The following is a 112916-nucleotide window of genomic DNA, read 5'->3' as shown; positions in this document are numbered from 1 at the left end:
CGCGAACGGCGGCAGGTCGACCAGCGCGGACAGCGACTCGGCGAGGACCGCGCCGCGGGCCTGGGCCATGGGGACGCGGGTGACGGGCAGCGGGATCGCCGCGGCGCCGGCGATCTTGCGGGCCTCGGCCCAGGACGTGTTCACCGGCCGCCGGATCCTGTGGAGTCGCTGGAGCTGCCGGAGCTGCCGGAGTCGCTGGAGCTGCCGGAACCGCTGGCGCTGCTGGAGCTGCTGGAGCTGTTACCGGACTCGGCGCCAGAGCCGATGCCGGACCTGGCGCCGGACTTGGCACCGGACGCAGCGCCGGCCTGATGCCCGGCCGCGCCCACGGATCCGGGGACTGCGCCGCCAGACGTGACTGTGCCGCCAGTCGTGACCGTGCCGCCGGGCGTCCCGGCCGCCGGGCTCGCCGCCACCGAACCGCCGACCGTCCCGCTCACCGCGCCGGGGCCGCGGGCCGCGCCGTCGGCGGCCGGGTCCCAGGCCTGAGCCAGGGCGCTGAGCTTCGCGATCGGCCCGTCCAGCGCGCCGCGGCCGCCGCCGGCCGAGCTGCGCAGCCCGACCGCGTATCCGGCCAGGAACGTGGTCAGCGGCGCGGCCGGTCGCAGAACGTTGTGGGCCGCGACCCCGGCCAGGCCGAGGATCGCGTCCAGATCGCCCTCGGCGAGTTCGTGCCCCGTCAGCCCGAGTTCGGCCGCCGCGGCGGCGCACCAGTCGGCGAGCAGCTTCTTGTCGTCCATGTCCCCCATCTTCGTCTTTGTGGCGGGTCGTGTCGCGACCAGAGCGCGGGCCGCGTGAACGGCGTCCCACGTGTCGCAGTCCGCGGTGACGCCGCGCGTGTCGGGGATCCGGGTCGTGTCCAGCTCTTCGACGATCGCGAACAGGCGTGCGCCCCGCAACTCCGACAGTGCGCCCAATGCTGCCGCGAGCGCGTTACGCCGATATATCGCCGCGAGCGGCTGGTCCTTGCCCCGCTCGTCGGTGAAGAGCACTGCGTCGGCGGTCAGCGAGCGCCGCAGAAGGGTGACGGCTTGCTCGTCCAGGAACGGCAGATCGGCGGCGAAGACGGCCACGTGTCCGGCCGAGCCCACGGCCATCCCCGCGGCCAGCGCCGGCACCGGCCCTCCGCCGGGCGGGTACTCGCGGGTGAACACCACCGGTCGGGCCACCGGCCGCGGCGGGCCCACGACCGCGACCGACGCCGCGCCCCGGCAGGCGGCCAGCACCCGGTCGAGCATGCTGATCCCGCCGACCTCGAGCGCCGGTTTGTCCGCCCCGTCCAGCCGGCGCGCGCCGCCGCCGGCCAGAACGATCGCGTCGAAGGGTTCTCCGGGTCCGCTCAGAGCCTCCATGCCGCCACCCTAACCCGGTGTGGCCATCCAGTAGAACGTGTTCTAATCTGACGAGTGCTCAGATCGCGTCCGAGTCCCCGTGCACCGCCGACCGGGCGCACAGCCAGCACCTTCAGCACTCGCCCGTCCAGCCGATCACGCCGACCGCGGGAGACGCCGCCGCATGCACCCTCCGGAACACCTGGCCTACACCCCGGCCCAACGAGCCCTGCGAGCCGAGCTGCGGACCTACTTCGCCGCACTGGTCACCGAGGAGGTCCGCCACGATCTGCGCCTGCCCGACACCTCCACCGAAACGGCCCGCACCCTGCACCGGAAACTCGGCGCGGACGGCTGGCTCGGAGTGGGCTGGCCTCAGGAGTACGGCGGGCGCGGCCTGACGCCGGTCGAGCAGTTCGTCTTCTTCGACGAGGCGGCGCGCGCCGGCTGTCCGATGCCCCTGGTGGCGCTCAACACCGTCGGCCCGACGCTGATGCGCTTCGGGACGCGGGAACAGAAGGACCTGCTCCTGCCGGGCATCCTCTCCGGGGAGATCGACGTCGCGGCCGGCTACTCCGAGCCCGGCGCCGGCACCGATCTGGCGAGTCTGACCACGCGCGCCGTGCGCACCGAGGACGGCAGCGCTTATGTGGTCAACGGCCAGAAGATCTTCACGACCCACGGTGACTCCGCGGAGTACGTCTGGCTGGCCTGCCGGACCGACCCGGAAGCGCCGAAGCACAAGGGCATCTCGATCCTGCTGGTCGACACCCGCGACCCGGGCTTCGAGGCGACGCGGATCCACACCATCGCCTCGCACTACACGACCGCCACGTACTACCGCGACGTCCGCGTCCCGGTGACCATGCGGGTCGGGGCCGAGAACGAGGGCTGGAAACTGATCACCACGCAGCTGAACCACGAGCGGGTGGCGCTGGCAGCGGTGGCCCAGGGAGTGATCCGCTCCTTCGCCAAGGTGCAGAGCTGGGCTATGGAGACACCGGCTGCGGGCGGGCTCCGGGTCATAGATCTGCCCTGGGTGAAGAACACCATGGCGCGCGCCTATGTCCGCATCAGCGGTCTGCGGCTCCTTAACGGTCAGATGGTCGCGGCGCTGCAGAAGGACCAGACCGGCGGCCACCTGTCCCCCGCGGACGCTTCCGCGGCGAAGGTGCACGGGACGGAAACGCATATAGAGGCGCTGGCGGAGTTGCTCCAGGTGCTCGGCGCAGGTGGAGTCCTGAAGACGGGCTCCCCCGGCGCGCTCCTGGCCGGCGACCTCGAATTCCTCTACCGCTACGCGGTGACCAACACCTTCGGCGGCGGGGCCAACGAGATCCAGCGGGAGATCATCGCGATGACCGGGCTGGCGATGCCCAGGGTGCGGAGATAGGGAGAACTGTGGAGACCGATCCGCTGTACGAGACAGTGTCCGCGCACATAGCCGATCCGCCGTCGGAGCCGGTCCCGGCCTGGGACCCGGTGAACCAGCCGATGATCCGGCACTGGTGCGACGCGATGGGCGACGAGCTGCCGATCTACACCGACCCGGCGGCGGCGCGCCGGGCCGGCCACCCCGACGTGGTCGCACCGCCGGCCTCGTTGCAGGCCTGGACGATGCCCGGACTGCGGATGCGCGGGGCCCAGGACGGGTCCACGCGCGCCCAGGCCACGCTGATCGAGGCGGGCTACCGCGCCGTGGTGGCGACCGACTGCGAGCAGACCTATCACCGGTACCTCACTGTGGGGGACCACCTGTACGCCACCACGCGGCTCGACTCCGTGTCGCCGCTTAAGAGGACGGCGCTCGGCGCGGGCTACTTCCTGACCTCGATCACCGAATACCGCGATCAGCACGGCGAAGTGGTCGGCGAGATGTTGTTCCGGACTCTGTGGTTCAAGCCCGCGCGGGCGCAGGACACAGGGGCACAGGCATGAACCGTCCCCAGCCGGTGATCGGCCGCGACAACGCTTACTACTGGGAGGGCGTCGCCAAGGGCGACGTCCTCATCCAGAAATGCACAGCTTGTGGATCGCTCCGGCATCCTCCGTCTCCCATGTGCCCGGACTGTCAGTCCCTGGACTGGACGACCGTGAAGGCGACCGGCCGTGCGGTCCTGCACAGCTACACGATCTGCCATCACCCGCTGCCGCCCTGGGAAGAGGGCCCCTATGCGGTTGTCCTCATAGCCGTGGAAGTAGAGGACGGTGACACGCGGCCGCGCATTGTGTGTGGGACACGCGGCATCGCCAATGAGGACCTGCGTATAGAGATGGCGCTGAGTCTCGTTTACGAGGACGGGCTCGTGTTCGCCGGACCGGAGGTCTCGCCGTGACAGTCGTGGACCAGCCCGTGGAACAGCCCATGGACGATGCGCTGGAAGCCGTAGGGGAACTCTCCAATGAGGTCTTCAAGGATCTCGACATAGAGAGCTGGCGGAGTCCGGCCCACAGTAATGAAGCGGTGTCCGATGAACACGACCGCCGGCTGTGGCGGATCCTGGCCGACACCGGGCTGCTCGCCGCGGTCCTTCCGGAGACCGTGGGCGGCGGCGGTACCGGAGTGCCGGGCATGGTGCGGCTGCTCACCGACGCCGGTGCGGCGCTCGCGCGGCTGCCCCTGGTGGAGACATTCGTCGCGGCCTTGGTCGTCGACGAGAAGAACCTGCCGGAGGTGCTGTCCGGAGAGCTCGTCATCACCGCGGGGCTTACCGAGCACCCGTCCACGCTGGCCGCGCCGCTGCGGCTGACCGGCCGGCGGCTCAACGGGATCACGCAGCTGGTGCCCTACCCGCTCAGCTCCGACCTGGTGCTCGTGCCGGCTCTGCGCGAGGACGGCAAGGAAGTCCTGGCGCTGGCCTCCCTGTCGACGGCACGCATCGGCGACCAGGTGACCACCACCGGCGAGCCGCTGGGCGTCCTGGAGTTCATCGACGCCGAGGTCATGGAGATCAGCGATGCGGTCGGCGAAGCCCGTGCCTATGCGGCGCTCTTCTCCTCGGCGATGCTGTGCGGGATCGCGGCGCGGGCTCTGGCGATGACCGCCGAATACGTCGGCGGACGCGTCCAGTTCGGACACCCCCTGGCGACGTTCCAAGGCGTGGCGCTCCGGGCCGCGGACCGCTATATCGATTCGCGCGCTATGCAGGCCGCGCTGTGGGACGCCGTACACGCCATCGCAGCGCACGGCATCAACTCACCCCGGGCCCGGTACGCGATCGCCGCCGCCAAGATCTGGGCCGCCGACGGCGCGCGCCGGGTCGTCGGCTCCGCACAGCACCTGCACGGCGGGTTCGGGGTGGACATCACCTATCCGCTGCACCGGTACCACGCATGGGCCCGCTACTGGGAACTCTATGGCGGCTCCGCGGAAGCCTGGTCCGGCGACCTCGGCGAGCTGATCTCCGCTTACCCGATCGAGGAGGACGAATGACCGCGCTGCCCAAGGTCGGGGAGACGTTGCCGGAGCTGGTCATCCCGATCACCCCGACGAGGATCGTCTCCGGCGCCATCGCCTCCCGCGACTACCAGGACGTGCACCACGATGTCCCGGCCGCCCGGGAGAAGGGCTCTCCCGACATCTTCATGAACATCCTCACCACCAACGGGATCGTCGGGCGCTTCGTGACCGACTGGGCCGGTGCCGAGGCGCGCATCCTGAAGATCGCGATCCGGCTCGGCGTGCCGAACTACCCCGGGGACACGATGACCCTCACCGGGTCCGTGGCGCGCGTCGGCGAGGACGGCACTGTCGAGGTCGCGATCCGCGGCGCGAACCAGCTCGGCAACCATGTCACCGGAACCGTGACCCTGAAGGGTGGCGGCGAGTGAGCGGGTCCCTGTCGGGTGAGGCAGCGATCGTCGGTATCGGCGCCACGGAGTTCTCCAAGGAGTCGGGACGCAGTGAACTCCAACTGTGTCTCGAGGCATGCAAGGCCGCGCTGGACGACGCCGGGATAGCGCCGCGCGACGTCGACGGTCTGGTGACCTTCTCGATGGACTCCAGTCCCTCGATCATGGTCGGTCGGGGTCTGGGCGTCGCCGAACTGCGCTACTTCTCCTTGGTGGACTACGGAGGCGGTGCCGCCTGTGCGACGGTCGCGCACGCGGCGGCCGCCATCACGGCCGGCCTGGCCGACGTCGTGGTCTGCTACCGGGCATTCAACGAGCGCTCCGGACGGCGATTCGGCTCGGGGGACGCGGCAGTCCAAGCCCGCGGCGAATCGCCGATGGCCCAGCACTTCGGCTATTACTCCCCCTACGGACTCATCACCCCGGCGGCCTGGGTCGCTATGGCCGCGCGCCGCTACATGCACCAGTACGGGGCCACCTCCGAGGACTTCGGGCGGGTCGCCGTGGCGGCCCGGGCACACGCCGCCACGAACCCCGCTGCGTGGTTCTACGAGCGGCCCATCACCTTGGCCGACCACCAGAACTCGAAGCCGATCGCCGATCCGCTGCGGCTCCTGGACTGCTGCCAGGAGTCCGACGGCGGAGTCGCGCTGGTCGTCGTCTCCGCGGAGCGCGCCAAGGATCTTCCCGGCAAGGAAGTCCTTATATCGGGAGCCGCACAGGGCTCCGCACACGACCAACAGATGATGACCAGCTACTACCGCGACGACATCACCGGGCTGCCGGAGATGGGGACCGTCGCGCGGCAGCTGTGGGGCCAGTCAGGGCTCGGACCGGACGACATCCAGACGGCGGTCATCTACGACCACTTCACTCCGTTCGTCCTGACGCAGCTGGAGGAGTTCGGCTTCTGCGGCCGCGGCGAGGCGCGCGACTTCATCCGCGACGGCGCCATCCACCTCGGCGGCCGGCTTCCGCTGAACACCCACGGCGGCCAGCTCGGCGAGGCCTACATCCACGGCATGAACGGCATCGCCGAGGCGGTGCGCCAGGCCCGGGGCACGGCCGTGAACCAGGTGCCGGACGTCCGCAACGTGCTGGTCACGGCCGGGACCGGGGTCCCGACCTCGGGGCTGGTGCTCAGCGCGGCCTGAGCGGGGGCCGGCCGCGGCCGGCCCCACCGGCGGTGCGCGGCACCTCCGCCACCAGCCGTAACCCGGTGTTCCGTTGGGCGTCGGGACGATCAGTTAATCTCGGAGCCATGCCCCGTCTCGCGCTGTTCGACCTGGACGACACCCTGATCTTCTCCAAGGGCGCCTTCGTCGCCTGGGCCGAGGAGCTGGTCGCGACCCACGGCGCCACCGGCGACGTGCGCTGGTTCAGCGAGAACGAGCACATCTTCTGGACCGGCGCGCCGGACGACGCCTTCCGGGGCCTGGTGGAGTACTTCGGGCTGGACGCGGACCCGGCGGAGCTGTTGACCGACTACCAGCTTCGCATGGTCGACCTGCTCAAGCCGTTCGACGGCGTGGTGGACGGGCTGGAGGCGCTGCGCGACGCCGGCTGGCGGACCGGCATCGTCACCAACGGCTTCGGCGACTTCCAGAACGCCAAGATCGACGCGATCGGCCTGCGCGCCTACGTGGACGTCGTGTGCATCTCGGATGTCGAGGGCAGCTGGAAGCCCGAGTCGAAGATCTTCCAGCTGGCCTCCGAGCGCGCCGGGGCGCCGCTGGAGGGCGGCTGGATGGTCGGCGACTCCCTGACCTCGGACGTCGCCGGCGGCAACGGCGCGGGGCTGCACACCGCCTGGATCCGGCACGGCCGCACGCTCGGCGCCACGGACCCGCAGCCCGAGCAGGTCGTGGAGACCACCGCTGGGGCCTTCGAGCTGATCCTCGGCCGGCCCTGACGTTTCCGGTTCTGTCCGTCGGCCGACTTGTGCTGCGGGCGAATCCGGCTTGACCTTGACGTAACGGAAGCTTCTACCTTCGAAGAAGCAGCCGGAAGGACTGGCTGTTCATCGATGGGAACCGCTATGAGCTGGTCGATCGCGCAGGTGGCGCGGATGTCCGGGATCACCGCCCGGAGCCTGCGCCACTACGACGAAATCGGGCTCCTCAAGCCCGACCACGTCGGCGCCAACGGCTACCGCTATTACGAGGAGCCGCAGCTGCTGCGCCTGCAGCAGATCCTCGTCCTGCGCGAGCTGGGCCTGGGCCTGGCCGACATCGCCGAGGCGATCGACTCCGAACCGGACACGCTGGCCGCGCTGCGCCGGCAGTACGGCCGGCTGATCGTCGAGCGCGACCGGCTGTCGAGAGTGGCCGAGACCGTGCGGCGGACCATCGCCGAGCTGGAAGGGAAGCCAGAGGTGTCCGTGCACATCAACCGGCCGGAGAACCTGTTCGAGGGGTTCGACCAGTCGCAGTACGACGACGAGGCGCGCGAGCGCTGGCCCGAGGAGTTCGACCGGGCCCAGGCCAAGCGCGCGACCATGACCGAGGAGGACATGGAGCGCTGGCAGCGGGAGGCGACCGCGGCGATGATCCGGATGGCCGAGTTCATGGCCGCCGGCACCCCGGTCGACGACCCCGCGGTGCAGGAGGAGATTCACCAGCATTACCAGGGCATCTGCATCTGGTGGACGCCGAACCGCAAGGCCTACAAGTGCCTCGGCCAAATGTACGTCGACGACGAGCGCTTCAAGGCGAACTACCTGAAGATCGCCGAAGGCCTCGCCGAGTACCAGGCTGCCGCGATGGCCGCCTATGCGGACGCGCGCCTGACCGACTAGCGCCGATTCGCTAAGCGCGAATACGTATAAAGCGTCCCCTTCGCGGCCAGTGCGGAGGGGACGCCGGTCTATTCTCGCCCGAGCACCGGCTCCCCGTCTTCCGCCTCTTCGGCGACGCACAGCTGATCGTAGAAGCGGTCTCTGCGACGCAGCAGCACGACGGCGACGAGCGCGGACACCAGAGAGCCGAGCAGCACTCCGCCCTTGGCGAGGTTCAGCAACTCCGGGGTGTCCGTGAACGCGAGCTCGGAGATCAACAGCGACACCGTGAACCCGACGCCGGTCAGCGTGGAGACCGCGGCGATGTCCCGCCACCGCAGCTCGTCGGAGAGCTCGGCGCGGGTGAAACGCGCCGTCAGGTAGGCACCGCCGAACACCCCGACCGCCTTGCCGACGAACAGGCCGGCGGCGACGGCCAGCGGGATCTGGTTGCTGACCAGGCTGCCCAGCGTTTTGCCGCCGATGTACACCCCGGCGGACATGATCGCGAAGACGGGGACGCAGAAGCCCGCAGAGAACGGCTGGAGCACCCACTGCACCTTCTCGGCCGGTGACCGGGGTTCGTTGTCGCGTTCCTCATCAGCTTCGGTATAGCCGTCGCCGTGGTGCCGGCCGTGCAGCATCAGGCCGATGGCCACCCCGGCCACCGTCGCGTGGACGCCGCTGGCGTGTACGGCGATCCAGATGGCCAGGCCCAGCGGCACGTTGAGCCACAAGCTGGTGATCCGCCTGCGTTGCAGCACATAGAAGGCGACGAGCAGGACCGCCGCTATCACCAGGGCGACGGCGTCGATGTCGGCCGTGTACGCGATCGCGATGATGATGATCGCGCCGAGGTCGTCGACGACGGCCAGGGTCAGCAGGAACGCCCGCAGCGCCGAGGGCAGGTTCTGCCCGACGACGGCCAGCACCGCCAACGCGAACGCGATGTCGGTGGCGGTGGGTACGGCCCAGCCGGCGCCCGCGTCCGGGTGCCCGGCGCTGACCGCGAGGTAGACCCCGATCGGCACCACCATGCCGCACAGCGCCGAGACGACCGGCAGCGCCGCGGCGCGCGGGTTCGACAGCTCGCCGGCCTGCAGCTCGTGCTTGAGCTCGATCCCGGCCACCAGGAAGAAGAACGCGAGCAGGAAATCGGCGGCCCAGTCCGCCAGCGACAGGTCCAGGTGCCACAAGTGCGGTCCGACGACCGTGTTCTTGACGGTGTCGTAGGAAGCGCGCCATGGGGAGTTGGCCCACAGCAGTCCCAGGAGCGCGAAGACGATGAGCAGCGCGCCGCCGACGGTCTCGGCCCGCAGGACGTCCGCCACGTGCCGGCGCTCGATCCGCCTCAGCCGTGCGAAGACGCGGAACGGGGCGGCGGGGCGGTCCGGGGGCGTCATCGGGGCGTCCTGGGGTTTCGGCGGTCGGCGGCGGACGGGTGGTGATCAAGAAACCACTACCCATGCCGACCAGACTTCCCGGCGCTCCTAAGCCGTTCAGGCTACGCCATATGAGGAACCCGTATGCGGCGGTCCGGCTCCTGGGAAGACGGAACCGCCGGGTACCCGGGCCATGAGGCCCGCGTACCCGGCGGTCGGAAACACCGAGCGGACTGGATCAGTCTGGATCAGTCCTCGTTGGCGTGCGGCAGCTTGGACTTGATCAGGTCCATGACCGTGGAGTCGGCCAGGGTCGTCGTGTCGCCGACCGCGCGGTCCTCGGCGACGTCCTTCAGCAGGCGCCGCATGATCTTGCCGGAGCGGGTCTTGGGCAGCTCGGCCACGATCTGGATCTGCTTGGGCTTGGCGATCGGGCCGATCTCCTTGGAGACGTGGGCCTTCAGCGCCGCGTCCAGCTCAGGGGTCTCCTCCTGGCCGGCCCGCAGGATGACGAAGGCGACGATGCGCTGGCCGGTGGTCTCGTCCTTGGCGCCGACCACGGCGGCCTCGGCCACGGCCGGGTAGGACACCAGCGCGGACTCGACCTCGGTGGTGGAGATGTTGTGGCCGGAGACGAGCATGATGTCGTCGACGCGGCCCAGCAGCCACAGGTCGCCGTCCTCGTCCTTCTTGGCCCCGTCGCCGGCGAAGTAGTAGCCCTGCTCGGCGAAGCGGGCCCAGTAGGTGTCGACGAAGCGCTGCTGGTCGCCCCAGATGCCGCGGGCCATCGAGGGCCAGGGCTGGTCCAGGACCAGCAGGCCGCCGTGGCCGTTCTCGACGATGGTGCCGTCCTTGTCGACCACGTTCGCCGAGATGCCCGGCAGCGGCCGCATCGCCGAGCCCGGCTTGGCCTCGGTGACGCCGGGCAGCGGGGAGATCATGATCGCCCCGGTCTCGGTCTGCCACCAGGTGTCCACCACCGGGGTCCGGTCGCCGCCGATGTTCTTCCGGTACCAGATCCAGGCCTCGGGGTTGATCGGCTCGCCGACCGAGCCCAGCAGGCGCAGGGAGCTCAGGTCGAACTTCGCCGGGATGTCGTCGCCCCACTTGGCGAACATGCGGATCGCGGTGGGCGCGGTGTACAGCAGCGTGACCTTGTACTTCTGGACGATCTCCCAGAAGCGGCCCTGGTGCGGCGTGTCGGGGGTGCCCTCGTACATCACCTCGGTCGCGCCGTTGGAGAGCGGGCCGTAGACGATGTAGGAGTGCCCGGTCACCCAGCCGACGTCGGCGGTACACCAGTACACGTCGGTCTCCGGCTTCAGGTCGAACACCGCGTGGTGGGTGTATGAGGCCTGGGTCAGATAACCGCCGGTGGTGTGCAGGATGCCCTTGGGCTTACCCGTGGTGCCGGACGTGTAGAGGATGAACAGCGGGGTCTCGCTGTCGAACGCCTCCGGGGTGTGCTCGGTGCTCGCGGCGCCGACCGCGTCGTGCCACCAGACGTCCTTGTCGCCCCACGCGACGTCCGCGCCGGTGCGCTTGACGACGAGCACGTTCTCGATGCTTTCGGCGCCGGCCACGGCCTGGTCGGCGTTCGCCTTGAGATTCACCGTGCCGCCGCGGCGGTGGTAGCCGTCGGCGGTGATCAGCAGCTTCGCGCCGGCGTCGTCGATGCGCGCCCGCAGGGCGTCGGGGGAGAACGCTGCGAAGACCACGGAGTGCACCGCACCGATGCGCGCGCAGGCGAGCATCGCTACAGCGGTCTCAGGGATCATCGGCATGTAGATCGCGACCCGGTCGCCGGCGGTGACGCCGAGCTCGGTCAGGGCGTTGGCGGCCTTGGAGACCTCGTCCTTGAGCTCGGCGTACGTGATGGCTCGGGAGTCGCCGGGCTCGCCCTCGAAGTGGATGGCGACGCGGTCGCCATTGCCGGCCTCGACATGCCGGTCCACGCAGTTGTAGGCGATGTTGAGCTTGCCGCCGACGAACCACTTGGCGACCGGTTTGCCCGACCAGTCCAGTGTCTCGGTCCAGGGCGTGTCCCAGGCCAGGCGCGAAGCCTGCGTGTCCCAGAACGCCAGCCGGTCGGTCTCGGCCGCGGCGTACGCGTCGGCCTTGACGTTCGCGTCGGCGGCGAAGGCCGCGGACGGCGCGAACCGGCGGTCCTCACGGAGCAAATTGGAAAGGGCCTCGTTCGACACCGTCTCTCCTCGTTCGATGCATTATGACAGCGGTCACACTTTATCCAGGCAGTAGCACACCAAGGGAGGGCCCCGAGCACAAGGGTTTCGGCGCCATTGGTATAGACCTTTTACCTGGAGACGTCCGGACGCGCCAGACGCCGCCCACCAGGACCCGATTTCGGTGGGCGGCGTGCTCACGGTGCCGTGGCGTCATCGACGTCGGATGGACGCGCGGTCACCTCACCATAGGCGGTACCGGTCAAAACGGGGCAGAGGGTGTGAGAGCTCGATCTTCGGACGGTCTGCCTGAAGCGTTCAGCGGTCGGCACGGCGCGATCAGCGGTGGCTGAGCCGTTCGCGCACTTCACGCGTGTGCCGGCGGGCGACCGGGATCGGGATCCCGCCGACGATGACGGTCAGGTGGCCGCTTTCCCACCGGGCCTCCGAGACGGCGTCGACGCGGACCAGGAAGCGGCGGTGCGTGCGGGCGAAGCCGGCGGCCGACCAGTGTTCCTCCAGGACCGCCAAGGGGATGCGGACCAGATGACTGCTGCTGTCCGTGTACAAGCGCACGTAGTCGCCCTGTGCTTCCGCATAGGAGACGTCCTGGCGCGGGATGAAGCGGGTGACGCCTGCCAGCTCCACCGGGATGACGTCGTAGGGCCCCGGTTCGGGGGCCCTATGGGAAGTGGACGCCGGTGCCATCCGGCGGATGGCTTCCGCTAGGCGTTCGGCGCGGACCGGTTTGAGCAGGTAGTCGGAGGCGTGCAGGTCGAACGCCTCCAGAGCGAACTCCTCGTGGGCGGTCACGAAGACGATCTGCGGCGGCGTGGCGAACTGGTTGAGGAGTCCCGCTATCTCCAGACCGTCCAAGCCCGGCATGCGGATGTCGAGGAACAGGGCGTCCACAGGAGAGTTCTTCAGGACCCTCAACGCGTCTTCCCCATCCGTGGCGGTCCGTACAGAGGAGACGCGGGGGTCGCGGGACAGGAGGTAGGCGAGTTCGGCGACGGCCGGGGGCTCGTCGTCGACCACGAGCACGCGCAGGCCGGTCGGCGTCGCGATGGTCATGCGGTATGCCCTCTGCTTCTGTGCTTCTCGTGGCTACTTCCTCGGGACCCGGATCACCACAGTGGTACCCGCTCCGGGCTGGGATTCGATCGCCAGGCCGTAGGCCGTCCCGTAGACCGCGCGGAGTCGCTCGTGGACGTTGGACAGCCCCACCGAGGTGCGTGTGCCCGGCTCGGCCGGGGCGAGGGCGTCGCGCAGGATGTCCGGGGTGATCCCGACGCCGTCGTCCGCGACCGTGATCCGGTGGTGGTGCCGGGTCGGCTCGGCGGTGATGGTGACGTGGCCGGGGCCGGGCTTGCCTTCCAGACCGTGCCGTACTGCGTTCTCCACTATGGGCTGTACGCATAGGAAGGGAACCTCTACAGGGAGCACCTCAGGGGCTATCCGCAGGGTCACGTGGAGGCGTTCGCCGAAGCGGGCGCGCTCCAGCAACAGGTAGCGGTCCACACAGCGCAGCTCCTCGGCGAGCGTCGTGAACTCGCCGTGCGCGCGGAACGAGTAGCGGGTGAAGTCCGCGAACTCCAGGAGGAGCTCCCTGGCGCGCTGCGGATCCGTGCGCGTGAAGGAAGCGATGGCGGTGAGCGAGTTGTAGACAAAGTGCGGCGAGATCTGCGCCCGCAGTGCCCTGAGTTCGGTCTCCATGAGGAGGGTTCGCGACCGGTCGAGCTCCGCCAGTTCGATCTGGGTGGCGACCCAGTACGCGACCTCGCCGACGGCCCGCACCAGAGCCACGGAGGTGCTGGAGCTGTAGACCGACAGCGTGCCGATCGCCGTGCTGCCGCCGTCGTCGCGGATCCCGCCGATGCTGCTCGGCGGGATGATCGGCGCGACGACCGCGTGGCGGATCATGCAGGAATCGCTGTCGCAGTGCACGTCCTCCGGTCCGAGGACGGTCACTCTTCCGGACTTGAGCGCGGCCGTGGAGAGCTCGTAGGAGTTCTGAGAATGCCGGTGCTGTCCGGCACCGTCCCAGGTGAGGTTCCGCTCGGTGTCGTTGAAGGCCAGCGCCGCGGTGCCGAGCAGCGGCCGCAGGTGGCGGGCCGCGCGGCGGGTGGCGTCCGGGGTCAGGCCGGCCCGCAGCGGGGGCCCGGCGAGGGCGACGGCGTGCATGGCGGCATACGCGGCGCGCTCGGCCGTCGTGCCGGCCAAACGGTGCCGCTGGACGGCGCGGGACACCGCGACCGCCGGGGCGACCAGGGCGGCCACGATGCCGACGGTGGCGGGGTTGGATGCCACATGCCCCAGTCTGATGCGGTCGGAGGGTGAAGTCGAGGGTGTCGGGGGTCTGAGATCGCCGAGAGTGACGGGCTCGCGGTCGCGCCCGCCGAACGGTCGTGCTATTTTTCTGGGGTGAGCAAGGGCGAGGAGACCCGCAGACAGGTCCTGGAAGCCGCGGTCGAGGTCGCGGCCTCCGGCGGGCTGGCCTCGCTCACCATCGGCTCGCTCGCCGAGCGGACCGGGATGTCCAAGAGCGGCCTGTTCGCGCACTTCAAGTCCAAGGAGGCGCTGCAGGTCCAGGTCCTGGAGTTCGCCAGCGAGGCGTTCGTCGAGGACGTCGTGCGGCCCGCGCTGTCCGCCCCGCGCGGCGAGAAGCGGATCACCACGCTGTTCGAGAGCTGGCTGGCGGTGTCGCGGGACGGGACCGCGGAGTGCCTGTTCGTCTCGGCGGCCTGGGAGTACGACGACCAGCCGGGGCCGGTGCGGGACCGCCTGGTCCGCATGCACCTGGACTTCAACGACGCGGTGGCGCAGATGTTCCGGACCGGGATCGCCGAGGGCTTCTTCGCCGCCGGCGCCGATCCGGAGCAGTTCACCCACGACCTGCACGGGATCATGCTCATCTATTTCCAGGCGCACCGGCTCCTCGGCGACGCCAGGGCCGAGGAGAGGGCGCGCAACGCGTTCTCCCGACTGATCGAATCCAACCGCTAGAGGGGGTCATCCAGATGACCGCGTCATCGTCGTCGCACAAAAAAAGCACGATCGTTCGTGCTAAAAAAGCGCTCGCACTCGGCTCGCTGCGTACCGCTTTCGGGGTGCTGGAAATCGTCGCTCCGGGTCCGGGCGCCCGCTGGGCCGAGCGGCTCTGGCTCACCGTCCCCAAAAGGCCTTGGAGGCCGAGGACACCAGTCGCGGTGTCCGCCGGCGAGTCCTTCACGATGACCGTGCGGCGCAGCACAGTGCGCGGCACCGTGTGGGGCGCGGAGGGGCCGGTGGTCTATCTCGTGCACGGCTGGGGCGGTGTGGCCGAGCAGCTGGACGCCTTCGTGGAACCGCTGCTGGCCTCCGGCCACCGGGTGGTGTCGTTCGACGCCCCCGGCCATGGGAAGTCGTCGCAGAGTCTTGCGGGGCCGGGGCGCGCGACGCTCCCGGAGTTCTCAGAGGCTCTGTCCTGTGCTGTGGACCGCTTCGGCGAAGCGCATGCGGTGATCGCGCACTCCTTCGGCGCGGCGGCAGTGGTCCTGTCGGTTCTCGACGGCCTCCGGGTGGGGAGGCTGGCCGTCGTGGCGCCGGTGAGCGATCCGATCGGGTTCTCTTATGAGTTCGCGAAGATGCTCGGCTTCAGGGAACGCATACGTACGGGCTTCCTCAGGGTTCTGGAGAAGCGCGTGGGCGAGTCCATGGACCGGTTCGACATCCCGCAGCGGATGCGCACCGCGGACCTGGCCGGGCTGCCGCCGCTGTTGATCGTCCACGACCTCGGCGACCGCGAGGTCCCGGTGGCCAGCGGCGACCGCCTGGCCGCCCTGTGGCCCGGGGCCGAACTCGACACCTGGACCAGCCTCGGCCACTTCCGGATCCTGACCGACCCGGACGTGGTGCGGAAGGTGACGGCCTTCAGCTCGGTGCCACGAACGCTCCCGGTCCCATGACGAAGTCCGGGTCGACCTGCGCGCCGAGGTCCACGCCGGTCGCGCGGTCGCCCCAGGCCTGAGCGTTCTTCAGGTGGAAGTGGACCGCCTGCCGGGTGAACTTGGCCCAGTCTTGCGGCACCGCGTCCACTTCCATCTGCAGGCGCGCCAGAGCGGTGCGGTTGGCCGGCTCAAGGGTGTCGAAGCCCTTGTCCCGGCCCTGCTCCTGGGCCCGGACGTAGTGCGAGGCGCCGAGGCAGGCCACGAGGTCGGCGCCGGTGTGCTCGCGCAGGTAGGCGACGTCCTCCGGGCCGGTCACCTTGTTGCCGACCACCCGGATGGTGACGTCGTACTCCTTGGCGTACTCGCGGTACTGCTGGTAGACGGACACCGACTTGCGGGTCGGCTCCACCACCAGGCAGGTCAGGTCGAAGCGGGTGAACAGGCCGGAGGCGAAGGCGTCCGCGCCCGCGGTCATGTCCATCACCAGGTACTCGTCGGGGCCGTCGACAAGGTGATTCAGGTAGAGCTCGGCGGCGCCGACCTTGGAGTGGTAGCAGGAGACGCCCAGGTCCTTCTCCTCGAACCCGCCGGTCACCATCAGCCGGACGTTCTCCAGATCGCCGCCCAGCCGCGTTGCGCACAGGCTGTGGACGACGTTCTCCTCCTCCAGCCGCAGCAGGCGCGAGCCGCGTCCCGGCGGCGTGGTCTTCACCATGGACTCGGCGTCCGCGATCAGCTGATTGTCGCCGCGCAGGTAGTCCTTGATCGTCGACAGGTGGGCGGACATCGGGCTCAGGGCCGCGGCCTGCTCATCGGACAGGCCGAGCGCCGCTCCGAGGTGCTGATTGATGTCGGCGTCCACGGCGACGACCGGGCGGCCGCCGGCCGACAGGTGCCGGATCAGAAGGGCCGAGACCGTGGTCTTGCCGCTGCCGCCTTTGCCGACCATGGCGATGCGCATGCCGGGGCCTCCAAGCGCTGGGAAGGGGAACAAGTCGCGGGCTTCTCAGGGGAGCCGCGCTTGATGACAATCGTTTTCAATAAAACAGGTACGCGCTGAGTCTCGACGTCGCCGCCCCGGCGCGTCAACCATGCATCCTCCGATCGGGTGGCGTCCCCGCTACCAGTCGGTAGGTAGAGTCCCGGGCATGGACACCCGCTCCCCGATCCGGCGCCTGGCCGCCGCCCCGAACGCCGCCGAGGCCGCGGAGACCGCCCGCGAAGCGGTGGACCGCGTGCGCAAGCACAAGGTCCTGCGCAGCCAGTCGGCCCGCGTCACCGCCGAGTCGCAGCTGCGCGGCGCCCGGGCCTCGGCGGCCCTGGGCTCGCTGAGCGAGGCCGGCACGGACTGGCCGCTGGAGGAGGTCCGCCGCCGCACCGACCTCGGCGACGAGGACGGCTCCGGGTTGCTGCGCGGGGCGCTGCGGATCTCCGGCGAGCTGGGCACGCTCGCGCCGGTGTGGAAGCGGTCCCCGATCCAGGCCCTGTCCCGGATGCACCTGCTCGCCGCCGCGGGCCACCTGGAACAGGACCGGGTGGGACGGCCGCGCGATCCCGAGGCCGCGGCCGTGCTCACCGCTCTGGCCGACGACCTGCGCGACCCGGCCGCCGCCGACGTGCCGGCCGTGGTGGTCGCGGCGGCGGTGCACGCCGAGCTGCTGGTGAACGAGCCGTTCGGCTGGGGCGACGGGCTGCTGGCCCGCGCCGCGTCCCGGCTGATCCTGGCCGAACGCGGCCTGGACCCGCAGTCGCTGGCGGTGGTCGAGGCCGGGCATGTGGACCTCGGGGTCGAGGCGTATCTGGACGCCGCCCGCGGCTACGCGACCGGCACGGAGGAAGGGCTGGCCGCCTGGCTCGCGCAGTACGCCGAGGCGGTCGCGCTGGGGGCACGCGAGTCGCTGGCGGTGTGCGAAGCCATCATGCGCGGCTGAACAGCCCGACGGCGGGACGCGTCACCGCGCCCCGCCGTCCGTGCTCTGCTTCGCGTCAGCTCCTGGCCAGCGTGGTCCCGCCGTTCACGTCCAGCACCACGCCGGTCGTGAAGCCGTTCCCGGCCAGGAAGAGCACCGCGTCGGCGATGTCCTGAGGCTGCCCGACGCGTCCCACCGGAGTGGCGGCGGCCTGCTGCTCCATGAACCCGTCGCGCTGCTCGCCCAGCGGGTGCCACCAGGCGGTGTCGATCACGCCGGGGGAGACCGCGTTCACCCGGACGGGGGCCAGCTCGGCGGCCAGCGGGCGGACCGCCGCGTCCAGCGCGCCGTTGGCCGCCGCCAGAGCGGTGGTGCCGGGGAACGCCGCGCGCGAGCTGCCGGCCCCGATGAAGGTCACCGAGGCGTCCGGGGCCAGGTGCGGCAGCGCCGCCTTCAGGATCCTGAGCTGGGCGAACACCTTGCCCTCGAAGCCCTCGCGCAGGGCCTCGTCGGTGAGCTCGGCCAGCGTGCCCAGCCCCACCATGCCGCCGCTGACGGCGAGCACGAGGTGGTCGATCTTGGAACCCGCGGCCGCGAAGAGCGTGTCCACGTCCTCCTGCCGCCGCGCGTCCGACTGGAAGACGCGCACCGGGTGGCCGATGCGCTCCGCGGCCGCGTCCAGGCGCTCTTTGGTACGGCCGGTGATCAGGACGTCGGCGCCGTCGGCGGCGAACGCGCCGGCGATCGCCTCGCCGATCCCGTGGCTCGCGCCGATCACGTACACGGTCTTGCCGCTGAACTTCTGCTCGGTGGACATACCCGTCCCCTCCGTCGGATGACTCTTTGTCGAAACGATCCGTCTCGACAAGTATTGCCGAGACGATGCGTCTAGACAAATCCGCTAGGCTGCCGGGCATGGAGCGCCCGCACACCGGAAGACGCCGCAACGAGGCGGCCCGAGAGGCGATCATCGACGCCGCGATCGGCCTGCTGCAGGAGGTCGGCTACGAGGGCTTCACGATCGAGCGCCTGGCCCGCGACGCCGGAGTCGGCAAGCAGACCGTCTACCGCTGGTGGCCGTCGAAGGCCGCGGTGATCGCCGAGGCCGTCGGGACGCGCGCGCAGCACACCATCCCGCTGCCCGACACCGGCACGCTGGCGGCCGACCTGACGGAGTTCTTCAAGGCGACCTTCCAGCAGTCCGAGGACCCCAAGGTCCTCAGCGAGCTGAAGAGCATGATGGTGGCCTCGATCGAGAACCCCGAGTCCGCGCGCCCCTTCCACGACTTCCTCGCCAGCCGGCGGGCGACGCTGCGGGTCCTGCTCGAACGCGGCGCGGCCCGCGCCGAGGTCTCGGCCGACGCCGACCTGGACTTCCTCACCGATCTGGCCTACGGCCTGCTCTGGTATCGCGGCCTGGTCGGCCACCGTCCGCTCGACGACGATGCGGCGCACAAACTCGCCGACGCACTTGTCGCGGCCGCCGCGGATTCACAGAGATAATCCCCTTCGGGACATTCTGGGAAAAGGTCAGCGGTGCCGCTGCGCAAGCGGCACCGCTGTTATGAATGACACCGAGGACGAGTTAACAAGCGTCTGTTCGCCGTAGTCGCCTTCCAGGTCCTCGCTATTGCTCTCCGTCTGCCTGGCTGGCTGGCCCCTTAAGGGGTCGGTCTTTGCGTGGGTTCCCGAATCGATGTCGAGGTCGAGCGGCCTTGTGCCAAACCATTCCTTCTCTTTGAGTTGGGAGGTCGCGGGGCCTTGCTTTCTTTCTACGACCGATCAAGGTCGGTGCCAAGTGCTACTGGCCGGTTTTTACTCGCTGTCGACCGAATGGGGGAACAATCGCGCCTCAAGGTCCCCACCGGCCCCAGTCGTGGTCAGGCGTCCCGCCCAGAGCCGTCCTCCCGCCCGGATCCGTCCCTTGTGCACGGGTCTCGCTAGGGTGAAGTCATGCGTGCCATCACGATCGCGGAGCCGGGCGGACCGGAGCAGTTGGTGTGGGCACAGGTGCCCGATCCGGTCGTGGCGGCCGGCGAGGTGCTGATCCAGGTCACCGCGACCGCGGTGAACCGGGCGGACATCCTGCAGCGCATGGGCTTCTACACGCCGCCGCCGGGAGCCTCGCCCTATCCGGGGCTGGAGTGCTCCGGGCGGGTCGTCGAGGTCGGCGCCGGGGTCAGCGGGTTCGTGGCCGGGGACGAGGTGGTCGCGCTGCTGGCCGGCGGCGGGTACGCCGAGCTCGTCGCGGTGCCGGCGGGGCAGGTCGCGCCGTTGCCGGAGGGCATGAGCGCGCTGGACGCCGGCGGCCTGATGGAGACGGTGTGCACCGTCTGGTCGAACGTCTTCATGCTCGCCGGGCTCCAGGCCGGCCAGACGCTGCTGGTCCACGGCGGCTCCAGCGGCATCGGGACCACCGCGATCCAGCTCGCGCACGAGCTCGGCGCGCGGGTGATCGTCACGGCCGGCAGCGCCGCGAAGCTGAAGGCCTGCCGCGAGCTCGGCGCCGACGTCGCGGTGAACTACCGGGACGAGGATTTCGTGGAAAGGGTCGCGGAGGTCACCGAAGGCCGCGGTGTGGACGTGATCCTGGACAACATGGGAGCCGCCTACCTGGACCGCAACGTCCAGGCGCTGGCGGTGGGCGGCCGGCTGGTGATCATCGGTCTGCAGGGCGGCGTCAAGGGCGAGGTGAACCTGAACACCCTGCTGCGCAAGCGGGCGAGCGTCAGTGCAACCACACTGCGCGCGCGGCCGTCTGAAGAGAAAGCGCAGATCGTCGCGGCGGCGCGGGAAGCGGTGTGGCCGCTGATCGAGCAGGGCCGTTTCCGGGTCGTCGTCGACCGGGTGCTGCCGGTGGAGCAGGCAGACCAGGCGCACCGGGTGGTCGAGGAGAGCGGACACGTCGGCAAGGTCGTGCTGGACGTGGCGGCGGGACGCAGCAGCAGCTAATCGAGGGACGGATTTATGACGGGATTGAACGGCGACATCTTCGGAGCCATGAACATGAGCCTGAACAACGACCCCGAGCACGACGACGACATGGCCGGCCGGGTCATCGTGGTGCCCGCCGAGCTCGCCGGCGGCGCGCGCGGCGACGACGAGTCCGGCGAGAACCCGATGAACGTCGCCGAGATGGTCGAGCAGCCCGCCAAGGTGATGCGGATCGGCTCGATGATCAAGCAGCTGCTGGAGGAGGTCCGGGCCGCGCCTTTGGACGAGGCCTCCCGGGCCCGCCTGCGCGAGATCCACCGCTCCTCGATCGCCGAGCTGGAGAAGGGCCTGGCCCCGGAGCTGGTGGCCGAGCTGGAGCGGCTCTCGCTGCCCTTCGCCGAGGACGAGGTCCCCAGCGAGTCCGAGCTCCGGATCGCCCAGGCCCAGCTGGTCGGCTGGCTGGAGGGGCTGTTCCACGGCATCCAGACCGCCCTGTTCGCGCAGCAGATGGCCGCGCGGGCGCAGCTGGAGCAGATCCGGCGCGCGCTGCCGCCGGGATCCGTGCCGCCCAACATGGCGGGGGACGGCGAGCAGCAGCCGGGACGGATCAGCGGCGCGGGACCGTACCTGTAGCCGACGCGGCGCCCTCCAGGAAGGCGTCCAGGACCTTCGCGTAGTTCTCCGTCCACCATGGCACCAGGGCCGCGGTGGCGGGGAACAGCGAGTCCGCCCGGTGGTCGGCGTGGCGGTAGTGCCATGTCAGGATCCAGAAGTCGGTGAGGCGCTCCCACCAGACGCGGCGTACGGAGTCGGCGAGTTCCCGTTCGGAGAACTCGGGGCGCGCCGCGGCGTAGCCCCCGATGTACGCACGCACCAGATCCAGGTCGAGCTGACCCGAGTACTCCCCGGTGAAGAACACCAAAGCGGTGCTCACCACTTCGTCCCCACACGGCGCGACGGCCGTCTTCTCCCAGTCCACGACGGCTGTCACCCTGCTTCCGGGCTCCAGAGCCGACCACATGACGTTCCCGGCGTGGAAGTCTCCGTGAATGTATCCGACGGTCCCCACGGCGTCCGGTGCCGGCCGGAGGTGCGCGACCTTGGGGATGAGCGCTAAGCGTTCCCGTAATCGGTACGCGGACAGTGCGTCCATCTCGTCCCGGCCCGGACCGGTCTCGACCACCGCGAGGAGCTGCTCGGCCTCGGCGACGGCACGGCGCTGGGAGGTGGTCGGGACGAACAGCGGTTGGGGGACCCGGGGAAGGACTCGGGTCAGACCCGTGTGGATATCGGCGAGCAGGGTGCCCAGGCGGTACGCGTCGATTTCCTGCATATGTTTGCCGTAGCGGTGCACGCCGTCGTTCCAGGGGAACACCGCAAAGGGGCGTCCCCTTACATATGCGACCGTACGGCCGCGGAGGTCCCTGAGCGGGGCGACTGCGGGGAGACCCGCCGCCTGTAATCGGATCACGGCTTCGTGCTGCCAGCGCAGTGTCTGAGCAGCTGAGCGCCTTCGGCCGTGGGCGTCCGGCAGCCCGGAGCCCACTCCCCGCCAGGGCAGATAGTGCTTGAGGAAGTAGCGCCGATCCGTGGACGTAATCTGATAGGACCGGTTGAGAAGTCCGCTGTCCACGGGGCGGAAAGCGGTCGGCGCGGGCAGCCCGAACCGCAGAAACAGTGCCTGAAGTGGCCCTGATGTCCCCGGCATGCGCGCACTCTACATTGCGGATCATCCTTAACCTGCGCTTTATGTGCGCTGACTAGCCTCGAATGAACCAGTGGACATCCGGTGCGTCGTCCGTCAGGGCGACAAGACGCCCCGCGCTACAGCGCGGAGCGCGGGGAGGCGGACGGGCTATGGCGGCGAGCGCGAGAGGCCATCGCCGCGCGCCCAGGCGCAGCCGCCGATCCCCCCTGCGGGCTATAGCCCTGTTCGTCACCAGCACCGCGCTGGTCGTGGGCTCCGGTGTGGCGTTCGGCTACGCCACCCACCACTTCGGCAAGCATCCGAGCACCGACGCGGCCAGCGTGGTCGCTCCCCCGACCGGTCCGTTGTCCGACACCAGCGACGACTCCACAGCCACCACGGACAGCTCCGGCGGGACCGATTCCGCGCCGGTCAGCTCGCATCCGGTGATCAAGGCCAGCGGGCCGGGCACGGTCACCGAACTGAACGTGCCGTCGGCGGACACCGACTGGAAGTCGCGGCCGGTCTTCGTCTACCGGCCCGCCGTGCCGGCGAACGTGGTGCTGCCGGTGGTCTACCTGCTGCACGGGGTGCCCGGCGAGCCGGACCGCATAATGCGGTCCGTCAAGGATGTCCTGGACCAGGCGTTCACCACCGGCGGCCAGGCGCCGTTCATCGTGGCCGCGCCGACCGGGGAGGGCACCGCGCACGACGACACCGAATGGGCCGACGCCCAGGACGGCAAGGACATGGTCGAGACCTACCTGGTCAAGAACGTGATCCCGGCGGTCGAGGGCAAGACGCCGCGGCCGGCGAGCATGCGCGCCATCGTGGGGTTCTCCATGGGCGGCTACGGCGCGGCCAACCTGACCCTGCGGCACCCGGACCTGTTCAGCCAGTTCGCCTCGCTGGCCGGGTACTTCCACGTCGACGACCCGGACGGGATGTTCGGCTCGGACAGCACGGTGGAGGCCGCGAACACCCCGGACGACATGGTCCAGAAGGCCGCGGGCAAGCGGGTGCTGCTGCTGGAGGACCAGGACGAGACCGACCCGCTGATCAAGGGCGCGGCGGCGGAGTTCGCGCAGCGGCTGCAGGCCTGCGACTGCGGCGTCGACCTGTCCTGGCATCTGGAGCCCGGCGGGCACACCTACGACTTCGTCACCGGGGTCTTCCCGAAGGTGATCAGCTTCCTGGACCAGGGCTTCACCGCGACGGCTGCGAAGCCGTCGCCTGCTCCGGCCGGGTGACCCCCGGGGCGTGGTTTCACGGGAAACCTTCGCCCCGGAGCCGTCAGTTCTGCTTCTTCTGCTCGGCCGAAGCGTCCTCGTCCAGCCCCAGCATCTGGCGCTCCTCCTTGCTCAGCCGCTCCGTGCCGGTGCGCTCGGCGGACGGCGCGGTCTCGGCCGGAGCCGGAGTCTGCTGCTGCGCCGTCGTGGTGGCAGGGGGCTGAGCCGCGCGGTTCCGGTCCGCCGGCGCTGTCGTCGTGATCGCCGGCGGTTCGGACGTGGTCGAGGCGGCCGGGGCGGCCGACGTGGCCGCGGCGGTGCCGTACGCACCCTGATCCGCGGCCCCGACCGACGCCGACCCGCCGGACGTCTGGGCCACCACGGCCCGCTTCGGCCGGCTGGTCATCATCAGGGCGCCGATGATCATCAGCAGTCCGCCGCCGAACGCGTAGGCCAGGCCGGTTCCGAGCCCGCGGTTGTTCGCGCCGGTGATGGTCAGCTCGCCGGCGGCCTGTCCCTGGCGGATCATCCACAGGATGGCGAAGCCGAACGCGACCACGCCGGCGCCGAGCACCAGCGCGCGCGAGCGCAGCACCACGCCGACGACGGCCACGATGGCCGTGACCAGGAAGACCAGGAACACCGAGTCCATGACTCCGGACCTTGAGACGGTGATCCCGGAACCGAAGACCTCGTAGAACTTGTAGTCGCTGCCGTGCCGGTTGTTGTACCAGGGCTTCCAGGGGCTGACGAGCGTGGCCGCCGCGCCGATCAGTGCGATCAGGCTCCCAAGGGCGTTCCTCATGGTGCAGGCTCCTTCCGCCGCCCCCTATGGCCGACGGTAGGACGGACAACCGTACCGTGCACCTTGACAGCGGGTTCGCACGTCCGTTTGGGCGCAGCGGGCGTCGAGCATTTTGTGCGACATACCAGCAGGTCAGAACCCGCCTGCGCATCAAAGTTGAGCGCAGTCCGCGCAACCTTTTGACTTCGAGCACCCGCACCGTGCATCATTGAGCGAACTCGACTCAACCTGCCGCGGGCCTCCCCACCGCAACACCCAGCAGACACGTGGCAGCGACAACGAAACGTCTTCGCGGAGGAACCCCCATGGCACGTCCGGTCGGCATCGACCTCGGGACGACGAACTCCGTCGTCTGCGTCCTGGAAGGTGGCGAGCCCACCGTCATCACCAACGCCGAGGGCTCCCGGACGACGCCGTCCGTGGTGGCCTTCGCCAAGAACGGCGAGGTGCTGGTCGGCGAGGTCGCCAAGCGCCAGGCCGTCACCAACGTGGAGCGCACCATCCGGTCGGTCAAGCGCCACATGGGCACCGACTGGAAGATCGGGATCGACGACAAGCAGTTCACGCCGCAGCAGATCTCCGCGTTCATCCTGCAGAAGCTCAAGCGGGACGCGGAGTCCTACCTGTCCGAGAAGGTCACCGACGCGGTCATCACCGTCCCGGCCTACTTCTCCGACTCCGAGCGCCAGGCCACCAAGGAGGCCGGCGAGATCGCGGGCCTGAACGTCCTGCGCATCGTCAACGAGCCCACCGCCGCGGCCCTGGCCTACGGCCTGGACAAGGGCGAGGGCGACCAGACCATCCTGGTCTTCGACCTGGGCGGCGGTACCTTCGACGTCTCGCTGCTGGAAGTCGGCAAGGACGACGACGGCTTCTCCACCATCGAGGTGAAGGCCACCAACGGCGACAACCACCTGGGCGGCGACGACTGGGACAACGCGGTCGTGGAGTGGCTGGTCACCCAGTTCAAGAACGCGCACGGCGTGGACCTGTCCAAGGACAAGATGGCCATGCAGCGCCTGCGCGAAGCCGGCGAGAAGGCCAAGATCGAGCTGTCCAGCTCCACCGAGACCTCGATCAACCTGCCCTACATCACGGCCAGCGCCGAGGGCCCGCTGCACCTGGACGAGAAGCTCACGCGCTCGCAGTTCCAGCAGCTGACCGCGGACCTGCTGGACCGCTGCAAGACCCCGTTCCACCAGGTGATCAAGGACGCCGGCGTGGCGCTGAGCGCCATCGAGCACGTGGTGCTGGTCGGCGGTTCGACCCGGATGCCGGCCGTGGCCGACCTGGTCCGCGAGCTGACCGGCGGCAAGGAGCCGAACAAGGGCGTCAACCCCGACGAGGTCGTCGCCGTCGGCGCCGCGCTGCAGGCCGGTGTCCTCAAGGGCGAGGTCAAGGACGTCCTGCTGCTGGACGTCACCCCGCTGTCCCTGGGTATCGAGACCAAGGGCGGCATCATGACCAAGCTGATCGAGAAGAACACCACGATCCCGACCAAGCGCTCGGAGACCTTCACCACGGCCGAGGACAACCAGCCGTCGGTGCAGATCCAGGTGTACCAGGGCGAGCGCGAGATCGCGGCGTACAACAAGCGTCTGGGCATGTTCGAGCTGACCGGCCTGCCGCCGGCGCCGCGCGGCCTGCCGCAGATCGAGGTCACCTTCGACATCGACGCCAACGGCATCGTCAACGTCTCGGCCAAGGACCTGGGCACCGGCAAGGTGCAGTCGATGGTCATCACCGGCGGCTCGGCGCTGCCGAAGGACGAGATCGACCGCATGATGCGCGAGGCCGAGCAGTACGCGGACGAGGACCACAGCCGCCGCGAGGCCGCCGAGGTCCGCAACCAGGCCGAGTCCCTGGTCTACTCGACCGAGAAGTTCCTCAAGGACAACGAGGACAAGGTCCCGGGCGATGTGAAGTCCGAGGTCGACGCCGCGATCGGCGAGACCAAGGAGGCCCTGAAGAGCGAGGACTCCGCGTCCATCCGCTCGGCCTCGGAGAAGCTCGCGACCACCAGCCAGAAGCTCGGCGCCGCGCTGTACCAGCAGGCCCAGGCTTCCGGTGAGGCGGCCGGGGCGCCCGGCGGGGAGTCCGCGGGCACCCCCGGCGGTGCCGAGGACGACGTGGTGGACGCCGAGATCGTCGACGAGGGCAAGGGCGGCCAGGCCTGAGGCCGCACCGCCCGGGTTCTCCCTGAAGAACGATGAAGCACGACGGCAAGACGGCGCCGCGCGGGACACCGATCATCGATGATGGTCACGGCCCTGCGCGGCGCCACCCCCAGCGAGACTGAAGCCTTCCCGACCATGGGGAAGCGGCGGGTTCAGGAGGACCTTTCGTGAGCGACGAGTACACGGCCGAGCGGGAAGGCGAGGGCGAGCGCGCCAACCTCGCGGTGACCGAGCTGCTGGCCAAACTCGCCGAGCGGACCAACGAGCTGCAGGGCGTGCAGGCGGAGTTGGCCGAGCGCACCAACGACGTGCAGCGGCTGCAGGCAGAGTTCAGCAACTACAAGAAGCGGGTCGAGCGGGACCGGCAGGTGGTCAAGGAGACCGCCGTGGCCGGAGCGCTGTCCGAACTGCTTCCGGTGCTGGACGACATCGGCCGGGCGCGCGAGCACGGCGAGCTGGAAGGCGGCTTCCGCCAGGTCGGCGAGGCGTTCGAGGCCGTGGTGGCCAAGCTGGGCCTGGCCCGGTTCGGCGCGGCCGGCGAGATCTTCGACCCGAACCTGCACGAGGCCCTGATGAGCACCACGTCCCCGGACGTGGACGAGGTGACCGTGGCGGTGCTGTTCCGCCCCGGCTACCGGATCGGCGAGCGCGTGGTCCGCGCGGCGCAGGTGCAGGTCGCAGAGCCCGGACCGGCTCCGGAGACCGAGCCGGCCCCCGAGGCCGCGCCCAAGCCCAAGCCCGCTCCGGCGGCCCGGCCCGCCAAGAGCGGGGCCGGCGCATCGGCCGAGGAGAAGAAGCCGGCCGACGAGTCGGCGGTGGAAGTCGACGACGACGACGATTCGGGGTTGTGAGAACCCCGGGCCGCCGAACTCGTGGGCGAGGCGTGAACGACATGGCACAACCCGGACGGGAGGCGTGGGTTTAGGTGGCCGTCAACAAGGACTACTACAAGATCCTCGGAGTCCCCAAGGACGCGCCGGCTGCCGACATCAAGAAGGCCTACCGGAAGCTGGCGCGCCAGTACCACCCCGATGCCAACAAGGGCGACGCGGCGTCCGAGGAGAAGTTCAAGGAAATCTCCGAGGCCTACGACGTCCTGTCCGACGACAAGCGGCGCAAGGAGTACGACGACTCGCGCTCGGTCTTCGGCAACGGCGGCTTCCGGGCCCCCGGCGGCGGCGCCCCCGGCGGGTTCAACTTCGACATCGGCGACCTGCTCGGCGGTCTGTTCAACCGCACCGGCGGGCCGACCACCGGTACCGGCACCGGTACCACCGGCCGGACCAGCCAGGCCCGGCGCGGCGCGGACGTGGAGTCGGAGGTGACGCTGAAGTTCAGCGACTCCATCGACGGCGCCACCGTCTCGCTCCGGCTGACCTCGGACACCCCGTGCTCGGCCTGTTCGGGCACCGGGGCCAAGGCCGGAACCACCCCGCGGGTGTGCCCGACCTGTTCGGGCACCGGCCAGGTGAGCCGGAACCAGGGCGGCTTCGCCTTCTCCGAACCCTGCCGGGACTGCAAGGGCCGCGGCCTGCTGGTCGACGACCCCTGCCCGGTGTGCCACGGCTCCGGCCGGGCCGCCAGCTCCCGCACGATCCAGGCCCGCATCCCGGCGGGCGTCCGCGACGGCCAGCGCATCCGGCTTAAGGGCAAGGGCGCCTCCGGTGAACGCGGAGGCCCGGCCGGCGACCTGTATGTGGTGGTCCATGTGAGCCCGCACGCCGTCTTCGGACGCGAGGACGACAACCTGACCGTGACCGTGCCCGTCACCTTCCCCGAGGCGGTGCTGGGCGCGGAGATCCAGGTCCCGACCCTGGGCGGCATGCCGGTGACGGTGAAGCTGCCGGCCAACTCCCAGAACGGCCGGGTGCTGCGCGTGCGCGGCCGCGGCGCGGGGCGCAAGGACGGGACCAAGGGCGACCTGCTGGTGCGTTTCGAGATCGCGGTCCCGGCCGAGATCGGCGAGGACGCGCGCGCGGCGCTGCAGAAGTTCCAGGAGGCGACCGGCAACCACCACCCGCGGGCGGAGCTGCTGGACGCCGCGAAGGGAGAGTGAGGGCACCATGGCCTCCAAGAACCCGTTCCTGCCGTTGACCGACGAGACCCCCGTCTACGTCATCTCCGTCGCCGCGCAGCTGGCCGGCATGCATCCGCAGACCCTGCGGCAGTATGACCGGCTCGGCATCGTGTGCCCGGAGCGTACCGGCGGCGGTGGCCGCCGGTACTCCGCGCGCGACATCGACACGCTGCGCGAGGTGCAGCGGCTGTCCCAGGACGAGGGTGTGAACCTGGCCGGGATCAAGCGGATCCGCGAGCTCGAGGAGCAGGTCGCGGCGCTGTCCCGGCGGGTCGCCGAACTCGAGGCCGTGACCCTGTACCCGACCCCGAAGAGCACGGTGGCGCCCGCGGTGCCGGTCTCGCCGCTGCCGCCGGCCCCGCCCGGGTACCGCGGCGACCTGCTGCCGGCCCTGCCGGCGACGTTCACCACGGCCCTGGCGGTCTGGAAGCCCCAGGGCAAGTGAACTGAAGTGAACTGAAACGTTCCGCGGCCCCGCGGCGCGCCGACCGAGGCCGGCCCCGCGGGCGCTCGAAGCTGGACAACTGAATGTCGGGGGGCTGATCTCTTGGAGGTTTCACTGTGGATTCGCAGAAGCTGACGACCAAGAGCCAGGAGGCCCTGAGCGTCGCGATCCGCGAGGCCACCCGCGCCGGCAACCCCCAGGTCGAGGCGGTCCAGGTCCTGCAGGCCCTGCTCGGCCAGGTCGAGGGCACCACCCGGCCGCTGCTGGAGGCGGTCGGCGTGGACCGCGCCGCGCTCACCCAGGCGGCCGCGGCCGCCGCCGAGCGCCTGCCGTCGGCCAGCGGTTCGACCGTCTCGGCGCCCACCCTGGCCCGCAACACCCTCAACGCTTTGAACGCCGCGGGCGACGAGGCCCGCAAGCTCGACGACGAGTACGTCTCCACCGAGCACCTGCTTCTGGGCCTGGCATTGGGCAACGACGCGACCGCCGACCTGCTCAAGAAGGCCGGGGCGACGCCGAAGGCGCTGCGCGAGGCCTTCGGCAAGGTGCGCGGCTCGGCGCGGGTGACGTCGCAGGACCCAGAGGCCACGTATCAGGCCCTGGAGAAGTACGGCGTGGACCTGACCGCCTCGGCGCGGGACGGCAAGCTGGACCCGGTGATCGGCCGCGATGCCGAGATCCGCCGGGTGGTGCAGGTGCTCTCGCGCCGGACCAAGAACAACCCGGTGCTGATCGGCGAGCCCGGCGTCGGCAAGACCGCCGTGGTCGAGGGCCTGGCCCAGCGCATCATCGCCGGCGACGTGCCGGAGAGCCTGCGCGACAAGCGCCTGGTGTCCCTGGACCTGGGCGCGATGGTGGCCGGCGCGAAGTACCGCGGCGAGTTCGAGGAGCGCCTCAAGGCCGTCCTGGCCGACATCAAGGACTCCGAGGGCCAGGTCATCACCTTCATCGACGAGCTGCACACGGTGGTCGGCGCGGGCGCCACGGGCGACTCCTCGATGGACGCCGGCAACATGCTCAAGCCGATGCTGGCCCGCGGCGAGCTGCGGATGGTCGGCGCGACCACGCTGGACGAGTACCGCGAGCGCATCGAGAAGGACCCGGCGCTGGAGCGCCGCTTCCAGCAGGTGCTCGTCGACGAGCCGACGGTCGAGGACACCATCGCGATCCTGCGCGGTCTCAAGGGCCGCTACGAGGCGCACCACAAGGTGGCCATCTCCGACAACGCGCTGGTCGCCGCCGCCACGCTCTCGCACCGCTACATCACCTCCCGCTTCCTGCCGGACAAGGCCATCGACCTGATCGACGAGGCCGCCTCCCGGCTGCGCATGGAGATCGACTCCCGCCCGGTGGAGATCGACGAGCTGCAGCGCACCGTGGACCGGATGAAGATGGAGGAGCTGGCGCTGGCCAAGGAGCACGACCCGGCCTCGCGCGACCGGCTGGCCCGGCTCCGGCTGGACCTGGCCGACCGGCAGGAGCAGCTCAACGCCCTGAACGCGCGCTGGGAGCAGGAGAAGGGCGGCCTGAACCGGGTCGGCGAGCTCAAGGCCCGGCTGGACGCGATGCGGTCGCAGGTCGAGCAGGCGCAGCGGTCCGGCGACTTCGAGACCGCCTCCCGTCTGCTCTACGCCGAGATCCCGGCGGCCGAGGCGGAGTTGGAGACCGCCTCGACCTCTGCGGACGAGGCCGAGGCCGTCGCCCCGATGGTCAAGGAGGAGGTCGGCCCGGACGACATCGCCGAGGTGGTCGGCGCCTGGACCGGCATCCCGGCCGGCCGGCTGCTGGAGGGCGAGACCGAGAAGCTGCTGCACATGGAGGAGCGGATCGGGGAGCGGCTGATCGGGCAGGCCGAGGCCGTGGCCGCGGTCTCCGACGCGGTGCGCCGCGCCCGGGCCGGCATCTCCGACCCGGACCGCCCGACCGGCTCGTTCCTGTTCCTGGGCCCGACCGGCGTCGGCAAGACCGAGCTGGCCAAGGCGCTGGCGGACTTCCTGTTCGACGACGAGCACGCCATGGTGCGCATCGACATGTCGGAGTACTCCGAGAAGCACTCGGTGGCCCGGCTGGTCGGCGCCCCTCCCGGCTACGTCGGCTACGAGGAGGGCGGCCAGCTGACCGAGGCCGTCCGCCGCCGGCCCTACTCGGTGGTGCTGCTCGACGAGGTCGAGAAGGCGCACCCGGAGATCTTCGACGTGCTGCTGCAGGTCCTGGACGACGGCCGGCTCACCGACGGCCAGGGCCGCACCGTGGACTTCCGCAACACGATCCTGATCCTCACCTCCAACCTCGGCACCGGCGGCTTCGACCTCACGGTCGACGAGGCGCTGGACCCGGCGCAGGCCCGGCTGGACCGGCGCCAGCGGGTGGAGGCGGCGGTGCGCGCGGCCTTCAAGCCGGAGTTCCTGAACCGGCTGGACGCCCAGGTGATCTTCGACCCGCTGGGCACCGCCGAGCTGGGCCGGATCGTCGACATCCAGGTCGCCAAGCTGGCCGCGCGCCTGGCCGACCGGCGGCTGGCCCTGGACGTCACCGCCGGCGCCCGCGACTGGCTGGCGATCGCCGGCTACGAGCCGGCCTTCGGGGCCCGTCCGTTGCGCCGCCTGGTGCAGGCCGCGATCGGCGACCCGCTGGCCCGCAAGCTGCTCGGCGGTCAGATCCGGGACGGCGAGACGGTGCGGGTGGACGTGGACGTCGAGAACGACGCCCTGGTCATCAGCTCGCAGGCGTAATGGGGATGATCGAAGGTCGGCGGGGCGTCTAGCGTGGACTCCATGCCTGCCGCTTTGCCGACCGTCACCGCCACCCGGTACGTGACCCCGCTCCGTGAGGGCGGTTCGCTGCCCGGCCTGGTCGAGGCCTCGGACCTCGGGACGTACGTCGTGAAGTTCCGCTCGGCCGGCCAGGGCCGCAAAGCCCTGGTCGCCGAGGTCGTCGCCGGGGAACTGGCCCGGGCCCTGGGCCTGCCGGTGCCGGCGCTGGTCGGGATCGAGCTGGACCCGGTGATCGGAGCCGCCGAGCCGGATCAGGAGATCCAGGAACTCCTTAAGGGGAGCAAGGGACTGAACCTCGGTATGGACTATCTGCCGGGTTCACTGGGATATGACCCCTTAGCGTTTCCGGTGGAGCCGGAACTGGCCAGTCGCATCGTGTGGTTCGACGCGTTGGTGCGGAACGTGGACCGCTCGTGGCGGAACCCGAATCTGCTGTTGTGGCATCGCAAGCTCTATCTGATCGACCACGGCGCCTCGCTGATCTTCCACCACAACTGGCCGGGAGCGCAGAAGGGCGCCCTGGCTCCGTTCGACGCGGGCGACCATGTGCTCGCCTCCTATGCGAAGGACATGCCAGGAGCCGACGCCGCGCTCGCACCGCTGGTCACCGAGGAGCTGCTCAGGTCCGTCGTGGCGGTCGTGCCGGACGAGTGGTTGGCGGACGAGCCCGGCTTCGAGTCCGCCGACGCGGTGCGCGAGGCGTACGTCAGCTATCTGCTGACGCGTGTCGTCGGACCGCGCGAGTGGTTTCCACAGGTTGTGGACAGCTCCGCGCAGGAGGCCGCCCGGGCCCAGCAGAGCTCCGATCTCAAGGCGCGTCTCAAGGCGAAGCACCCGAACTGGATGCAGGGACGGGTGAAATGAGCGTTCAGCCTTACGAGTACTCGGTACTGCGGGCTGTTCCCCGTGTGGAGCGCGGGGAGTACGTCAACATCGGCGTGGTGCTCTATTGCCAGCAGCTCGACTTCCTCGGATGCGCGACGCAGCTGGACTCCGTACGGGTGCGCGCCCTGGATCCCACCGCTGATGTCGAGGGGATCGAGGCTCTGCTCGGCGCCGTCACGAAGGTCTGCTGCGGCGGTCCGGATTCCGGTCCCGCCGGCCAGGACGCACTGGGCCGGCGGTTCCGGTGGCTGATCGCGCCGCGGTCCACCGTGGTGCAGCCGGGGCCGGTGCACACGGGGCTCACCGCCGATCCCGCGGCCGCTCTGGACCGGCTGGCCGGGTCACTCCTCGGCTGACGCCTCGATTGATACTTCGGCCGACCCCTTGTCTGTCGCCTGTGCGGCTGCTTGAGCGGCCGCACCGCCAGGACCGGTCAGCCGCGAGGAAGCCTCGACGCCGCGCTTCTCGATGTCCGCGATCATCTCGCGGTCCGCGCGGATCGTGGCCCGGGCGTTGGCCTTCTCCACGATCGCCGGCAGCATCCCGTGGATACGGCGCAGGTGGTTGACCCACGACGGCACACAGATAACGCGGCTGCGCTTGGCGATGCCCTCCGCGACCGCCTGGCCGACCTTCTCCAGGGGATACACGCGGGACGCCGGTCCGGGCGCGCTCTTACGGAACTTGCCCAGCACCGGATGCGCGTCGGCGCTGGTGACCAGATCCGTCTTGATCCAGGAGAAGTAGGCGACGCCCACGTCCACGCCGAGGTGCTTCACTTCGGCGCGCAGACTGTCGCCGAACGCTTCAGCGCCTGCCTTGGACGCCGTATAGGCGGCGAGCGCAGGCGGATGGATCAGGGCCGCCGCGGAGGAGACCACGAGGACGTATCCCCGGTTCTTGATGACATGCGGGAGCGCGGTGCGGACCGTCCGCCAGACGCCGAGCAGGTTGATCTCGATGGTGCGCTCGAACGCCGCCGGGTCGATCGAGCGGATGAATCCGGTCGGCGCGACCCCGGCGTTGGCCACGACCACATCGATGCCGCCGTAGTGGTCGACGATGCCGTCGATCGCCGCGCCGAGCTGCTCCCACGAGGTCACGTCCGCGTCCCACGCGGTCGCGTCGGGGCCGCAGGACTCCGCGGTCTTGCGCAGTTCCTCGGGCTCCAGGCCGATCAGCGCGACCTTGGCCCCGCCACGGGCCAGACGGCGGGCCGCTTCCGCGCCGATCCCGCGTGCCGCACCGGTGATGACCACGACTTTTCCGCTGATGCCTTGCGGTCCCCAGGTTCCCATGACCAAACCCTACCGCCGGTAACTTACTGAGCGGTAGGGGTCGGCCGGGCCGGATGTCAGCCGCTGACCTGCTGGCCGAACGCGTTCACGCAGTACATCGGGCTGGGGTAGAAGGCCGCGGAGCCGTACTGGTTGACCGTCTGGACCTGGAAGCACGTCGTGCCGTCCGAGGGGATCTGATACGAGTAGCTGGTGCCCGACACCGGCACGGTCTGGTCGGAGTTCACACCTGTTCCCTTCACCGTGTAGTGCAGGTTGTAGCTCGTGGCATCGGAATGTGCCTTCCAGGACAAGTCAACGGTGGCCATACCGACCCAGCCAGGGATCTGATACTTGATGTCGCCCGGCTCCATCGGGCCTGGCGGGTTGTGCTCCGGCGGCGGAGCGGTGGTCGGGTGCGTCGTGGGATGTGAGACCGGCTTGCTGGTCGACGTCGACGTGGTCGACGGCGGATGCGATACCGATGTTCCGTTCTGGCCGCCGGACGCGACCGTGATCGTGACCGGTGCGGAGATGCCTTGGGCGGAGGTCGTGCTGCCGCCGCCGGGGTTCACCGCGGACGCCGGGCTGTTCGGGCTCGGAGCCGGAGCGCCGCTCGTCGATGTCTGTCCGCCGGGGCTGCCGCTGGTGGTGGTAGTGGTATTGGCGGCGGAGCCGGCGGTGGGAGGAAACGCGCCGCCGTTCTGGCTGCTGGACAGAGCGCTGCCGGCCCGCGGGTTGTCCGCCGAGGTGTTGCTCTTTCCACCGCCCCCGCCCTCCACGACGGCGAGGGCGGCCAGGATGAGCGCGCCGACGGTGGCCGCGGAGATCACGGCGGCCCGCTTGCCTCCCCGCTTCGGCGCGAGCGCCACCGTCTGCTGGTCGGCGACGTCGCTCGCGGTCACCGGCAGCCCGACGCCGAGCGGTGGCTGCTGCCAGTCGACGCCGGTGAGCGGCAGCCAGACGACGGTGCCGAAGGCCTCGGTGATCTGCTGCGGCGTGGGCCGGTCCGTGGGTTCCTTGGCCAGGCAGCCTTCGATGATGCCGCGCAGCTCCTCGTCATCCTCGGCGACGCCGCTCAGATCCGGCTCGTTGTTGACGACGCGATGCAGGATCGCCAGCGGTGGTCCGTCGCCGAAGGCCAGGCGGCCGGATGCGGCGAAGACCAGGAGTGAGCCCAGTGCGAACACATCGGAGGCGCTCTCCACGGAGCGCCCGTCGGCTTGCTCAGGGGACATATACGCCGGCGTGCCGAGCGTCTGGCCTGTGTTGGTCAGCAGTGAGGCGTCCAAGGCCCGGGCCACACCGAAGTCGATGACCTTGGGACCGTCCGGGCCGAGCAGCACGTTCGCCGGCTTGAGGTCGCGGTGCACGACGTCCGCGGCGTGGATGACCACAAGGGCCTCGGCGATCGCCGAAGCCAGGGCTCGAAGGCGCGCGCTGTCGAAGCCGCCGCCCTGTTCGACAGCGTCCTGGAGGGTCGGGCCGGGCACATACTCCGTCGCGAGCCATGGACGCATGCCGTCGGTCTCGGCGTTGTAGATCCCCGCGATACGCGGGCTGTGTACGCGCTCTGCTACTTGCAACTCCCGCGAGAAACGCTTGCGGAAGGCCGGGATGTCAGCCAGGTCGGAGCGGACCACCTTGACCGCGGCCTGCCGTCCGGCCGCGTCCGTCCCCAGGAAGACCCGGCCCATGGCGCCCGCGCCGAGCTGTGTGACGAGCAGGTACGGGCCGATCCGGTCCGTGGCCGCGGATTCCCCCTTGTGTACGTTGCTGTTCATATCCAACGTCATGCCTCCCCCTGTATGGCGTCCTGCCATTATGGGGCAGCAGATTGATTCGAGGCCCCCCGGCCCTCAGCGCAGACGGCGATCGTTGAGAACCGGCAACGCGCCACGTGTCTGGGCGACCAGTGCCGGATCGACGTCCACCCGCAGGACCTCTTCACCGGTACCCGCTTCGGCGACGACGTTCCCCCAGGGATCGATGACCGCAGAGTGTCCGCCGAGGGCCACGCCTCCGTTCGTCCCCACACAGTTCGTGGCGAAGACGAAGACCTGGTTCTCGATCGCGCGGGCCTTGAGGAGCACGCGCCAGTGCTCGATCCGCTTAGCGGGCCACGCAGAGCACATCACCATGTGCTCCATGCCCTGATTCAGGAGACGGCGGAACAGTTCCGGGAACCGGAGGTCGTAACAGGTCGCCAGTCCCAGCGTTCCCCAAGGGGAGGAGAGGGTGACGATGTCCTTCCCGGGCCCCATCAGGGTCGCCTCGCCCTCGCTGAAGCCGAACCGGTGGATCTTCCGGTACTGCGCCTGCTTTCCCTCGGGCCCACGGAGTACCGCGGTGTTATAGAGAATCCCCTCAGGGGTGCGCTCTACGTAGGAACCGAAGTGCAGCCACATCTCAGGGCCGGAGCCCTCGTGGGTGCGCACCTTCTCCAGCGCGGCGATCGGTTTGCTGTCGGCGATCGGCTCCGCGTGGTCGGTCCAGCCCTTGTAGTCGAACCCGCCGGCCACCCACAGTTCGGGCAGGACGACCAGTTCCGCACCGGTCTCCCGTTCGGCTTCGACCAGCTTCACCACACGGGTCCAGCGGTCCTCCGGCGCTTCCGCGTCGTCGACGGCGAGCTGCATGAGCGATACGCGCATACTGCCGATCGTGCCAGAGGCGCACCGGTTCTGAGAACCGGTGCGCCTCTGTGTTTGTTGATGAAACCCTGTGTTTGTCGGTGAACCCCTGCGTCTATCGATGAACCCCTGTGCGGGATGTCAGCTCCAGGCCAGCGCCTTCAGCGGGTCGGCGAGCACCGCGCCGATGTCCCGCAGCACCTTGGAGCCCAGCTCACCGTCGACCAGGCGGTGGTCGAAGGACAACGCCAGCGTGGTCACCTGGCGCGGCTTCACCTTGCCCTTGTGCATCCAGGGCTGCTCCCGCACCGCGCCGAACGCCAGGATGGACGCCTCGCCGGGGTTCAGGATCGGGGTGCCGGTGTCCACGCCGAACACGCCGACGTTGGTGATGGTCGCCGTGCTGCCGCTCATGTCCGCCAGCGAGGTCTTGCCTTCCCGCGCCACGTCGGTGAGGTTGTTGAGCGCGCGGCCCAACCCCACCAGCGGCAGCAGGTCGGCGCCCTTGATGTTCGGCACGATCAGCCCGCGCGGCGTGGCCGCCGCGATGCCCAGGGTGACGTGGTCGAAGTAGACGATCTCGCCGTTGGCCTCGTCCCAGCGCGCGTTGATCTCCGGGTTCCGTGCCATCGCCACCAGGAACGCCTTGGCGACCAGCAGCAGCGGCGACACCCGCACGCCCTTGAAGTCCGGCATCTCCTTGAGGCGCTGCACGAACTTCATGGTCGGGGTGACGTCGATCGTCAGGAACTCGGTGACGTGCGGCGCGGTGAACGCCGACTGCACCATCGCCGCGGCGGTCGCCTTGCGCACGCCCTTGATCGGGACGCGGCGCTCGCCGTTGACGAAGGGGGCGGCCGCCGGGGCGGTGCCGGTGGTGCCGTTGACGGCCGGCGCGGTCTGCGGCCCGGAGGCGGCCGCGTGGACGTCCTCCCGGGTCACGGTGCCGTTGGTGCCGGTCGCGACCACCAGCGCCAGGTCCACGCCCAGGTCCTTGGCCAGCTTGCGGACCGGCGGCTTGGCCAGCGGCTTCGCGCCGACCGGCGCGGACGCCGTGGCCTGAGCGGCGGGCGCGGCGGCCTGGACCGCCGGAGCGGCCGTCTCCCGCACCGCGGAGTGACCGTAGTACGCCGGGGCCGGAAGGTCGTCGTCGACCGGCTCCTCGCGGACCGTGGCGCCCATGACGTCGGCCGCCGACGGCGTCGCCGCGGTCTTGCGCGGACGGCGGCCGGAGGCGCCCTGCTTCACGCCGTAGCCGACCAGGACCGGCTCGCGCTTCTCGCTCTTGTCGGCCGCCGGCGCGGCCTTCGCCTCGGCGGTGGCCGCCACGCCCGCGGTCATGTCGTCGCCGCCCGCGGCGCCGCCGGTGCTCGGCGTGCTCGGGTCGGTGTCGATGCCGATGATCGGGGTGCCGACGTCGACCGTCGCGCCCTCCTCCACCAGCAGCTCGACGATCTTGCCGGCCCACGGCGAGGGCAGCTCGACGGCGGCCTTGGCGGTCTCGATCTCGACCAGGATCTGGTTGACCGTGACCAGGTCGCCGACCTTCACCGACCAGGCCAGGATCTCGGCCTCGGTCAGGCCCTCGCCGACGTCCGGGAGGTTGAATCTCTTGATCTCACCCATGATGTGCTCCCGATCCCTCAGTACGCGAACGCGCGGTCGACGGCGTCCAGCACTCGGTCCAGGTCCGGCAGGAACTCCTCCTCGACCCGCGACGGCGGGTACGGGGTGTGCGGGGCGCCGACGCGCAGGACCGGCGCCTCCAGGGAGTAGAAGCACTTCTCGGTGACCTTGGCGGCGACCTCGGCGCCCATGCCCATGAAGACCGAGGCCTCGTGCACGGTGATCAGCCGGCCGGTCTTGCGGACCGAGGCGTACACCGGCTCCAGGTCCAGCGGGTTCAGCGTGCGCAGGTCGATGACCTCCAGCGAGCGGCCTTCCTCGGCGGCCGCCGCAGCGGCCTCCAGGCAGGTCTTCACCATCGGGCCGTAGGCGACCAGCGTCGCGTCCGTCCCCGCGCGCACCACGCGGGAGGCGTACAGCGGGTAGGGCGTAGCGGTCGGGTCCAGCTCGGCCTTGTCCCAGTAGCGGCGCTTGGGCTCGAAGAACACGACCGGGTCGTCGGAGGCGATGGCCTGCTGGATCATCCAGTAGGCGTCCACCGGATTGGAGGCGGCGACCACGCGCAGGCCGGCCGTCATGGCGAAGTACGCCTCGGGGGACTCCGAGTGGTGCTCGACCGCGCCGATGCCGCCGCCGAACGGGATGCGGATCACGATGGGCATGCTGACCTTGCCCAGGGACCGCGCGCGCATCTTGGCGACCTGGGTGACGATCTGGTCGAAGGCCGGGTAGACGAACCCGTCGAACTGGATCTCCACCACCGGCCGGTAGCCGGACAGGGCCAGGCCCACCGCGGTGCCCACGATGCCGGACTCGGCCAGCGGGGTGTCGACGACCCGGGAGTCGCCGAAGTCCTTCTGCAGCCCGTCGGTGACGCGGAAGACGCCGCCGAGCTTGCCGATGTCCTCGCCCATGAGCAGGACCTTCGGGTCGTCCTCCAGGGCCCGGCGCAGGCCCAGGTTCAAGCCCTTGCCGAGGCTGATCTGCTGTGTCTTGGAAGTCGAGTCGGACATGTCAGTGAGCACCCTCGAAAGATTCCCAGTAAGCCCCGTACTCTGCGCGTTCCTCGTCCATCAGGGGGTGCGGCTCGGCGTAGACGTGGTCGAAGATCGAGACCGGCTTCGGGTCCGGCATGGTGACGCAGCGCTCGCGGATGTCGGCGGCGACCGTGTCCGCCTCGGCGTCGACGTCCTTGAAGTACGCCTCGTCGGCGTACTTGTTCTTCTCCAGGAACGCCCGCATGCGCAGGATCGGGTCCTTGGCCTTCCACTCCTCCAGTTCCTCGGAGTCGCGGTAGCGGGTCGGGTCGTCGGAGGTGGTGTGCGCGCCCATGCGGTAGGTGAAGGCCTCGACCAGCATCGGGCCGTTGCCGGTGCGGGCGCGCTCCAGGGCGGCCTTGGTGACCGCCAGGCATGCCAGGACGTCGTTGCCGTCCACGCGCACGCCCGGGAAGCCGAAGCCGGCGGCCCGCTGGTACAGCGGGACGCGGAACTGCCGCTCGTTGGGCTCGGAGATGGCCCACTGGTTGTTCTGGCAGAAGAACACCACCGGGGCGTTGTTCACGCTGGCGAAGACGAACGCCTCGTTGACGTCGCCCTGCGAGGACGCGCCGTCGCCGAAGTACGCGATCACGGCGGCCTCGCGGCCGTCGCGCTGCATGCCCATGGCGTAGCCGGTGGCGTGCAGCGTCTGGGAGCCGATCACGATCGTGTAGAGGGCGAAGTTCTTCTCGTTCGGGTCCCAGCCGCCGTTGTTCACGCCGCGGAACATCCCGAGCAGGTTCACCGGGTCCACGTCGCGGCACCAGGCCACGCCGTGCTCGCGGTAGGTGGGGAAGGCGAAGTCCTCGGCGGTCTGCGCGCGGCCGGAGCCGACCTGCGCGGCCTCCTGGCCCAGCAGCGGGGCCCACAGGCCCAGCTGGCCCTGGCGCTGAAGCGCCGTTCCTTCGGCGTCGATGCGGCGGACCAGGACCATGTCCCGGTACAGGCCGCGGTACTCCTCGGGCGTCAGGTCGATCGAGTAATCGGGGTGCTCGACCAGATCCCCTTCGGGCGTCAGCAGCTGCACGAGGTCCGGGCCCGCGGACCCGGCCTTCTTCTTAGCAGCGGTCTTGCCACCCGCGCCCTTGCGTGAGGTCACCACTACATGTCTCCTCTACACGTAACTCAGACGGACGTACGGCGGGATCGCCGCCGCGGTCGGTGAGGTGCTGCGGCGGCCGTGGAGTTCGGGTCGGGGTGTGACGTGGATCCCCCTCGGCCGTGCAGAGGCCACGTTACAGTGCCGAATGCGCGGGCGATGCCCCACGCCAAACACGCGAAAGCATGTGAGCGTGGCTATGTTGTAGATGTGCACGCTGATGCGGGGAAGTCGGACATAGCGGACTCGATCCGCGTCTTCCTGCTGGACGACCACGAACTGGTGCGGCGCGGCGTGGCCGAACTGCTCAGCGCCGAACCCGGCATCCACGTGTCCGGTCAGGCCGGTTCCGTCGCGCAGGCGCTGGCCGCGGCCGAGGCGGCCCGGCCGGACGTCGCCCTGCTCGACGTGCGGCTTCCCGACGGTTCGGGGATCGAGGTCTGCCGCGAGCTGAAGTCGCGGATGCCCCGGCTGGGCTGCCTGATGCTGACCTCGTTCTCGGACGACGACGCGCTTTTCGGAGCGATCATGGCCGGCGCGGCCGGCTACGTGCTGAAGGACATCAGGGGCTCGGCGCTCGTCGACGCGGTGCGGACCGTGGCGCGCGGGGGCTCGTTGCTCGACCCGACCGCCACCGAGCGGCTGCTGAGCAGGCTGCGCGTGGGCATCGTGCCCGGGGAGGCCGACCATGAGGCCGCGGCCTCCAAACTGGCGTCGCTCACGGCTTCCGAGAAGCGGATCCTGGAGCTGATCGCCGAGGGGCTGACCAACCGGCAGATCGGCGAACGGCTGAACCTGGCCGAGAAGACGGTGAAGAACTACATCACCGGGATCCTGGCGAAGCTGGCCATGCAGCGGCGTACGCAGGCCGCGGCGTTCGCGGTCCGGCATCTTCCCGGGCGTTCGCAGTAGCAGCGCCAAATGTCGGGTTCCCTATAGCGCAGGCTCCATAAGCATTCCTCGAAAGAGCTCCAGGAGGCCGGCGCGGATCTCCTCGCGGGTCGGGACGGCGCGGCTGCCGGCGCCGGCCACCGAGTCGAACAGGATCCCTTCGCTGAAGGCGATGAACGTCCGCCCGGCGCGGTCGGGGTCGGCGGCGCCCAGAGCCGCCATGAGGCCGCGTGCGGGCTCGCGGAAGGTGACGCCCGCGTCGTCATAGATGGCGCGCAGCTCCGGTCGCCTCGTCGCCTCCAGGGCGAGTTCGAAGCGGGCCAGCGCCTGCTCCCGGCGGTGCGTGAGCGTGTCGTGGAGCTGGGCGGCCACGAGGTCGGCGGCCGTCTCGGGGGTGAGCTCGTCCAGCGCCAGCAGGCCGCCGGGGTTCGCGGCGTCCTCGAAGACCTCGGCCTCCAGGCGGCACAGCCGGGCGAACGTGGTCTCCAGCAGGGCGCTGCGGGTCCGGGCGTGGTTGGAGGTGGACCCGGCGGGCAGGCCGGCGGCCTCGTCGACCGCGCGGTGGGTGAGACCGCGCAGTCCCCGCTCGGCGAGCAGGGCGATCGCGGTGTCTCCGATGAGGTCCGGACGGGAGGTCATGGCCAGACCCTAGCAGTTGACGACTACGGCTGTAGTGGCGTAGAACTACGTCTGTAGTTGGAACTACGGATGTAGTGAGGAGCGACCATGAAGGCGATCGTGGTGGGGGCGGGATTTGGCGGGCTCACTGCCGCAGCGGGGTTGTTCCAGCGCGGGTGGGACGTGACGGTCGTCGAGCGCGCCGCGGAGCTGCGGCCCGTGGGCTCCGGTCTGGCTGTTGCGCCGAACGGGTTGCGGGCGCTGGACACGCTGGGCGTCGGCGACGCGGTGCGGAAGCTGGCCGCGTTCCAGGGGGACGCCGCGGTGACCCGCTCGGACGGCCGGGTGATCGCCCGCACGGCGAGCAAGGCCATGATCAGCCGGTTCGGGGACGCGGTGATCCCGGCGACGCGGTCCTCGGTCATGGACGTGCTCACCGAGGTGCTGCCGTCGGACGTGTTCAAGCTGGGCGTCGCGGCCACAGGTATCGAGGCGGGCAGCGCGTCCCAGCGCCCGCGCCTCCTGACAGAGTCCGGCCCTCTTGAAGCGGACTTGATCGTTGCCGCCGACGGAGTGAACTCCGTACTGCGCAAGGCGCTTTTCCCGGAACACCCGGGGCCCGTTTACAGCGGTATCACCGCGTGGCGGATCCTGGTCCCGACACCCGCGGGAGACTTCCTGCCCGGCGAGGTCTGGGACGGCGGCCGGGTCTTCGGGATCACTCCGTTGGCGGACGGCCGGACCTATGCCTACGCCGCCGATCACGCCGAGCCCGGTGTCATCTATGCCGACGAGAAGGCCGAACTGCTACGGCGTTTCGGTGACTGCCACTTCCCGGTGCCCCAGCTCATTTCCGCGGCGGACCCCGAGACGATCCTGCACAACGACATCTATGAGATCGCCGAGCCGCTGTCCGCGTACCACCGAGGTGCGGTCGCGATCCTGGGCGACGCCGCGCACGCCATGACCCCGCATCTCGGCCAGGGGGCGAATCAGGCCATGGAGGACGGGGTCACCCTGGCGGCGCTCGTTGCACCGGCTCAGGGCTCTGCGGAGGTCGTGACCGCACTCGCCCGGTACACCGCCCTGCGGGCCCCTCGGGGAGCGGACATGGTGCGTCGCTCGCATCGGATGGGCGCGCTGACGCAGAGCACGTCGTGGCCCAAGGCGGCCTTGCGGAACCTGGTGATGGGCCTGGCCGGACGCCTCGTGCCGGACCTGGCGTTGCGCGCGATGGATCCGGTGGTCGCGTGGCAGCCGCCACAGTGACCGTAGGCTAGGCCGCATGACCGAGACTGCGTCGCCTCCCGTCCCCATTCGTTACGGCTTCCTGGGCCCGGCGGGGACGTTTACGGAGGCGGCGCTTCTTAGCGTTCCCGGCGCGCGGGATGCAGAGCGGGTTCCTTATGAGTCCGTGCCGGCGGCGCTGGACGCGGTACGGCGCGGCGAGGTCGCCGGCGCGGTCGTGGCGTTCGAGAACTCGGTGGAGGGCGCGGTCCCGGCCACGCTCGACGATCTGTCCACTGAGGAACCCCCGCTGCACATCGTGCGGGAGATCCTGTTGCCGGTCGAGTTCGCGCTCATGGGACGTCCCGATACGGCGCTCGCCGACATCAAGACGGTGTCCAGCCATCCGCACGCCTATCCGCAGTGCCGCCGCTGGCTGGCCGAGAACCTGCCGGACGCGCGGTGGGTCGCCGCGTCGTCCAACGCCGACGCGGCGCGGCTGGTGTCCGAGGGTGTGCACGACGCCGCCCTGGCGGGTTCGTTCGCGGCGCCGTTCTACCGGCTGGCACTGCTCGCCGAGAACATCCACGACGTCAGCGGGGCCGTCACCCGGTTCGTGATGGTCGTGCCGCCCGGCCCGCCGCCGGCCCGTACTGGCGCGGACAAGACATCCCTCGCCGTGGTGCTGCGGGACAACCACCCGGGCGCGCTCCTTGAGATCCTTGAGGAGTTCGCCGTCCGGGGCGTGGACCTGATGCGCATCGAGTCCCGGCCCACGCGGTCGAAGCTGGGCACCTACTGGTTCTCGATCGACTGCGAGGGGCACCTCGACGACGCCCGCGTCGGCGAAGTCCTCACCGGCCTGCGGCGGGTCGCCGCCGAGGTCCGGTACCTCGGCAGCTACCCGCGCGCCGACGGACGCGCCGCGGAGATCCGCAAGGGGACCTCCGACGAGGACTTCCGCGAGGCCGCCGAATGGCTGGCCGGCCTCAGGAGCCGATGAGCGCGTTCAGCAGGGTCTCCCGCTCGGCGATCGCCGTGTAGAGCTGCTCGGAGATCGAGCGCAGCGCCGTCAGCGAGTCGTACTGGTAGGCCGCGAGCACGTCCGCCATGGGGTTCTCCATCAGCGTCTGGCGCTCCAGGGCGAGCTCGGCCTGCTTCGCGCGCAGCCAGATCAGGCGGCCGCGCAGCCACAGCTCGCGCTGCGGGTGGTCCTTCGCCGGGCCCGACGAGGTCAGCGACCACTCCTCGCTGAGCTTCTGCAGCGCGGGAAGGTCGTCCTTCTCGTACGCGGCGTTGACACGGGTGATGAAGGCCGAGCGGCGTGCGATCTCGGTCGGGTCCTGGACGAGGTCCGGGTGCGAGCGGCGGGCCAGCTCCCGGTACAGGCGCTGCGCGGTCTTGCTGGGGCGCACCGGCACGTCCGGGTCGGCGGCCGGGGCCGCGCTCTCCGCGCGGGGACGCGGCGGCTTCTGGTCCTGTTCCGCGCCGCCCTCCCCGTCCTCGTCGAGCAGCCCGGCGTTCGCGGCGGCGAACAGCAGCGGGTCCTCGCCGTCGACCCGGGCCCGGGCCTCCACCGCACGGCGGATCGCCTCGGGGTCGCCGGTCATGGCGGCTTCGGTCTCGGCGGTGAGCGCGTCCAGCTCGTCGAGCCGGCCGTACAGCGGGCCCAACTGGATCTGGTGCAGCCGGGTGAACTGGTCCAACTCGGCACGCAGGGACTCGACGGCCACCTGCGTGTCCAGCAGGGTCGTCTCGGCCACCACGACGGCGTCTTCCAGACTTTGGAACACTGGCTCACTCATTGCCTGGGCAGTCTCCACGGTTGGTCCTCACAGATTTACTCAGGGCACTGCGGCAGAGAGGGTACAGGAGCGACAGGGGGCGACGGCTCCGTCTTCGGGCGTACTGTGGTGCGCAGGATGATCGACCTTAACGCAGATCTGGGCGAAGGTTTCGGGCGTTGGCGACTTGGTGACGACGACGCTCTCCTAAAGCTGGTCACCAGTGCCAACGTCGCCTGCGGCTTCCACGCCGGCGATCCTTCCACCATGCGCCGGGTCTGTTCGGCGGCCGTCGGCCGCGGAGTACGGATCGGAGCCCAGGTCGGCTACCGCGACCTGGCCGGCTTCGGCCGCCGCGACATCGAGTACGACCCTCACGAACTGGCTGACGATGTCCTCTTCCAGATCGGAGCCCTGGACGCCTTCGCCAGAGCGGCCGGAGACCGGGTCCGCTACGTGAAACCGCACGGGGCTCTGTACAACCGTATCGTGCACGACGCCGTGCAAGCCGAGGCGGTGGTCCGCGCGGTGTCCGCTTTCGCCTCAGCTTACGACGTGGATGTCCCTGTCCTGGGCCTTTCCGGTTCGGTTTTTCTCGAACTGGCGTCCACAGCGGGCCTTACAACGATCCCCGAGGCCTTCGTGGACCGGGCCTACACGCCCCTGGGCACCCTCGTCCCGCGCTCCGCGCCCGGGGCGGTCGTGACGAGCCCGGAGGAAGTCGCGGGACGTGCGGTGGAGATGGCCGTGTCCGGCACGGTCCGCGCCGTCGACGGCACGCTGCTGGAGATCAAGGCGCGGTCGTTGTGCGTGCACGGGGACACGCCCTCCGCGGTGGCCATGGCGGCCGCGGTCCGAGACGCCCTGCGGTCGACGGGGGTCGAGGTCGGGGCATTCGTGTGAGCGAGGGCCCGGGTGCCGGTGCCGGTGCCGCATCGGTCCGACCTGCGGGTCCGTTCGCGGTACTGCTCGAGTTCGATTCTTTGGAGAAAGTTCAGCGCTGCTTCGCCTGGGCCGAGCGCTGGCGCGCGGCGCGGCCCGGTGTGCTGGTCGATGTGGTGCCCGCCGAGCGGACGCTGATGGCCATCGCGACGTTCGATGACGCGGGGCAGCGCGGGCTTCGGGAGTTCGTGGCGGCGGTCGGGAATGTGGACTGGTCCGTCGCCGGTGATGGCGACGGTGACAGTGCTGGTGGCGGCGTGGCGCAGTCCGCGCAGAGCGAGATCGTCGAGCTTCCGGTGCTGTACGAGGGCCCGGATCTCGACGACGTCGCGCGGCTGACCGGCCTTGCCACAAATGAGATCGTTTCGTTGCACACGGCGGCCGAATTCACGGTCGCGTTCACGGGCTTCGCCCCCGGCTTCGCGTACCTGACCGGATTGCCGGACGTGCTGCGCGTGCCACGCCGCGACGCGCCGCGCACCCGCGTGCCCGCCGGAGCGGTGGCCTTGGGCGGGCCGTACAGCGGTGTCTATCCCCGGGAATCCCCGGGCGGCTGGCAACTGATCGGGCGCCTGGCGGCCTGGGCCCCGGCGCTGTGGGACGAGACCCGGGACTCGCCGGCGCTGCTCCGACCGGGTACCCGCGTTCGGTTCCGCGACGCGGCGGAGCGAAGCGGCCCGGACGGCGCTCCTGGCGTCTCCGGCGACCGCGACGAGGCCACGGCGGAAGCCGGCGGGCCCGGCTTGCGCGTGGTGCGCGCCGGACCGCTGACGACGGTGCAGGACCTCGGCCGGCCGGGCTTCGCGCACCTCGGCGTCCCGCGCTCGGGTGCGGTCGACCGGGCGTCGCTGAAGCTCGCGAACCGCTTGGTGGGCAACGAAGAGGGCGCCGCGGCGCTCGAGTTGACGCTCGGCGGCGGGGCGGTGTGTCTCGAGGTGGGGCGCTGGGTCGCGGTGGCGGGGGCCCGGTGCGAGGTCACGGTGTCGGCGTCGGTGCATGGGGCTGGGGACGACGACGGGGCTGCTGAAGGGGCCGGGGACGGGGCGGGCTCTCGGCAGCAGACGGTCATGCGCACCGTGCCGGGCGCTGCGTTCTATGTGCCCGGCGGTGCGGTCGTGGATGTGGGGCCGGCCGCGGCGGGGGTGCGCGCTTACCTCGCCGTGGCCGGGGGTGTGGGCGGTGCGGGGGTGCTGGGGAGCCGGTCGGTCGACCTCCTTTCGGGGGTTGGTGGGCGGGCTTTGGTGACGCGGGAACGCGTCGCGCTCGGCGATCCGACGGGCCTGCCGCCGGACATCCCGGGCCTGGGATTGGCACCGCTGCGGGATGCCGATGATCCCGTGGTGGTGCGGCTGGTCTTGGGGCCGCGCAGCGAGTGGTTCACGGACGACGCGGTCCGCGACTTGATCGCGGCGCAGTGGACGGTCGGGATGGAGTCGAACCGGACAGCGGTACGCCTGGACGGGCCCATGGTGCAGCGAGCCCGCGACGGCGAGCCGGCGAGCGAGCCGCTGGTCGTGGGAGCGGTCCAGATCCCCCACGACGGCCGCCCGGTGCTGTTCTTGGCCGACCACCCGGTGACCGGCGGATACCCGGTGATCGCCTGTGCCCACCCGGCGGACCTGGACGCCGTCGGACAAGCAAGGCCCGGAACGGGAATCCGATTCCGGATGGTCGGCACCTCAAGCCGGCGCTGAGAACCTCAGCTCGCCCCGGACGCCGCACCCGACTGCCCCCGCGGCGGGTTCATGTACGCCCCGAGCGTGGCCCGCGCCAGCGAGGACTGCGCCCGCGAGAGAAAGCGCGACCCGGGCCCGGGCCCGGAGTCGGGATCAGGGTCCTTGTCGGCATCGCCCTTGGCGGGAAGATTCTCGACGCCGGGGCTGGTCCGCTGACGCGGCACGCGCGGCGGAATCCGAGGCCGGTCCGGTTGTGGCGCGGCGGTAGCTGATGCGAGCGGATCGGGGGCGATGGGAGTCGCCGATGGCGTTGCGGACGAAGGGGAATCGGCCGCGGAAGGCTGCGGAGACGCGACGACGAGTTCGGCGCCCGCGCTTGAGGTTGCTGAGGGAATCGGCGGCCGATCGACGGCGGGCCAGGAGATCGGCGGAGAGGATGCGGAAGCATCGGCGTGTGTGGCAATCGGTGGCGAGTCCGCGAAAGCACCGGCGAGCGGCGTGTTTGGTGGCGATTCTGCCGAAGCCTTGCTGAGCAGGGGCTGGCGAGGTGGATTGGCAGGGGCCGGTATGGCAGCGGCAAGATGCGGCGAGTCAGCGGCAGTGCCGGCGGGTGTGGCATCTGTTGGCGGGCCTGCGGAAGCGGCGGTGAGTCCAGGCTGGCGCGGCGGATCGGCGAGCCTCAGCGTGGCTGCGGAAGCACCAGCGGGCGTGGCATGCAGGGGCGAGTTCGCGGCGGCATTGGTGCGCACAGGCCGGCGCGGCGGATTGGCGAGTGCGGAAGCATCGGCGGGTGTGGCATTCGGCGGCGAGTCCGCGGCAGCGTTGGTGAGCGCAGGCTGGCGCGGCGGATCGGCGAGGCCCAGCGTGGCTGCGGATGCGCCGGCGGGCGTGGCATTCGGCGGCGAGTCCGCGGCAGCGTTGGTGAGCGCAGGCTGGCGCGGCGGATCGGCGAGGCCCAGCGTGGCTGCGGATGCGCCAGCGGGCGTGGCATTCGGCGGCGAGTCTGCGGAAGCATTGGCGAGCGCAGGTTGGCGCGGCGGATTGGCGAGGCCTGGCGTGGCTGCGGATGCGCCGGCGGGCGTGGCATGCAGGGGCGAATTCGCGGCGGCATTGGTGAGCGCAGGCTGGCGCGGCGGATCGGCGAGGGCCGGTGTGAGTGTGGCATTCGGCGGCGCGCTTGCCGCAGTATCGGCGGGCACTGACTGCCGCACCACGTAAGCCTTGGCAGCGCTCGGCTCCGAACCGGGGGAGTCGGCCGGCGCGGAGTTCGTCGATCCAGCAGCCTGCGTCGCCTCGCTGATGGCAGTGGCTTCGGGGGCCGGCGGCGGGGTGGGTGCCTGCGCCGTGAGGTCTGGGCCGGAGGTTTGCGCGTCAGAGGTGGCGTCCGGCTGGGCGAGGAGTAGCGCCGCTGTTGGCTGCAGGGTCTCCGGGTCGAGCCAGCCCTGCTTGATCGCTTCCTGCTGGCAGCCGGTGCGGGAGCGGCCGTGGGCGTGGGAGATGGCCTTCCAGCTGTGGCCGGTGCGGAGGTGGCGGAGGAGGTCCGCTCTTTCGTCGTCGGTCCAGCGGGTGCCGTGTTTGGGCCATTGGGCTTTGCGGCGGGCTGTCTCGGGGTTGGGTTGTTTGGCGAACCAGGTGATGGAGCGGAGTTGGCCTTGGGGGGCCACGTAGACGATGTCGCCTTGGTGGTGGAAGACGAGTTGGTCGTCGTGGAACTCGACGCCGTCGGCGGGGATCATCAGTTGGGCGCCGGGGGTGGTCTCGGGGGCGGCTATGAGTTCCGCGCGGAGCCAGGGTTGGGTTTGGGTGGGCATTGGTCCCCCTCTGTGGTGGTTTCGGGCTGGTTTCACCAGGGTGGCAGAGGGGTGTGACAGGTTTGGGTGTTTTGGGAAAATCGGGATAAGACGTCTTATATTACTGCTGCTTCTGGCGTTTGCGGGTGCGGTTGCGGGTCAGCAGGAGGCTGGTCAGCATGCCGGCGAGGAAGGTGCCCGCGAGGGTGAGCCACATGGGGCTGGTCACCGTGACGACCCAGAAGGTGATGCTGGCTTTGTGGGTGTTGGCCAGGATGAACCAGATCGCCACCACGGCGATGACGATGCCGCCGATCATGCGGGACCGCTGGGCCTTGTCGGCCGCGGTGCGCGGGGCTTGCGGGGCCGGCGGGGGCTGGGGGGCGTCGGTCGTCATGCCCGCATCTGTTGCCGGGGTGGGGTCCCGGAAACGTGGATTGCCCCGAACAGGGGAACGGCGGTGGGGGTCAGTGGCCGTTCAGGGAGAAGACCACTGAGCCGAAGGAGACCTCGTCGCCGGGGTGGACCGCGGTGGGGGCCGTGATGCGCCAGCCGTTGACGCGGGTGCCGTTGGTCGAGCCCAGGTCCACCAGGACCCAGCCGGCCTGGGAGCGGCGGAACTCGGCGTGGTAGCGGGACACCGTGGTGTCGAACAGCTGGAGGTCGCATTCGGGCATGCGGCCGATGCGCAGGGTGCCCTGCGGGCCGCCGGGGAGGGACAGGCGCGGCAGGGAGGGGCCGCGCCAGGCCGCCTTGACCTTGAAGCGGAAGTGCGCGATGGCCGAGACCGCGTTGACCACGCGCTGGCCGAAGCCCGGCTCCTCGGCCGGGATCGGCAGGTCGGAGACGAGTTGGGTCAGCTCGCTGTGCGAGCGCACCGCGAGGGCCTGGTCTATGCGGTGCGAAAAGGTGTCGCTGGACAGGCGGCCGGCCTCGGCGCCGGCCGACAGAGCGTCGATGGCTTCGTCGCGCTCGGCGTCCGACGGCCGAAAGTCCGGCGGCTGCCATCTGGCGTTCCCGAACGGAGGACCTCCCATGGAAGTGATTGTCCAATGTCGGCCGATCGGGTGTCCAGCAAGACGGCGGGCGTGATCGAGGCCTGCGTCAGCCGCGAGGGTCGCTCACCTGGCCCAGGAACAGGATCTGGCCCGTCACGGTGTCCCTGATCAAGAAGAGGAAGGGGCGGTCGACGTGCATCTCGGCCGCTTGCTGTTGCGGCTGCCCGGGTGCGGCGCCGGCGATGACCGTGACGCCCGAGGCCGCGGCCGCCGTGGTGCCGTCCTCGTCCACGGCGACGTGGGCCTTCTGGACGACGGCGCCCACCCACAGCGGTCCGGGCTTGGCCGGGATGGCGCTCAGGTCCGCGGAGCTCGGGTCGAACAGCGACTTCATCCCCAGGGACTGCAGCGCGCCGTTCAACTGGCGGCTGGTGTCGAACGTGAACTTCGGCAGTTCCAGGTCGACCGGGACCGACGTGGCCGAGGAGGTCATGGCGGTGATCTGGTCGGCGGTCAGCGCTGTGCGGAACTTGTCGAAGGTCCCGGCGGCCGGGAGCACGATGCCCATCGCCAGGTGGTCCTGCTGATAGGGCAGTTCTGCGTACTGCCAGCCGTTGCCTTGCGCGTAGGCGAAGTCTTGCCCGCTTCCCATCGTGGAGACGTTCGCGGTCGTGCCGTCGGCCAGATGGAACGTTTTGTCCGAGGTCCGGTACTTCTCGAAGGGGGTGGCCCACGTCGCCTTGAGGTACAGGGCGTCGGTGAGGACCAGCCGGGTGTCGGCGGACATGGAGCCGGGGCCGAAGAGCTCCTTGATGAGGCCGTTGGTCTGGTCCGCGACCGTCTTGTTGATGGTCTGGCGTGCGTTCTCCGGGTTCGTGAAGTCGGTCTCGTGGACGCCGGCGTCGAAGGCCGAGGCCAGGGTCCGTAGATACGGCTGCTGGATGCCGTATCCCTTCTGCGCCCACACCGTGTCGAACTGCTGCAGGTCCGCCTTGTCGGCGAGTCCGCGCTGCACGGTGGCCGAGTCCAGGGAGCCGAGCGCGTTCGCGAACTGGTCGGCGGGCATGGTGGTGTGCAGAGCCTTGGCCATCTGGTCCGCGGTCTGCCCCTTCGCACCGGGCAACAGCATGGTCAGGACCGTGGCCAGGCTGGCCGGGGAGATCACGACATCGCCCTCGTCCTGGTCCGCGACCGAGTGGAAGACGTCGACCCCGAAGCTGTTCACGGCGGCCGAGGCGGCGCCCGCGTCGGCCCGCCCGACGATCGGCCGCGCGGCGTCGGCGCGCACCAGCGAACCGCTCGCCGACGAGGTGCCGCCGGAGGACGAACATGCCGTGAGGGCGGCCAGGGATGCGGTGGCGATCGCGGCTATCTGCTTGCGTGGCATGCGGATTGGACGCAGCCGGGGCCGATCTGGTTTCCCCCGGATCGCCTCGGCCGGGCGGGGGTGACCGTGTCCGGGGTCGATCGTTGAAGTGGTCATGAACGCCACGACCATGCCCCCGATGTCTGCCCCGGCCATGCCGCAGAACCAGGATCAGGAAAGACCCGGGGAAGTCGTTGACATCCCGCACCAGCAGGATGACGGACCGCCGGCGGAGACCGAGGCGGCGAGGGAGATCCCTGCGGAAGTCGCCGCGGGCGAGGAAACGGCGGGCGGGGCTGGGCTGGACGGGGAGGCGAGCGGGGAGCAGGACGAGAAGGGCGAGAAGGAGCCCCGCGAGGAGAAGGAAGACAAAGAAGAGAAGGACGACAAGGACGAGAAGGACGACAAGGACGAGAAGAAGGCGGCGGCCAAGCCGAAGCGCAAGAGCGCCCCGCGCAAGGCCGCCGGCGGCACCAAGACCCTCGTCGTCCTGAAGGACGGCCGGGTCCAGTACTCCGACGCGGACGCCGTCGTCGTGGTGGACCTCGACGAGGCCGCCTCCCCCGACACCGACGTGCACGACGTCCTGGACCGGCTCACGGAGCTGCGCGACGCGGCCGAGTCGCCAGCCAAGGCGGACGCCGTCAGGTCCCTGACCGACCTGATCCAGGAGAAGGCCCTGGGCTGACGGGTCAGGATTCGGCGGGCGGCTGCCACAGCGGCTCGTCGACGGTGAAGCCCACCGGCTCGCCCCAGCTGTTCCGGTACGAGACCTCGTGCACGGGACGGCGCGGGGCGACGCCCCAGCGGCCGGTCGGGTAGCCGAAGGACACGCAGCAGGACTGGACCCACTTCTCCTCGGCCGGCACGCCGAGGATCTCCTTGACCTGGTCGTCATGGAACAGGCCGAGGATCGAGGTCAGCGAGCTGCCGACGCCTTGGCCGCGGGCGGCGAGCTGGGCGTTCCAGACCGCCGGGAAGATCGAGCCGCCGGTGCGGTCGCGCTGGACGAAGGCGAACAGGAACAGCGGGACCTCTTCGAAGTGCTCGCCAAGCCACTGCGAGGACTTGGTGACCTTGGCCGTCTGGCGCGACTCGGGGCTGTCCGGGTCCGCCTCGACGGCGGCGAGCATCGGCGCGTAGACGGTCTTGTAGAGCTGGTCCAGGGCGTCCCGGTAGAGCGGGCCGATCAGCTTCTTCTTCTCCGGGTCGTCCAGGAGCAGGAATCGCCAGTTCTGCCCGTTGCCCCCGGAGGGTGCGCGGATCGCGGCGTCCAGGATCCGGGCCTGGACGGACTCCGGGATCGGGTCGGGCTTGACCCGGCGCATGGCCCGGGTGGTGTAGAGCGCTTCGTAAATGTCCATGATGATCGGCAGGGTAGATTTCTTCCCCCACCGGGGCAAGAGCACGCTCAGCCATGGCGCAGCGCGTAGCTCAGGCGGTCCGCGACGGCGGCGCGGGCCAGTCGGGCGGCGGTCGCGTTGTCCACAGCCAGGAACACCAGACCGCCGTCGTCCGGGGCGGAGCGGGTCAGCGAACCGGCGTCCGCGGCGTGCGCGATCTCGAGGACTGAGACATCCGTCGCGACCGCCGTCTCACCCCGTGGCGGGTCGGTGCCGGGCTCGGAGAGCGGGCTGGAGCCGGCGTCCGGCGGGCCCGGTGGACCGCCCGGCCCGGCGTCGCGGGCGGCGAGCACGTCGATCCGGTCGCCGGGGCGCAGGTATCCGGTGCTGCCGGCGTCGGCGAACCGCACCGGGACCGCGACCAGGCCGCTCATCAGGGATTCCGCCGCGAAGCGGGGTGGCCGGCGCGGTGGTGGGACGGAGTGCTCGGAGGTCAGCAGCGCCATCGAGACGCCGGCGAATCCGGCGGCGCCGATGACGCGCAGCCGCCGGGTGCGCGACCAGTGGCGCCGGCCGGGCATGCGGACGGCGAGCTTCGGGCGGGCGGTGGTGACGGTGGGCATTGCTCCCCCTGGCGTAGTCGGAACGCTTCGGGGAGTAATGATCCGAGGGGGTCGTCAAGCCTGTCCACCGGTCGTGGGCGACCTGTGGATAACTAGAGACGATCTGTGGATAACCCGGTGGACAACCGGGCGGCGCTCAGCTCTTTGTGGACGACGACGAGCCCGAGCTTGACGGCGACGAGGACGACGTGCCCGAGGACGACCCGCTCGACGACGAGGAGGACGACGAGGACGAGGACGACGACTCGCCCTTCGACGAGCTGCCCGAGCTCCCCGACCCCGAGGAGGCGGACGAGCCGGAACCGCCGGAAGAGCCGTTCGACGACGACGGCGCCGTGGAGGAACTCGACGACGACCGGCTGTCGGTCCGGTAGAAGCCGCTGCCCTTGAACACGATGCCCACAGCGGAGAACACCTTGCGCAGGTCGCCCTGGCAGTTCGGGCAGACGTTCAGCGCGTCGTCCGTGAACTTCTGCACGACCTCCAGCGCCTCACCGCAGTCCTTGCACTGGTACTGGTAAGTCGGCACGGGGAATCTCCTTCATCGACCTGGCACTCTGGCCGCCAGACTGCCAATTCTGCGGGATCGGCGCGTGGACTGTCCAATGCGGTGGGGTGGCCCTGTGACACACCTCACTCACGGCACCGGGAAAACCACCGCTGACGCAGCCGCGATCCTCGACAGAACCGGACGTCAGAACAGCGGGATCTCGAACCAGACGAACTTCCCGGCGTCGGTGGGCCGCGCGCCCCACCGCGCCGACAGCGCGTCCACCAGATACAACCCGCGACCGCCCTCATCTGTTTCCGCGGCCTGCCGGATGCGCGGCAGCCGCACGTCCGGGTCGTGGACCTCGATCCACAGCGCCCGCAGACCCCGGCGCAGCACCAGGTCCAGCCGCCGCGAGCCGCCGGGGGCGGCCAGCGTGCCGTCCAGCATCCCCAACTCGTCCAGCAGGCCGGGCTCGGCGAGCAGGTCCATCTCGTTGTCCTCGTCCAGGGCGCCGAGGTGGTCGGCGTACTCCCGGACCGCCGCCAGCTCCATCATGTCCTCGGCCATCGGCGGCGGCTCGGGCTCCGGGTACTGGTCGGAGTCGGAGAAGGACCCCCACGGGGTCGGCCGCGGGCTGCTGGCGTGCCGCACCGCGTTCGTGATCAGTTCGGAGACCAGCAGCTCGGCCAGCTCGGCGTGCTCGCTCAGGCCCCACTCGCGCAGCACGGCCCGCGTGTGGTGCCGGGCCGCGAACGCAGCTTCCGGACGCGCCGGCAGCGCGAGCCGCGACAGCGGCAGGTCGACCGTGGACGTCGCCATGGCGAGCACCGCCTGGTCGTCGTGCGCCTCGCTGCCTGCGGCGCGCAGCGCGGCCCGGCAGATCGCTCGGGGCTCGCGCACCACGCGCTCGATGGCCAGGCACAGCGTGCGCACACCGGTGTCCACCGACTGGTCGCGCCGCTCCACGACCCCGTCCGTGTACATCACCAGCACGTCCCCCGGGGGGATGCTGAAGATGTGGTCCTCGAACTGCACGGCGCCCTTGCCGCCGCCGGGCCCCAGCGGGCCGATGCCCAGCGGGACGTCCGGCGGGACTTCCATCGGATACGTGCCGTGCGCGGAGGCCAACAGGGGCGGCGGATGTCCGGCGTTGGCTAAAGCGCAGCGCCGTGTGAAGGGGTCGTAGATCGCGTACACGCAGGTGACGAGGATCTCCTCGTTCAGCCCGCGGACCAGTTCGTCCAGATACGACAGCAACTGACCGGGCTGCACATCCAGCACCGCGTAGGCACGCAGTGCGGCGCGCAACTGTCCCATGACGGCGGCGGCGTGCGCACCGCGTCCCTGGACGTCTCCGATGACCACGCCGATCCGTCCGGCCGACAGCTCGACGACGTCATACAAGTCGCCGCTGACTTCGGAGGCTGCGCCCGGCGCATAGCCGACGCGGATGGAGACACCGTCGGGCAGCGGTAGGTCGGTCGGCAGCAGGGACTTCTGTAGCGCCAGCGCCAGGGTCCGCTGCCGGTCGAACATGGCCGCGTTCTCCAGGGCCAGCCCGGCTCGCGCCGCCAGTTCCTCGACCAGCTCCAGGTCCGCCGTGTCGTACCGGGGTGTCGGGTCCGCGTCCTCGGTCAGGGCGATGGCGAGCACTCCGCGCACACCGCTGGGTGCCAGAAGGGGCACAGCGATCAGCGACTTGGCGTCCAGCAGGAGCGCCTTGCGGTCGCACTCCTCATCCTGGTCCAGCGCCTTCACCCTCGGCGCGCCCTGGATGAGGACCGGCCGGCCGGTCCGCAGCGCGCGGTCACAGGGATGGCGCGCCGGGTAGTGGATCTCCGTACCCGCGCGCATAGGGGGACACGGAGAGGTGTCCGTACTGTGCACCGTCACCAGACGCTGTGCGACGCCGTTCTCATCCAGCAGGTCCACGACGCAGGTGTCGGCGAACGCCGGGACCAGGATCTCGGCCAGCGCGGCGAGCGTCCGGCCGGTGTCCAGCGAGGTCCCCAGCTGCATACCGGCGCGCGACAGCACTGCGGCGCGCACAGCGGCCCGCGCGGCGGCGCGCTGCTGGTCGTCGCGGCTGGCGTCGGAGCCGAACAGGTCGATCGCGGTCACCACGGTCCCGGTGACCATGCCGCCGTTCATCATCGGCGCGGCGCGCACGCGGGCGAGCAGGGAGTCACCGTTGCGCGTGGTGATCGGGAAGGAACCCTCCCATGTGCCCCCGCGTTGGACGGTCGACCCGATGGAGTCCAGGTGTGACAGAGCGTTGCCGTTGGTGCCGTCGGCGACCACGAACTCGGTCCACGGCCGGCCCAGGACCTCTTCGCCGTACCAGCCGAAGAGCTCCTCGGCGGCGGGGTTCCAGCCGGTGATCTGGCCCCGGTGGTTCAGCACCACCACGGGGTCGGGCAGGGCTTCGAGCACCGAGATCGCCGAGGTCTGGGTGCTGTTCGCGGGCACCAGTTCGGACGGTGGTTGCGGCCGGGCATGCGGGAGCTGTTCCCCGGTCCCCGGCTGACGTCGCATGTGAGGTACCAACCGCTCTGCCGAACCCTGACGTTCTTTAAGCGCCGAGTCTGCCACTAGCGGCGGCCTCAGCGCGAGAGAACCCCGCCGGGAGATTCGTCCCAGTGGCGAACGCTTTCCCCGGCGACCGCCATGTCGACCGGCCGGTCGTGGGGTTCGACCGGGAGGTCTACGTCGAGCTCGCCGGGATACAGCAGCGCCGCCACCCGGGGGCGTGCGGCGCGCGGGGACGCCTCGATCCTGGTCAGCACCCGGTCGTAGCTGCCGCCGCCGCGCCCCATGCGGATGCCGTCGGGGGACACGGCCAGGGCCGGCACCACGATCCAGGAGGCTGACAGCACGGCGTCCCGGCCCAGGGACTCGGCCGGCTCGGGGATGGGGCTGGGGCGGGAGCCGCCGGGCGGGATCCTTCGAACGAGTGAATCAGGGTCGGAAAACCACCCCCACGACAGGTCCATGTCATTCTCTAGAATAGGTAACAGGACGCGGATACCGCGCCCGCGCAATCCCGCCAGCAGCGGGCCGGTGTCCGGCTCGGTGCCGAAAGAGGCGTAGGCGGCGACCACGTCCGCCCCGCTCATCTGCCCCACCAGCACCTCGCACGCCGCAGCCGCCCACGCCGCACGCCTCTCGGGGGCGCACGCGCGCCGTGCGGCCAGCAACCGTGACCGGATCGTGCCCTTGGCAAGGCCCGGGTCGTTGAATTGATTAGTCATGCTGTGCTCAAGAATGCCAGGCCGGGAGAGGAGCCCCACCGATGTCCCTCACGGCGGTGGTCTTGGTGTTGCTGGCCGCGGCCGCTGTCGCGTTGGCCGGCATGAACCTGGCCCTGCGCCGGCGGCTGGAGCACCTGGAGGAGACCACCCGCACCGCGCTGGCCGAGGCCGCCAGCGAGGTGACCGGGCTGGAACAGGGCCGGGAGGACCTGGAGCGGCTGTCCGCGCTCGATCCGCTGACCGGGGTGTGGAACTACCGGTACCTGCAGGGCGCGCTGGCCCGGGAACTCGAAGCCGCGCGGGCCACCGGGGTGGGCGGCGCGCTGCTGATGATCGATGTCGACGACTTCCGCCAGGTCAACGCCGGATACGGCCATCAGCGGGGCTCCGCGGTGCTCCGGGAGCTGGCGCAGCGTTTGGCGCTGGAAGTGCGACACGCCGACACTTTCGCCAGATACGGCGGCGAGGAGTTCGTCCTCATCATTCCCGGCACCAACGCCGAGACCGCTGCGAAAGTCGCCGAACGGCTCTGCTACGCGGTCCGCAAACTGACTTTCGACGCAGGTCCGGACGGGGACCCGGAGCAGGGTCCGTTCCAGTTGACGATCTCCGTCGGCGGTGTGATCTTCCCCGATCACGGGACGCACGCCGCGACGCTTTTGCGGGTCGCTGATGAACAACTCATGGCAGCTAAACGTGACTCTCATGGAAGTTGGCGCATCACCTGATAGCGTCCCGATTCATGGTGGAGGTTCGCAAAGCAGTCATCCCATCGGCGGGTCTGGGCACCAGATTCCTGCCGGCGACCAAGGCGACACCCAAGGAGATGCTCCCGGTCATCGACAAACCGACGATCCAGTACGTCGTCGAGGAAGCCGTGACCGCCGGGCTGACCGACATCCTCATGGTGACCGGCCGCAACAAGCGGCCGCTGGAAGACCACTTCGACCGCGCCGCAGAGCTCGAAGAGGCGCTGCAGGCCAAGGGCGACCACGCCCGGCTGGAGCAGATCCGCGCGTCCGCCGAGATGGCGAACGTCCACTACGTCAGGCAGGGCGACCCCAAGGGCCTGGGCCACGCCGTCCTCAAGGCGGAGTCCTATGTGCACGGCGAACCGTTCGCCGTCCTGCTCGGCGACGACTTCATCGACGAGCGGGACCCGCTGCTGCCGGCGATGATCGAGGTCCGGCAGCGCTACGGCGGCTCCGTGGTCGCGCTCATCGAGGTCCCCGAAGAGCACATCCACATGTACGGCTGTGCCGCGGTGAAGCCGGCGGCGGACGGTCCGGAGCTGGACCAGAAGCACACCAGCCTGATCCAGATCACCGATCTGGTGGAGAAGCCCAGTGCCGACCAGGCTCCGTCGAACCTCGCGGTGATCGGCCGCTATGTGCTGGACCCGGCGGTGATGGACGTCCTGCGCGAGACGGCTCCGGGACGCGGCGGGGAGATCCAGCTGACCGACGCGCTGCGCACCCTGGCGAGTGATCCGGACATCGGCGGGCCGGTCCACGGCGTGGTGTTCACCGGGCGCCGGTACGACACCGGCAACCCGATCGACTACCTGAAGACCGTGGTGCAGCTCGCGGTGGACCGGCCCGATCTGGGCCGGGAGTTCCGTGACTGGCTGTCGGCGTACGTGAGCGCCGGCTTCGAAGCCTGAAGCACAGACCGAGGCACTGACTGAAGCACAGACCGAGGCACTGACTGAAGCACAGACTGAAGCACAGACTGAAGCGCTGACTGAGGCGCTCGGCGTCCACGTCCGTGGCATAAGGGATGATGGACGCATGTCCGATTCCGAGAACGCGACGCTGCGCAGTGTCGACGACCACCTGAAGACGGTCCTCGACACCGTGCAGCTGCTCGCCCCGATGGAGCTCCCGATCACCGACGTGAACGGGCTGGTGCTCGCCGACGACGTGGTCTCGGCCATCTCGCTGCCGCCGTTCGACAACTCCTCGGTCGACGGCTACGCGGTGCGGCTGGCCGACCTGGAGGGCGCCGCCGAGGACAGCCCGGCGGAGCTGCGCGTGCTCGGCGACATCGCGGCCGGCTCCGTTCCCGAGGGCATCCTGGAGCCGGGCACCTGCCTGCGCATCATGACCGGCGCGGTGGTGCCGCACGGCGCGGAGGCCGTCGTGCCGGTGGAGTGGACCGACGGCGGCACGGAGAGCGTGCGCATCACCCGGGTCCCGGAGCGCAACGCCCACATCCGCGTACTGGGCTCCGACGTCGCCGCCGGCGACGTGGTGCTCAAGGCCGGCACCCGGCTGGGCCCGCGCCAGATCGGCCTGCTGGCCGCGATCGGCCAGGTCCACGCTCCGGTGCACCCGCACCCGCGGGTCGTGGTGCTGTCCACCGGCTCGGAACTGGTCGAGCCCGGCACGCCGCTGGGCCCGGGCCAGATCAACGACGGCAACGGCCCCGCGCTGACCGCCGCGGTGAACGCCATGGGCGCCACCGGCATCCGGGTCGGCATCGTCGGCGACAACCCGCAGGGCGTGCTCGACGCCATCGAGGACCAGCTCATCCGCGCCGACATGGTGGTCACCACCGGCGGGGTCTCGGTCGGCGCCTACGACGTGGTGAAGGAGGTGCTCTCGACGCTGGGCACCGTGGAGTTCGCCAAGGTCGCGATGCAGCCGGGGATGCCGCAGGGCTTCGGCACGGTCGGCGAGGACCGGATCCCGATCTTCACGCTGCCGGGCAACCCGGTCTCGGCCTACGTGTCCTTCGAGATCTACATCCGCCCGGCGATCGAGAAGATGATGGGCATCGAGACCGGGCCGCGCAAGACCGTCACCGCGACCTGCTTCGGCGCCTTCACCTCCCCGGAGGGCAAGCGCCAGTTCGCCCGCGGCGTCTACGACCCGAAGGGCCTGAGCGTCCGGCCGGTCGGCGGCCACGGCTCGCACCTGGTCGGCGACCTGGCCCTGGCGAACGCGTTGATAGTGGTGCCGGAGTACGTGACCGAGGTCGTCGACGGCGACGACGTCGAGGTGATCGTGCTGGACGGCGGTCCCCGGTGAGCCCCGAACAGCCGGCCGGCGGCAAGTCAGACCGCCTGACGCACATCGACTCCGCCGGCGACGCGCGCATGGTCGACGTCACCGCCAAGCCGGTCTCGGCCCGCCAGGCGCGGGCGACCGGCTTCGTGGAGGTCTCGCCGAAGGTGGTGGAGCTGCTGCGCGGCGAGGGCGTGCCCAAGGGGGACGCCCTGTCGGTCGCGCGCATCGCCGGGATCATGGGCGCGAAGCGGACGCCCGACCTGGTCCCGCTCTGCCACCCGATCGCGATCAGCGGCGTGAAGGTGGCGCTGGAGGTCGAGGACTCCGGCGTCGCGATCGCCGCGACGGTGAAGACCGCGGACCGCACCGGCGTCGAGATGGAGGCGCTGACGGCGGTGGCGGTCGCCGGGCTGACCGTCATCGACATGGTCAAGGCGGTCGACCCGGCCGCGGTGCTGACCCGGGTCCAGGTGGAGACGAAGTCCGGCGGCGTCTCAGGGGACTGGTCGCGCGAGGGGTAGCGCCATACGGCGCGGCGGTACAGCGCGGACTCGATAACTCTTGCGACTTAGAGGTCTCGGTGTCATGGTGCCTCGAACGCGGGCTGTGAGCATCCTCACAGGTCGGGTTCGTATTAGGCCGATCAGACATCTCCCCGAGATTTCAAGGACGCGCCATGACCGATACCGGATCGAGCACAGCGGCCGCACCTCCGCCCGAGAACGACACGGGGCGCCTCGACAACGCCTCCCGCGGGCGCATCTTCGCCGTCATCGTGGTCGTCGTCCTCTTCGCCGAGGTCGCGCCGCTGCAGTACACGATGGTCTCGCCGGCGGCGCAGCTGATCGGGCGCAGCTTCCCGGGGGTGGGGAGCAACATCGCGTGGATGACCATCGTCTTCGGGCTGGTCGGCGGGGCGGCGACGCCGATCCTGGGCAAGCTGTCCGACCTGTACGGCAAGCGGAACATGCTGCTGGCGGTCGGGGTGTCGTTCCTGATCGGGTCGCTGATCTGCGCCACCACCAGCAACTGGACGCTCTTCCTGATCGGGCGGGCGTTCCAGGCGGTGGCCATCGCCGCGGCCACGGTGGCCTACGGCCTGATCCGGGACCTGATCCCGCGCAAGTACGTGCCGCTGGCGATCGGGCTGGTGTCCACCGGGCTCGGGGTGTCCGGGGTCGGCGGGATCATGCTCTCCGGGGTGCTGACCGACACCGCCGGCTGGAGCTACAAGTCGCTGTTCTGGTTCCTGGTGATCTACACCCTGGTGACGCTGCCGCTGCTGTTCATCGTGTGCCCGGAGACCAAGTTCCGGGCCCGCCAGAAGCTCGACCCGTTCGGCGCGCTGCTGCTGGCCGGGGGCGTGGGCTTCGCGCTGCTGTACGTGTCCAACGGTGCGAACGTCGGCTGGACCGACCCGCTCTACCTGGGCTACCTGGTCCTCGGCGTGCTGCTCGTCGCGGCCTTCGTCGGGTTGGAACGCAGAGTCAGCCAGCCGATCATCGACCTGCGGCTGCTGTTCTCGCCGAAGGTCTCGGTGGTGCTGTTCATCGCCTTCTTCGCCTCGATCGTGGTCGGCATCCAGGCCTTCGCCATCCCGTACATGGTGTCCACGCCGAGCCACAACGGCCTGATAGCCCTGACCCAGCAGGGCGCTGCCGCCCGCTTCAAGGGGCTGGTGCAGCCGAACCAGATCCCGGTGAAGGTGCTCGGCGACATCGGCTACGGACTCGGGTTCACGTTGCTGGGCTTGGCGTTCCACGTCCAGGTGTGGGGCTCGTCGGTATCCATGTTCTCCGGCGCGGCCTCCGGCCAGCTGTCCGGGAAGATCGGCGCACGCAAGCCGTTGCTGATCGGGATGTTCACCTTCGCCGCCACCAGCGGTGTGTACGCCGCCGCGCACCACGGCGCGCTGACACTGGCCCTCGTCGGCATCGTCTTCGGCGTCGGGTTCGGCGCCTACTACGCGACAACACCGAACCTGTTGGTGGAAGCCTCTCCGCCGGAGCAGCAGGGAATCACAGCGGGCATGCTCGGCGTGTCCAACTCCATCGGCACCGCTGTGGGAACCGCTATAGCGGCGGCTTTCCAGGCGGCCCATCCTGTGCGGCTGGTCGTGGCCGGACAGACGGTGTTCGCCGGTACCCCGGACCCGAAGACCGGGGTGACGGAGCGCGCGGGAGTGTTCACCGACACCGCGTACACGCAGATCTTCATCGCCTGTGCGATCGCCGGCACGATCGCCTTGGTCGGCACGTACTTCATGCGGTCCGGACGGACGCCGTCCACGGGCGGTCTGGGCTACCTGTCGGACACCGCTCCCGAAAAGGAAACCGCACCCGCATAAGGGAAGGTCAGACAGGCGCCGCCACCACAATGGGCTCACACCGGGCGTTCAGACACAGGCCGGTGGTGAGTGAGAAGTCGAAGTTGTGCGCCAAGCAGCGCAGAACCAGACCCTCCGGCGCCTCGTCGATGACGGCACCCTCGGCGAGGTCTTCACCGGAGTGCGGACAGTAGCGCGTCACTTCGAAGGTTCGGTCGCCGGAGCTAAGGGTGACGGTGGTATTAGGGTCGCGCTTGTCGTAGTCCTCTATAGCCTGCAACGCATCAGCATTGGCGTGCTTAAGCAGAGCGAAGAGATATGCGTTGTCGACGTCCGGACTATGCAGAGTCTGGAAGCGTTGCGACAAAAGCAGGTCGTCCCAGCGGATGTCTCCGCGAAGCACTGCATCCAGCCAACGCGCCTTGACACGGAAGGTGTACTGCGCAGGCTCGTCGGAGCCGAGGTGTACGTCCCACACCCCGCCATCTGCGCCGGTCACCTCGAACCGGACCGTCATCGCGATCCGCTCCAGGAAGTACGGACTCATGGAACGAAGCCGCGCGAAGTGCTCAGCGAACCGGTCCGCAAGGCCTGAGCCCGCAGCAGGATCGGGATACGCAGCCCATAGGTCGGCGGCCTCCTGCGCACGGGAGTCAGAGCCACTATGGGTGTTCCCCTCCCAATGCGGATCCCTGACGACCTGATGGTCGGTAGCTGCTATATGAACGCCGTCCCCTGGAAGCAGTCGCAGCGTCTCGGCCGGCAGTTCGTCAGACCCGCCACAAGAAAGCACCAAACGCGGCTTCACCGTCCGCACCAACCGTTTCACGGCTCTGAACCACGGCTCCGAAGCATCCACCGCCAGCAGGTCCAACGGGCCGCCGACTTCGATCATGGCGCGTCGCACCTGCGCCAAGGACAGCCGCGCATCATTGCAGTGCAGCACCGAAACACCGTCTACGAAGACCAGAAAAGCGGCCCGGTGCGCCATCGGCGACTGCTCGGGAACGACCGTCAACCAGTCACCGCGATCGTTGAGCGGAAGCCGCTGCCAGCCTTCGACTTCCACGATGTTCTTCACCCCGGCCCCGCTCAGCTGGTCGCGGAGAGCAGAGGAGGGATAGGCCGGGATCACCACCGGGACCGCTTCGTCGAGCCCGGACAGAAAAGGCAGGTCCAGGTGGTCCGCCTGCGCACTCGACACCGCGACCCAATCGGCCGCCAGAAGCCCGGGAACCGTATGCAGGTGGCTGTTGTCCGGGAAAGGGAACCACGACCCTAAGAAGGCCCCGCCCGGGGAAACCCACGGATCGCACAGCAGCCGCAGATCCGGCGTCTCGACACGCAGACCCACGTGTCCTGTCGAACTTATGAGTGGACCGGGCACCGGCTCATCCTGCCCCACGACAGAGCCGGGGCCAACCCCGAGTTGGGGCGGCCCCGGCTGACCTGCGCGGCAGGGAAAAGCGGTATGTCAGATAGCTGCTTCGAAGGCCTTCGCCATCACAGCGTACCCGGCGTCGTTCGCGTGGATGTTGGGACCGACCGGGGCCGGCGCGCACATCCAGGTCCACTGGCAGATGCGGGCCACGTTCAGCGGCACGGTGACGCCCGGCTTCAGCGGCACCTGGTCGATGAAGTCGTTGCTGTCGAACGCCGCGCTGACGTCGGCCACCCGGACGCCGTTCACCGGGTACTCGACCGCGAAGACCGCGTTGAACAGGTTCAGGAACACCGCCGAGAGCGTCGCGGTGCTCTGGCCGGAGGAGCCGGTGAGCCAGGACGCGAGGAACGGGTTGTAGTACGTCGACCCGACGAACTCGGTCTTGTGCCCGGCCGCGGAGCGCAGCGTCTTGAGGATGACCGGCAGGTCCTGCGAGGTCTGCTTGATCCCGTTCAGGCCGCACTGGATGTCCAGGCCGGTGGCGCTCGCGCAGCCGTCGACGTCGTTCGCGCCGATGTCGAGGGTCACCAGGACCCGGTCGCCCTTATGCGCCTTCAGGAACGAGGCGGCGGCGTCGAGCTGGTTCTTGTACGGCTCCGGGTACGGGCAGCCGCCGTGGATCATCGAGCCCGTGGTCTCGCCGGGGCACGCCAGGTTCACGTACTTGGTCCCCTGGGCCTTCAGCGAGGCGGCGATGTCGTCGGCGTAGCCGTGGCCGCTGATGTAGCCCTGGCCGGTCACCGCGTTCGGCTGCCAGCCGGCGCCGAGCGAGTCGCCGAGGGCGAGGTAGTAGTCGTACGGCTGGTGCTTCCAGCCGTCGGTCGCGCTCGCTGGGCCGGCGCTGACCGCCAGGCCGCACAGCGCGGCGGCCGCGAGCGCGGCGGCCTTGCGCAGGCCGAGTTTGGGAACGTGCATGCTGTGGGTCCCCTCCCAAGAAGATCGCGCCGCCCACAAAGGCCCCATCGCACATACATGTGGCGGCGAACACCTGGATGCTACTGGTAGGTAGCCGCCAGGGGTAGGGGAGGGTGATTCGAGGAGAACGACCGCTTAAGTCGGTTGCCGAACGCCGCCCGAGTCAGTTGTCGAAGGGCAGGACCAGCGTCCGCAAAAGCCCGGCCAGGGCCTTGCGATCCTCGGCGGACAGCCCGCCGAGCAGGTCGCGCTCCTGCGCCAGCAGCCCCTCGAACGCGCCGTCCACGCGCTCGCGTCCGGTGTCCGAGAGCTGCACCAGCACCCCGCGCCGGTCGCCGGGATCGGGCAGGCGCTTGACCAGGTCCTTGGCCGCGAGGCGGTCGATGCGGTTGGTCATCGTGCCGCTGGTGACCAGGGTCTGGGTCAGCAGCTTGCTGGGGGTGAGCTGGTAGGGCGCGCCGGCGCGGCGCAGCGCCGAGAGCACGTCGAACTCCCACGGCTCCAGGTCGTGCTCGGCGAACGCGGTGCGGCGGGCCCGGTCCAGGTGCCGGGCCAGGCGGGAGACCCGGGAGAGGACTTCGAGCGGAGCCACGTCGAGGTCGGGGCGCTCGTGGTGCCAGGCCTCGATCAGCCGGTCCACCTCGTCCCGGCAGACCCCGGGGTCCGCGGAGGCGGCGGTGCCGTTCTCGGCGGGGGGCGCCAGGCGGGCTGAATCCTGCGTCTGTGGCGTCTCCACCGCGTACCTTCTCCTCAGCGTGATCCGAGACCCCAGCCTAGCGGGAATGTCGGCACCGAGCATCTTGACATCGAGATTCTTGACCGGGCAGACTCTAAGTATCTCGACGTCGAGATACTTTGCCCATCTGCGACCTGCCGGGAGGCGTCATGGCCGACGACATCTGGAACGCCCAGCAGTACCTGCGGTTCGAGAACGACCGCCTGCGCCCCTTCCTGGACCTGGTCACCCAGCTCGACGCGGACGGCGACGTGCACACCGTCGTCGACCTGGGCTGCGGCCCCGGCAACGCGACCGCGCTGCTGGTCGACTGGTGGCCGGACGCCCGGATCGTGGGCGTCGACTCCTCCCCGGCGATGATCGAGGCCGCCCGGCGGCAGGAGGTTCCCGGCCAGGTCGACTTCGAACTCGGCGACCTGCGCGACTGGCACCCGGACGCCAAGGTCGACGTCCTGCTCGCCAACGCCGTGCTCCAGTGGGTGCCGGACCACCTGGACCTGCTGCCGGACCTGGCCGCGCAGCTCGCCCCCGGCGGCGTGTTCGGCTTCCAGGTCCCCGGCAACTTCGAGGCGCCCTCGCACCTCGCGCTGGCCGAGATGAAGCGCCGGTGGGCCGGCCGGGTCCCGGACGACCTGGTCAAGCCCGCGTCCCACGACCCGGCGGTCTACCTGGAGAAGCTCGCCGAGGCCGGGCTGGAGCCGGACGTGTGGGAGACCACCTACACCTACCTGGTCCCGGCCGACCCGGACCCGTCCGTGCCGTGCGGCGTCACCGAGTTCGTCCGCGGCAGCGCCCTGCGCCCGGCGATCAAGGCCCTGAGCGAGACCGACGCCGCCGACTTCGTCGCCGAATACGACACCCTGGCCCGCGCGGCCTACCCGATCCGCGAACTCGGCGGCCACACCGTCCAGCTGCTGCCCTATCGGCGGATCTTCGCCATCGGCCGCTCGCATTAGCCGACCACACCCGGAGGGGAAAGAAATGCTCTCATCACTCCATCACACCCAGGTAGCGGTCCCGAAGGGCGCGGAGGACATCTCGCGCGCCTACTACGTCGGCGTCCTGGGCATGACCGAGCTGCCCAAGCCGCCGGTCCTCGCCGCGCGCGGCGGCTGCTGGTTCGCCGCCGGCGGCCTGGAGATCCACACCGGCGTCGAGGAGCCCTTCGTCCCGGCGCGCAAGGCGCACCCGGGCATCCTGGTCACCGACATCGACCAGCTGTCCGCGGCGCTCACCGCGGCCGGCCACGAGTACACGTGGGACACGAGCATCCCCGACCGACGGCGGCTGCACACCTTCGACCCGCACGGCAACCGCCTGGAGTTCATCCAGGAATAGCGCTGCGACCGCTACTCCGCCGGCAGCTCCCGGGCCCGTTCTTCCAGCTCCTTGAGCAGCCCCTGGATTTCGCCGCGCACGTAGTCCCGGGTGGCGACCTCGCCCACCGCCAGGCGCAGCGAGGCGATCTCCCGGGTCAGGTACTCCATCGTCGCGATCGACAGCTCTTCGCGGTTCCGGTCCTCGGCGACCTGCACCTTGTCCCGCTCGGCCTGCCGGTTCTGCGCCAGCAGGATCAGCGGCGCGGCATAGGCGGCCTGGGTCGAGAACGCCAGGTTCAGCAGGATGAAGGGGTACGGGTCCCAGCGGATCGCCCTGCTGATCACCAGGATGTTCAGCGCGATCCAGATGATGACGATCACGGTCTGGATGACCAGGTACCGCGCGGTGCCGAAGAACCGTGCGATGGTCTCCGAGACCCGGCCGAAGGCGTCCGGGTCGAACGACGGCTTCAGCGAGACCTGCCGCCGGCCGCGCGGCTGGTCCAGCCGCGGCGGTGTGTACTCGCGCGCCACTTAGCCCTCCCCCACCTCGGTGCCGGTCCGTTCCAGGCCCGCGGCCCCGGCGTCCTGCTCCTCCAGCAGCTCCACGACCTCGCGGGCCTCCGGAGGCAGTTCGTCGTGCGGGTGTTTGCCCGGCCGCATCCGCCAGTCGTCGGGCAGCAGGTGGTCCAGCACGTCGTCGACGGTGACCGCGCCCAGCAGCCGGTCGTCGGCGTCCACCACCGGCACCGCGACCAGGTTGTAGGTCGCCATGTAGGCCGTGACCTCGTTCAGCATGGTGTCCGGGGTCAGCGGCTCCAGCTCGACGTCCACCGCCGCCGACACCAGCGCCATCGGCGGCTCGCGCAGCAGCCGCTGGATGTGCACGGCGCCCAGGTAGCGGCCGGTCGGCGTCTCGGTCGGCGCGCGGGTGACGAACACCAGCGAGGCGTTCGCCGGCGTGCGCTCCTCGTCCCGTACCAGCGCCAGGGCCTCGGCCACGGTCGCGTTCGGCAGCAGGATGATCGGGTCGGAGTTCATCAGGCCGCCGGCGGTGTCCTCGCGGTAGGTCAGCAGCCGCCGCACCGGGTTCGCGTCCTGCGGCTCCATCAGGGCCAGCAGCCGCTCGGCCTCGTCCGCGCTCAGCTCGCCGAGCAGGTCCGCGGCGTCGTCGGGGTCCATCGCCTCCAGGACGTCGGCGGCGCGCTCGGACTCCAGCTCGCCCAGGATCTCGACCTGGTCGTCCTCGGGGAGCTCCTCCATCACGTCGGCCAGGCGCTCGTCGTCCAGGGCCGCGGCCACCTCGCCGCGCCGCCGGGGCGAGAGCTCGTGCATGACGTGCGCCAGGTCCGCGGCGTGCAGCTTGTCCAGCGCCGCGACCAGCTCGGCGGCGCCCTGCGCGCCGGAGACCTCCAGGCCCTGGACCGCGTCCCAGTCCACGGTCAGCGACTCCCCGCGGCGCCGCAGCCCGCCCTTGGCCGCCTTCTGCACGAACAGCTTGGTCAGCGCCATGTCCTTGCCGGCGCGCTCGGGCTCCAGGGCCACGTCGCGCACGGTCGCGTTCTCGCCGGTGGCCTTCAGGGTGACCCGGCGGTCCAGCAGTTCGGCCAGCACCAGGGTCTCGCCGGCCCGCTGCTGGAAGTGCCGCATGTTCACCAGGCCGGTGGAGATCACCTGGTTGCTCTCGATCGAGGTGACCCGGCCGATCGGCAGGAAGACCCGCCGCCGGCCGTGCATCTGCATCTCCAGGACCAGGCCGAGCACGCGCGGGGCGGTGTCGCCGGCGCCCATGCTGACCACGATGTCGCGGATCCGGCCCACCGGTTCGCCGTCTGCGTCGAACACAGAGCGGCCGGCGAGGTGGGAGACATATACGCGGGACAGGGCCCTCACGTCATCCTCCGCATCGTCGTCAGCGCGGCCGGCACGCTCCCGGCGGCCGCGGGTGGTCAAGATGAGTGTGCTGCCTCACGGGCCGGTCGAAACGCCGCCGACCGCGCGACGCCCCAGGTCCGATGATGTGATCAGGCTACCGGTTCCGGCCCCGCGCGACAGACTCCGCTACTCCGTCCCCGCCCCGTCGGCACGTCGTCTAGTCTCATGGCGTCACCGATCGACGGGAGAACCGTGCGCACGTCCCGAGGAACCGCTGTTCGCGCAGGTGCCGCGGCCGTCGCGGCCGTGACCGCCGCGGCGGTGCTGGCCGGCTGCGGCTCCACCGGCACCAACGGCGTGGCCAAGAAGGGCGCCGGATCCATCGTCGCCACCGCCGAGGACGCCGTGCTGAACGCCGGCAGCGTCCACATCCAGGGCCAGTTCACCTCCGGCAACCAGCCGGTCGCGCTGGACCTGCGGCTGGTGAAGGACAAGGGGGCCTCCGGCACGGTGACGATCGGCACTGAGGTGCTTGAGCTTCTGCGGGTCGGGCCGGACGTCTACGTCAAGGGCGACCAGGCCTTCTACCAGTCGGTGCTGTCCCGGCTCGGCGACGGGTCCGCCCCGGCGCCGAGTTCGGCGGGATCGGCTCCGTCCACGGCGCCGTCCTCGCCCGCGAGCAGCCCGAGTCCCGGCTCGAGCTCCTCCGACAACAGCATCGCGGTCACCGCGATGCAGATCAACTACCTGCACATCGGCCCGGCCGACGCGCAGTACCAGACCTTCGCCTCGCTGACCGATCCGCGCCAGCTGCTGGCGCAGATCATGCAGGGCATCGGATCGCTGGGCAAGGACGGCCAGAAGGACATCCGGGGCACCAAGTCGATCGTGTTGTCCGGCGCCAAGGACACCCGGGTGTACGTGGCCATCGACGGTCAGCCCTTCCTGGAGCGGGTGCTGCCGCCCGGCGGCGGGACGCTGGACTTCATGGACTACGACTCCCAGGTCACGCTGAACCCGCCGCCGCCGGGCCAGGTCGTGGACATAGCCAAGCTCGCGAAGTAGCCGCGGCCTGCCGGTCACACCGGCAAGGCCAGTCAGGCCAGTCGGGCCAGTCGGGCCAGTCAGAGCACAGAGGCGAAGGGCTTGCCGTCCAGCACGATCTCCGGCTCGACGCCCAGCGCCGCGTAGACGTGCGCCGCGACGTCCACGTGCCGCAGCGTGCCGTAGTCAGCACCACCTTCAATGCCCGGGCCGCAGGCCGCGATCCAGGCGGTGCGCTCGGCCTGGCTGTCGCCGCCGTGGCCGCCTTCCGGGACGTGGCCGTGGTCGGTGACGGCGATGAAGGTCCAGTTCTCGGCCGTCCGCTCCGCCCGCGAGGCCACCGCGGCCAGCAGCCGCCCGACCCGCGCGTCGGTGCGGCGGATCGCGGCCCGGTACACGTCCCCGCAGCCCAGGTCGTGGCCGGTGGCGTCGTTCACGCCGAGGTAGACGAACGCCGCGTCCACGTCCTCGGCGGCCAGGACGCGCTCGGCATCGCGGGTGACCGCCTCGTCGCCCTGGTCGCAGCCCTGCGCGGACTGTCCGAAGGTGGCGAAGCTCAGCCGGGACGGCGCCGCGAACATCGGGCCGTGGTCGGCCGTGGTGGCCAACGGCGGCCAGGCCCCGACCGCGAGGTAGGTGTGCAGGCCGAAGTCGCGGGTCAGCACGGTCAGGAAATCCGGGTGCTCGGCGAGGCGGTGCCCGGCGAAGTCGTTGCCGCCGATGCGGTGCCGGTCGATGGTGGTACCGGTGACGGCGGTGGCCCAGCAGGGCCCTGAGACGGTCGGCGTGCCGTCCTCGATCCGGACCGGGGCCAGGAAACCCTCGCCGGCGATCCGGTCGAGGTGCGGCGTCGGCTCGGCCTCCAGGAAGTCCAGGCGCGTGCCGTCGATGCCGATGACCAGAACGTGTGAAGTGCGTGCAGTGCTCATGTCTCCCCTGATGTCCGGTCCGGCTAAGCGATCCGCGCGAGATCATCCTCACGAACCGCGCCTAGCAGCGGAAGCCCCGCGACGAAACGCTCGACGTCGGCGACCGCGTACGCGCCGAGCAGTGCGACCTCGCTGCCCATCGCGCCGGCCAGGTGCGGTGTCACGACCACGTTCGGCAGCAGGAACAGCGGATGCCCCGGTGGCAGCGGCTCGTCGGGATCCGTGACGTCCAGGAACGCGTCGATCCGGCCGGCGGCGCAGTGCCGCACCAGCGCCTCGGTGTCGATCAGGGCGCCGCGGGCGGTGTTCACGAGCACCGATCCCTCGCGCATCAGCCCCAGCCGCCGGTCGTCGAGCAGGTGGCGGGTCTCCGGCAGCGACGGCGCGTGCAGCGTCACCACGTCGCCGCGGCGCAGCAGGTCGTCGAGCTCCACGAGCTCCACCGACCACGGTGCCGGCATCAGCGCCGCGGCCTCGGCCGGGCTCAGCGTCGGATCGGCGAGCAGGACCTCGAAGCCCTCGCGGGCCAGCATCGGCAGCACCAGCCGGCCGATGCGGGAGGCGCCGACCACCCCGACCGTGCGGCCGACGTTGCCGAACCGCGGCGAGGTCGCGGACGCCTTGTAGACGCCCTCGGCGTACTGCCGCGCCATCGAGAAAGTCCGTTTCCCGGCCAGCAGGATCACGCTGAGCGTGAACTGCGCGACCGGATACGCGTTGGCGTCCGCGGCCGAGGAGGTGAGGATCCCGCGGCTCCAGAAGTCCGGGCCCAGGTGGTGTTTCACCGATCCGGCCGCGTGGACCACCGCGCGCAGGTGCGGCGCCGCGTCCAGGACCTCGGCGTCCAGCGGCGGACAGCCCCAGCCGGTCAGCAGGACCTCGGCGCCGGCCAGCGCCCGCCGGGCGCGCGGCTCGCCGAAGTCGGTCACGACCAGCCCGTGGTCGATCTCGACGACGGCGTCGAGCCGGGTGCGCAGCGCGGCCGGGAACGCCGTGGAGGCGACGTCCGGACGCATGGCGAACAACGCGGCGGCACGGCCGGCCATGAGCTCCCCTGTCTGTTGGGTGTCTGTCGGGCGATGTTCTGCCGGTACAGGTATGCCCGTTCGGCGCCCGCCGAGACGTGGGTCATGTAACCGGTTTCGTAGGATGGGGACTGTAGGCGGCTCAGCTTCCGAGGTCAAGAACACCACGTCGGCATCACGCCAGATCACAAGTCGGCCACGCCGACGTCGATGGCTTGACGCGAGACAGTAATCGTTTTAGGTTCGCGTCCCATCACCCCGAAAAACCGAACACCGAAACACCGAAACACCGAAACACCGAACACCGATGAACACCGATGCTCGCCGAAGGCAGGGAGGTACCGCATGGCAGCCGCAACGGCCGCCGCAGCCGCCGCGACAGCCGGGGCCAAGCCCCGGGCCAGGACCCGGTGGTCCCGCCTGCGGCGGGACAAGGTCCTGCTGCTGATGATGCTTCCCGGCGTGCTGTACTTCGGGGTCTTCCAGTACCTGGCGCAGCTCGGGAACATCATCGCCTTCAAGGACTACGTGCCCTTCGTCGGCATCAAGGACAGCGCCTGGGTCGGGTTCCAGCAGTTCTCGACGCTGTTCGCCGACCCCGACTTCTGGCACGCGGTTCGGAACACCTTCGAGCTGGCCCTGATCCAGCTGGTCTTCTACTTCCCGGTGCCGCTGGCGCTGGCGATGTTCCTGTTCAGCCTGACCCGCAACTGGGTGCGCAAGCTGGTGGTCAGCTTCGTCTACCTGCCGCACTTCATCTCGTGGGTGGTCGTCGTCGGGCTGTTCGTGCAGGTGCTGGGCCCCTCCGGGATGGTCAACAGCCTGCTGACGCACGACAGCCACCACGTCGTGGTCAACGTCTTCCGGGACCCGGCCTGGTTCAAGCCGATGATGCTGATCGAGCTGATCTGGAAGGACTGCGGCTGGGGCACGATCATCTTCCTGGCCGCGCTGTACCAGGTCGACGACGCGCTCTACGAGGCCGCCTCGCTCGACGGGGCCGGCTGGGCCCGCCGCACCTGGCACGTCACGCTGCCCTCGATCCGGCCGGTCCTGGTGCTGCTGCTGATCCTGCGGGTCGGCGACGTCCTGTCGGTCGGCTTCGACCAGGTCATGCAGCAGCGGGACACCTTCACGCCGGCCGCGGCGGAGGTGATCGACACCTACGTCTACAACCACGGCGTCGGCAGCGGCCAGTTCTCCGTCGCGGCGGTCGCCGGCCTGCTCAAGGGCCTGGTGGCGATGGTGCTGGTGTTCGGCGCCAACAAGGTCGCGCACAAGCTCGGCGAACAGGGGGTCTACCAGTGAGCGTCGAGAGCTCGAACCTGCGTCCGGCGTGGATGGGCCGGCCAAAGCCGGCGGTCAGCGCGCTCAAGGGCGCCACGATCGTGGTCATCCTGGCCCTGATAGCCGTGCCGTTCTGGCTGGTGCTGGCCACCTCGGTGTCCTCCGACGCCGAGGTGAACGCCAACGGCGGCTGGTCGCTGTGGCCGGACAAGCTGGACTTCTCCGCGTACACCAACGTCTTCGAGGGCGGGACCATCGGCCACGCGCTGTGGGTCTCGGTCCTGGTGACCGCGCTGGGCACCGCGGCGAGCCTGGCCTCGACGACCTTCCTGGCCTACGCGCTGTCCCGGCCGAACGTGCTGGCCGGCAAGCCGATCCTGCTGGCGATCCTGTTCACGTTCCTGTTCCCGGCCGGCATGATCCCCAGCTTCCTGGTGGTCACCGACCTGCACCTGTTCGACCACCTGGCCGCGCTGTTCGTCCCGGTGATGATCAACGTCTTCAACCTGGTCATCATGCGCGGCTTCTTCCAGAACATCCCGGAGGAGCTGTACGAGGCGGCGCGCCTGGACGGCGCCGGGGATCTGCGGACCCTGTTCAGGATCGTGCTCCCGCTGTCCAAGGCGATCATCGCGGTGGTCGGCCTGTACTACGCCGTCGGCTACTGGAACGACTACTTCCGGGCGATGCTCTACACCAACGGCGGCTCGCTGAACCCGCTGTCCACGGTGCTGCGCGGCTTCGTCATCGCCGGCAACAACCCCAACGCCGAGGCCGGCGTGGACATCACCGGCATCGCCCCGATGAAGGCGATCTCCGCCCTGGTGGTCATCGCGATCGTGCCGATCGCCGCCGCCTTCCCCTTCCTGCAGCGCTACTTCACCAAGGGCGTCATGACCGGCGCCGTCAAGAGCTAAGGAGCCGCACCGCCATGTCGTTCACCAGCCCCGCGCAGCAGATATCCCGCAGGACCGTCCTGCGCACCACCGGTGCCGCCGCCGTCGCGGCCGTCGCCGCCCCGGCCCTGGCGGCCTGCGGCGGGTCCAAGACCTCCTCGGGCGCCGCGCAGTCCAACGTCGACAAGAAGCTGATGGCCTGGCCGACCTACACCCCGGCGGCCGGCCTGCACCCGGACATGCCGGGGACGGCGGCCGGTGTGCAGGACACGTTCCTGCGCTACCCGGCGAACCTGATCCAGTCGGTGCCGACCAAGCCCGGCGACGGCTCGAAGGTGCGCGCCCTGATCGTCACCTACGGCACGCAGCCCAAGGGCCCGGACCAGAACCAGCTGTGGAAGGCCGTCAACGACGCGGTCGGCGTGGACCTGGACCTGACGATGGTCACCGACGCCGACTGGCAGACCAAGCTCGGCGCCATGATGGCGAGCAACGACCTGCCGGACATCATCATGCTGGGCCTGTACCAGCTGCCGAACGAGGCGCAGTTCCTGCAGGCCAAGTGCGAGCCGCTGGGCCAGTACCTGTCCGGGGACGCCGGCGCGAAGGCCTACCCGAACCTGGCCGCGATCCCGCCGTACAGCTGGGACTCGGTGGGCCGGGTCGGCGGCGACTTCTACGCGATCCCGATCCACCGGCCGCGGCTGGGGAACTCGTTCTTCGCGAACTCCGACCTGTTCCAGCAGGCCGGGATCTGGAACCCGACGCCGGGCGGCCTGAGCAAGGCCGACCTGACCGCCGGGCTGGTGAAGCTGAACACGCAGGGCCACTTCACCCTGGGCACCAACAAGGTCGCCTCCTTCGGGTACCTGACGCATTCCGGTGTGCACGGCACCCCCAACCTGTGGTCGCTCGCGAACGGCCAGTTCAGCACCGCCTACGGCACCGACAACATGAAGCAGTCGCTGGCCACGATGGCCGACTGGTACGGCAAGGGCCTGTACGACCCGGCGGCGCTGACCGTGTCGAGCACCCAGTGCAAGACGAACTTCCAGAACGGGACCTACATCAGCACCACCGACGGCTTCGGCGGGTTCGGCGGCTACGCGACCGCGGTGAACGAGAAGTGGAAGGTCGACTTCGTCCGTCCCTACGATGCCGGCACCGGCGCCGGCGCCAAGGCGACGCCCTGGCTGACCCCGGGCTACTTCGGCTACACGGCCCTGAAGAAGGCCTCGCCGGAGCGGGTCAAGATGCTGCTCGGCGTGCTGAACTTCCTGGCCGCGCCGTTCGGCTCCAAGGAGTGGGAGCTGATCAACTACGGCATCGAGGGCGTGCACTTCACCCGCGGCGCGGACGGCGGCCCGTCGAAGCCGACCGACCTGGGCAAGATCGAGAACTCGGTGAACGTGCCGTTCAAGTACGTCATGGCCGCGCCGATGGTGAACTACCTGGCCGGCGAGCCCGAGGCGGCCAAGCGCTGCTACCAGGCGCAGGTGGACATCGTGCCGCTCGGCGTCCCGGACCCGAGCCTGGGCATCCAGTCGGCGACCCGCAACAAGCAGTGGCCGACGCTGTTGCAGCAGATCCAGGACGGGATGAACGCGATCATCACCGGGAAGGCGTCGATGTTGTCCTGGGACGACGTCATCAAGAAGTGGAAGGGCAACGGCGGCGACCAGATCGCCGCGGAGCTCGGCGCCGAATACAGCAAGACTCACAGCTGAGGCATGATCGGGCGCATGAGCTACCTGGCCGCTTTGGAAAACGAGGTCCGTGACGTCGTGGCGAAGGCGGCCGGGTCCGCCGCGCCCGAGCTGACCTACACGCTGTACCGGCAGTTCGGCGACACCGGACACCGCTACGGCTATGAGCATCCCTACTTCGAGCGGCGCGGCCGGCTGGTCGCGGCCGGCGCGGCGGCGATGTTCGACGTGCGCGCCGACGGTGTCGACGGCGTCGTCAGCGCCGAGGTCTTGAACGTCCTGGCCGACGAGCTGTGGCGGGTGTGCGACGAGTACAGCTGGGCCCTGCCCGCGCACGAGTACCACGCGCGGGACGGCGACATGCGGCGCTGCGTCGACCTGTTCGCGGCCGAGACCGCGCACACCGTGGCCGAGCTGATCGGGCGGTTCGGCAAGCAGCTGCCCGAGGACGTCACCATGCGCTGCCGCGAGGAACTGCTGGACCGGGTCTTCATCCCGTTCGCCGACGACCAGCGGCCGATGGCGTTCGAGAAGATGACCAACAACTGGCTGGCCGTGGTCGCCGGCGGCGTCGGGATGGCCGCGCTGGCCTTCTTCCCGGACGACGCCAAGCGGCTGGCGATGATCCTGAAGCGCGCGCAGAAGTCCCTGCGGCGTTTCATCGAGCACTACCCGGACGACGGCGGCTGCTCGGAGGGCATGGACTACTGGGTCTACGGCTTCGGGTACTTCGCCTACTTCGCCGAGGCCTGGCGCGAGCGGGGCGGCCCGGATCTGTTGCTGGACGCCAAGATCCGGGAGATCGCGGCCTTCCCGGCGCGAGCCGGGTTCGGCGACGGCCGGTTCCCGAGCTTCTCCGACGGCTCGGAGACCGCGGCGATCCCGACCGGGCTGATGGCCCGGCTGGTCGAGCGGCTCGGGGTCCCGGCGCCGTACACCGAGGCGGTGCCGAGCTTCGCATCAGACTTCTGTCACCGGTGGCCGCACGTCGCCAAGAACATCGAGTGGACGACGGAGCGCGTCCTGGGCCGGACGGTCTCGCCGGGTGTCTCCTATCTGCCGGATCTGGCGTGGGTCGTGGACCGCGGCGGCGAGGCCGAGTTCGCGGCCAAGGGCGGCCACAACGACGAGTTCCACAACCACCTGGACGTCGGCCAGTTCATCCTGCGCGGCCACGGCGAGACGCTGCTCGCCGACCTCGGCGCGGGCGAGTACAACGCCGACTACTTCGGGCCCGAGCGGTATAAGGACGTTCACACTGCCGCCGAAGGGCACTCGATCCCGCTGGTCGACGGCCGGGGGCAGCAGCCGGGCGCCGAGTACGCCGCGAAGGTCGAGCGGTTCGCCGAGACCGGCCAGGGCGCGATCCTGACGCTGGACCTCACCGGGGCGTACGACGTCCCGGGCCTGCTGGCCCTCGGCCGGCGTTTCACCTGGCAGCGGCACGGCAGCCTGGTCGTGGTGGACCGGATCCAGACCGATCGCGCGATGCCGCTCGAGGAGCTGTACCTCAGCCGGATCCGGCCGGCGGTCGAGGCCGATCGCGTGGTGTGGGAAGGCGAGAAGGCCCGGTGTGTCCTCACCTGGTCGGGCCCGGTCGAGATGGGGCCCGAGCTGGACACCGTCGAGACCACCGGTCACCGGGGCGAGCTGGAAAGCGTTTTCCGTCTTCGGCTACGATGCTCGGTCGAGGCTGGTGGCAGCCGGCTGGAGTCCGTGTTCACCGTCGAGCGCAAGGAGCGTTGATGGCCGGCGCGTTGGATGTCCCCGAGGACCGCGAGCTGTCGGAGTACACCGGCTGGACGCGGCAGCACTGGCTTACGCAGGCCGACCACCTGCTCGATTCCGTGAAACCGTTCGCCTCGCCGCATTCCGCGCGTTTCGAGCTCCCGGGGCGGCCGAGTGTTTCGGGGTTCGACTCCGATGCCCTCGAAGGCTTCGCGCGCACCTTCCTGCTCGCGGCGTGGCGGATCGCCGCCGACCGGGGACAGGGGCCGGTGGCCGAGGTCCTGATCGCGCGGTACTCCTCGGGCCTGGCCGCCGGGGCGGACGCCTCGCATCCCGAAGCCTGGCCTCGGATTCCGCAGGGCCGGCCGGGGCAGCCGATGGTGGAGGCGGCCTCGATCGCGCTCGGGCTGCACTACACGCGGGAATGGCTGTGGGACAAGCTGGACACACGGGCGCAGGGGCTCGTCGCGGACTGGCTCGGGGAGTTCGTGGGCAACCCGACCTGGCCGAACAACTGGATGCTGTTCCAGACGGTCACCGAGGAGTTCCTGTCCTCGATCGGCGCGCGGTATGAGGAGTCCGAGATCCTGCGGGGTCTGGACGCCACCGAGGACTGGTACGTCGGCGACGGTTGGTACACCGACGGCGCCGGCCGGAACTTCGACTACTACATCGGCTGGGCCATGCACCTGTATCCGCTGGTGTGGACGCAGATGGCCGAGGGCGGCGCGCGCAACGACCGCGCGCTGGCGGCCCGCGAGGTGTACCGGGGCCGGTTGCGGCAGTTCCTGGAGCGCTACTTCGACTTCTTCGGCGCCGACGGCGCGCCGATCCACCAAGGCCGCTCGCTCACCTACCGGTTCGCGGCCGCGGCGCCGATCTGGATCGGGGAGATGTTCGACTGTTCCCCTTACGACGCCGGGCTTTCGCGGCGCGCGGCCAGCGGCGTGCTGAAGCACTTCGCCGAGCACGGCGCGCCGGACGAGCGCGGGCTGCTGACCCTGGGCTGGCACGAGCCGTTCCTGCCGATGGTGCAGAACTATTCGGGCCCTGCTTCGCCCTACTGGGCCTCGAAGGGCTTCATCGGCTTGATGCTCCCGGCCGACCACCGGGTGTGGACGGCGCCGGAGTCGCCGCTGCCGGTGGAGGCCGGCGACTTCGAGTCGGCGATCGGCCCGGTCGGCTGGACGCTGAGCGGGACGAGGAGCGACGGCATGGTGCGCCTGCTGAACCACGGCAGCGACAAGGCCCGGCACCACACCCCGCCGTTCGACGAGCACACCGACGTCTTCTACTCGCCGCTGGCGTTCTCGACGGTCACCGCGCCGGACACCGCCCCCGAGGCGTGGGCCAAGCGGGTCGGCAACCACGTCGCGCTGATCGCGCCGGACGGCCGGGTCACCTCGCGCGGGGCGATCGAGCCGATCGGGGTGGCGGCCGAGTGGGGCGCGTCGCGGCACGTCCCGGGCTTCGAGGAGGAGCCCGGCGGCGCGGTGCGACCGGTCGAGGGCGCGGAGATCGAAACCCAGACGTTCGTGAAGGAGGGCGCCGAGATCCGGGTGCACCGGGTGACGGCGCCGGCCGGCTGGACCGTGCGCGAGGGCGGCTATCCGGTCGCCGGTCCCGAGCAGGTGCTGCCCGGCGAGAACGAGAAGCTGCCCGGCGCGTTCGCGATCAACGACCTCGGGGTGATGTCGCGGATCGAGAGCCTGGGCGGGTGGACCGCGGCCGGGGTCGAGCACGAGTTGGGCGCGAACGCGTTGGGAGCCTTCTCGGCGACGCCGTATCTGACGGCCGAGCATCCCGGAGGGACGGCTTTCTACCGGTCCAAGGTGATGGTGTACCGGCTGCCCGAGGGAGACGCCGAATGAGCTGGCCGCTGGCGTTCTCGACCCTGGGCTGTTCGGGGCTGCCGTTGGCGGACGTCGTCGATCTGGCGCGGTCGACGGGGTGGCTCGGGCTGGAGCTTCGAGCCGCTGATGACGAGCCGGTGCACGTCGGACTGTCGCTGCAAGAGCGGGTCGCTGCGCGCGATGTGCTGGAGTCCGGAGGTGTCATGGTGTTGGCGGTCGCCTCCTATGTCAGAGTGGCGCGCGGTGAGGTCGGCGACGACGAGTGTGTCGCCGACGCTTTGGCGCATGCTGAGCTCGCACGGGATCTCGGGGCGCCTTACGTGCGTGTCTTTCCCGGGGCGGAGGAGCCTGGCGCCGAGGCGGACGCGCGTGCGGTGCGGCGGCTGAACGCCATCGCCGCGCGGTTGCCGGAAGGCGTGGGGATCCTGTTGGAGACTCACGACAGTCATCCACAGGGTGTGGATATCGCGCGCGTTCTGTCTCAGGTCTCCGGTGATGTGGGCACCATCTGGGACGTCATGCATCCGTGGCGGACCGGCGAGCCGATCTCCGTCACGAAGGACGTGCTGGCTCCGTATCTGAAGCATGTGCAGGTGAAGGACGTGCTGTCGCCGGAGGAGCGCACGCCGTTGCCGCTCGGCGAGGGCACTATTCCGTTGGCCGAGTTCTATGCCGCGCTGCGTGAACTGGGATATCAGGGCTGGATGTCGCTGGAGTGGGAGTCCAAGTGGCACCCCGAAGCCGTGCCGCTGGCCGAGGCGCTGAAAGTGAAGCCGGCTCTCTGAGACCCGGCGCTGTCACCGGTTGATCAGCGGCCGCACCGAGTCCCGCATCACGATGTGGGTTCCCAGCACGACGTGCTGGGTCGGGGCGGCCGCCTCGTCGCGGTGCAGGGCCAGACGGACGGCTTCGCGGCCGAGTTCCATGTGCGGGATCGAGACGGTGGTCAGCGCGGGGTACAGGTCCTGGGCCTCTTGTTCGTCGTTGTATCCGATCACTGATACCTGGTCCGGCACGGACACCCCGGCCTCGCGCAACGCGACCAGGGCGCGGGCCGCGATGTGGTCGTCCCAGGCGAAGACCGCGGTGAAGTCCGGCGGGCCCGCGGCCAGGCGCTTCTTGAGCTCGGAGTAGGCGAACGGCGGCAGCTGGTTGCCGATGATGACCAGGCCGGGGTCCTCCTCGGCGCCGTAAGCGTGGATCGCGCGGCGGTAGCCGTCGAGGCGGTCGCGGGTGGTGGTGTTGGCCTCGTCGCCACCGATGAACAGGATCCTGCGATGCCCCTGCGAGAGCAGGTGGCTGGTCGCGGCGAAGGCGCCGCCGGCGTTGTCGTACTCGACCACTGTCACCGGCAGGTTCTCGCCGGGCGAGGGCCGCCCGCAGACCACCAGGCGCGAGCCCGCGCTGTCCAGCAGCCGGGCCAGGCGTGCCATGTGCTCGCGGTACTCGGGGGTGTCGATGACGCCGCCGACCAGGACCACCGCGTCCACGTTCTGCTCGCGCAGCGTCTCGACCAGCTTCACCTCGCGCTCGGGGTCGCCGCCGGTGGTGCTGACCATGCACAGCCGGTCCTCGGCCATCGCCTGTTGTTCCACGCCGGAGGCGACACGGTTGTAGAACGGCGAGGTGAGGTTGGACAGCAGGACCGCGATCATCTTGGAGCTGTTGCCGGCCAGCGCGCGGGCGTGCGCGTTGACGACGTAGTCCAGCTCGCGGACGGCGCGCAGGACCTTGGTGCGGGTCGCGGCGGCCACCGGGTAGTTGCCGGTGAGGACCCGGGAGACGGTGGCGACGGAAACCCCGGCGCGGGTGGCCACGTCGCGGATGGTCGCCGCGCGGCCGGCGGTGGATTCGCGGTCGATCTCAGAGCGTCTGGCCACGGGGAAAGAATACGTTTTCTAAAGCGTTTCTCCTAATCATCGCGTAGGAGAACAGCCAACTGCGTGCGTGATCGGACGCCGAGCTTTCGGTAAACGCCGGTCAGTACGGATTCCACGGTCTTCACCGACAGGAACAGGTTCGCCGCGATCTCGCGATTCGGCAGCCCTTCGGTGACCAGCGCGACGATGCGCTGCTCGGCCGCTGTCAGGTCCAGGTCCGGCGCCTGGGCCTCGGCGACTTCGGCCGGCTCCCAGAGCGGCGCCTGCGCCCGGCGGAAGACCGCCGCCGCCTGGTCGTGGAAGTGCCGCGCCGAGGCCGCGCGCCGCCGCCGCTTGTCGATGATCGCGCGGGTGAGCAGGACGCGGCCGCGCTCCAGCGGCAGGCCGAGGGTCAGGAAGGTGTGGTCGGCGCGGTGCAGGAGGGCTTCGGCGCGGGCGTGATCGCCTTGCGCCGCCTTGAGGACGGCGTCCGCCCGGTCCAGCGAGGCCAGGACGCCGCGCCGCCCCAGCTCCTCGGCCGTCCGCCGGGTCTCGGTGACGACCGCCGCCGCCTCGTCCGTCTGCCCGAGCGCGACCAGCACCTCGGCGAGGTCGGCGTGGAAGCGCACGGTGGCCGGATCGACGATGCCCTGCTCCTCCACCAGGGTCCTGACCCGGTTCAGATCCTCGCCGGCCGCGGCGGTGTCGCGCAGCAGCAGGTGCACGGTGCCGGACAGCGCGAGGCAGCGGGTCTGGAAGATCTGGTCCTGTTCCTGCGCCGAGGCGGCCGTCCCCCGGTCGGCGAGGCGCAGCGCCTCCTCCAGCGTGCCGCCGGCCGTCTGCGCCAGCGCGCAGGTGAACAACACCGGACCGGGGGAGGCGCGCTCGGCGCCCGGGAGCTCTTCGAGCCGGCGCGCGCTGCGGATGGCGGCGGACCCGAGCCCGGCCCGCGCGTCGATCTCGACCGCGCCGCGCAGCAGCAGCGCGCGATCGGCGTGGCTGCCGCTGCGCTCGGCGTGCGAGGTGAGCTGGCGCAGATGGTGCCGCGCCTCGTCGAGCTGGTCGGCGAAGAGCGCGAAACGGACGGACAGCCACCGCGCGGAGTTGATGAGCGCACCGGGAGCCGGATCGGGGCTGAGCACCAACGCCCGGCGCAGGACACGCGGATAGGAGGGCTCGCCGATGAGCTGCTCGATGCGCGCGAGCATGACCAGCGCGACAGCCCGCGACTCAGAATTCTGCGAGAGCTCGGCGGCCCGGACGGCGGCCCGCGCGGCGTCATGGGCGCGCCGGTTGTCGCCCAGAGCCAGGTGCGCATGCCAGGCGGCGCGCAGGTGGACGGCGGAGAGCAGGGCCGGATCGCCGGCCGCCTCGGCATCGGCCAGCGCGCGGCCGAGGATGTCGTCGAGGCCACCGACGGCCTGCCCGGCCGCATCGACGACCGCGAGCCGGGCCCGCGCGCGGGCGGCGTGATCGGACTCGGTGCGATCGAGGCGCGCGACGGCGGTGCGGGCGAGGTGGGGGCGGCCTGCGGCTGCGGCGTCGGTGGCGGCGGCGAGGAGGAGGGCGGCGACGGCGGTGGGGCGCTGGGGGCGGTCGGCGGCGACGAAAGGCGGTTGGCGGGCTGAGTCTGCTGTGGGCACGGTGAGCGGCTCGGCAGGGGCGGCGGTGGCTGGTTGGCGGGCCGGGCTTGCCGCAGATGGAGTGTGTGGTTCGGCGGCGGGGCGCTCTGCGGCAGCGGCGGAATTGGTTGCGGGTTCTGCGGCTGTGGCTGCGGCCTGATTCTCCTGCCGCACAGCAGCCGTCCCGCTCACCGGAGCCGGCATCGGCGCCAGCGACCCGTTCGCCGCCCCGACCCCCGACCCGACCCCCGCTTGGGCATCCTGCACCGGCAACAGTTCCGCCGCCAGCAGCCACAGCTCCGCCGCGCGTCCCGGATCGCCGCGTCGGCGCACCGCGCGGGCCGCGATCGCCAGGTCCGAGGCGACCTCGAGGTCCGGCCGGTCCCGTGCCGCCGATGCGCGGTGCCACAAGCGCGCAGTGGGGTCCGTCGCCGTTTCGGCGAGGAGCAAGTGCGCCGTGCGGAGTGTCTCCTGCGATGCGTCTGCCAGGACTGTGTCGCGGACAGCCGTGGCCGGGAAGGTCACCATGCCGTGCACGTCGACCGTGATCAGGCCGGCCTGGTCCGCGCAGGCCAGTGCTTCCAGGGTGTCCGGGCCTGCTGTGCGGCGCAGGGTGGGGATCGCGGGGTCGGCGGCTATCGCGGCGATCAGCAGGGTGCGCCACACGCTGTCCGGTGTGGGCAGCTCGTCGATCCAGCCGCGGACGCAGCGCCGGGCCGCCGCCGGTGTCGTCACCGCGTCGAGGGCGCCCGAGGCTGCGTCCAGGCCGCGGGCGATTTCCACGGTCAGCCGGGCGTTGCCGCCGGTCGCGGCGTGGACGCGGGCTGCGACGCGGAAGCCGATTCCGCGTTCCTGCAACAGGGTCGCGGTCTGCTCGGCTGTCAGCGGGGGGACCGGGAGTTCCAGGGTGTCGCGGCCCAGCAGGTCCAGGGGGCCGCCGGGCCGGGTCGCGGCGACCACGGGGAAGGTGTGGCGGGCGAGGTAGGCCAGGATGTCGAAGCTCTCCGCGTCCCACCACTGCAGGTCGTCGGCCAGGAGCAGGATGCGCTTGTCCGGCGGGGCCGCCGCTTCGGCGCAGGCGCGGGCGGCCAGGCGGATCGCCACGCGGTCGGGGGTGCCGGGGATCCGGCGGAGGGCCTGGCGGATGGCCGCGAGCCACGGCTCGGGCAGATCGGGGGCCTCGGTGAGGAGGTCGGCTATGGCGGCGAAGGGGACGTCGCGGTCGGCGGGGGCGGCGGTCAGCCAGACCGCGTGGTCCCCGCGCGTGATCCAGGGCTCTGCGACCGTGTCCAGGAGTGCGGACTTGCCGCGGCCGGCCGGCGCCGCCAGCACCGTGGGGAGGCCCTCGGCGGCGCGCGCGGCCAGGGCGGCGACGAGCTCCCCATGCCCGATCATGTCAAGTCCTTGGCGGTCACGTTGCCGGTGGCGGCCGCGGTTTCCGCTCGTGGCGGGCCGTGGTGGCTGTTCGGGGAAGATTACGCCGCGCTTGCCCTCGGTCACAAGAGTTCCCGTTGTGTTCCCAGCCACGACGCGCTGAGTGAAGAAGACGCCCTGAGTAAAGAGCTGGTCATGCGCGAGCTGTTCAAGGGTTTCCCCCGATGCGGTGCGGGGCGATCTTCAGCAAATTCTTAGCTCGCCACCCATCCCCTCTACCCCACCGAAGGCAGAGATGAAAAACACGTACACGCGGCGACGCGCCGCGGCGGCCGGAGCGGCTGTCGCCACCATGGCGGCCGGCTTCGGTCTCATTGCGGCCTCCGCGCAGACCGCGCAGGCCTGGGACATCAACCCGGCCTCCTGCAAGCACGTGCCGCACAGCCACAAGCACGGTGTGCAGCCTACGGAAACGCAGACGCTCTGCGACCGTATAAACGCCGCCGGGCACGCGGCCGCGTCGGGTTCGGAGACGCTGGCCTACGGCGGCGGTGTCGACGGCATCGGCGTGAACAGCGGGCACGCCAAGGTTTATTTGGTGTTCTATGGGACCCAGTGGGGTTCTCAGAGCACGAACTCCAGCGGGCTCGCCACCTTCTCCGGCGACCCGGACGGCGCGGCGCCGGTCGTGCAGAAGATGTTCAAGGACATCGGCACCGGCGGCGAGACCTGGTCGGCGGACCTGACCCAGTGGTGCGACGGCCCGAACGTGGCCTCCGGCGCGACCAGCTGCCCGACCAACGCGAACTTCGTCCCCTACCAGAGCGGCGGCGTGCTCTCCGGCGTCTGGTACGACAACGGGGCGGCCTCGCCCTCCGCGGCGACCGGCCACCAGCTGGGCGTCGAGGCGGTCAACGCGGCGGCGCACTTCGGCAACACCAGCGCGGCGGCGAACCGCAACGCCTACTACGTCATCCTGTCCCCGCACGGCACCGACCCGGACGGCTACCAGGACCCCAACACCGGCTACTGCGCCTGGCACGACTGGAACGGCGACACCACGCTGAACGGCGGCGCGGTCACCAGCAACTACGGTGACATCGCGTTCTCCAACCAGCCGTACAACATGGACGTCGGCCAGACCTGCGGCACCAACTTCATCAACTCCGGCAGCAGCGGTCTGCTGGACGGCTACACGATGACCCTCGGGCACGAGTGGCACGAGATGATGTCGGACCAGAACCCGGCCGGCGGCTGGACCAACCAGACCTCCTCGAGCTCCTACTACCAGCAGGAGAACTCCGACGAGTGCGCGTGGCTCAAGCCCGGCACCACCGGCGGCGCGGCGAACGTCACCATGGGCTCGGACTCCTTCGCCGAGCAGGCCAGCTGGTCCAACGACACCAACGGCTGCGCGATCTCGCACCAGATCCTGACCCACAACGGCGGCGGCTCCGGCACGGTCTCCGTCACGCAGCCGGCGGCGCAGACCTCCACGGTCGGCACCGCGGTCTCGCTGCAGATCCAGGCTTCCGACTCGGCCTCGGGCCAGACGCTGACCTACGCGGCCACCGGTCTGCCGCAGGGCGTCGCCATCGACAGTGGCAGCGGCCTGATCTCCGGCACCCCGACCACGGCCGGGACCTCGAGCGTGACCGTCACGGCCACCGACTCGACCGGCGCCTCGGGCTCGACGACCTTCGGCTGGACGGTCAACGCGACCACCGGCGGCGGCAGCGTGATCGTCAACGGCGGCTTCGAGAACGGCTCGCTGTCCGGCTGGACCACCTCCGGTGTCACCAGCGCGACGACCTCCGGCCCGCACTCCGGCGCCTACGCGGCCGAGCTCGGCAGCTCCAACCCGACCAGCACCTCGAGCATCGCGCAGACCTTCACCGCGGGCACGGGCAACAGCACGCTGGGCTTCTGGTACAACGTGACCTGCGACGACACCGTGACCTACGACTGGGCCACGGCGACGCTGAAGGACAACACCACGGGCGCCACCAAGACCATCCTGCCCAAGACCTGCACCAACCCGACCTCGGGCTGGAAGCAGGTGACCGCCTCGGTCACGGCCGGCCACAGCTACACCCTGACGCTGACCAATAAGGACGACAACTACCCGGGCGACCCGACGTACACCCTGTACGACGACGTCACGGTGTCCTGAGTTGATCAGTTCCCTGTGACCGGAGCGCGGGTCCGGTGCCCACACGCCGGATCCGCGCTCCTGCCCGCAGGTGTCAGGACTGTCAGAACCCCGGGGCGGCGCCGACCGCCTCGTGGCGGGCCCGGACGGTGGCGATGGTCCGGTCGCCGTCCGTGTCCCAGATCTCCTGGTTGAAGATCTCCACCTCGGCACAGCCGGTCCAGCCCGCGGCGGTGACCAGCTCGCGCATCCGCACGAAGTCGATGTGGCCGTCGCCGACGTGCCCGCGGCCCAGGAGCATGTCGGCCGGCAGCGGCACGACCCAGTCGCATTCTTGGTAGGACAGGATCCGATTCCCCTTGCCGGCGCGGGCGATCGACGCCTCCAGCCGCGGATCCCACCACACGTGGTAGGTGTCGACGACCACGCCGACCTGCTCGGCCGGGAACGCCTCGGCGAGGTCGAGCGCCTGCCCGAGCGTGGAGACCACGGCCCGGTCCGCGCAGAACATCGGATGCAGCGGCTCGATCGCGAGCCGCACGCCGTGGTCCGCGGCGAACGGCGCCAGGTCGGCGATGCCCTGGGCGACGGCCTCTCGGGCGGCGGGCAGGTCCTTGGACCCGGAGGGGAGCCCGCCGACCACGAGGATCAGCACGTCGGTACCGACACCGGCTGCTTCGAGGACGGCTTGCTTGTTGTCGGCCAGGGCCGCGGCGCGGTCCTCGGCGGAGGCGGCGGTCATGAAGCCGCCGCGACACAGGCTGGTGACCTTGATGCCTGATGCGCGCACGATCTTGGCGGCCGCCTCGATGCCGATCTCCTGGACGCGGTCGCGCCACAGGCCGATGGCCGGGATACCCGCGCGGACACAGCCGTCGACGGCTTCGGCAAGGGTCAGGCGCTTCACAGTGGCCTGATTCAGCGAGAGTCTCACGAGGGCACGACCTCCGCGAACCGCGCCGCCGCCAGCTCCGGATCGTCGATGACACCGGCGATCTCGGCGAGCCGCAGCAGCTCGGTCAGGTGCGTCGCGTCCCGCGCCGTCTCCAGGCCGCCGACCATGCGGAAGTGGTCCTGGTGGCCGTTCAGGTAGGCCAGGAAGACCAGACCGGTCTTGTAGTTGAAGGTCGGCTTCTCGAAGATGTGGCGCGACAGAGCGATCGTCGGTTCCATCAAGCGGTCGTAGGTCTCCAGGTCGCCGCGGTCCAGGGCTTGCAGCGCCTGCGAAGCGGGGCGTGCGATGCCGTCGAAGATGCCCAACAACGCGTCGGAGTAGGTGTCGGCGTCGCCCTTGATGAGGTCGGGGTAGTTGAAGTCGTCGCCGGTGTAGAGGCGGATGCCGTCCGGCAGCGCGCGGCGGAGCTCGAGTTCGTGGTCGGCGTTCAGCAGCGAGACCTTGATGCCGTCGACCTTCGCCGGGTTGGCGTTGATCAGCTCCAGGACGGTCGCCATGGCTGTCGGGATGTCGCAGGAGCCCCAGTAGCCCGCCAGCATCGGGTCGAACATGTCGCCCAGCCAGTGCAGGATCACCGGATCCGAGGCCTGATTCAGCAGCGAGCCGTAGACGCTCAGGTAGTCGTCGGCGGACTGCGCGGATGCGGCCATGGCGCGGCTCGCCATCAGGATGACGCGCGCTCCGGCCTCCTCGACCACGCCGAGCTGTTCCTCATACGCGGCCTGAATGTCAGGGAGTGAATGTGTGCCGGCCGCGAGCTGGTCCGTGCCGGCCCCGCAGGCCAGCAGCGCCGGTACCCGGGCCGCGTCCACGGCCTTGGCCGCCGCGCCGCTGCGCCGTATCAGCTCCTGCGTGGCCGCCCAGTCCAGGCCCATGCCGCGCTGGGCGGTGTCCATGGCGTCCGCGATGCCGAAGCCCAGCGACCACAGGTGCTCGCGGAAGCGCAGGGTCGCGTCCCAGTCCAGGATCGCCGGTCGGCCGGGGCCGTTGTCCGCCGAAGGGTCCGCCACGACGTGCGCGGCGGCGTACACGACGCGCGAGGTGAAGCCGGTCATGGCGGTGCTCACTTCCCGGCGCGGTCGAGGTCCGGCACGGAGACCTTGCGGCCCTCGCGCCAGGACTGCGCGCCGAGCTCGGCCAGCTGCACGCCGCGGGCCCCGGCCCACAGGTCGTGCGTGTACGGCGCGTCGGCGACCAGGTGCGCGAGGAACATCTCCCACTGGACCTTGAATCCGTTGTCCAGGACGGCGTTGTCCGGGACCTCCTGCCACTGCGCCACGAAGTCCTCGGTCGCCGGGATGTCCGGGTTCCACACCGGCTTGGGGGTGGCGGCGCGGTGCTGGGCCTTGCAGTTGCGCAGGCCGGCGACCGCGCTGCCGTGCGTGCCGTCGATCTGGAACTCGACCAGTTCTTCGCGGTTGACGCGGGTGGTCCACGAGGAGTTCAGGGAGGCGACGATGCCGCCTTCGAGCTCGAAGATGGCGTACGCGGCGTCGTCGGCGGTGGCCTGGTACTGGCGGCCTTGCTCGTCCCAGCGCGTCGGGATGTCCGTTCGGGCCTCGGCGTAGACGCTCTGGACCGGCGCGACCACGTGGTCCAGCACGTAGCGCCAGTGCGGGAACATGTCGAGGATGATGCCGCCGCCGTCCTCGGCGCGGTAGTTCCACGACGGCCGCTGGGCCGGCTGCCAGTCGCCCTCGAAGACCCAGTAGCCGAACTCGCCGCGCACCGACAGGATGCGGCCGAAGAAGCCGGAGTCGACCAGCCGCTTCAGCTTCAACAGGCCCGGCAGGAAGAGCTTGTCCTGGACCACGCCGTGCTTGATGCCGGCGGCGTCGGCGATGCGCGCGAGGCTGATCGCGTCGTCCAGGGTCTCGGCGGTCGGCTTCTCGGTGTAGATGTGCTTGCCGGCTTCGATCGCCCGGGTGATGGCCGGGACGCGGGCCTGGGTGACCTGCGCGTCGAAGTAGACGGAGACCGAGGGGTCGGCGAGGGCCTCGTCCAGCGAGGTGGTCCACTTGTCCAGGCCGTGCTGTGCGGCCAGCGCCTCGATCTTCTCAGCGTTGCGGCCGACCAGGACCGGCTCGGGCCAGACGGTGCGGCCGTCGGGCAGGAGCAGGCCGCCCTGCTCGCGGATGGCGAGGATGGACCGCAGCAGGTGCTGCCGGTAGCCCATCCGTCCGGTCACACCGTTCATGGCTATGCCGACTACTTCGCGCGTCATCGCAGCTCCCGAGACCTAGTTGTGATCACCGAAAGGCCCGATCAGCACTGGAAAGCGCTTTCCCAACCGGTCCCGAGGCGATAGGTTACGAGCGTGTCCACGCAGCGGTCAACACCCTCGCCGGCCCCCCGCCGCGGTGGCGCCACCCTGCAGCAGGTGGCCGACACCGCGGGCGTCTCGCTGGCCACCGCTTCCCGGGTGCTCAACGGCAGCACCCGCACCGTCAACGCCGAGCTCAGCGAGCACGTGCGCGAGGTCGCCGCGCGCCTGCGCTACGTCTCGCACGGACCGGCGCAGGCGCTGGCCCGGGCCACGACCTCGCTGGTCGGCCTGCTCGTGCACGACGTCAACGACCCGTACTTCTCGGCGATCGCCGCCGGCGCGATGCGCGTGGCGCGGGAGCAGGACCTGCTGGTGATGGTCGCGAACACCTACCGCGACCCGGCTCTGGAACTGGACTACATCACGCGCCTGGGCGCGCAGCGGGCCCGGGCGATCCTGGTCGCCGGATCGCCGCCGGTGGACCCGAAGCTGGCCGGACCCCTGCGCGAGCGGCTGCTGGACTACCAGCAGGGCGGCGGTCGGGTGGTGGCCATCGGCGACCAGGGCCCCGAGATCGACGCGGTGCTGCCGGCGAACGTGGAGGGGGCGCGGGCGGCGGCTCTGCATCTGACCGCGCTCGGGCACCGCGAGATCGGGATGATCGCCGGTCCGCGCGGTCTGGTGACGATCGCCGACCGGTCTGAAGGTTTCCGCAGGGGATTGATGGAGAGCGACGGCGATCCGGCCGGCTATGAGATCGAGGGCGACTTCACCCGCGACGGCGGCTACGACGCGACCCGGCGGTTGCTGGCCGAGCGGCCCGGCATGACGGCGGTCTTCGTGATGGCCGACGTGATGGCCATCGGCGCACTGGCGGCGTTGCGGGAGGCGGGACGGCGGGTGCCCGGCGACGTGAGCCTGGTCGGCTTCGACGACCTGCCGATCTGCGCCGACCTGGTGCCCGCGCTGACGAGCGTGCGGGTCGACGCCGAGGGCATGGGCGAGCAGGCGATGCGGATGGTGGTCGCCCCGGCCGCCGAGGTCGAAGCCGAGGACGAGGGGCGCGCGGTCGTGCACAGCGCCACGGAACTGATCGTGCGGGGGAGCACGGGACCGGCCGCCTGAGCCGGTTCGCAGTACACGTATATATAGGGGTGGGAATTGAGTCTGCTCGCTTCCGAGGCTTCGGCTGCCGGTGCGCCCGGAATCCTGGTCCCCGTCGTCCTGTGCGCGGCCTTCCTGCACGCGAGCTGGAACGCGATCCTCAAGTTCGTCTCCGACAAGCTGACCGCGTCGCTGCTGATGACGGTGTCCGGCGGCGTGCTGGCGGGGATCGGCGCGTTCGTGCTGCCGGTGCCCGATCGCGCGTCGTGGGCGCTGCTGCTGGTCTCGGCGGCGTTGCACGTCGGCTACTTCCTGATGCTGATCAAGACGTTCGAGATCGGCGACTTCAACCAGGTCTATCCGCTGGCGCGAGGGCTGTCGCCGGTGGTGGTGGCGGTCTTCGCGACGTTGCTGGGCGATCCGATGTCACGGCACCAGACGGTGGGCATCGCAGTGGTCTGCGGCGGCTTGACGACACTGGTCTTCTCGGCGGGACGGCCGAAGCGCACGCAGGGCAAGGCGCTCTTCTGGGCGGCGATGACCGGGCTGTCGATCGCGACGTACACGGTCACGGACGGCATAGCGGTGCGGCATTCCGGGACGGCCGCGGGCTACACGGCGTGGATGATGCTCGCGGAGAGCACCATGATGACGGCCGCGTGTGTAGCGATCATGGTGCGGCGCGGTCGGGCGCCCGAGGGGGTGGGGGTGCTTCCCACGCTCAGGAAGCTGAGTCGGGGCGATGTGGTGCGCGGGGTGATCGCGGGCGCGCTGTCGCTGTTCGCCTACGGCCTGGTGCTGTGGGCGCAGACGCGCGGGGCGCTCGCCGCCGTGTCGGCGCTGCGCGAGACCAGCGTGATCTTCGGCGCGGCGCTGGGATCGGTGTTCCTGCGCGAGCCGTTCGGGCGGTACCGGATCTTCGCGGCGGTGGCGATAGCGAGCGGGATCCTGATCCTGGAGGCGGCCTGAGAGCAGCAGACCGCCCCGGCTCAGATCCGCACCGCGTCCAGCGCCGTCCGCATCCGCATGACCCGCCGCTCCAGCCGCCCGACCGGTCCCTCGCGTCCGTTCTGGTCGATCAGCAGCGCCAGGGTGCCCTCGATGGCGCCGAGCCGGTTCGACAGCTCGTCCAGCATCCGCGGGGTGACGCCGGCCTGCTCGCGGAGCATCTCGGCCTGCTCCTTCAGCTGGCGGTTCTTGCGGTGCAGTTCGGCGAACACGCCGACCTTCGCGCGCAGGACCCACGGGTCGAAGGGCTTGGTCAGGTAGTCCGCGGCGCCGGCGGCGTAGCCGCGCAGCGTCTGGTGCGGGCCGTCGCCGGCGGCGGTGAGGAAGATGATCGGGGTGTCGCGGGAGCGTTCGCGCAGCCGGACGTGCGCGGCCACCTCGAAGCCGTCCATGCCGGGCATGCGGACGTCCAGCAGGATCACCGCGAAGTCCTCGCGCAGGACGGCGCGCAGCGCCTGCTCGCCGGAGGCGGCGGTGACCAGCTCGTGGCCCAGCGAGCCCAGGATCGACTCCAGGGCCAGCAGGTTCTCCGGGCGGTCGTCGACCAGCAGGATCTTGATGTCGGCGCCGGACGGCGCCGAGGCGCGGTGCGCGTCGTTCACTGGGCCGGGCCTCCTGCCGTGGGCTGCGCGCCGGTCTCGGCGTCCAGCCAGCCTCGCATGACGGTCAGCAGATGCGGGGTGTCCACCGGCTTGGTCACGTAGTCCGAGGCGCCGGCCTCGATCGACTTCTCGCGGTCGCCGCGCATGGCCTTGGCGGTCAGCGCGATGATCGGCAGGTTCTTGTAGCGGTCGATCTCGCGGATCGCGGCCATCGTGGCGTAGCCGTCCATCTCCGGCATCATCACGTCCATCAGGACCAGCGCGACGTCGTCGGCGCGCTCCAGCGCCTCCAGCCCGGCGCGGCCGTTCTCGGCGTTCAGGACCGTGCAGCCGTGCTGCTCCAGGACCGAGGTGAGGGCGAAGACGTTGCGGATGTCGTCGTCGACGATGAGGATCTTCTCGCCGTCGAAGGTGATGTCCGAGCCGGCCGCGTACAGCTCCGTCGAGGGCAGATACAGGTCCGGGTGCGGGGCCTGTTCGGGGATCAGCGGCAGGGTCGGGGCCGGTTCGGCGATCGCGCTGGAGGGACCCGGGCTCGTGCCGTAGCCCATGCTGCCCGTGCTGCCGAACACCGCGCCGCCGTCCGGTCCGACCGCGTGCGGCAGGAACAGGGTGAACGTCGAGCCGCGGCCGCGCTGGCTCTCGGCGCGGATGCCGCCGCCGAGCAGCTTGGCGATCTCCCGGCTGATGGACAGCCCCAGGCCCGTGCCGCCGTAGCGGCGCGAGGTGGTGCCGTCCTCCTGCTGGAAGGCCTCGAAGACGGTCTGGATCTTGTCGTCCACGATGCCGATTCCGGTGTCGGACACCGCGAAGGACACCGCGGGCTCCAGCGCCACCTCGTTGCTGTCCTCCGGGCCGCCGAGCACGATGTCGCCGACGGTGTCCACGACCAGCTCCACGTGCCCGGTCTCGGTGAACTTCACCGAGTTCGACAGCAGGTTGCGAAGGACCTGCTGCAGCCGCTGCTCGTCGGTGAACAGGTGCGCCGGCACCGAGGGCGCGACCCGCACCCGCAGCTCCAGGCCCTTCTGCTCGGTCTGCGGCCGGAAGGTGGCCTCGACGTAGTCCACCAGCTGGCTGACCGCTATCCGGGCCGGCTGCACGTCCATGCGCCCGGCCTCGATCTTGCTCAGGTCCAGGATGTCGTTGATCAGCTGGAGCAGGTCGCTGCCCGCGCCGTGGATGGTCTCGGCGTACTCCACCTGGCGCTCGGTGAGGTTGCCCTCGGCGTTGTCGGCCATCAGCCGGGCCAGGATCAGCAGGCTGTTCAGCGGCGTGCGCAGCTCGTGCGACATGTTCGCCAGGAACTCGGACTTGTAGCGCGAGGACATCGTGAGCTGGTTCGCGCGCTCCTCCAGCTCCTGCCGCGCCTGCTCGATCTCGGAGTTCTTGACCTCGATGTCCTGGTTCTGCCGGGCCAGCAGCTCGGCCTTCTCCTCCAGCTCGGCGTTGGAGCGGCGCAGCTCCTTCTGCTGCATCTGCAGCTCGTCGGTGCGGGCCTTGAGCTCGTCGGCCAGCCGGCGGGACTCCCCGAGCAGCTCCTCGGTGCGGGTGTTGGCGGTGATGGTGTTGACCGTGACGCCGACCATCTCCATCAGCGATTCCAACAGGGCCCGGTGGACCTCGTCGAAGCTGTGGAAGCTGGCCAGCTCGATGACCGCCATGACCTCGTTCTCGAACAGGACCGGCAGCACCGCGACCGAGGACGGCGGCGCGGATCCGAGCCCTGAGGAGATGCGGATGTAGTCCACCGGCGCGTGCTGGATCAGGATCGGCTTGCGCTCCACCGCGGCCTGGCCGACCAGGCCCTGGCCCAGCCGGAAGCGCGAGGTGACGTCCGGGGACTCGCGGTCCACGCCGTAGGAGGCGATGAGGTTCAGCACCTTCGTGCCGGACTCCTTGCGGGCCAGGTAGAAGGCCCCGTACTGGGCGTTCACCAGCGGTGTCAGCTCGCTCATGATGAGCGCGGAGACCGCGTCCAGGTCGCGCTGGCCCTGCATCATGCCGCTCATCCGGGCCAGGTTCGTGTTCAGCCAGTCCTGCTGGTCGTTCCGGCGCGTGGTCTCGCGCAGGTTGCCGATCATCTGGTTGATGTTGTTCTTCAGCTCGGCGACCTCGCCCTTGGTCTCGACCGTGATCAGCCGGGTCAGGTCGCCGGCGGTCACCGCGGTCGCGACCTCGGCGATCGCGCGCACCTGGGTGGTCAGGTTGGAGGCGAGTTCGTTCACCGACTCGGTGAGGCGCTGCCAGGTCCCCGAGACGTCCTCGACCGTGGCCTGCCCGCCCAGCTTGCCCTCGGTGCCGACCTCGCGGGCCACGCGGGTGACCTCGGAGGCGAACGCGGAGAGCCGGTCCACCATGGTGTTCAGCGTGGTCTTGAGCTCCAGGATCTCCCCGCGCGCCTCGACGTCGATGCGCTTGGACAGGTCGCCGTTGGCCACCGCGGTGGTCACCTGCGCGATGTTGCGGACCTGGCTGGTCAGGTTGTTCGCCATCGCGTTGACGTTGTCGGTGAGGTCCTTCCAGGTGCCGGCCACGCCGCGCACGGTGGCCTGGCCGCCGAGCTTGCCCTCGGTGCCGACCTCGCGGGCCACCCGGGTGACCTCGTCGGCGAAGGTGCCGAGCCGGTCCACCATCTTGTTCAGGGTGGTCTTCAGCTCCAGGATCTCCCCGCGCGCGTCGACGGTGATGGTCTGGGTCAGGTCGCCGGAGGCCACGGCGGTGGCCACCTGCGCGATGTTGCGCACCTGGGTGGTGAGGTTGTCGGCCATGGAGTTCACCGAGTCGGTGAGGTCCTTCCAGGTGCCGGCCACGCCCGGGACCCGGGCCTGCCCGCCGAGGCGGCCCTCGGTGCCCACTTCCAGGGACACCCGGGTGACCTCGTCGGCGAACCCTGAGAGCTGGTCCACCATCGTGTTGATGGTGTCCTTCAGCTCCAGCATCTCCCCGGCCACCTCGACCGTGATCTTCTGGGTCAGGTCGCCCTGGGCGACCGCCGTGGTGACGCCCGCTATGTCGCGGACCTGCGCGGTGAGGTTGCGGGCCGCGGAGTTCACCGAGTCGGTGATGTCGCGCCAGATGCCCTCGGCGTGCGGGACGGTGGCCTGACCGCCCAGGCGGCCCTCGGTGCCGAGCTCTCGCGCGACCCTGATCACCTCGGAGGCGAAGCCCGACAGCTGTCCGACCATGGCGTCGATGGTGCGGGCGAGCTCGGCCACCGGCCCGGTGCCCATCTCGTCCAGGTCGCCGGACAGCGCGATCTTGCGCGACAGGTCGCCGCGGGCCACCGCCTGGGCCACCTCCAGGATCGCTCCGAGCTGGCGGTCCAGCTCGGCGTCCGCCAGGCGTTCCGATTGCAGCGTCATCGCCGCGCCTCCTTGACGTGGGCGGGCGCTCCGCGCTGGTGTCCGACGGTCGTTGACTCTCAGTGCTCTCGGAGTCACCCGTCGTACGGCGGCCGCCGCCCGGTGTTCTCTCGGTCTGTCACAGTCTCGCAGATCGTCGGGGCGGAAACGGATGAACCATACGATTAGCCCGCACGGGAGCCCCGGCCGGGCTAGGCTCGAAGACGATGGCCCCTCGCACCCCCCGTACACCTCTTCCCCGAGACCGCCCCGAAGAAGCGGTCCGGCTGACCCTGCTTTCCCAGGCCGGTGAACTCCTGGCCGGCACGCTGGACCGGCGCCGCCTGGCGGCGCTGGCCTCCCAGCTCGTCGTGCCCAGGCTGGCCGACTGGGTCGCACTCTATCCGCCCGCGGACCAGCGCTCCGGAACGGGCTCCTACGTGGGTACAGATCACTCGAATGTGTCATCCCCGTTGGCACCGGAGCACATCTGGCACCGGGAGGAACGCAGGCTGGACGCCCTGGCCGCGGCGCTGGCCGACTGGCGGCCGCCGGCGGGTGAGGATGGTCACGTTCCCGGATCCGGATACGGATCCGGATCCGGATACGGCTCCTGGCCGGTCCCGGTCCCCTCGCCGTACGGCCAGGCGCTGCCGATCCCGCTGATCGCGCGCGGCGTGTCGCTGGGCACCCTGGTCCTGGGCGGCCCGGGCAAGCGCGGCTTCGCCGGCCCCATGGTGCCGCTGGCGATGGAGCTGGCCGCGCGGATCGCCGGGGCGCTGGACAACGCGCGGCAGTACGCCGAGCAGCTGGAGATCGTCCGGGGCCTGCAACGCTCGCTGCTGCCGCCCTCGCTGCCGACGGTGGAGGGCCTGGACATCGGCGTGGTCTACGAGGCCGCCTCCAACAGTGACGGGGTCCACGTCGGCGGCGACTTCTACGACGTGTTCCCGATCAGCCGGAAGGTCTGGGGCTTCGCGGTCGGCGACGTCTGCGGCACCGGCCCGGAGGCCGCGGCCCTGACCGGGCTGGCCCGCCACTCGCTGCGCCTGCTGGCCCGCGAGGGCCGCTCGCCGGTCTCGGTGGTCGAGCGGCTCAACCAGGCGGTGCTGGAAGAGGGCGAACTCGCCGGCGACGCGGGCCGTTTCATCACCCTGCTGTACGGCGAGGTCGAACCCCGCCCCGACGGCTCGGCCCAGCTGGTGATGGTCTGCGCCGGCCATCCGCTGCCGCTGATCCTGCGCCAGGACGGCAGCGTGCGCGCCGCCGCGAACCCGCAGCCGCTGCTCGGCGTGCTTCCCGACCCGACGCTGTACGCCGAGGACGTGGAACTGGGCGCCGGCGAGGTCCTGCTGGTCTACACCGACGGCGCGAGCGAGCGCCGCAACGGCCGCCAGATGCTCGGCGACGAGGGCGTGGCCGCGGCGCTGTCCGGCTGCTCGGGCATGACCGCGCCTGGCGTCGTGGCGCGGGTGCGGCAGGCGGTCGTGGACTTCGGGGCCTCGGGGACCCGGGACGACCTGGCGCTGCTGGCCCTGCGAGCCTCCAAGGGCTGAGATGCGGTCCCGAGCCGGGGGGACCGCTCGGGACCGCGTTGGGCCTGGGACGGCCTTATCGGTTATGACGCCTCATCCCGGCCGATGGGTTGTATCGGTTGCTCTTCTATTAGATACGCGTGGAAGAGAACCGTGCGCAGGTAGGCGTCGAAGGATTCGTGGCGCCTGATGCGGCGCCAGTGCAGGTGGATCTTGACGAACGCGGCCTGCACCAGGTCCGCGGCCAGGTGCCAGTCCCCGCACATCAGATAGGCGGTGCGCCGGAGCGCCGCGCCTTTGGCGGCGACGAGTTCGGCGAACTCCGCCTCGTACGACCTGTCCATCCCCCACCTCTTCCTGCTCCTGCGCCGGCAGGAGTTATACGGAAGTAGGGGTGCGCGGGGTTGCTTCGGTCACCGCCGCGTGTACGCGAGCTGCGATACGCCCAGGTACCCCGAGGCGAAGCCGGCCTCGCAGTAGGCCAGGTAGAACCGCCAGGTGCGGCGGAAGACCTCGTCGAAGCCGTGCGCGGCGACCTTCGGCCAGTTCTCCTCGAAGCGCCGGCGCCAGATCCGCAGGGTGCGGGCGTAGTCCAGGCCGAAGTCCCGGCGCGCGGCCAGGCGCAGGCCGGCGGTGTCGGCGGCGTAGTCGAGCTCGGGGATCGAGGGGATGAGGCCGCCGGGGAAGACGTACTTGTGGATCCAGGAGTACGAGTCCTGGGTGGCGAGCATGCGGTGGTGGGCCATGGTGATGGCCTGGATGGCCACGCGGCCGCCGGGGGCCAGGTTGCGTTCGATGGCCTGGAAGTAGCCCGGCAGGTAGCGCCGGCCCACCGCCTCGATCATCTCCACCGAGACCACGGCGTCGAACGGCCGTTCCTCGGCCACCTCGCGGTAGTCGGCCAGGCGGACCTCGACGCGGTCGGACAGGCCGGCCGCGGCGATGCGCTTGCGGGCCAGCTCCTGCTGCTCCTCCGACAGGGTCACGGTCAGCACCGTGGCGCCGCGCTCCCCGGCCGCCTTGATCGCCAGCCCGCCCCAGCCGGAGCCGATCTCCAGCAGCCGCGTGCCCTTGCGGACCCCGGCCGCGTCGAGCATCGCGTCGATCTTGCGCAGCTGGGCGGCGTGCAGGTCGCCGGGGCCGTCGGCGTCGGCGACCGGGTCGAACAGGGCCGAGGAGTAGGTCATCGACGGGTCCAGGAACGCCTCGAACATGTCGTTCGACAGGTCGTAGTGCGCGTGCGCGTTGTGGCGTGCGCCGTGCCGGTCCCCGTCCTGGTCGCGGGGGACGTGCTGGGCCGCGAGCGTGCGCAGCCGCTGGAGCGGCCTGGGGACCAGGTCCTCCAGCCGGGCGGCCAGCTCGGTCAGCAGCGCCACCAGCTCATCGCCCGTCTCGGTGTCCCACGCGCCGGTCTGGTAGGACTCGCCGAACCCGATCAGGCCGTCGGTGCCCAGCCGGTTCAGGAACTCCTCCGGCCGCCGCACCCGCAGCACGGGGCCGCCGCCGCCGGGCACGCCCGCGCCGGCCAGCGCCAGGCCGTTGGGTCCCACCACGGTGACCGGGACGTCTTTGAGCGCATGGGTGAACAAGCGGCGGGCGATACGGGCGCGCACCGGCCGGTCCGGGACCCGCGCGAGGTCGGGCCAGCGGTCGGTGTCGATCAGCGGGATGGCAGGGTGGGTCATGATTCCACTCCGAGATCCGGGTCGGGGCACTGGACGCCTTCAGTAACGTAACACGCTCTTGATCATCAGGCGCGGACCCGCCCGGCGGGCGTCAGGACTCGTTGTAGGCCCTCGGGAGCGGCAGCCTGGAAGGCCTCGGCGATCACATCGGTGTAGCGGGGCGGCCGTGCTCCGGCCGGGTCCGCCGCACCGTGGTGATCAAGGAGGCACGCATGGCTGAACGCCAGAACGAGCCGATTCCAATCCCGGACGCGCGAGAGCAGCGTATGACCGGAGCCGGGCAGGACGATGCGCGCCACATCGTGCCCTTCTGCCCGGGCCCGCGCGGCGTATTCGTAGGAGGAGCGAGGCGAGGTGACCTGGTCGCGGGTCCCGTGCGCCAGCAGAAGGCGCCGCCCGGCCAGCTGCGCGGTCGGTTCGTCCCCGGGCAGCCACGGCGCCAGCCCCAGAACGCCGACCACACCCGGCGCGTCGGCGGCGTTCACCACGGCCCGCCCCCCGAGCGAGTGCCCGCCGAGCACCAGGGGCGCGTCGCCGTACTGCTCGGCGAGCCGCGTGACAGCCCAGCGCACATCCGGCACCGGAGCCCGCTCGTCCCCGTTCCAGCCCTGATAACGGAAGCACATGGTGTGCACCGCCACCCCGCGCTCGGCCAGCCGCGGAGCCACAGCCCGCGCGATCATGCGCACCCGCGTCACCGCCCCGCCCCGCCGATGCGGCGCCTGATGCGATTCTTCCCTGCCCCCGTGCGCCAACAGGACCGCGCCGACCACGCCACCGGCAACCGGGCGGATCGGCGGATCGAGGCGGGGTTCGAATTCCCTGCTCACGGGAGCGAGGGTACCGCTGGGAGGTTCGTGTTGCGAAGCATCGTCTCGGGGGCCGGGCGGGTGGGGGCCCGGCGAGCGAAAAAGCCGAAGCCCGCCGGAGCGAAAGCTCCGACGGGCCCCGGCCCTACAGCGAAAGCGGAAGCGCCGGCCTCACGCGGCCTTGCGCTGCTCCCCCGCGGCCTCGGCGAACTCGTCGCGCGGGCGCTCGATGGAGCCCAGGCCGACGGCTTCGCGGCGGAAGAACAGGGCCAGGGTCCAGTCGGCGATGACGCGGATCTTGCGGTTGAAGGTGGGGACCCGGCTCATGTGGTAGGTGCGGTGCATGAACCAGGCCGGCCAGCCGCGCAGGCGGATGTTGTAGACGTCGGCGACGCCCTTGTGCAGGCCCAGGGAGGCCACCGAGCCGACGTGCTTGTGCTTGTACTCGTGGGGCTCGAAGCCGCGGACGACCGCCACCACGTTGTCGGCCAGCTGCTTGGCCTGGCGCACCGCGTGCTGCGCCGAGGGGGAGCACCACTTGCCGGGGTTGGCCAGGTCCGGGACCTGCGCGCCGTCGCCGGCGGCCCAGACGTTGGTGAAGCCCTCGACCTGCAGGGTCGGGTTGGCCTTCACGTGGCCGCGCTCGCCCAGCGGGACGCCGAACTTCTGCACCACCGGGTTCGGCTTCACGCCGGCGGTCCACACGATGGTGGAGGCCACCATCTTGGTGCCGTCGGACAGCTGCACGCGGCGGTTGACGCAGGACTCCAGGAAGGTGTTCAGCTTGACCTGGATGCCGCGCTTCTCCAGCTCCTTGACGGTGTACTCGCCCAGGGCCGGCCGGACCTCGGGCAGGATGCGCCCGGAGCCCTCGACCATCACCCAGCGCATGTCCTCCGGGCGGATGTTCGGGTAGATCTTGCAGGCGTCGCGGGCCATGTCCTCCAGCTCGGCGATGGCCTCGATGCCGGCGAAGCCGCCGCCGATGAAGACGAAGGTCAGCGCCCGGCGGCGGATCTTCTCGTCCTTGGTGGTGGCCGCGATGTCCATCTGGCCCAGGACGTGGTTGCGCAGGGCTATGGCCTCTTCGACCTGCTTGAAGCCGATGCCGTTCTCGGCCAGGCCCGGGATCGGCAGGGTGCGCGCGATCGAGCCGACCGCGATGACCACCTGGTCGAACTCGATCTCGTAGGGGTCGCCGACGATCGGCTCGATCGAGGCGACCTTGCGCTCGTGGTCGATGTCGGTGACCCGCGCGGTGAGCACCTCGGCGCGCTTGAGCACCCGGCGCAGCGGCACCACGACGTGGCGCGGGGACAGGGAGCCGGCCGCCGCTTCGGGCAGGAACGGCTGGTAGGTCATGTACGAGCGCGGGTCGACGACCGTGACCAGCGCTTCGTCCTTGCCGAGCTTCTTGAGGATGCGGTGCGCCGTGTACATCCCGACGTAGCCGCCGCCAACGATCAGAATCCGAGGGATCGCCTTGCCGTTCCCGCTCGCCTTACCCACTTGATGCTCGCCTCCGCCGCCTAGTCCAAGGCCGCCTTCTCGACGCTCGATCTTCTTACTTCTCAAGCGTAGAGACGTTCAGAGGGTGCCCGGTGCGGCCGGTGTTAACAGCTGGTGTCGGCGGGAAGATTTGTGCGCGTTTGACAGTGGATGCGCTGGTGACGCTGGTCACACTGTGAGCAACATTACAGCTATCCCGACACAGTGTCAGGTAGTGAGACACATTCGACGATGTGTAGAAGAATAGCGCCGCCCGTGAATACGAGCGGCGCCACGGGAGAGTTCCCGCCCCTTTCTCAGGCGGTGTCTCAGGCGATGGTCGGCGACCTCAGCCCGAGTACGGCCGGACGACCCGATCGGCTTTCGCGACGAAGGAACCGTCCGTCTTCAGCCCCCAGCGCGGATCCGAAACGATCTTGTACAGCTGGTCGTCGGTGAGCGGGCCGTTGCTCCACTCCACGACGTTGATCAGCATGTGGTCGGGCCGGGTGATCATGACCGTGTTGCTGTGCGTCGGCGGGCCACTGGCCGGCTCGCCGGTGCCGTGCACCACCATGACCACCGAGCCGTCGGAGAGCGTGCCCGCCGCGCAGTAGTCGGTCTCGAAGGCCGGGTAACAGACCGACTGCGGGCTCTTCCCCCGCAGATCAGGAACGCTGTGCGCCGCAGCCTTTCGGCCGACTGGTATGCGGTGACAGCGGCCTTCGGATGCTTTTCGCAGGTCAGGCGATACTCGCCGCGATCCCGTCCAGGATGTCCCGCTCGCTGATCACGACCTCCGGCGTTCCCAGGCTGGGCGCCACCCGCTCCATGATCGCCAGCAGGATCAGCGCCCCGGCCCCGATCACGTCGGCGCGCCCCGGGTGGATCGCCGGGACCGCCTTGCGCTCGTCCGGCGTCATCCCCAACAGCTGTGCGGTCATGTCGCGGACCCGGCCCAGCGAGATGTGCGACAAGTGGACGCGGGAGGAGTCGTACTCCCGCAGGTCCAGCGCGACCGCGCCGAGCGTGGTCACGGTGCCGGCCAGGCCCACCAGGGTGCGCGCCTCGTCCAGCGGCACCGCCTCGGCGGCCCGGTCGATCAGCTTCTCGATGTCCGCCCTCGCCGCCTTTACCTGGGCCTCGGTCGCGACACCGTCCGACTTCAGGTGCCGCTCGTACATCCGCACGCTGCCCATGTCGACGCTGCGGGCCGCGATCACGCCGCGCTCGTCGTCGCCGAGCACGAACTCCGTCGAACCGCCGCCGATGTCGATGACCAGGTACGGCGCCTGGTGCCGGTCGTGCGGCAGCTCGGCGGTGGCGCCGGTGAAAGCGAAGCGCGCTTCCTCGTCCCCGGTGGCCACGTACGGCTCGACGCCGAGGATGCCCTTGACCCCCTTGACGAACTCCCCGCGGTTCTCGGCGTCGCGGGTGGCGCTGGTGGCGACGAAGCGCAGCGGGATCGGCTCGCCGCCGCTGTTGCGCTCGATCAGGTCCTGGTACTCCAGGCACGCGTTGAAGGTGCGCTCCAGCGCGGCCGGGGCCAGCCGGCCGGTGGCGTCCACGCCCTCGCCGAGGCGCACGATGCGCATCTCGCGCACCACGTCCTCGGTCTTGCCGGTCCGCCGGTGGACGTCCGCGATCAGCAGCCTGATGGAGTTGGTGCCGCAGTCGATCGCGGCGACGCGCTTCGTCATGTCGTTCATGTTCCGCTATGCACCCGCTTCCATGCCCGGTTCGACACATGGCCCGGACTTCCACCACTCCGGCAGCAGCGCCAGCGCCTCGTCGCCCAGCGGGTTCACCCCGGGGCCGACGGCCAGGGAGTGGCCGACCAGAACGTGCAGGCACTTCACGCGGTCCGGCATGCCGCCGGCGGTCGGGAAGCCCTCCAGGACCTCGATGGCGTCGCGCCGGGACCGGTAGTCCTCGTCGGCCGCGCGGTAGGCCGCGGCCAGCTCCGGATCGGTCTTCAGACGCTCGGTCATCTCCTTCATCAGCCCCGAGGCCTCCAGGGTGCCGATCGCCGAGGCCGCCTTGGGGCAGGTCAGGTAGAACAGCGTCGGGAACGGCGCGCCGTCGTGCAGCCGCGGCGCGGTCTCCACCACGTCCGGGTTGCCGCAGGCGCAGCGGTGCGCGATCTGGCGCACGCCCCGGGGCGTGCGGCTCAGCTGGGCCTCGACGGCGGCCAGGTCGACCTGGTCGACCGGGGGCGGCGGGGTGGACTCGGGGGTGGGGGCGTCGTTCGTCATGGCCCGTCCAGCCTACGTCCTGGCAGGTACTTCCAGCGGAGTATGACGGCTGCCTTCCGCTGAGGGACGCGTAGATCAACTCCGGTGTGCCAGGGTCGTGAGGTCATCGCGAACTGTAAGAGACGAATACGTCGAGGGGGACGTACCGATGCTTCCTGCCCTGCGCGTGGTCGCTGTGCTCCACGCGCTTTCCTTCCTGCTGCAACCGATCCTGGCGGGCCTGTTCCTGTCCGGACAGGACACGGCGATCGACTCGCACGCCACCAACGCCATGGTCGTCGTGGCCCTGTGTCTGGTCATGACCGTCCTGGCGGTCCCGGCCTGGCGCCGGGGCCTGGTGCCCCGCGCGGCGTTCACCGTCTCGGCCGCCCTGCTGGCCGTCGAGATCGTGCAGACGGGCGCCGGCTTCGGCCACGTCATGTGGATCCACATCCCGCTGGGCGTCCTGATGATGGGCGGCGTCGCCCAGCTCATGCCGCTGATCATGCGTCCGTACAAGCCGGCGGCCGCCGCATGAGCAGCCTTCGCGTGTCCCGCCGTGGCGCGCTGCGGCTCTTCGGCGGCGCCGGGATGGCGGCGGTGCTGGCGCCGGCGCTCGCGAGCTGTGCCAAGCCCGGCGATGACGGGATCAACCCCGGCACCCTGACGAGCAAGGCGAAGCTGCCGGAACCGTTCAGCGTTCCGCTGCCGATCCTGCAGGCCTTGGCCCCGGATTCCACCGATGCGCAGGGCGTCCACTTCTCGATGACGCTCAAGCAGGCCGAGGTCGAGATCCTGCCCGGCTACAAGACGAAGGTCTTCGGCTACAACGGGACGTTCCCGGGGCCGTATCTGGACGTGCACGCCGGCACGCCGATGGTCGTGCACCAGACCAACCAGCTGCCGGTGCCGATCGTCACGCACCTGCACGGCGGCCTGACCCCGCCCGCCGACGACGGCTTCCCCACCGACCTGGTGTTCCCGCAGGCGCTGGCGGACATGGCGAACCCGGGCACGGCCGGGTCGATGCCCGGCATGGGTGGCATGGAGGGTATGGACGGCATGCCGACGATGGCGGACCCGTTGGCGCACATGACCGCCGTACAGCGGGACTACGTCTTCCCGCTCAACCAGCGTGCCGCCACGCTCTGGTACCACGACCACCGCATGGACTTCAGCGGGGCGCAGGTCTGGCGCGGCCTGTTCGGGCTCTGCGTGGTGCGCGACGCCGAGGACGACAAGCTGCCGCTGCCCAAGGGCGATCGCGAGATCCCGCTGATGATCGCCGACCGCGCCTTCGACGCCGACGGCCAGCTGATCTACCCGGTGAAGGACCCGACGCTGCTCGGCAAGCCGGGCATGGACAAGTCGATCGCCGCCGGCGCGCAGGGCGACGTGATCCTGGTGAACGGCGCGCCCTGGCCGTATCTGGAGGTGGCCGCGGTGAAGTACCGGCTGCGGCTGGTCAACGCCTCCAACGCGCGCCGCTACGAGCTGGAGCTGGACGGACCCGGCGGCGGGGAGTTCGTCCAGGTCGGCTCCGACGGCGGCCTGTTGGCCGCGCCGCTGACACATTCCACGCTGCACATGTCCCCGGCCGAGCGCTTCGACGTGGTCGTCGACTTCTCCAAGTACCCGGTCGGCTCGACCGTGACCCTGAAGAACTCCGCCGACAGCGGCGGCCCCGGCCGGGTGATGCAGTTCAAGGTGACGTCCAAGGCCTCGGACGACTCCTCGGTCCCCGCCACGCTGTCCACGGTCGAGAAGCTGACCGTGGACGGGGCCAAGCGCCGCATGGTCTTCGCCTTGGACGGCGACCAGTGGCACGTGAACGGCAAGGCCTTCGACCCGGCGCATCCGCTGCTGAAGCCGGTGTTCGGCAAGACGGAGCAGTGGACGGTGACCTCTGTGGAACGGCACCCGGTGCACCTGCACGGGGCGCACTTCCAGGTGACGGGGCGCGGCTCCGGCGGGCTCGGGGAGTACGACCACGGTTGGAAGGACACGGTGGAGCTGTCTCCGGGCTCTGAGATCACCTTCGCGGTGCGGTTCGACTCCTACCGGGGGCGGTATGTGGCGCACTGCCACAACCTGGAGCACGAGGACATGGGGATGATGGCGACCTTCCAGGTCGTGTGACCGGCGGCGGGTGCCGTCACGGTGTCAGCGGCACCCGCCACGTCACCCGCGTTCCCCAGTCGTCCTCGGCCGGACCGGCGTGGAAGCTGCCGCCGAGTTCCCGGGCGCGGGCGGCGAGGTTGGTCAGGCCCTGCCGGGCGGTGCGCGGGCTCGGCCGCCAGCGCGGCATCGGGGCGCCGCCGTCGTCGAGGACGTCCAGGGTCAGTGTCGTCTCCGGCGCCGTCTCGACGGTCACCACCACATCGACCCGGGTGGCGCCGGCGTGTTTGGCCGCGTTGGCCAGGGTCTCGCGCACGGCGGCCACCAGGTGCGCGCCGGTGTCCCCGCCGACCAGGGAGTCCAGCGGGCCGGTGAAGCGGACCGAGGGCTCGAAGCCGAGTACGCGGGCCGCGCGGGAGGCCTCGCGCAGGACCCGAGCGCGGGTGGAGGTCGCCTCCTGGTCGGCGGTCAGCTGGAGGTCGAAGATCGTGGTGCGGATCTCGGCGATCACGGCGTCGAGCTCGTCCATGACAGCCTCCAGCCGCTCCGCGGCGGCAGGCAGGTCCGGGTCGGAGGCGCCCAGGCGGCGGTTGAGGGTCTGCAGCGACAGGCCGGCGGCGAAGATCCGCTGGATGGTGAGGTCGTGCAGGTCGCGGGCGATGCGCTCGCGGTCGGCGTAGACGGCCAGCCGGTCCTCGGCGGCGCGGGCCTCGGTGAGCGCCAGCGCCAGACCCGCCTGGTGCGCGAAGGCGGTGGCCAGCCGGACGTCCTCGTCGTCGAAGCTCCGGCCGCCCGGGGCGTTGGCCAGCACCAGCGTGCCGATCGGCCGGTCGTCGCGCTGCGCCAGCGCGGCGTAGACGATGGCGCCGAACCGGCGGAACGGCGGCGCGAGTTCCTCGGGTGTGCTGGAACCGGCCTCCAAGGTGAAGGGACGGCCGGTGACCGCCACCCGCACCGAGTGCCGATGCGGTTCCACGAGCGACCCGCGCACCTGGTCGGCGGCCAGGCCGGTGGCCACGTCGATCCGCCAGCTGCCGTCCATGTGCTGGAGCAGCAGTGAGCAGTGGTCGGCGCCGGAGGCCTCCCGGGCCCGCTCGGCGACCAGGGTCAGCACGTCGTGCGGGTCCTCGGCGAGCAGCATCAGGGTGATGACGTCCGTGGCCGCCGAGAGCCAGGACTCACGGCGGCGGGAGGCGGCCAGCGCGGCGCGCAGATCGGCTGTTTCGGGTGATTCGCGCGTATCGGACATCGGTCCGAGTCTAGGCCGGGGGCCGCGAAGGCGCCCGGTGGCCCTGGCGCTACTTCAGGAATTCGGCGGCGACTCGCTGCAGGATGTCGTTCGCCTCGACCTCGCCGATCGTGACGCGCGCGCCCTCGCCGGCGAACGGCCGGACCACGATCCCGGCGGCCTCGGCCTTCGCGGCGAACTCCACGGTGCGCTCGCCCAGGCGCAGCCAGATGAAGTTGGCCTGGCTCTCCGGCACGGTCCAGCCCTGCTCGCGCAGCGCGGCGGTGACCCGGGTGCGCTCCTGGACCAGCGCCTCGCAGCGCTCCAGCAGCTGCTTCTCGGCGCGCAGCGACTCGATCGCGGCCACCTGCGCCAGGCTGTTCACCCCGAACGGCACGGCGGTCTGCCGCAGCGCCGCGGCGACCGGCTCGTGCGCGATCGCGAAGCCGACGCGCAGTCCGGCCAGGCCGTAGGCCTTGGAGAAGGTGCGCAGGACCGCCACGTTGGGGCGGTCGCGGTAGAGGTCCACGCCGTCGGGGATGCTCTCGTCCCGCACGAACTCCCGGTACGCCTCGTCGATCACCACGAGCACGTCGCCGGGGATCCGGTCCAGGAAGCGCACCAGGTCGTCCTCGGGGATCGCGACGCCGGTGGGGTTGTTCGGGTTGCACACGAAGATCAGCCGCGTGCGGTCGGTCACCGCGGCGGCCATCGCGTCCAGGTCGTGGTGCTCGCCGGGGGTCAGCGGCACCCGCACCGAGGTGGCGCCGGAGATCTGGGTGATGATCGGGTACGCCTCGAAGGAGCGCCACGCGTAGATCACTTCGTCGCCCGGCCCCGAGGTGGCCTGCAGCAGCTGCTGCGCGACACCGACCGAGCCGGTCCCGGTCGCCACGTGCTCCACCGGCACGCCGAAGCGCTCGGCGATCTCCGCGCTCAGCGCCGAGCAGCCCATGTCCGGGTAGCGGTTGAAGTTCTCCGCGGACTTCTGAACCGCTTCCAGCACGCCCGGCAGCGGGGGGTAAGGGTTCTCATTCGAGGACAGCTTGAAGGCGGAAGCGTCGGGGTTCTTTCCCGCCTTGTAGGCGGGGATGCCGCGCAATGCTTCACGGAGCTTCGGGGTCTGGACGTCGTCGGCCACGGCTGGAATCTCCTTCTCGGGGTTGATCTCAGATTAACCGTCCCGGGACTTTTCGCCGACCGCCCGAAGCGGGACATATCAGGTGTGACCCTCAACGGATTCGCCTACGGAGAGTTGTCATTCGGAGCGGACGGTCAACCGGCCGATCCCAGCCAGCGAGGAGCCGCCCCGGCGGTGGCCCTCGGCGCGGACGTGACGGACCTGCTCGTGCTCTCGCACGGCTGGCTCGACGACCCGCCACGTGCGCAGATCCTGTACTCCGGCCTCACCGCGGCCATCGCCCAAGCCGGCGGCGCCCCGCCGGGACTGGCGGTCCTGGGGATCCTGTGGCCGGCCAAACGATTCGACGCCGAGCCGGAGGTCGAGGCCGCGGCGGTGGCGGCCGGCGCCGGCGACCCGAGCGGCCGGGCCGCCGAGTCCTTCGTCACCCGGATCCGGCACCGCGTCGGCGGGGAGATCGAGCGGCTCCCGGTGTCGGCGGAGTACGCCAACCCCGGCGACCACCAGGCCGCCTTCTTCGGCCTGGAACCCAGGACGCTGCTGGAGAGGTTCGGGTCGCTGGAGGACGGCATCTCCGCCGTCATGAACCTGGCGACCTACTACGAGATGAAGGCGCGCGCCGGCGCGGTCGGCAAAGGGCTCGTCCCGGTGCTGGCCGCGGTCCGCGCAGCGCGCCCGGAGGTCCGGCTGCACCTGGCCGGGCACAGTTTCGGGGCCCGGGTGATGGCCTCGGCGCTGACCAATTGCGAGCCGTTCCCGGTGTCGTCGATGACGCTGATCCAGGGGGCGTTCTCGCAGTTCGGGTTCGCCAAACAGTGGGACGGCGTGCACGACGGCCTGTTCCGCCCGGGGTTGTTCGGCGGGCGGCTGAAGGGGCCGGTGGTGGTGACGTACTCGCACCACGACGAGATGGTCGGCATCCCCTATGAGCTGGCCTCGCGGCTGGCCGGGGACCAGCCGGACACGACCGGGATGGTGCGCGACAGCGATGTGCGCGACGAGTTCGGCGCGATCGGCCGGCACGGCGCGCTGTCGTCGCCGGAGTCGGTGTGGGGACGGATGCTTCCGGTGGAGGGCGCGGGATACGCGTTTCCGGCCGGGGCGATCAGCAATCTGGATTCGGCCGAGTTCGTCAGCAGCCACTTCCATGTGATGACGCCGGAGATGGGGAAGGTGCTGGTGGCCGCGATGGCGGTGCGGGAGGCGCCCGAGTAGGGGCCGTGCCTTGCGGATCCGGCCGCGGCCTCATGGCCGGATCTGTCACTCCTGTGTCATTGCGGACTTCGGGGGCGGCGGCGAGGCTTGAGGCATGAGCCGCCGCGTGGTCTTCCTGGTCTTCCCGGACTTCCAGCTGCTCGACCTCACCGGGCCGCTGGAGGTGTTCTCGCAGGCGGACAGGCTGTACCGGTCGGATCGCCGGCGGTATGAGACCGAGGTCGTGGCCTCGGCGGCCGAGCCGGTGACGGCGTCGGACGGCTTGGCCGTCGTACCGCACCGGACCATGGCCGAGGCCGCCGGGCTGCTGATCGACACGCTGGTGGTGGTCGGCGGCCGCGGGGTGCGGGCCGCGAGCGAGGATCCGGCGTACGTCGAGTGGGTCCGGGCGGCGGCGGGTCGAGCGCGGCGCGTCGCCTCGGTGTGCTCCGGCGCGTTTCTGTTGGCCACCGCGGGACTTCTCGACGGCCGGCGCGCCGTCACGCACTGGGAGTCCTGTGACGAACTGTCCGAGCGGTTCCCGGACGTGCTCGTCGAAGCGGACCCGATCTTCATCCGCGACGACCCGATCTGGACCTCGGCCGGGGTCACCGCCGGCGTGGACCTGGCGCTGGCGCTGGTCGAGGACGACCACGGCGCGGAGGTGGCGCGGGGCATCGCCAAGCAGCTGGTGGTGTTCGTGCAGCGGCCCGGCGGCCAGGCGCAGTTCAGCCGCCAGCTGGCGGCGCAGCGCCCGGGACGCGACGCGCTGCGCGAGACGCAGGCCTGGATCGCCGACCACCTCGACGACGACCTCAGCCTGCCGGCGCTGGCCCGGCGCGCGGCGCTGAGCGAGCGGCACTTCTCGCGGGTGTTCCGCGCCGAGACCGGGATGACGGTCGCGGCGTACGTCGAGGCGGCACGGATCGAGGCGGCGCAAAGGCTGCTGGAGAGCACCCGCGACGGCCTGGACCGCATCGCCCGCACCTGCGGCTTCGGCACGGTCGAGACCATGCACCGCACCTTCAACCGGACGATCCGGGTCACGCCCGGCGAGTACCGGCGGCACTTCAGCGTCCGCAGATAAGGACGCTGGCTTTCACGACGCTGGCCTTCACGGCGCCGGTTTACGTCGCTGTCTTTCACGACGAGGAGTCGATCATGCCCCGCATCGCTATCCCCCTGTTCCCCGGCTTCATGCCGCTGGACCTCGTCGGCCCGTACGACGTCCTGCGCTTCCTGCCGAACGCCGAAGTCGTGTTCGTCGCCACCGAACCCGACGTGATCGCCGGCGCCGACGGCGGCTTCGGCCTCAAGGCCCAGGCCACCCCCGACGACATCGACGCCTGCGACATCCTCCTGGTCCCCGGCGGCCGCGGCACCCGCGACTACGAGGCCCGCAAGCCCCTGACCGACTGGATGGCCCGCATGCACGAAACCACCACCTGGACCACCTCGGTGTGCACCGGCGCCCTCCTCCTCGGCGCGGCGGGCATCCTCAAGGACCTGGACGCCACCACCCACTGGAACGCGATCCCCGAACTCGAAGCCTTCGGCGCGCGCTACACCCCCGAACGCGTGGTCCGCCGGGGCAAGGTGGTCACGGCGGCGGGCGTCTCCTCCGGCATCGACATGGCCCTGACCCTGACCGGCCTGATCGAGGGCGAGGAGTTCGCAAAGGCGGTCCAGCTCTGGATCGAGTACGACCCCCAGCCGCCGCACGACACCGGCTCGGTCGCGAAGGCCGGCCCGGAGCTGGCGGCGAAGACGCCGGGGCTGATCGCGGGCGGGGCGCGGAGGGGGTAGGGCGCGGTTTTTTGTGCGCAGCGCTCTCAGCGAGGCTGCCCCAATGACCCGTCCGAAGCCCGCCAGCGCCGCCCCGCCGCGCCGCGCAGGATCGATGAGTGGTTGAGATTTCAACCATCTGCATCGAACCTCAAGGAGTCCCCATGGACCTCGCGTTGCGCGGCCGCGTCGCCGTCGTCACCGGCGGCAGCAAGGGTATCGGTCTCGCCGTTGTCAGGACCCTGCTGGATGAAGGCGCTTTCGTTGTGGCCGCTTCGCGGTCGGAGTCGGCGGGACTGGCTGATCTGGCCGGGCCGAATCTGGTGCATGCGGCCGGTGATCTGATGGATCCGGAGTTTCCGGAGCGGTTGGTGGCGCGGGCTGTCGAGGCGTTCGGGGGTCTGGACATCCTCGTCAACAACGCCGGGGGTCCGCCGCCCGGTGTCGTGCTGCCGCGGGGGCCGTTTCTTGATGGCGGGGACGTCGACTGGCAGGCCGTCTTCGACTTCAACCTGTTCGCCGTCGTGCGGCTGACGCGCGTCGCGCTGCCGCACCTCGTCGGGCGCGGGGGCGCGATCGTCAACGTCTCCTCGACGCTGGCTCGGCAGCCCGCCACCAACAACTACGAGTACTCGGCCGCGAAGGCGGCGCTCAGCCATGTGTCCAAGAGCCTCGCCGAGGAGTTCGGGCCGCGGGGGGTGCGGGTGAACACGGTGCTGCCGGGGGTCACGCGGACCAACTGGTGGACCGATGAGGGCGGGGTCGCGGACATGTTCGCCGGTGCCATGGGGATCGACCGGGACACCTTGCTCGACAAGGCGCTGCCGGAGAATCTGCGGTTGAGTACCGGGCGGATCGTGGAGCCGCAGGAGGTCGCCGACGCGGTGGTGCTGCTGGCGTCGCCGCGGTCGCGGGGGACCAACGGTTCGGAGTTCGTGGTGGACGGCGGGATGTTGAAGGAGCTGTAGGAACCGCTTCGGGGCGGCTGCCCGAACAGCCCCGCCTTACCGGCGCGCGCGTCCCGTGATCGATTGCGGAGGCGCCCGCGCCGGTTTAGGTTACCGACCAGTAGTGCCGAAAGCCGTATGCCGTGCGCCGTGCGCCGAGCGCCAAGGAGGAGGCAGCCATGCCCGTGCTCCGGTCCCAGCTGGACCCGTCGTCGGAAGCCGCGCGCGGCGATCGCGAGGCGGTGCTGGCCGCGCTGGAGCGGATCAGGGAGCTGCAGCGCAAGGTCATGGCCGGCGGCGGCGAGAAGTACGCCGAGCGCCACCGCTCGCGCGGCAAGCTGCTGGCCCGGGAGCGGCTGGACCTGCTGCTCGACGAGGACTCGCCGTTCCTGGAGCTGGCCGCGCTGGCCGGGACGCATGATCCGGCCGAGACCGTCGGCGGGGTGTCCGGGATCGGAACCGTGTCCGGGGTCGAGTGCGTGATCGGGGCCAACGACCCCACGGTGAAGGGCGGTGCGGTCGGTCCCTCGGGTGTGGCCAAGCAGCTGCGGATGCTGGAGGTCGCCGAGCGGAACCGGCTGCCGCTGATCTCGCTCACCGAGTCCGCGGGCGCCGATCTGCCGCGGCAGGCGGACATCTTCGTGCCGGGCGGGGCCTCGTTCAAGGGGATCTCGCGGTTGTCGGCGGCCGGGATCCCGACGCTGTCCATCGTCTTCGGGTCCTCGACGGCCGGCGGCGCGTATGTGCCGGGCATGAGCGAGTTCACGGTGATGGTGAAGAACCAGGCCGCGGTCTACCTCGGCGGGCCGCCGCTGGTGAAGATGGCCATCAACGAGGACACCGACGACGAGACGCTCGGCGGCGCGGACATGCACGCGCGGGTCTCGGGCCTGGCCGACCATCTCGCGCGCGACGAGCGGGACGCGATCCGCATCGGCCGGCAGATCATCGCCGACCTGCGTTGGCGCAAGGCCGGCCCGGGGCCGACCGAGAGCCCCGACGCCCCGCTCTACGACGCCGAGGATCTGCTCGCGCTGGCCCCGATGGACCTGCGGCGGCCGGTCGAGGTGCGCGAGATCCTGGCGCGGGTGCTGGACGGCTCGCGCTTCTCGGAGTTCAAGCCGCTGTACGGCACCACCCTGGTCTGCGGCTGGGGCTCGATCCACGGCTACCCGGTCGGCATCCTGGCCAACAACGGCATCCTGTTCTCCGAGGAGGCCAACAAGGGCGCGCACTTCATCCAGCTGGCCAACGCCCGCGAGGTGCCGCTGCTGTTCGTGCAGAACATCACCGGCTTCATGGTCGGCTCGCGCTACGAG

Annotated in this window: 103 protein-coding genes and 1 pseudogene (2 of these 104 running past the window's edge); 54 read left to right on the top strand and 50 right to left on the bottom strand. The window is 70.4% G+C overall.

Annotated features, from left to right (window positions below):
• Both ABIA35_RS02275 and ABIA35_RS02270 read right to left on the bottom strand, forming a co-directional pair.
• Positions 1–144 carry the start of a molybdopterin molybdotransferase MoeA gene (locus ABIA35_RS02275; protein ID WP_370343188.1) on the bottom strand. 1170 nt of this gene lie to the left of the window's left edge, so 144 of the gene's 1314 nt are visible here — the first part of the coding sequence; it begins with the start codon at positions 142–144; its stop codon lies beyond the left edge, outside the window.
• Positions 141–1352: an NTP transferase domain-containing protein gene (locus ABIA35_RS02270; protein ID WP_370343187.1), complete on the bottom strand. Its 1212-nt coding sequence runs from the start codon at positions 1350–1352 to the stop codon at positions 141–143. The genes ABIA35_RS02275 and ABIA35_RS02270 overlap by 4 nt, the downstream gene beginning before the upstream one ends.
• Positions 1353–1515: 163 nt before the next feature.
• Between ABIA35_RS02270 and ABIA35_RS02265 the strand changes: the two genes are divergently transcribed.
• The 8 genes from ABIA35_RS02265 to ABIA35_RS02230 all read left to right on the top strand — a co-directional run bounded on the left by ABIA35_RS02265 (position 1516) and on the right by ABIA35_RS02230 (position 7980).
• Positions 1516–2724 (top strand): acyl-CoA dehydrogenase family protein, encoded by a 1209-nt coding sequence (locus tag ABIA35_RS02265; protein WP_370343185.1) that lies wholly within the window; start codon positions 1516–1518, stop codon positions 2722–2724.
• 8 nt (positions 2725–2732) lie between these two features.
• On the top strand, positions 2733–3269 hold the full coding sequence (locus ABIA35_RS02260) for a MaoC family dehydratase N-terminal domain-containing protein (RefSeq protein WP_370343184.1): 537 nt from the start codon (positions 2733–2735) through the stop codon (positions 3267–3269).
• A complete protein-coding gene (locus ABIA35_RS02255; RefSeq protein WP_370343183.1) occupies positions 3266–3667 on the top strand; it encodes a Zn-ribbon domain-containing OB-fold protein in 402 nt (133 codons plus the stop codon). Before ABIA35_RS02260 ends, ABIA35_RS02255 begins: the two co-directional genes overlap by 4 nt.
• A gap of 29 nt (positions 3668–3696) precedes the next feature.
• Complete coding sequence (locus tag ABIA35_RS02250) at positions 3697–4764, top strand: acyl-CoA dehydrogenase family protein (protein WP_370356340.1); 1068 nt, start codon at positions 3697–3699, stop codon at positions 4762–4764.
• Positions 4761–5162, top strand: coding sequence for a MaoC family dehydratase (locus ABIA35_RS02245; protein ID WP_370343181.1), 402 nt, complete (start codon positions 4761–4763; stop codon positions 5160–5162). Before ABIA35_RS02250 ends, ABIA35_RS02245 begins: the two co-directional genes overlap by 4 nt.
• Positions 5159–6337 carry a lipid-transfer protein gene (locus tag ABIA35_RS02240; protein ID WP_370356338.1) on the top strand — a complete coding sequence of 393 codons (1179 nt, stop codon included), beginning with the start codon at positions 5159–5161 and terminating at the stop codon, positions 6335–6337. Before ABIA35_RS02245 ends, ABIA35_RS02240 begins: the two co-directional genes overlap by 4 nt.
• 107 nt (positions 6338–6444) lie before the next feature.
• Positions 6445–7095 (top strand): HAD family hydrolase, encoded by a 651-nt coding sequence (locus tag ABIA35_RS02235; RefSeq protein WP_370343179.1) that lies wholly within the window; start codon positions 6445–6447, stop codon positions 7093–7095.
• A 126-nt stretch (positions 7096–7221) separates the two neighbouring features.
• Positions 7222–7980 (top strand): MerR family transcriptional regulator, encoded by a 759-nt coding sequence (locus ABIA35_RS02230; protein ID WP_370343177.1) that lies wholly within the window; start codon positions 7222–7224, stop codon positions 7978–7980.
• Positions 7981–8048: 68 nt separating this feature from the next.
• Here the strand turns inward: ABIA35_RS02230 and nhaA are convergent, their stop codons facing one another.
• The 4 genes from nhaA to ABIA35_RS02210 form a co-directional block, all read right to left on the bottom strand.
• Positions 8049–9362 carry a Na+/H+ antiporter NhaA gene (nhaA, locus tag ABIA35_RS02225; protein WP_370343176.1) on the bottom strand — a complete coding sequence of 438 codons (1314 nt, stop codon included), beginning with the start codon at positions 9360–9362 and terminating at the stop codon, positions 8049–8051.
• Between the two features lie 227 nt (positions 9363–9589).
• Positions 9590–11545 (bottom strand): acetate--CoA ligase, encoded by a 1956-nt coding sequence (acs, locus tag ABIA35_RS02220; protein WP_370356336.1) that lies wholly within the window; start codon positions 11543–11545, stop codon positions 9590–9592.
• Positions 11546–11863: 318 nt separating this feature from the next.
• A complete protein-coding gene (locus tag ABIA35_RS02215; RefSeq protein ID WP_370356335.1) occupies positions 11864–12598 on the bottom strand; it encodes a LytR/AlgR family response regulator transcription factor in 735 nt (244 codons plus the stop codon).
• Between the two features lie 33 nt (positions 12599–12631).
• Entirely contained in the window at positions 12632–13834 is a 1203-nt protein-coding gene (locus tag ABIA35_RS02210) for a sensor histidine kinase (protein WP_370343173.1), read from the bottom strand.
• Between the two features lie 114 nt (positions 13835–13948).
• Here ABIA35_RS02210 and ABIA35_RS02205 point away from each other — a divergent pair, with 114 nt between their 5' ends.
• Positions 13949–14530, top strand: a complete 582-nt coding sequence (locus ABIA35_RS02205) for a TetR/AcrR family transcriptional regulator (protein WP_370356333.1) — start codon at positions 13949–13951, stop codon at positions 14528–14530.
• 203 nt (positions 14531–14733) lie between these two features.
• Positions 14734–15471, top strand: coding sequence for an alpha/beta fold hydrolase (locus tag ABIA35_RS02200; protein ID WP_370343171.1), 738 nt, complete (start codon positions 14734–14736; stop codon positions 15469–15471).
• Here the strand turns inward: ABIA35_RS02200 and ABIA35_RS02195 are convergent.
• Positions 15437–16414, bottom strand: coding sequence for an ATP-binding protein (locus tag ABIA35_RS02195; protein WP_370356331.1), 978 nt, complete (start codon positions 16412–16414; stop codon positions 15437–15439). The genes ABIA35_RS02200 and ABIA35_RS02195 overlap by 35 nt on opposite strands.
• Positions 16415–16601: 187 nt before the next feature.
• Between ABIA35_RS02195 and ABIA35_RS02190 the strand changes: the two genes are divergently transcribed.
• Complete coding sequence (locus ABIA35_RS02190; RefSeq protein ID WP_370343169.1) at positions 16602–17384, top strand: oxidoreductase; 783 nt, start codon at positions 16602–16604, stop codon at positions 17382–17384.
• Positions 17385–17439: 55 nt separating this feature from the next.
• Here ABIA35_RS02190 and ABIA35_RS02185 read toward each other — a convergent pair whose 3' ends face one another.
• Complete coding sequence (locus ABIA35_RS02185) at positions 17440–18180, bottom strand: SDR family oxidoreductase (protein WP_370356329.1); 741 nt, start codon at positions 18178–18180, stop codon at positions 17440–17442.
• A 98-nt stretch (positions 18181–18278) separates the two neighbouring features.
• Here ABIA35_RS02185 and ABIA35_RS02180 point away from each other — a divergent pair, with 98 nt between their 5' ends.
• The 3 genes from ABIA35_RS02180 (at position 18279) to ABIA35_RS02170 (ending at position 20930) form a co-directional block, all read left to right on the top strand.
• The gene (locus ABIA35_RS02180; RefSeq protein WP_370356327.1) at positions 18279–18866 is read left to right on the top strand and encodes a TetR/AcrR family transcriptional regulator; all 588 of its coding nucleotides are present in this window, start codon (positions 18279–18281) and stop codon (positions 18864–18866) included.
• Between the two features lie 450 nt (positions 18867–19316).
• On the top strand, positions 19317–20315 hold the full coding sequence (locus ABIA35_RS02175; RefSeq protein ID WP_370356325.1) for an NAD(P)H-quinone oxidoreductase: 999 nt from the start codon (positions 19317–19319) through the stop codon (positions 20313–20315).
• 90 nt (positions 20316–20405) lie between these two features.
• A complete protein-coding gene (locus tag ABIA35_RS02170) occupies positions 20406–20930 on the top strand; it encodes a bacterial proteasome activator family protein (protein WP_370343258.1) in 525 nt (174 codons plus the stop codon).
• On the opposite strand, the gene ABIA35_RS02165 is transcribed toward ABIA35_RS02170, so the two are convergent.
• Positions 20905–22005: a phosphotransferase enzyme family protein gene (locus ABIA35_RS02165; RefSeq protein WP_370356323.1), complete on the bottom strand. Its 1101-nt coding sequence runs from the start codon at positions 22003–22005 to the stop codon at positions 20905–20907. The genes ABIA35_RS02170 and ABIA35_RS02165 overlap by 26 nt on opposite strands.
• Positions 22006–22154: 149 nt before the next feature.
• Here ABIA35_RS02165 and ABIA35_RS02160 point away from each other — a divergent pair, with 149 nt between their 5' ends.
• A complete protein-coding gene (locus ABIA35_RS02160; protein WP_370356321.1) occupies positions 22155–23234 on the top strand; it encodes an alpha/beta hydrolase in 1080 nt (359 codons plus the stop codon).
• A 43-nt stretch (positions 23235–23277) separates the two neighbouring features.
• Here ABIA35_RS02160 and ABIA35_RS02155 read toward each other — a convergent pair whose 3' ends face one another.
• Entirely contained in the window at positions 23278–24018 is a 741-nt protein-coding gene (locus ABIA35_RS02155) for a hypothetical protein (protein WP_370343163.1), read from the bottom strand.
• A gap of 305 nt (positions 24019–24323) precedes the next feature.
• Between ABIA35_RS02155 and dnaK the strand changes: the two genes are divergently transcribed.
• The 7 genes from dnaK (at position 24324) to ABIA35_RS02120 (ending at position 32732) form a co-directional block, all read left to right on the top strand.
• A complete protein-coding gene (gene dnaK / locus ABIA35_RS02150) occupies positions 24324–26195 on the top strand; it encodes a molecular chaperone DnaK (RefSeq protein ID WP_370343161.1) in 1872 nt (623 codons plus the stop codon).
• Between the two features lie 224 nt (positions 26196–26419).
• Positions 26420–27046 (top strand): nucleotide exchange factor GrpE, encoded by a 627-nt coding sequence (grpE, locus tag ABIA35_RS02145; RefSeq protein ID WP_370343256.1) that lies wholly within the window; start codon positions 26420–26422, stop codon positions 27044–27046.
• A gap of 74 nt (positions 27047–27120) precedes the next feature.
• Positions 27121–28251 carry a molecular chaperone DnaJ gene (gene dnaJ, locus ABIA35_RS02140; protein WP_370343160.1) on the top strand — a complete coding sequence of 377 codons (1131 nt, stop codon included), beginning with the start codon at positions 27121–27123 and terminating at the stop codon, positions 28249–28251.
• Between the two features lie 7 nt (positions 28252–28258).
• A complete protein-coding gene (locus ABIA35_RS02135) occupies positions 28259–28717 on the top strand; it encodes a heat shock protein transcriptional repressor HspR (RefSeq protein ID WP_370343158.1) in 459 nt (152 codons plus the stop codon).
• 116 nt (positions 28718–28833) lie between these two features.
• Complete coding sequence (gene clpB, locus ABIA35_RS02130) at positions 28834–31449, top strand: ATP-dependent chaperone ClpB (protein WP_370356319.1); 2616 nt, start codon at positions 28834–28836, stop codon at positions 31447–31449.
• A 42-nt stretch (positions 31450–31491) separates the two neighbouring features.
• Positions 31492–32355 carry a HipA family kinase gene (locus ABIA35_RS02125; RefSeq protein WP_370356317.1) on the top strand — a complete coding sequence of 288 codons (864 nt, stop codon included), beginning with the start codon at positions 31492–31494 and terminating at the stop codon, positions 32353–32355.
• On the top strand, positions 32352–32732 hold the full coding sequence (locus ABIA35_RS02120; RefSeq protein WP_370343155.1) for a DUF3037 domain-containing protein: 381 nt from the start codon (positions 32352–32354) through the stop codon (positions 32730–32732). Before ABIA35_RS02125 ends, ABIA35_RS02120 begins: the two co-directional genes overlap by 4 nt.
• On the opposite strand, the gene ABIA35_RS02115 is transcribed toward ABIA35_RS02120, so the two are convergent.
• The 6 genes from ABIA35_RS02115 to pdhA all read right to left on the bottom strand — a co-directional run bounded on the left by ABIA35_RS02115 (position 32718) and on the right by pdhA (position 40054).
• Positions 32718–33674 (bottom strand): SDR family oxidoreductase, encoded by a 957-nt coding sequence (locus ABIA35_RS02115; protein WP_370356315.1) that lies wholly within the window; start codon positions 33672–33674, stop codon positions 32718–32720. The genes ABIA35_RS02120 and ABIA35_RS02115 overlap by 15 nt on opposite strands.
• Before the next feature lie 56 nt (positions 33675–33730).
• Entirely contained in the window at positions 33731–35437 is a 1707-nt protein-coding gene (locus ABIA35_RS02110) for a serine/threonine protein kinase (RefSeq protein WP_370356314.1), read from the bottom strand.
• Between the two features lie 75 nt (positions 35438–35512).
• Positions 35513–36307: a carbon-nitrogen family hydrolase gene (locus ABIA35_RS02105; RefSeq protein ID WP_370343151.1), complete on the bottom strand. Its 795-nt coding sequence runs from the start codon at positions 36305–36307 to the stop codon at positions 35513–35515.
• A 120-nt stretch (positions 36308–36427) separates the two neighbouring features.
• The gene (locus ABIA35_RS02100; RefSeq protein ID WP_370343150.1) at positions 36428–37912 is read right to left on the bottom strand and encodes a dihydrolipoamide acetyltransferase family protein; all 1485 of its coding nucleotides are present in this window, start codon (positions 37910–37912) and stop codon (positions 36428–36430) included.
• A gap of 17 nt (positions 37913–37929) precedes the next feature.
• Complete coding sequence (locus tag ABIA35_RS02095; RefSeq protein WP_370343148.1) at positions 37930–38925, bottom strand: alpha-ketoacid dehydrogenase subunit beta; 996 nt, start codon at positions 38923–38925, stop codon at positions 37930–37932.
• A 1-nt stretch (position 38926) separates the two neighbouring features.
• Positions 38927–40054, bottom strand: coding sequence for a pyruvate dehydrogenase (acetyl-transferring) E1 component subunit alpha (pdhA, locus tag ABIA35_RS02090; RefSeq protein WP_370343147.1), 1128 nt, complete (start codon positions 40052–40054; stop codon positions 38927–38929).
• Between the two features lie 207 nt (positions 40055–40261).
• Here pdhA and ABIA35_RS02085 point away from each other — a divergent pair, with 207 nt between their 5' ends.
• Positions 40262–40963, top strand: a complete 702-nt coding sequence (locus tag ABIA35_RS02085) for a response regulator (protein WP_370356312.1) — start codon at positions 40262–40264, stop codon at positions 40961–40963.
• A gap of 21 nt (positions 40964–40984) precedes the next feature.
• On the opposite strand, the gene ABIA35_RS02080 is transcribed toward ABIA35_RS02085, so the two are convergent.
• On the bottom strand, positions 40985–41581 hold the full coding sequence (locus ABIA35_RS02080; protein WP_370343145.1) for a TetR/AcrR family transcriptional regulator: 597 nt from the start codon (positions 41579–41581) through the stop codon (positions 40985–40987).
• Between the two features lie 87 nt (positions 41582–41668).
• On the opposite strand from ABIA35_RS02080, the gene ABIA35_RS02075 reads away from it, so the two are divergent.
• Both ABIA35_RS02075 and pheA read left to right on the top strand, forming a co-directional pair.
• Entirely contained in the window at positions 41669–42829 is a 1161-nt protein-coding gene (locus tag ABIA35_RS02075) for an FAD-dependent monooxygenase (RefSeq protein ID WP_370356310.1), read from the top strand.
• Positions 42830–42845: 16 nt separating this feature from the next.
• Positions 42846–43790: a prephenate dehydratase gene (pheA, locus tag ABIA35_RS02070; RefSeq protein ID WP_370343142.1), complete on the top strand. Its 945-nt coding sequence runs from the start codon at positions 42846–42848 to the stop codon at positions 43788–43790.
• Here pheA and ABIA35_RS02065 read toward each other — a convergent pair.
• Positions 43777–44592: a hypothetical protein gene (locus ABIA35_RS02065; protein ID WP_370356308.1), complete on the bottom strand. Its 816-nt coding sequence runs from the start codon at positions 44590–44592 to the stop codon at positions 43777–43779. The genes pheA and ABIA35_RS02065 overlap by 14 nt on opposite strands.
• Before the next feature lie 117 nt (positions 44593–44709).
• Between ABIA35_RS02065 and ABIA35_RS02060 the strand changes: the two genes are divergently transcribed.
• Together ABIA35_RS02060 and ABIA35_RS02055 are read left to right on the top strand one after the other, a co-directional pair.
• A complete protein-coding gene (locus ABIA35_RS02060) occupies positions 44710–45474 on the top strand; it encodes a LamB/YcsF family protein (protein ID WP_370343140.1) in 765 nt (254 codons plus the stop codon).
• On the top strand, positions 45471–47207 hold the full coding sequence (locus ABIA35_RS02055; RefSeq protein ID WP_370356306.1) for a carboxyltransferase domain-containing protein: 1737 nt from the start codon (positions 45471–45473) through the stop codon (positions 47205–47207). Before ABIA35_RS02060 ends, ABIA35_RS02055 begins: the two co-directional genes overlap by 4 nt.
• A 5-nt stretch (positions 47208–47212) precedes the next feature.
• Here the strand turns inward: ABIA35_RS02055 and ABIA35_RS02050 are convergent, their stop codons facing one another.
• The 4 genes from ABIA35_RS02050 to ABIA35_RS02035 all read right to left on the bottom strand — a co-directional run bounded on the left by ABIA35_RS02050 (position 47213) and on the right by ABIA35_RS02035 (position 51364).
• Positions 47213–49000, bottom strand: a complete 1788-nt coding sequence (locus ABIA35_RS02050) for a hypothetical protein (RefSeq protein ID WP_370356304.1) — start codon at positions 48998–49000, stop codon at positions 47213–47215.
• Positions 49001–49100: 100 nt separating this feature from the next.
• Positions 49101–49376, bottom strand: coding sequence for a hypothetical protein (locus ABIA35_RS02045; RefSeq protein ID WP_370343137.1), 276 nt, complete (start codon positions 49374–49376; stop codon positions 49101–49103).
• Between the two features lie 70 nt (positions 49377–49446).
• Entirely contained in the window at positions 49447–50016 is a 570-nt protein-coding gene (locus ABIA35_RS02040; protein ID WP_370343136.1) for an FHA domain-containing protein, read from the bottom strand.
• 67 nt (positions 50017–50083) lie between these two features.
• Positions 50084–51364, bottom strand: coding sequence for a serpin family protein (locus ABIA35_RS02035; protein ID WP_370356302.1), 1281 nt, complete (start codon positions 51362–51364; stop codon positions 50084–50086).
• Positions 51365–51482: 118 nt separating this feature from the next.
• On the opposite strand from ABIA35_RS02035, the gene ABIA35_RS02030 reads away from it, so the two are divergent.
• On the top strand, positions 51483–52031 hold the full coding sequence (locus tag ABIA35_RS02030; RefSeq protein ID WP_370343134.1) for a hypothetical protein: 549 nt from the start codon (positions 51483–51485) through the stop codon (positions 52029–52031).
• Between the two features lie 4 nt (positions 52032–52035).
• Here the strand turns inward: ABIA35_RS02030 and ABIA35_RS02025 are convergent, their stop codons facing one another.
• The 5 genes from ABIA35_RS02025 to ABIA35_RS02005 form a co-directional block, all read right to left on the bottom strand.
• Positions 52036–52707, bottom strand: a complete 672-nt coding sequence (locus ABIA35_RS02025; protein ID WP_370343133.1) for a nitroreductase family protein — start codon at positions 52705–52707, stop codon at positions 52036–52038.
• Between the two features lie 47 nt (positions 52708–52754).
• Positions 52755–53309 (bottom strand): RcpC/CpaB family pilus assembly protein, encoded by a 555-nt coding sequence (locus ABIA35_RS02020; protein WP_370356300.1) that lies wholly within the window; start codon positions 53307–53309, stop codon positions 52755–52757.
• A gap of 136 nt (positions 53310–53445) precedes the next feature.
• Positions 53446–53838 carry an FmdB family zinc ribbon protein gene (locus ABIA35_RS02015; protein ID WP_370356298.1) on the bottom strand — a complete coding sequence of 131 codons (393 nt, stop codon included), beginning with the start codon at positions 53836–53838 and terminating at the stop codon, positions 53446–53448.
• A gap of 165 nt (positions 53839–54003) precedes the next feature.
• Positions 54004–56271 carry a SpoIIE family protein phosphatase gene (locus ABIA35_RS02010; protein WP_370343130.1) on the bottom strand — a complete coding sequence of 756 codons (2268 nt, stop codon included), beginning with the start codon at positions 56269–56271 and terminating at the stop codon, positions 54004–54006.
• Positions 56272–56405: 134 nt separating this feature from the next.
• Positions 56406–57053: a 5-formyltetrahydrofolate cyclo-ligase gene (locus ABIA35_RS02005; protein ID WP_370343129.1), complete on the bottom strand. Its 648-nt coding sequence runs from the start codon at positions 57051–57053 to the stop codon at positions 56406–56408.
• A 41-nt stretch (positions 57054–57094) separates the two neighbouring features.
• Here ABIA35_RS02005 and ABIA35_RS02000 point away from each other — a divergent pair, with 41 nt between their 5' ends.
• The 5 genes from ABIA35_RS02000 to ABIA35_RS01980 all read left to right on the top strand — a co-directional run bounded on the left by ABIA35_RS02000 (position 57095) and on the right by ABIA35_RS01980 (position 62411).
• Positions 57095–57781: a GGDEF domain-containing protein gene (locus ABIA35_RS02000; protein ID WP_370343128.1), complete on the top strand. Its 687-nt coding sequence runs from the start codon at positions 57095–57097 to the stop codon at positions 57779–57781.
• A gap of 14 nt (positions 57782–57795) precedes the next feature.
• On the top strand, positions 57796–58716 hold the full coding sequence (galU, locus tag ABIA35_RS01995; RefSeq protein ID WP_370343127.1) for a UTP--glucose-1-phosphate uridylyltransferase GalU: 921 nt from the start codon (positions 57796–57798) through the stop codon (positions 58714–58716).
• A 127-nt stretch (positions 58717–58843) separates the two neighbouring features.
• Positions 58844–60085: a gephyrin-like molybdotransferase Glp gene (glp, locus tag ABIA35_RS01990; protein ID WP_370343125.1), complete on the top strand. Its 1242-nt coding sequence runs from the start codon at positions 58844–58846 to the stop codon at positions 60083–60085.
• Positions 60082–60585 carry a cyclic pyranopterin monophosphate synthase MoaC gene (gene moaC, locus ABIA35_RS01985; RefSeq protein WP_370343124.1) on the top strand — a complete coding sequence of 168 codons (504 nt, stop codon included), beginning with the start codon at positions 60082–60084 and terminating at the stop codon, positions 60583–60585. Before glp ends, moaC begins: the two co-directional genes overlap by 4 nt.
• 155 nt (positions 60586–60740) lie before the next feature.
• Positions 60741–62411 carry an MFS transporter gene (locus ABIA35_RS01980; RefSeq protein WP_370343123.1) on the top strand — a complete coding sequence of 557 codons (1671 nt, stop codon included), beginning with the start codon at positions 60741–60743 and terminating at the stop codon, positions 62409–62411.
• 7 nt (positions 62412–62418) lie between these two features.
• Here the strand turns inward: ABIA35_RS01980 and ABIA35_RS01975 are convergent, their stop codons facing one another.
• The 3 genes from ABIA35_RS01975 to ABIA35_RS01965 all read right to left on the bottom strand — a co-directional run bounded on the left by ABIA35_RS01975 (position 62419) and on the right by ABIA35_RS01965 (position 65452).
• Positions 62419–63744 (bottom strand): Rieske 2Fe-2S domain-containing protein, encoded by a 1326-nt coding sequence (locus ABIA35_RS01975; protein WP_370356296.1) that lies wholly within the window; start codon positions 63742–63744, stop codon positions 62419–62421.
• Positions 63745–63864: 120 nt separating this feature from the next.
• Positions 63865–64749 carry an SGNH/GDSL hydrolase family protein gene (locus ABIA35_RS01970; protein ID WP_370343119.1) on the bottom strand — a complete coding sequence of 295 codons (885 nt, stop codon included), beginning with the start codon at positions 64747–64749 and terminating at the stop codon, positions 63865–63867.
• 163 nt (positions 64750–64912) lie between these two features.
• A complete protein-coding gene (locus ABIA35_RS01965) occupies positions 64913–65452 on the bottom strand; it encodes a MarR family winged helix-turn-helix transcriptional regulator (protein WP_370343255.1) in 540 nt (179 codons plus the stop codon).
• A gap of 182 nt (positions 65453–65634) precedes the next feature.
• Here ABIA35_RS01965 and ABIA35_RS01960 point away from each other — a divergent pair, with 182 nt between their 5' ends.
• Both ABIA35_RS01960 and ABIA35_RS01955 read left to right on the top strand, forming a co-directional pair.
• The gene (locus tag ABIA35_RS01960) at positions 65635–66441 is read left to right on the top strand and encodes a methyltransferase domain-containing protein (RefSeq protein WP_370343118.1); all 807 of its coding nucleotides are present in this window, start codon (positions 65635–65637) and stop codon (positions 66439–66441) included.
• 25 nt (positions 66442–66466) lie between these two features.
• Positions 66467–66823 carry a glyoxalase gene (locus ABIA35_RS01955; RefSeq protein WP_370356294.1) on the top strand — a complete coding sequence of 119 codons (357 nt, stop codon included), beginning with the start codon at positions 66467–66469 and terminating at the stop codon, positions 66821–66823.
• An 11-nt stretch (positions 66824–66834) separates the two neighbouring features.
• Here the strand turns inward: ABIA35_RS01955 and ABIA35_RS01950 are convergent, their stop codons facing one another.
• Together ABIA35_RS01950 and ABIA35_RS01945 are read right to left on the bottom strand one after the other, a co-directional pair.
• Positions 66835–67338: a DUF1003 domain-containing protein gene (locus ABIA35_RS01950; RefSeq protein WP_370343114.1), complete on the bottom strand. Its 504-nt coding sequence runs from the start codon at positions 67336–67338 to the stop codon at positions 66835–66837.
• On the bottom strand, positions 67339–68697 hold the full coding sequence (locus ABIA35_RS01945; protein WP_370343113.1) for a magnesium transporter MgtE N-terminal domain-containing protein: 1359 nt from the start codon (positions 68695–68697) through the stop codon (positions 67339–67341).
• Between the two features lie 234 nt (positions 68698–68931).
• On the opposite strand from ABIA35_RS01945, the gene ABIA35_RS01940 reads away from it, so the two are divergent.
• Positions 68932–69744 (top strand): hypothetical protein, encoded by an 813-nt coding sequence (locus tag ABIA35_RS01940; RefSeq protein ID WP_370343112.1) that lies wholly within the window; start codon positions 68932–68934, stop codon positions 69742–69744.
• A 59-nt stretch (positions 69745–69803) separates the two neighbouring features.
• Here ABIA35_RS01940 and ABIA35_RS01935 read toward each other — a convergent pair whose 3' ends face one another.
• Positions 69804–70652 carry an alkaline phosphatase family protein gene (locus ABIA35_RS01935; protein ID WP_370343111.1) on the bottom strand — a complete coding sequence of 283 codons (849 nt, stop codon included), beginning with the start codon at positions 70650–70652 and terminating at the stop codon, positions 69804–69806.
• A gap of 23 nt (positions 70653–70675) precedes the next feature.
• Positions 70676–71698, bottom strand: coding sequence for a hydroxyacid dehydrogenase (locus ABIA35_RS01930; RefSeq protein WP_370356292.1), 1023 nt, complete (start codon positions 71696–71698; stop codon positions 70676–70678).
• Positions 71699–72022: 324 nt separating this feature from the next.
• Here ABIA35_RS01930 and ABIA35_RS01925 point away from each other — a divergent pair, with 324 nt between their 5' ends.
• The 6 genes from ABIA35_RS01925 to ABIA35_RS01900 are packed head-to-tail and all read left to right on the top strand — an operon-like array spanning position 72023 to position 79932.
• Positions 72023–72985, top strand: coding sequence for an ABC transporter permease (locus tag ABIA35_RS01925; RefSeq protein ID WP_370356290.1), 963 nt, complete (start codon positions 72023–72025; stop codon positions 72983–72985).
• On the top strand, positions 72982–73881 hold the full coding sequence (locus ABIA35_RS01920) for a carbohydrate ABC transporter permease (protein ID WP_370343107.1): 900 nt from the start codon (positions 72982–72984) through the stop codon (positions 73879–73881). Before ABIA35_RS01925 ends, ABIA35_RS01920 begins: the two co-directional genes overlap by 4 nt.
• 14 nt (positions 73882–73895) lie before the next feature.
• Positions 73896–75587: a sugar ABC transporter substrate-binding protein gene (locus ABIA35_RS01915; protein ID WP_370356288.1), complete on the top strand. Its 1692-nt coding sequence runs from the start codon at positions 73896–73898 to the stop codon at positions 75585–75587.
• A 15-nt stretch (positions 75588–75602) separates the two neighbouring features.
• The gene (locus tag ABIA35_RS01910) at positions 75603–77312 is read left to right on the top strand and encodes a heparinase II/III family protein (RefSeq protein WP_370356286.1); all 1710 of its coding nucleotides are present in this window, start codon (positions 75603–75605) and stop codon (positions 77310–77312) included.
• Positions 77312–79165, top strand: coding sequence for a DUF2264 domain-containing protein (locus tag ABIA35_RS01905; protein WP_370356284.1), 1854 nt, complete (start codon positions 77312–77314; stop codon positions 79163–79165). The genes ABIA35_RS01910 and ABIA35_RS01905 overlap by 1 nt, the downstream gene beginning before the upstream one ends.
• The gene (locus ABIA35_RS01900; RefSeq protein WP_370356282.1) at positions 79162–79932 is read left to right on the top strand and encodes a sugar phosphate isomerase/epimerase family protein; all 771 of its coding nucleotides are present in this window, start codon (positions 79162–79164) and stop codon (positions 79930–79932) included. The genes ABIA35_RS01905 and ABIA35_RS01900 overlap by 4 nt, the downstream gene beginning before the upstream one ends.
• A gap of 12 nt (positions 79933–79944) precedes the next feature.
• Here the strand turns inward: ABIA35_RS01900 and ABIA35_RS01895 are convergent, their stop codons facing one another.
• Entirely contained in the window at positions 79945–81027 is a 1083-nt protein-coding gene (locus ABIA35_RS01895) for a LacI family DNA-binding transcriptional regulator (RefSeq protein ID WP_370343100.1), read from the bottom strand.
• 32 nt (positions 81028–81059) lie between these two features.
• A complete protein-coding gene (locus ABIA35_RS01890) occupies positions 81060–84023 on the bottom strand; it encodes a LuxR C-terminal-related transcriptional regulator (RefSeq protein ID WP_370356280.1) in 2964 nt (987 codons plus the stop codon).
• Here ABIA35_RS01890 and ABIA35_RS01885 point away from each other — a divergent pair.
• Together ABIA35_RS01885 and ABIA35_RS01880 are read left to right on the top strand one after the other, a co-directional pair.
• A complete protein-coding gene (locus ABIA35_RS01885; protein WP_370343098.1) occupies positions 84012–84260 on the top strand; it encodes a hypothetical protein in 249 nt (82 codons plus the stop codon). The genes ABIA35_RS01890 and ABIA35_RS01885 overlap by 12 nt on opposite strands.
• A 37-nt stretch (positions 84261–84297) precedes the next feature.
• Positions 84298–86175 (top strand): putative Ig domain-containing protein, encoded by a 1878-nt coding sequence (locus tag ABIA35_RS01880; protein WP_370343097.1) that lies wholly within the window; start codon positions 84298–84300, stop codon positions 86173–86175.
• A gap of 82 nt (positions 86176–86257) precedes the next feature.
• Here ABIA35_RS01880 and ABIA35_RS01875 read toward each other — a convergent pair whose 3' ends face one another.
• The 3 genes from ABIA35_RS01875 to ABIA35_RS01865 are packed head-to-tail and all read right to left on the bottom strand — an operon-like array spanning position 86258 to position 89333.
• On the bottom strand, positions 86258–87088 hold the full coding sequence (locus ABIA35_RS01875; protein ID WP_370356278.1) for a sugar phosphate isomerase/epimerase family protein: 831 nt from the start codon (positions 87086–87088) through the stop codon (positions 86258–86260).
• A complete protein-coding gene (locus ABIA35_RS01870) occupies positions 87085–88164 on the bottom strand; it encodes a dihydrodipicolinate synthase family protein (RefSeq protein WP_370356276.1) in 1080 nt (359 codons plus the stop codon). Before ABIA35_RS01870 ends, ABIA35_RS01875 begins: the two co-directional genes overlap by 4 nt.
• Positions 88165–88172: 8 nt before the next feature.
• Positions 88173–89333, bottom strand: coding sequence for a Gfo/Idh/MocA family protein (locus ABIA35_RS01865; RefSeq protein WP_370343094.1), 1161 nt, complete (start codon positions 89331–89333; stop codon positions 88173–88175).
• Positions 89334–89489: 156 nt separating this feature from the next.
• Between ABIA35_RS01865 and ABIA35_RS01860 the strand changes: the two genes are divergently transcribed.
• Positions 89490–90500, top strand: a complete 1011-nt coding sequence (locus tag ABIA35_RS01860; protein WP_370356274.1) for a LacI family DNA-binding transcriptional regulator — start codon at positions 89490–89492, stop codon at positions 90498–90500.
• 36 nt (positions 90501–90536) lie between these two features.
• Positions 90537–91448, top strand: a complete 912-nt coding sequence (locus ABIA35_RS01855; RefSeq protein ID WP_370343091.1) for an EamA family transporter — start codon at positions 90537–90539, stop codon at positions 91446–91448.
• A gap of 20 nt (positions 91449–91468) precedes the next feature.
• On the opposite strand, the gene ABIA35_RS01850 is transcribed toward ABIA35_RS01855, so the two are convergent.
• Both ABIA35_RS01850 and ABIA35_RS01845 read right to left on the bottom strand, forming a co-directional pair.
• Complete coding sequence (locus ABIA35_RS01850) at positions 91469–92089, bottom strand: two-component system response regulator (RefSeq protein WP_370343089.1); 621 nt, start codon at positions 92087–92089, stop codon at positions 91469–91471.
• Positions 92086–95418 (bottom strand): annotated as a pseudogene (locus tag ABIA35_RS01845) (HAMP domain-containing protein); the annotation flags it as partial. The gene ABIA35_RS01850 and the pseudogene ABIA35_RS01845, both read right to left, overlap by 4 nt.
• A gap of 242 nt (positions 95419–95660) precedes the next feature.
• Between ABIA35_RS01845 and ABIA35_RS01840 the strand changes: the two are divergent.
• Positions 95661–96989, top strand: a complete 1329-nt coding sequence (locus tag ABIA35_RS01840) for a PP2C family protein-serine/threonine phosphatase (RefSeq protein WP_370356272.1) — start codon at positions 95661–95663, stop codon at positions 96987–96989.
• 62 nt (positions 96990–97051) lie between these two features.
• On the opposite strand, the gene ABIA35_RS01835 is transcribed toward ABIA35_RS01840, so the two are convergent.
• The 7 genes from ABIA35_RS01835 to ABIA35_RS01805 all read right to left on the bottom strand — a co-directional run bounded on the left by ABIA35_RS01835 (position 97052) and on the right by ABIA35_RS01805 (position 103205).
• On the bottom strand, positions 97052–97312 hold the full coding sequence (locus ABIA35_RS01835) for a sigma factor (RefSeq protein WP_370356270.1): 261 nt from the start codon (positions 97310–97312) through the stop codon (positions 97052–97054).
• A 69-nt stretch (positions 97313–97381) separates the two neighbouring features.
• Positions 97382–98653, bottom strand: a complete 1272-nt coding sequence (locus tag ABIA35_RS01830) for a class I SAM-dependent methyltransferase (protein WP_370343082.1) — start codon at positions 98651–98653, stop codon at positions 97382–97384.
• Positions 98654–98718: 65 nt separating this feature from the next.
• Complete coding sequence (locus ABIA35_RS01825) at positions 98719–99483, bottom strand: alpha/beta hydrolase family protein (protein ID WP_370343080.1); 765 nt, start codon at positions 99481–99483, stop codon at positions 98719–98721.
• Between the two features lie 150 nt (positions 99484–99633).
• The gene (locus tag ABIA35_RS01820; protein WP_370343079.1) at positions 99634–100971 is read right to left on the bottom strand and encodes an NAD(P)/FAD-dependent oxidoreductase; all 1338 of its coding nucleotides are present in this window, start codon (positions 100969–100971) and stop codon (positions 99634–99636) included.
• 328 nt (positions 100972–101299) lie between these two features.
• A complete protein-coding gene (locus ABIA35_RS01815) occupies positions 101300–101467 on the bottom strand; it encodes a hypothetical protein (protein ID WP_370356268.1) in 168 nt (55 codons plus the stop codon).
• A 226-nt stretch (positions 101468–101693) separates the two neighbouring features.
• A complete protein-coding gene (locus tag ABIA35_RS01810) occupies positions 101694–102650 on the bottom strand; it encodes an exopolyphosphatase (protein WP_370343077.1) in 957 nt (318 codons plus the stop codon).
• A gap of 15 nt (positions 102651–102665) precedes the next feature.
• Positions 102666–103205 carry a DUF501 domain-containing protein gene (locus ABIA35_RS01805; protein ID WP_370356266.1) on the bottom strand — a complete coding sequence of 180 codons (540 nt, stop codon included), beginning with the start codon at positions 103203–103205 and terminating at the stop codon, positions 102666–102668.
• A 148-nt stretch (positions 103206–103353) separates the two neighbouring features.
• Here ABIA35_RS01805 and ABIA35_RS01800 point away from each other — a divergent pair, with 148 nt between their 5' ends.
• Both ABIA35_RS01800 and ABIA35_RS01795 read left to right on the top strand, forming a co-directional pair.
• Positions 103354–103722 (top strand): hypothetical protein, encoded by a 369-nt coding sequence (locus ABIA35_RS01800; RefSeq protein ID WP_370343075.1) that lies wholly within the window; start codon positions 103354–103356, stop codon positions 103720–103722.
• A complete protein-coding gene (locus ABIA35_RS01795; protein WP_370356264.1) occupies positions 103719–105323 on the top strand; it encodes a multicopper oxidase family protein in 1605 nt (534 codons plus the stop codon). Before ABIA35_RS01800 ends, ABIA35_RS01795 begins: the two co-directional genes overlap by 4 nt.
• 16 nt (positions 105324–105339) lie before the next feature.
• On the opposite strand, the gene ABIA35_RS01790 is transcribed toward ABIA35_RS01795, so the two are convergent.
• Both ABIA35_RS01790 and hisC read right to left on the bottom strand, forming a co-directional pair.
• Positions 105340–106551, bottom strand: a complete 1212-nt coding sequence (locus ABIA35_RS01790; RefSeq protein ID WP_370356262.1) for a GAF domain-containing sensor histidine kinase — start codon at positions 106549–106551, stop codon at positions 105340–105342.
• Between the two features lie 49 nt (positions 106552–106600).
• The gene (gene hisC, locus ABIA35_RS01785; RefSeq protein ID WP_370356260.1) at positions 106601–107671 is read right to left on the bottom strand and encodes a histidinol-phosphate transaminase; all 1071 of its coding nucleotides are present in this window, start codon (positions 107669–107671) and stop codon (positions 106601–106603) included.
• Positions 107672–107845: 174 nt separating this feature from the next.
• On the opposite strand from hisC, the gene ABIA35_RS01780 reads away from it, so the two are divergent.
• The 5 genes from ABIA35_RS01780 to ABIA35_RS01760 form a co-directional block, all read left to right on the top strand.
• Positions 107846–108886, top strand: a complete 1041-nt coding sequence (locus ABIA35_RS01780) for a hypothetical protein (RefSeq protein WP_370356258.1) — start codon at positions 107846–107848, stop codon at positions 108884–108886.
• Between the two features lie 94 nt (positions 108887–108980).
• Positions 108981–109952, top strand: coding sequence for a GlxA family transcriptional regulator (locus ABIA35_RS01775; protein WP_370356256.1), 972 nt, complete (start codon positions 108981–108983; stop codon positions 109950–109952).
• Positions 109953–110026: 74 nt separating this feature from the next.
• Positions 110027–110671: a DJ-1/PfpI family protein gene (locus ABIA35_RS01770; protein ID WP_370343067.1), complete on the top strand. Its 645-nt coding sequence runs from the start codon at positions 110027–110029 to the stop codon at positions 110669–110671.
• A 143-nt stretch (positions 110672–110814) separates the two neighbouring features.
• Entirely contained in the window at positions 110815–111618 is an 804-nt protein-coding gene (locus ABIA35_RS01765; protein ID WP_370356254.1) for an SDR family NAD(P)-dependent oxidoreductase, read from the top strand.
• 158 nt (positions 111619–111776) lie between these two features.
• A protein-coding gene (locus ABIA35_RS01760) for an acyl-CoA carboxylase subunit beta (RefSeq protein WP_370343065.1) crosses the window boundary here: on the top strand, positions 111777–112916 show its 5' portion. The gene runs 453 nt beyond the window's last position; only the first 1140 of its 1593 coding nucleotides appear in the window; its start codon is at positions 111777–111779; the stop codon falls past the right edge of the window.

Origin of the sequence: Catenulispora sp. MAP12-49 (assembly GCF_041262705.1) — a bacterium.
Classification (GTDB): Bacteria; Actinomycetota; Actinomycetes; order Streptomycetales; family Catenulisporaceae; genus Catenulispora.
The sequence above is the reverse complement of the archived record's forward strand: the minus strand, read 5'-3'. Positions and strand labels throughout refer to the sequence as shown.

What these genes read in the sequence shown, in the direction of transcription:
- ABIA35_RS02270 (WP_370343187.1), bottom strand. Translation starts at nt 1,352, where the DNA reads ATGGAGGCTCTGAGCGGACCCGGAGAACCCTTCGACGCGATCGTTCTG.
- ABIA35_RS02265 (WP_370343185.1), top strand. Translation starts at nt 1,516, where the DNA reads ATGCACCCTCCGGAACACCTGGCCTACACCCCGGCCCAACGAGCCCTG.
- ABIA35_RS02255 (WP_370343183.1), top strand. Translation starts at nt 3,266, where the DNA reads ATGAACCGTCCCCAGCCGGTGATCGGCCGCGACAACGCTTACTACTGG.
- ABIA35_RS02250 (WP_370356340.1), top strand. Translation starts at nt 3,697, where the DNA reads ATGGACGATGCGCTGGAAGCCGTAGGGGAACTCTCCAATGAGGTCTTC.
- ABIA35_RS02245 (WP_370343181.1), top strand. Translation starts at nt 4,761, where the DNA reads ATGACCGCGCTGCCCAAGGTCGGGGAGACGTTGCCGGAGCTGGTCATC.
- ABIA35_RS02235 (WP_370343179.1), top strand. Translation starts at nt 6,445, where the DNA reads ATGCCCCGTCTCGCGCTGTTCGACCTGGACGACACCCTGATCTTCTCC.
- ABIA35_RS02230 (WP_370343177.1), top strand. Translation starts at nt 7,222, where the DNA reads ATGAGCTGGTCGATCGCGCAGGTGGCGCGGATGTCCGGGATCACCGCC.
- nhaA (WP_370343176.1), bottom strand. Translation starts at nt 9,362, where the DNA reads ATGACGCCCCCGGACCGCCCCGCCGCCCCGTTCCGCGTCTTCGCACGG.
- ABIA35_RS02215 (WP_370356335.1), bottom strand. Translation starts at nt 12,598, where the DNA reads ATGACCATCGCGACGCCGACCGGCCTGCGCGTGCTCGTGGTCGACGAC.
- ABIA35_RS02195 (WP_370356331.1), bottom strand. Translation starts at nt 16,414, where the DNA reads ATGCGCATCGCCATGGTCGGCAAAGGCGGCAGCGGCAAGACCACGGTC.
- ABIA35_RS02190 (WP_370343169.1), top strand. Translation starts at nt 16,602, where the DNA reads ATGGACACCCGCTCCCCGATCCGGCGCCTGGCCGCCGCCCCGAACGCC.
- ABIA35_RS02185 (WP_370356329.1), bottom strand. Translation starts at nt 18,180, where the DNA reads ATGTCCACCGAGCAGAAGTTCAGCGGCAAGACCGTGTACGTGATCGGC.
- ABIA35_RS02180 (WP_370356327.1), top strand. Translation starts at nt 18,279, where the DNA reads ATGGAGCGCCCGCACACCGGAAGACGCCGCAACGAGGCGGCCCGAGAG.
- ABIA35_RS02175 (WP_370356325.1), top strand. Translation starts at nt 19,317, where the DNA reads ATGCGTGCCATCACGATCGCGGAGCCGGGCGGACCGGAGCAGTTGGTG.
- ABIA35_RS02170 (WP_370343258.1), top strand. Translation starts at nt 20,406, where the DNA reads ATGGCCGGCCGGGTCATCGTGGTGCCCGCCGAGCTCGCCGGCGGCGCG.
- ABIA35_RS02165 (WP_370356323.1), bottom strand. Translation starts at nt 22,005, where the DNA reads ATGCCGGGGACATCAGGGCCACTTCAGGCACTGTTTCTGCGGTTCGGG.
- ABIA35_RS02160 (WP_370356321.1), top strand. Translation starts at nt 22,155, where the DNA reads ATGGCGGCGAGCGCGAGAGGCCATCGCCGCGCGCCCAGGCGCAGCCGC.
- ABIA35_RS02155 (WP_370343163.1), bottom strand. Translation starts at nt 24,018, where the DNA reads ATGAGGAACGCCCTTGGGAGCCTGATCGCACTGATCGGCGCGGCGGCC.
- dnaK (WP_370343161.1), top strand. Translation starts at nt 24,324, where the DNA reads ATGGCACGTCCGGTCGGCATCGACCTCGGGACGACGAACTCCGTCGTC.
- ABIA35_RS02135 (WP_370343158.1), top strand. Translation starts at nt 28,259, where the DNA reads ATGGCCTCCAAGAACCCGTTCCTGCCGTTGACCGACGAGACCCCCGTC.
- ABIA35_RS02125 (WP_370356317.1), top strand. Translation starts at nt 31,492, where the DNA reads ATGCCTGCCGCTTTGCCGACCGTCACCGCCACCCGGTACGTGACCCCG.
- ABIA35_RS02120 (WP_370343155.1), top strand. Translation starts at nt 32,352, where the DNA reads ATGAGCGTTCAGCCTTACGAGTACTCGGTACTGCGGGCTGTTCCCCGT.
- ABIA35_RS02115 (WP_370356315.1), bottom strand. Translation starts at nt 33,674, where the DNA reads ATGGGAACCTGGGGACCGCAAGGCATCAGCGGAAAAGTCGTGGTCATC.
- ABIA35_RS02110 (WP_370356314.1), bottom strand. Translation starts at nt 35,437, where the DNA reads ATGAACAGCAACGTACACAAGGGGGAATCCGCGGCCACGGACCGGATC.
- ABIA35_RS02105 (WP_370343151.1), bottom strand. Translation starts at nt 36,307, where the DNA reads ATGCGCGTATCGCTCATGCAGCTCGCCGTCGACGACGCGGAAGCGCCG.
- ABIA35_RS02100 (WP_370343150.1), bottom strand. Translation starts at nt 37,912, where the DNA reads ATGGGTGAGATCAAGAGATTCAACCTCCCGGACGTCGGCGAGGGCCTG.
- ABIA35_RS02095 (WP_370343148.1), bottom strand. Translation starts at nt 38,925, where the DNA reads ATGTCCGACTCGACTTCCAAGACACAGCAGATCAGCCTCGGCAAGGGC.
- ABIA35_RS02080 (WP_370343145.1), bottom strand. Translation starts at nt 41,581, where the DNA reads ATGACCTCCCGTCCGGACCTCATCGGAGACACCGCGATCGCCCTGCTC.
- ABIA35_RS02075 (WP_370356310.1), top strand. Translation starts at nt 41,669, where the DNA reads ATGAAGGCGATCGTGGTGGGGGCGGGATTTGGCGGGCTCACTGCCGCA.
- pheA (WP_370343142.1), top strand. Translation starts at nt 42,846, where the DNA reads ATGACCGAGACTGCGTCGCCTCCCGTCCCCATTCGTTACGGCTTCCTG.
- ABIA35_RS02065 (WP_370356308.1), bottom strand. Translation starts at nt 44,592, where the DNA reads ATGAGTGAGCCAGTGTTCCAAAGTCTGGAAGACGCCGTCGTGGTGGCC.
- ABIA35_RS02060 (WP_370343140.1), top strand. Translation starts at nt 44,710, where the DNA reads ATGATCGACCTTAACGCAGATCTGGGCGAAGGTTTCGGGCGTTGGCGA.
- ABIA35_RS02050 (WP_370356304.1), bottom strand. Translation starts at nt 49,000, where the DNA reads ATGCCCACCCAAACCCAACCCTGGCTCCGCGCGGAACTCATAGCCGCC.
- ABIA35_RS02045 (WP_370343137.1), bottom strand. Translation starts at nt 49,376, where the DNA reads ATGACGACCGACGCCCCCCAGCCCCCGCCGGCCCCGCAAGCCCCGCGC.
- ABIA35_RS02040 (WP_370343136.1), bottom strand. Translation starts at nt 50,016, where the DNA reads ATGGGAGGTCCTCCGTTCGGGAACGCCAGATGGCAGCCGCCGGACTTT.
- ABIA35_RS02035 (WP_370356302.1), bottom strand. Translation starts at nt 51,364, where the DNA reads ATGCCACGCAAGCAGATAGCCGCGATCGCCACCGCATCCCTGGCCGCC.
- ABIA35_RS02030 (WP_370343134.1), top strand. Translation starts at nt 51,483, where the DNA reads ATGTCTGCCCCGGCCATGCCGCAGAACCAGGATCAGGAAAGACCCGGG.
- ABIA35_RS02025 (WP_370343133.1), bottom strand. Translation starts at nt 52,707, where the DNA reads ATGGACATTTACGAAGCGCTCTACACCACCCGGGCCATGCGCCGGGTC.
- ABIA35_RS02020 (WP_370356300.1), bottom strand. Translation starts at nt 53,309, where the DNA reads ATGCCCACCGTCACCACCGCCCGCCCGAAGCTCGCCGTCCGCATGCCC.
- ABIA35_RS02005 (WP_370343129.1), bottom strand. Translation starts at nt 57,053, where the DNA reads ATGACTAATCAATTCAACGACCCGGGCCTTGCCAAGGGCACGATCCGG.
- ABIA35_RS02000 (WP_370343128.1), top strand. Translation starts at nt 57,095, where the DNA reads ATGTCCCTCACGGCGGTGGTCTTGGTGTTGCTGGCCGCGGCCGCTGTC.
- galU (WP_370343127.1), top strand. Translation starts at nt 57,796, where the DNA reads ATGGTGGAGGTTCGCAAAGCAGTCATCCCATCGGCGGGTCTGGGCACC.
- glp (WP_370343125.1), top strand. Translation starts at nt 58,844, where the DNA reads ATGTCCGATTCCGAGAACGCGACGCTGCGCAGTGTCGACGACCACCTG.
- ABIA35_RS01980 (WP_370343123.1), top strand. Translation starts at nt 60,741, where the DNA reads ATGACCGATACCGGATCGAGCACAGCGGCCGCACCTCCGCCCGAGAAC.
- ABIA35_RS01970 (WP_370343119.1), bottom strand. Translation starts at nt 64,749, where the DNA reads ATGCACGTTCCCAAACTCGGCCTGCGCAAGGCCGCCGCGCTCGCGGCC.
- ABIA35_RS01960 (WP_370343118.1), top strand. Translation starts at nt 65,635, where the DNA reads ATGGCCGACGACATCTGGAACGCCCAGCAGTACCTGCGGTTCGAGAAC.
- ABIA35_RS01955 (WP_370356294.1), top strand. Translation starts at nt 66,467, where the DNA reads ATGCTCTCATCACTCCATCACACCCAGGTAGCGGTCCCGAAGGGCGCG.
- ABIA35_RS01935 (WP_370343111.1), bottom strand. Translation starts at nt 70,652, where the DNA reads ATGAGCACTGCACGCACTTCACACGTTCTGGTCATCGGCATCGACGGC.
- ABIA35_RS01930 (WP_370356292.1), bottom strand. Translation starts at nt 71,698, where the DNA reads ATGGCCGGCCGTGCCGCCGCGTTGTTCGCCATGCGTCCGGACGTCGCC.
- ABIA35_RS01925 (WP_370356290.1), top strand. Translation starts at nt 72,023, where the DNA reads ATGGCAGCCGCAACGGCCGCCGCAGCCGCCGCGACAGCCGGGGCCAAG.
- ABIA35_RS01915 (WP_370356288.1), top strand. Translation starts at nt 73,896, where the DNA reads ATGTCGTTCACCAGCCCCGCGCAGCAGATATCCCGCAGGACCGTCCTG.
- ABIA35_RS01910 (WP_370356286.1), top strand. Translation starts at nt 75,603, where the DNA reads ATGAGCTACCTGGCCGCTTTGGAAAACGAGGTCCGTGACGTCGTGGCG.
- ABIA35_RS01905 (WP_370356284.1), top strand. Translation starts at nt 77,312, where the DNA reads ATGGCCGGCGCGTTGGATGTCCCCGAGGACCGCGAGCTGTCGGAGTAC.
- ABIA35_RS01900 (WP_370356282.1), top strand. Translation starts at nt 79,162, where the DNA reads ATGAGCTGGCCGCTGGCGTTCTCGACCCTGGGCTGTTCGGGGCTGCCG.
- ABIA35_RS01885 (WP_370343098.1), top strand. Translation starts at nt 84,012, where the DNA reads ATGCCCGATCATGTCAAGTCCTTGGCGGTCACGTTGCCGGTGGCGGCC.
- ABIA35_RS01890 (WP_370356280.1), bottom strand. Translation starts at nt 84,023, where the DNA reads ATGATCGGGCATGGGGAGCTCGTCGCCGCCCTGGCCGCGCGCGCCGCC.
- ABIA35_RS01880 (WP_370343097.1), top strand. Translation starts at nt 84,298, where the DNA reads ATGAAAAACACGTACACGCGGCGACGCGCCGCGGCGGCCGGAGCGGCT.
- ABIA35_RS01870 (WP_370356276.1), bottom strand. Translation starts at nt 88,164, where the DNA reads ATGACCGGCTTCACCTCGCGCGTCGTGTACGCCGCCGCGCACGTCGTG.
- ABIA35_RS01865 (WP_370343094.1), bottom strand. Translation starts at nt 89,333, where the DNA reads ATGACGCGCGAAGTAGTCGGCATAGCCATGAACGGTGTGACCGGACGG.
- ABIA35_RS01840 (WP_370356272.1), top strand. Translation starts at nt 95,661, where the DNA reads ATGGCCCCTCGCACCCCCCGTACACCTCTTCCCCGAGACCGCCCCGAA.
- ABIA35_RS01835 (WP_370356270.1), bottom strand. Translation starts at nt 97,312, where the DNA reads ATGGACAGGTCGTACGAGGCGGAGTTCGCCGAACTCGTCGCCGCCAAA.
- ABIA35_RS01830 (WP_370343082.1), bottom strand. Translation starts at nt 98,653, where the DNA reads ATGACCCACCCTGCCATCCCGCTGATCGACACCGACCGCTGGCCCGAC.
- ABIA35_RS01815 (WP_370356268.1), bottom strand. Translation starts at nt 101,467, where the DNA reads ATGATCACCCGGCCCGACCACATGCTGATCAACGTCGTGGAGTGGAGC.
- ABIA35_RS01810 (WP_370343077.1), bottom strand. Translation starts at nt 102,650, where the DNA reads ATGACGAAGCGCGTCGCCGCGATCGACTGCGGCACCAACTCCATCAGG.
- ABIA35_RS01805 (WP_370356266.1), bottom strand. Translation starts at nt 103,205, where the DNA reads ATGACGAACGACGCCCCCACCCCCGAGTCCACCCCGCCGCCCCCGGTC.
- ABIA35_RS01800 (WP_370343075.1), top strand. Translation starts at nt 103,354, where the DNA reads ATGCTTCCTGCCCTGCGCGTGGTCGCTGTGCTCCACGCGCTTTCCTTC.
- ABIA35_RS01795 (WP_370356264.1), top strand. Translation starts at nt 103,719, where the DNA reads ATGAGCAGCCTTCGCGTGTCCCGCCGTGGCGCGCTGCGGCTCTTCGGC.
- ABIA35_RS01790 (WP_370356262.1), bottom strand. Translation starts at nt 106,551, where the DNA reads ATGTCCGATACGCGCGAATCACCCGAAACAGCCGATCTGCGCGCCGCG.
- ABIA35_RS01775 (WP_370356256.1), top strand. Translation starts at nt 108,981, where the DNA reads ATGAGCCGCCGCGTGGTCTTCCTGGTCTTCCCGGACTTCCAGCTGCTC.
- ABIA35_RS01770 (WP_370343067.1), top strand. Translation starts at nt 110,027, where the DNA reads ATGCCCCGCATCGCTATCCCCCTGTTCCCCGGCTTCATGCCGCTGGAC.
- ABIA35_RS01765 (WP_370356254.1), top strand. Translation starts at nt 110,815, where the DNA reads ATGGACCTCGCGTTGCGCGGCCGCGTCGCCGTCGTCACCGGCGGCAGC.